This window comes from Lentzea flava (assembly GCF_014648475.1).
GTDB lineage: Bacteria > Actinomycetota > Actinomycetes > Mycobacteriales > Pseudonocardiaceae > Lentzea > Lentzea flava.
Genome location: NZ_BMRE01000004.1, coordinates 1 through 111,644, shown reverse-complemented (window position 1 = coordinate 111,644; position 111,644 = coordinate 1). Strand labels below are relative to the sequence as shown.

Below are 111,644 nucleotides of genomic sequence, written 5' to 3'. Positions count from 1 at the left end.
CCAGGTTCGCCGGGTCCAGCAGGTCGGTCTCGCGGGTTCCTGGCGCGCCACCGCGTCCGTCGACGGCACCGACCGCACCGGAGGGAACCAGCACCACGGTGGTGCCGGTGGCCCAGCCCGGTTCGATCCGGTGGTGGTGGCCGACCAGAACGCCGGGAATCACCGCATCATCGCCTCGACCAGGGTGTCCTGCACCCAGGTCAGCCAGTGGTAGACGCCGAGGTGCGGCGATCTGGGGTCCTCCGGCGGCAGCTCGTCCGGCATGTCCTCGGTGACGTCCAGCGCGGTGCCGAGCGCGAGGCGCACGTCGTTCAGCGACGCGAGCCACGCCTCGGCCTCACCGAGGGAGAGCCGGATCTCGCCGCCGTCGGGCGAGCAGGTCTGCAGCACGATCTCGGCCGCACCTGTCTTGTGGTCCAGAAGCTCCGGCTCGTGCAGCGACCGCAACGCCGCCGCCGAGTTGACCTCGTCCGGGTCCGGCGCGTCGTCGTCCAGCCGGTGGAAGTCGGGCAGCAGCCTGCCCAGGATCGGATCGTCGGGCGCTTCCGACGGACCGGTTCTGATGCCGGTGAGCTCCGCGAGCTCGTCCTGCGGCGCCTCCTCGGCGCGGGCCAGCAGCATGTCCTGGATCTGGCTCACCAGACCGCGCACGACCGCGGCCTCCTGGCGGTCGAGCCTGCCGATCACGACGTCACCGTCGCGGATCCACCGCTTCACGAGGCCCGCTGCATGGTCGCCCAGAGCCCTGCCGCGTGGAGCTTGGCCACGTCGGCCTCCACCTTGTCCTTGGTGCCCGATGTCACGATCGCCTTGCCCTTGTGGTGCACGTCGAGCATCAGCTTGGTCGCCTTGTCCCTGCTGAACCCGAACAGCTTCTGGAAGACGTACGTCACGTACGACATGAGGTTGACCGGGTCGTTCCAGACCACGGTCTGCCAAGGCCGGTCCTCCGCGGCGATCTCCTCGCCGATGGCCTCTGGCTGCGTCCGTTCCTGTTCGACGGGCGTGGTCATACCGCCAATGGTGTCATGTTCGCCGCAGTGACGGAGACCGCGTGCGGGTAAACCACCTGCGACCTTAGGGTTGGCGACCATGAACTCGACGGCGTTGCTGACCGACCACTACGAGCTCACCATGCTCGCGGCCGCGCTGCGTGACGGGACCGGTGACCGTCCGTGCGTGTTCGAGGTCTTCGCCCGCAGGCTCCCGGACGGCCGCCGCTACGGCGTGGTCGCCGGGGTGAACCGTCTGCTGGACGCGATCGAGAACTTCCGCTTCGGTGAGGAGGAGATCGACCAGCTGCGCCGCAACGCCGTGGTCGACGACTCGACGCTGGAATGGCTCGCGAACTACCGGTTCTCCGGTGAGATCGACGGCTATCCCGAGGGCGAGCTGTACTTCCCGGGTTCGCCGGTGCTCACGGTCAGGGCGTCGTTCGCCGAGGGCGTCGTGCTGGAGACGCTCGTGCTCTCGATCCTCAACCACGACAGCGCGATCGCGTCCGCCGCTGCCCGCATGGTCACCGCCGCCAACGGCCGCCGCATGATCGAGATGGGGTCGCGCCGCACGCACGAGGAGGCCGCCGTCGCGTGTGCCCGCGCGTCTTATCTGGCGGGCTTCACCGCGACGTCGAACCTCGAAGCGGGCCGCCGCCACGGCATTCCGACGGCGGGCACGTGCGCGCACGCGTTCACATTGCTGCACGACAGCGAGGAAGAGGCGTTCCGCAGCCAGATCGAGGCACTGGGCGCCGGCACGACGTTGCTGGTCGACACCTACGACATCACCGAGGGCATCAAGACGGCCGTCGCGGTCGCGGGTCCCGACCTCGGCGCGATCCGGATCGACTCTGGCGATCTGGGTGTGCTGGCCAGGCAGGCGCGCGACCAGCTCGACGCGCTCGGCGCGCGCAACACCCGCATCGTCGTCTCCGGCGACCTGGACGAGTACTCGATCGCCGCCCTGCGCGCCGAGCCCGTGGACGCCTACGGCGTGGGCACGTCGGTCGTGACCGGTTCCGGCGCTCCGACCGCGGGCATGGTCTACAAGCTCGTCGAGGTCGACGGCAGGCACGTCGAGAAGCGCAGCACGTCCAAGCAGTCGCGGGGCGGCTGGAAGAAGGCGTTGCGGCGGCACAAGGACACCGGCACCGCGCTGGAGGAGGTCGTGTTCCAGGCCTCGGCGCAACCGGAGCTCGGCCCGTGCGACCGGCTCGTGCAGATCCCGCTGATGCGCGCTGGACAGATCGCGCCCGACGTCCCCACGCTGGAGCAGAGCCGCGAACGTCTGCGCGCGGCACTGGTGAGCGTGCCGTGGGAAGGTCTCAAGCTCTCGCGCGGCGAGCCCGCGATCCCGACGGTCTACCTGGAGGAGTCCCGATGACCAAGGCGCTGATCGTCGTCGACGTGCAGAACGACTTCTGCGAGGGCGGTTCGCTGGCCGTCGCCGGTGGTGCGGCCGTCGCGGCGGCCATCTCGCAGCACATCGCCTCGTCGTCGTACGACCACGTCGTGGCGACGCGCGACTACCACGTCGATCCGGGCACGCACTTCTCCGAGACGCCGGACTTCGTCTCGACGTGGCCCGCGCACTGCGTCGCCGGGACGCCCGGTGCGTCGTTCCACCCCGAGCTCGACGTGTCGGCGGTCGAGCAGGTGTTCTCGAAGGGCCGGTTCGCCGCCGCCTACTCGGGTTTCGAGGCGGAGAACGACCTCGCGGGATGGCTCACGGACAAGGGCGTGACCGAGGTGGACGTCGTCGGCATCGCGACCGACCACTGCGTCCGCGCGACGGCCCTGGACGCCCAGCGCAACGGTTTCCGCACCACGGTGCTCGTCGACCTCACCGCAGCCGTCGCTCCGACGACCCGCGACGCGGCGCTCACCGAACTACGCGCCGCCGGCGTGACCGTGGCCTAACACGATGAACGGCGCATTTGTTCACCTGAGGTGGACAAATGCGCCGTTCATCGAGGTATTACGGCGTTGGCGTGCAGGCCGTGGTGCCGACGGTGATGCTTCCGGTGTGGCCGGACGGCGGCTCGAACGTGATCTTCAGCAGCGTCATGCTGAGGCTGCCGTCGTTCGGCACCGGGAACACCGTGTCGGTGAACTTGGCCTTGGCGAGCACGGCTCCGCCTGCCGACTTGATCTCGTACACGTAGCCGGACGGGATCTGCTGCGGCAGCCCGGTCCAGCCGGACATGCCCTTGAGCTCCCAGCCGGCGGACGTGCCCTCCTGCGTGGCCTCGCAGGTGATCTTCCACTCGCCGATCTTGAGTCGCGGTCCCTTGGCGGCGACGAGCGCGGACAGCTCGAACGCCCTGCCGACGGCGACCGACTTCGTCCTGGTGATGAACTCCTCCTGGTTCACGACCTCGGTCGTGCACGTCGAGGACGTCTCACCGATCTTGAGCCCGCTCCTGCTCACGGCGGGGCTGGATCCGGTGACGGTGCCCGCCTGGTCCGGGTTCACGTCGCACACGGCGAGCGGCTCGACCTTGAACGTCTGGTCCGCCTTGGCGAAGTCGGCGGATCCGGCGGACGCGGTACCGGGCGGGTTGCTCGCGAGCGCGGGGGACGCGGGGGACGCGCTCGCCACGGCCACGGCGATCACGGCTCCTGCGATCAAACTCTTGTGCACTGTTCGCCTTCTCCCCTTGGCTTTGTTCTTCCCGCCCGATGATGGTTGTGTTGTGCGATTCTGAAAGCAGCTCGGCACCCCATGTCACCCGTTCGTGAATTCGCAAGTACACGACTGAGTGATAGGCGAACTGTCAGCAACGAGAATTCACCGCACGCCCACCAACGTGGCGAACGGCTCCCGGCGCGGCAGAGCAGTCGGCAGGCCCGCCAACCTCTCCAGCGCGGCGCACACCCGCACGGCGGCACGCCCGTCGCCGAACGGGTTGCGCCCCAGGGGAAGCCGCAGCCGGGAGCCGAGCACCCATCCCGCTTCGGCGAGGATGCGGGTGGTGTCCGTGCCGACGAGCCAGGCGCACCCGGCGTCGACGGCGAGCATGCGTTCGGTGGTCTCGCGCAGCACCAGCACCGGCACGCCGAACGTGGGCGCTTCCTCCTGGATGCCACCGGAATCGGTCAGCACGAGGGCCGCGCGGCGCAGCACCCGCACCAGGTCCGGGTAGTCCAGCGGGTCGGTGATGACGACGCGCTCGTGGCCGCCCAGCAACGACACGACCTGCTCGCGCACACCGGGGTTCGGGTGCGCGGGGATCAGCACGTGCACGTCGGGGTGACGGTCGGCGATGGAGCGCACGGCGTTCAGCACGCGCATCAGCGGGCGGCCCCACGACTCGCGGCGGTGCACGGTGACGAGCATGAGCCGGCCACCCGTGGCGTCCAGGGTGCGCTCCAGGGCGACGAGATCGGGGCTGGACGCGGGGAGGTCCGCAGCCGCGACGCGCTGCACGGCGTCCACGACGGTGTTGCCGGTGACGACGATGTGGCTGTCCGGCAGGGATTCCGCGTTCAGCGCGTTGGCGGCGTCGTCGGTCGGCGCGAGGTGCAGCGAGGTGATGCGGGAGATCATCTGCCGGTTCCCCTCCTCGGGGAACGGGCCGTAGAGGTCGCCGGTGCGCAGACCGGCTTCGAGGTGCGCGACGGGGATTCCGCGCCAGAAGGAGGCGAGCGCCGCGGCCAGCGTCGTCGTCGTGTCGCCCTGCACGAGCGTGACCGCGGGGTCGCGGTCGGCGAGCACGGCGTCGAACTCGGGTAACAACCGGGAGACCAGCTCGGCCTGGGTTCCGTTGACCCTGGGCACGTCCAGCCGCACGTCGGGCACCAGGTCGAACGCGCTGAGCGCCTGCTCGACCATGCCGGAGTGCTGTCCGCTGTGGACGATCGTGGGACGGAGGCCGGGGTGCCCCCTCAACGCGATCGCGACGGGGGCGATCTTGACCGCTTCTGGCCGCGTTCCCGCCACCAGCAGAACTTCTTTGCTCACCGTAGTCCTCTCTCGGGAGACCGGGTGGTCCGCCTGGGAGCGGGGGCAACCCCAGGCGGACCCTTTCAGCCAGCTCGGTTCGGTCTGGCCTTGACGGGGACCGCACGGCGCTTCTTACGAGTGCTGTGCACGAGGAACGCACCAGCGAGCAAGAGCACGAAACCCGCGACGATCCACCACGTCACGTCCGCGCCGGTGACCGCGAGGGCTCCGACGCCCGTGCCGACACCGATGCCGGTACCGGGGACCTTGTACATCCGCCGCTCCCAGGTCAGGCCGCGTTGAGCGACGCGCGGCGGCGCAGCGCCACGAAGGCGACCGGAGCGGCGGCGACACCGAGCAGGCCGAGGCCGATCCACAGGCCCGCACCCGACGCCATCGGGATGGGCAGGCCGGCGGGGCCGCAGGTGGCGGACGAAATGATCACGTCGCCGGTGCCGATGCTGCCGAGCTTGCCCTGCAGCAGCTTGATGTGGATCGCGTTGACCGTCAGGCTGCCGTCGTCGTTCTTGATCTGCTCGTTGAAGATCACTTCGGCGATCTTGATCCCGGCCAGCTGCACGTCGAGAACCGTGTTCGCTGCGGGGTGGGCGTTGACCTGGCCGAGCTTGCCGAGGTTCACGCCCGCGAGCTTGGACTTGCCGGCCAGACCCTTCTGGGTCGCCTGGCACTCCGCCTCGACCAGCTCGGCGGAGATCTTGCCGGTGACCTTGGCGAGCAGGTCGACCCGGACGTCCGCGGTGCTCGCCCGCGAGTACACGCCACCGGACTTGTCGTCCCGCGACGCGGAGGCGTTGATGACACCGGTCTTCAGGATCCCGGTGAGGTCGACGCCGGCGAACGTGTTCTGCGTCGGCCCGTTCGCGTTGGCGGCGGCGAACGGTTCCGCGTTGACCGCGGGGTTGCCGAGCAGCGTCACGTTGAGCTTCGCACCGTAGGCCGAGGCGTCCCCCGGAGCGGCCGAAGCAGGCGCGGCACCGGCCAAGAGCGCTGCGATCGCAACCACTCCGGCCAGTCCCGTCATTCGGACACGCATGAAACTCCTTCCGTTATTCCTCCGGCCCCAGGGCGCGGTCGAACCAATTTGGTTCACGCTTTCCGGGGGCAATTACCGGCATCGGCTTTCTTTCGAGGGAACTGAGGGTTACTCCCCGTATCGGGCGACACGACCACCCAACTCGCCCAACGAGAGCCACTCATCGTGGATTTTTTGATCAATTTCCGGTTACGGCGTCACCCGATCCGGGGGTGAGGGCTGACGTTGCGTCGACCGATGGAACGTCAGGTAGCCCGTCTGGGCGCTCCCTCAATCGGTGGAAAGGATCCAAGGGTGACGCTTGCCGTGCGCCGCACCGCATTCCCGAGCCGGGTGACGGTGGTCGTCCTGTTCGCCGCTGCCGCGGGACTCGTGTTCGCACACCGCCTGTACCGCACGGCGGAGATCTCGCTGTCCGGCGCGATTCTCAGCGTCATCAGCTCCCACGGCGTGGACGTGGTCCCCGACCGTCAGACCGTCTACTTCGGACTGGGCTCGGACACCCCGCTGGGCCTGCGGATGACGCCGGAGTGCACCTCGGCGTTCCTGGTGCTGCCGCTGATCGTCGTGGGCGCCGTGATGATCGCGCTGCGCCCGCGCATCCAGCACCGCGTGCTGGTCGCGCTGGGTGTCGCCGCGCTGGCGGTCGTCATCGTCAACCAGTTCCGCGTGCTCACCCTGGTGGGCCTGGTGAACTGGCTGGGCGTCGACACCGGCTACCACTGGGGCCACACGCTGCTGGGCTCGATGGTGAGCGTCTTCGGTGGCGCGGCGGCGCTGGTCGCGTTCGTCTGGCTGGCCACCCGCAAGTGAGCCTCGACCTCGTCCTCGGGTTCACGCAGGCGCTCGCTCTGACGATGAGCGTCGCCTTCGTGACGTACGTGTTCGTGATCGTGGTGCCGTACCTGCGGCGCAAACCCGCACCCGTCGGCGTGCCGGAGTCGTTGGAGTGGCACTTCTTCGTGCCGTGCCGCGACGAGGAGGCCGTCATCGGCGACACGATCAGGTATCTGCGGGAGACGTTCCCCATCGCGCACGTGTGGGTCATCGACGACGACTCCGACGACCGCACCGCCGGAGTCGTGCGGACGTTGAAGCGCAACGGCGGCATCCGGGACACACACATCCACCTCGTGCAGCGTCAACGCCCGTATGCCCGCACCGGCAAGGGAAACGCGTTGAACGACGCCTACCGCACGTTGAAGCTCTGGATGGGCCGGCGCGCGGACACCGACCGCGCGATCGTCGTCGTGGTCGACGCGGACGGCCGCCCGGCACCGAACTGCCTGGAGGTCTGTGCGGCACAGCATCTTTTCGGCAATCCGCGGATCGGTGCCGTGCAGGTGGACGTGCGGATGATCAACGCGGGTCAACGGCAGCCGGGCGTGTCGTGGTGGCGCAGGACGTTCGGTGCCGGGCTCGTGCGGATGCAGGACCTGGAGTTCCGCACCGCCATCGCGGCGATCCAGATGTCCCGCGGCGCCACCGGCACGATCTCCATGGGCGGCAACGGCCAGTTCACCCGGCTGTCCGCTTTGGACTCGATCGCCGGGCCGACCGGCAGCCCGTGGCGCGGGTCGTTGCTGGAGGACTTCGAGCTCGGCGTGCACCTGCTGACCGCGGGCTGGCACACCGGGTTCTCCCTGGACACGCACGTGAACCAGGAGGCGCTGTACTCGTTGCGGCGCTTCCTCGCGCAACGCACGCGCTGGGGCCAGGGAACCATGCAGTGCATGCGGTACCTGCGCCGCATCTGGGACTCCGAGCACCTCACGACGCTGGGCGCCGCCGAGATGATGTACTACCTCGCGCAACCGTGGATGCAGTTGCTCGGCACCCTGATCTACCCGATCCCGATGGCCCTCATGGCGTACCGGTTCGTGGTGTCGCCCAGCGAAGTCGTGGCGTGGTTCTTCGACGGCGCGTGGGTCCTCTTCACCGTGTACGGCGCGTTCGGACTGTTGCCGTTCGTCTTGTGGGGACCGGTGTACCGCGCGCGATGCGAGCCCGTGGGCTTCTGGAAGTCCATTGCGTACGGGTTCGGCTACGCGCTGTACATCTACACCTTCTACATCACGTCGTGGCGCGCGCTGATCCGGTTGGTGCGCGGACACAACGGCTGGACCAAGACCCGCCGCAACACCGAGCGAGGTCTCGTCGCGGTTGATGTGTGACCTGTCACTTTGTGGACAGCGGACAAAGACGTTCTCGAGTCGCCCTGGTTAACCTCAGTTCACTCGCCGACACACCAGGGAGGGACCGTGACTCTCGCACTCGCGCCCCGTCGCACCGTGCTCGCCGACTTCGTGCCGGGCGCCCTCGTCCGCGACCTGACCCTGGTGCTGGCCGGCGCCGCGTTCACCGGCCTCGCCGCCCAGGTGGCGCTGCCGATTCCCGGCAGCCCGGTGCCGTTGACCGGCCAGACCTTCGCGGCTCTCCTCGTCGGCGCCGCCCTCGGCTGGCAGCGCGGCGCGACCTCGATGCTCCTCTACCTGATCGCGGGCGTCGCGGGCGTGCCGTGGTTCCAGGGCGGTTCGTCGGGTGCCCCGGTGTCGCTCGGCTACGTCGTGGGCTTCGTGTTCGCGGGCGCTCTCGTCGGCGCGCTGGCCAAGCACGGTGGCGACCGCACGCCGTTGCGCACGGTCGGCACCATGGTGCTGGGCAATCTGGTGATCTACAGCGTCGGCGTGCCGTGGCTGATGGCCGCCACCGGCATGGGCCTCGGCAAGGCGGTCAGCGTGGGTGTGCTGCCGTTCCTGGTCGGGGACGCCGTGAAGATCGCCCTGGCGGCGGGCGTGCTGCCCACCGCCTGGGCTCTCGTCAAGCGCGTCAGGTAGGTCACGGCCCGGTGTACTCGAAGATGTACAGGCCGTAGTCGCGGTCGCTGGCCGCGACGTACTCCTTCCCGTTGTGCGAGAACACCTGGACGCCCCAGAAGTTGTTCCCGCCCTCGTCGATGAAGTGGCCGACCTCGACCAGCTTGTTGTTCTTGATCTTGGTGACCCGGAAACCGCCCGCGTAGTACGAGAAGTACGCGAGGTCGTTGCGCGTCGGTGAGGTCGCGACCTCGTGCACCGACAGGTCGCCGTGCCCGGACGCCATCGCCGGGTCGTGGGCCTCCGGGATCGCGTAGGTGTCGAGCTCGGTCATCTTGCCGCTCTCGTTGCGGAACAGGTGCACGTAGCCCCAGCCGTCGAAGGACGAGCTGAACGTCAGCACGTCACCCGTGGCGCCGACGGTGAGACCGGGGATCAGGCTGCCCTGCAGCGTGTCGCCACCGGCGAGGCACTGGGCCTCGTCGTACTCGCCCTCCTTGTCGAAGAAGCTGAAGCCCGTGCGCCGGTCGACGGAGAACGCGGGCAACGTGCCCTGGAGCGTCATGCCGAACGCGCCGCACTCGCCCTCGCGGTTGACCACGACGGCGGCCTCGTAGCCACCGGCGGCGGCGACGTTGGCGAGCTTCTCGGTGAACGTGCACGAACCGCGCGTGACGATCGCGAGCTGGTTCGTCCCGACCGCGGGCGCGGCCGGAACCGCGGTGTCACCGTTGCAGGCGCGGCCGACGTAGACGGCAGTACCGGACAAGGTCTGGCCGGCGGGCAGCTGGGGCGTGAGGTCACCCTGGTTGGCGGCGAAGCTCGTACCGTCGTCGGTCGAGGCCTGCAGCACGTACGGGCCGAAGTCCTCGTCCGCACCGATGACGTACTTGTTGTCGTTGGTGAACTCGGCCTGGTGGCCGTTGCCCTCGGGAGCGGCGGAGATCCCGGTGGACTCCAGCAGTTCGGGGTCCGGGTTCGTGAAGTCCGTGTCACCGAGGTAGACCGGGCTCACCGGGTTCGTGACGTCGAGCTTGACGTACCCGGCGTCCCAGTAGGACAGCAGCATGACCTGCCTGCCGTTGATCTGCTTCACGATCATGTCGTGGAAGAAGACCTCGGTCAGGTTCGCCGGTACCGACTGCAGGATCTGCGGGAACATCGCGGCCAGGTCGTACTCCGCGATCTTCACCGGCGTGCGCGGGTCGGTGATGTCGAAGATGTCGACGTCCGCGTTCTCCTCGTCGTCCACGAGAACCGCGTACGCCTTGTCACCCGCATCCCAGATGAAGATGCTGTGCACCTCGTGCGCAAGCCCTGCGGCGTTGCGGCTCACGGGGTCGAAGTCGCCGAAACCCTGCGCGAGGTACTTGTGCACCTTGGGGTTCGTGACGTCGACGAGGGTGGCGCCACCGACCGTGCTGGTGTTGATGTGGTCACCGCAGATCTCGTTGTTGAACGCGAGGACGTCGCCGGTGAACTTCGGCGTGTCGATGTGGATGACCTGCGAGCCCTCACCGACGTAGCTGTCCTGGCCGGTGCGGATGAAGTTGATCTGCTTGGGCTGCGTGGGGTCCTTGATGTCGAAGACGTACACGCCGCCCTTCTGGCAGGTGGGGTCGCGGAACGCGGCGAGGTAGGCGTAACCGTTGTGGACGCCGACGTCGGCCACGCGGCCCTCGGTGTCCTGGTTGATCGCGGCCTTGCCGACGACCCTGACGTTCGCGTTGCTCGCGGGCAGGTGCCCGTGTTCACCTCCGTGCTGGTCGTGGCCGTGGGTGGCCTCTGCGTGGTCGATTCCACCGTCGGTGGAGGTGGAGCCGCCGGCCTCGTGGGCCACGGCGGCGGGAGTGATGAGGATCAGCGCGGAGAGCGCTGCGAGGAGTACCGGTCTGCGGCGGGGAGAGGACACAGAATTCCTCCTAATGCGTTGTGAGCGGCGTCACTCTCCGTCGCTCGATGTCCGAAAACAAGCTTTTGCGCAACTGTTTCGGTCCAGTACCCGGTGACGTGCGTACGGACGGGTGACGTAACGACGTGAGGTCCGCAGCCGAGAAATCCGCGTGACACCGCATACCCCGGAAGAGCTGGGCTGCCTCGTGGGCGGTCCCGCCCGTGCCGCCGAGGTCGCACTGGCCAGGCTGCTGCAGGCCGGGCTGGTCCGGATCTCCCGCGAGGGCGTGGTGACCGCCGTCCACCGCAACCCCGGCCGGGTCACGCCCTTGGAGGCGCGGATCCTGAACAGCACGCTGGTGGGCAGGTATCTGCACGACGTCCTGCGGGAGGCCGCGGCGTCGGCCGAGGCCGAGGGTCTGCGGTCCCACCTGGCCGGCCGCGGCCTGCTGCGGCACCGGCGTTCCTACCGGCCCCGGCTGCACCCGTGGCTGATCCTGCTGGGAATCGGTCTGATCCTGGTGGGGCTCGCGGACCTCGTCTTCCCGGAGCTCGTCGAGTTCCTGTCCGAGGCCGTGCCGCGGTACGCCGAGGTGCCGCGCTGGGTCATCTTCACGGCGGGAGCGCTGCTGATCGCTTGGGCCTCGGTGCTGAGTGCGCGGGATCCCGGCAGGTTGCGGACCAGGGACGGCTACCGGCTGGTCAAGCAGGCAGGGCGGCGCGTCTCCCCGCAGGACCCGTTGCGCGCGGTCGCGGTCCTCGGGCTGCGCGGCAAGATCGGCGCGGTCGCGGTCGCCGGGCTGATCGGGCTGACGCCCGCGATGGTGGAGTTGCTGCCCGCGCGTGACACGTCGTCGAGCGGCAGCTGCGGAGGCGGTTGCTCGTCGAGCTCCTGTGGTGGTGGTGACGGCGGAGGCTGCGGCGGCGGGTGTGGTGGCGGCGGCGACTGAAGTCCGCGACGCCTGACGGGGACTGTCGGACCTGCCGGGTACGGTCTGTCTCGTGCCTGAAGTTCCCCCCACCCTGAGCCTGCTGGAAACCGCCGTGAGCGCCGTCGGTGGCGCTGAGCGCCCCGGCCAGGTGGAGATGGCCGAGGCCGTCGACCGCGCGATCCGCACGGGCGAGCACCTCGCGGTGCAGGCGGGCACGGGCACGGGCAAGTCGTTGGCGTACCTGGTGCCGTCGATCAGGCACGCCGTGGCCGAGGAGGAGACGGTGGTGGTCTCCACGGCCACGATCGCCCTGCAGCGGCAGCTGGTCGACCGGGATCTGCCGCGCCTCGCGAAGGCGCTCAAGAAGGATCTCGGCCGCGAGCCCACGTTCGCGATCCTCAAGGGCCGCAGGAACTACCTGTGCATGCACCGCGTGCACAACGGCGCTCCGGACGAGCCGGAGGAGGCCGGGCTGTTCGACCCGTTCGCCGTGTCGCGGCTCGGGCGCGAGGTGAAGCGGCTGCACGAGTGGTCGTCGGACACCGAGACCGGTGATCGCGACGAGCTGGTGCCCGGTGTCAGCGAGCAGGCGTGGCGGCAGGTCAGCGTCACCGCGCGCGAGTGCCTCGGTGTGTCGAAGTGCCCGATCGGCTCCGACTGCTTCGCCGAACGGGCGCGGGCCCAGGCGGGCAAGGCGGACGTGGTGGTCACGAACCACGCGATGCTCGCCATCGACGCGTTGGAGGGCTATCAGGTCCTGCCGGACCACGACGTGGTGGTGATCGACGAGGCGCACGACCTGGTCGACCGCGTCACGTCGGTCGCGACGGAGGAGCTGAGCGGCGCGTCCGTGGCGATGGCCGCGCGCCGGTGCGGCCGGCTGATCGACCAGGACATCGCGGACCGGCTGGCCGAGGCGAGCGACGGGCTGGCGATGATCCTCGAGGACATGCCGTCCGGCCGGCTCGACGCGTTGCCGCGCGCGCTGGCCGGTGCGCTGGCGGCCACGCGCGACGCGGCGCACAACTGCGTGTCGGCGATGGGCCCGGAGCGCAAGGAGGACGTGGAGGGCGCGACGGCGCGCAAGCTCGCGTTGTCGTTGCTCGAAGAGGTGCACGACTGCGCGGTGCGGATCCTCGAGGCGTTCGACGAGGAGCACGACGTCGTGTGGGTGTCGGGCGACTTCAACCAGAAGGCGCCCGTGCTGCGGGTCGCGCCGCTCGGCGTGGGCGGGCTGCTGCGCGAGCGGCTCTTCGCCAAGCGCACCACCGTGTTGACGTCCGCGACGCTCACGCTGGGCGGCGCGTTCGACACGATGGCGCGCCAGTGGGGCCTGCCGCCGTCGGAGCAGGTGCGCAAGATCGAGGGCGCGGCGACGGACAAGGACATCGACGGTCCGAAGTGGACCGGTCTCGACGTGGGCTCGCCGTTCCAGCACTCGTCGAGCGGAATCCTCTACGTGGCAAGGCATCTGCCGCAGCCGGGCCGCGACGGCCTGCCGCCGGAGTACCTCGACGAGATCGAGGGCCTGGTCAACGCGGCGGGCGGCAGGGCGCTCGGCCTGTTCTCGTCGACGCGCGCGGCCAAGGCGGCCACGGACGCGTTGCGCGACAAGCTCGATCACCCGATCCTCTGCCAGGGCGACGACGCGACGGGCCTGCTGGTGAAGAAGTTCGCCGAGGACGAGCGCACGTGCCTGTTCGGCACGCTGTCGCTGTGGCAGGGCGTCGACGTGCCCGGCCCGTCGCTGCAACTCGTGATCATGGACAGGATCCCGTTCCCCCGCCCGGACGACCCGCTGGCCTCCGCCCGTCAGAAAGCCGTCAACTCGCGCGGGGGCAACGGCTTCCTGACGGTCGCGGCGACCCACGCGGCCCTGCTGCTCGCCCAGGGCGCCGGCCGGTTGCTGCGGTCGATGTCGGACAAGGGCGTGGTGGCCATCCTGGACCCGAGACTGGCCACGGCCCGCTACGGCGGCTTCCTGCGCGCCTCACTCCCCCCGTTCTGGACGACCTACGACCCGGAGGTGGTGCGCGCCGCGCTCAAGCGCCTGGACGCGGCCCAGACCCGCTGATCCGCTCCACCAGCTCGTCGCGGAACTGCTGGGCTTCCAGGAACTCCGGCTCGTCGCCGGTCGCCTTTCCCAGCGCCCCTTCCAGGATCTTCAACGCCTGGCGCTCGTCACCGCGCGCGTCAGCCTGGCGGGCGGCGTTCTCCACGGCCTTGGCGAGCTTGGACGTCGCTTCGGGTTCCGGGGCGGCCTTGTTGATCCGGATCCAGTTGCCACCGGGGTCGATGACGCTGAACCCGGTGTACCTGTCGTTGCGCAGCCTCGGCCGGGTCATCCGCGGAATGCCGGAGATGAGCACTTTCCCGTGCCTCTCCCGCATGCCGCTCGCGAAGGCCTCGTACAACGGCCCGGTGTCCTGCACGATGACCAGGCACGTGCCGTACGACTGCTCGGGATCGAAGCCGTCCATCCCGAAGAAGTGCAGCCGAATGTCCTCGCGCTGCAACGCGACGTACGGGTTCGGCTTCGTCTGCCGATAGGTGACCTCGAAGCCGAGCATCTCGTAGAACGACGCGATTTCGTCGATGTCGGGACAGGGCAGGAGCGGAATTGTCAGTTCGTTCGCCACCGCCCGAAGCTAAGCCCGGCCCCGCCGAAACGACACCGAGCAATTTGCTCAAGCGAACAGCATCGCCACTCCGCCGAGCAACAACAACGCCGACACGACGGCGATCGCAAGCACCCGCCCACGCGGCGTCTGCGCGTGCTTCAACGCGATGCCCAACGGCCCGATTCCAGCCACAGCAACCCCTTTCGACGGCATGACAACGACAGCGCGCAACGCCCCGAACGCAACCTTCAACGGCGACATGCCGAGTTCGCGCGCCCCAACAACATCCGCTTCCCAGTGCTCGCGATAACGCTCATCGCCCACCACGGCCGCCGCGAACCGCACGACCCACAGCGCGGCCTTCACTGCGCGGTCCTGGGCACCAACCGGGGCGCAGGAGCGGCCCGCGCGACGACCTTCCGAGCCTCAACGGCGCCGTCGGCCGTGAGCCGGTACATCCGCCGCCGCGGCCCACGCCGTTCCACGTCGTCGTCCCACGACGACGTGACCCAGCCGGCCCGCTCCAGCCTGTCCAGCAACGGGTAGACGCTGCCCGACGGCCGCCCTGTCAGCTTGATGATCTCCAGGCCCCAGCGCGGCTCGTCGGTGCCGAGCAGCACCTGGAGCACGTCGACGGTGGCCTTGCCGATGCGTTGCAGTGGCTCCACACCACAATACTACCTATGTAGATTAAGCGGCGAAACCGGCTCTTCGCAGATGAGGGTGTAGCTGGGGTGGGCGTGCCGGTCCCGGGATGAGGGTCGAGCTCTTCCGAGGATGGGAGCTCTCACACCGCCCACCCGGAAGCCCCTCGCAGCCGCACCGGCGACACCAGCGGTCCGACGCCTCCTCAGGGTCGTCCGGGTCGCGGCTCGCGCACGAGCCGTTCGGCTGGCGGCCCACGGCGCTGCTGGTCACGATCCGCCGCTACCGCTGCGCCGGCTGCGGGCACGTCTGGCGTCAGGACACCTCCCACGCCACGCAGCTTCAAGACCCCGGACCACGGAAGGCGGTCCAGGCCCGTGGTTTCGTGGGGCCGGATCGGTTGTGTTGACGGGAGCGGGTCAGGTCAGTTGACGGAACGTGCCGTGGTGGAGTTCGCCGATCCGGCCGGTGTCGGTTTCGTAGGTCCAGAAGGCGTGGATGATGCCCTCGTTGAAGTTCATCGCGTGCGTGACCGTCATGCCCGAAGCCTCGGTCCAACCCACCAGGTAGACGCCCGGTGCGACCTCGGCAGCCTGGAGCCGGACATCCTCCGCGGCGCCCTTGGTCGGCCCGGCGACGGCCTGGTAGTGCAGGCCTTTGCCGTCGGCGGTGTAGGTGTTGTGGAAGACCACACCGTTGTCGACGGTGAATTCGATGGTCTTGCCCGCGAAAGCGAACTCGCTCATGCCGGCTCCTCAGAAGAGGCCGTTGCCGTGCGGCAGTTCGGCCGGGATCGGGGCCACGACGTCCCAGTGCTCGACGATCTTGCCGCCCGAGACGCGGAACAGGTCCCAGTAGGCGACCGGCTGGCCGAACTCGCCCTCGGACTGGACCAGGGCGTAGTCGCCCTCGGCGATCACCCGGTGGATGGTCTTGTAGACCAGGTTCTTGCCCTGCTCGGCCCAGGTCGCTGCGGCTGCGCCGAAGCCGTCGAGGCCGTCGGCTGCCTCGGGGTTGTGCTGGTCGTACTGCTCGATCGAGATGTAGTCGGTCAGCACCGAGTAGTCGGCGCCCTGGAGCACCTTCTCGGCGAACCGGGTCACCAGCGCGCGGGTCGCCTCGGTCCGGGACGGGTCGCCGATCTCGGTCGGACCGTCGGTCTGGGAGCGGCCTGAGGCGGTGTCCTCGACGACCGGGGTGAGCGCGTCCCAGTGCTCGGCGAGCTTGCCGTTCTCGACGCGGAACAGGTCGAACGCGACCAGCGGGTCGGGGCCGAAGCCGTAGTAGGTGCCGTGGAGTGCGACCAGGTCGCCGTCGGCGATGACTCGCGCGCCCTCGTATCGGAAACCCTCAGGCAGGTTCGCGACCAGGCCGCGCAGGCCCTCGGGTCCGTCGGGCGCGAGCGAGGAGTGCTGCTTGTAGTCCGATGCCACCCAGCGGTCCACCGCAGCCGGGTCCTTGTCGGCGAACAGTTCCTTCGCGGCTGCCAGAACCGTGTCCTTCGCGCTTGTCATGACGTCCTCTCTTGTCGTTACCCGCCACACGTTTGGCGGCGCTGGTGCCCTGACACCTCGAAGCTAGGCCAGGACCTCGTACTTTGCCCGGTACGCTCAGGTCTCGTGATGGTGAAAAACCGACAATCCGCGGCGGCGATCCTGGAGGTCGAGTTCCAGGCTCCCATCGGCTCCCCATCCGGGGTGCAGGTGCTGACCTTGGGCGAGTTGCGGAGCCGGAACCTGGCGATGCTCGCGCGCTTGCAGCGGCTCCACTTCCACCAGCTCATCACTCCCGCGAAGGGACGATTGGGGTTCATGGTCGACTTCGTGGACTACACGGCCGAACCGGGCTCATGGCTGTGGGTCCGTCCCGGGGAGGTCGGGCGCTGGGGTGACCTGACCGACGTCGAAGGATCATTGATCCTCTTCGAGGACGACTTCCTCGACCCCGACACGGCCGAGACCGCCCGTATCAACGAACCGGGAGCCCCGACCCTGTACACGCCGGAGAACGGCGGGGAGTCCCTGAGGATGGCCCGCACCCACCTCGAGCACGAGTTCCGGGCACTGGGCACGCTGCCGTTGCCGGTCCATCTGTCGGCGATGCGGCACCTGCTCGCAGTCCTGGCCATCCGCTTGTCCCACACCGGGACCACCCGGTCACCGGCAGGGGAGGCGAACGAGACGTTCCGGCGGTTCCGGCACGCGGTCGAGCGCGATTTCGCCCGTACCCGCCGCGTCGAGGACTACGCCGCCCAGCTCGGCTACTCCCCGCGCACCCTCGCCAGGGCGGCGTTCGCCGCGACCGGTATGGGGGCCAAGGAGTTCATCGACCGCCGCATCATCCTCGAAGCCAAACGCCTGCTCGCCCACTCCGACCACACCGCCGCGAAGATCGCCAACGACCTCGGCTTCAACGACGCCACCAACTTCTCCAAGTACTTCCACCAGCGGACTCGGCAGACACCGATCGCATTCCGCACCAAAGTTCGACAGCGGTGACCGCGGTCAGGTCCCGGCGATCTGGGTACGGGGCGGCGTCCGGATCTGCGCCGGGCCGCCAGGGCCAAGCTCGGTCGCGCCGAGGCCCTTGAGCCGCCCCACCTCGTCGTGACGACTGCCGTTACCTCGACCCTCATCCCGAGACCGACCTGCCCACCCCGACTACACCCTCGTCTGCGAAGAGCCGCGAAACCCTCTGTTCAGCGCAAGCCGTGCAGGCCGAGCCGTTCCAGCAGTTCGTCGCGGAACTCCAACGCCGACGCCCGCTCCTCCTCCGAAGCGTGCACCTCCCGTGCCAACGCCCCTTCGAGGATCTTCAACGCCTGCCGCTCCGCCCCGTGCGACCCGGCCAGCGTGACCGCGTTCCGCAACGCCCGCGTCAGCCCGTTGCGCGCCGGCTCCCGCTCCCGCACCGCGGGCACGACCCGGATCCAGTTGCCGCCGGGATCGACCACCAGGAAGCCGTCCCGCCGCGGCCGTGTCATCCGCGGGATGCCCGCCACCAGCACCTTCCCGTAGACCGTCCGCATGCCGGACGCGAACACCTCGTACAGCTCACGAGGGTCGTCGACCTGGATCAGGCACGAGCTGTACGAGCGTTCGGGTTCGTAGCCGGGGATGCCGAAGAAGTGGAGGTTGATGTCCTCGCGCCGCACCGACACGTACGCGTTCGGGCGGTACTGCCGGTACGTGACGGTGAACCCGAGCATCACGTAGAACTCGGCGACCTCGTCGATGGAGGCGCACGGCAGCAGGGGATCGTCACCTCGTTGGCCACGTCGCCAAACTAGACCTGGAGATCAGCCGTCGACCAGCAATCCGCGTAACGGTCCTTGCAGCCTTCCCGCCCGCCGCGACACCCCGGGCAGCTCCATCACCCGCGATGGCCCCTTCAGCGCGGGCCGCCAGATCTTGTCCACGACGTCGTCGATCGGACCCGTCACGTCCGCGTCCAGGTGCTCGGCCCACAGCCGCAGGCGGGTCGACCGCGCCACCTCCGGGTCGTCGGTCACGACGTTGACCTCGGTGTCGTTGAACAACGAGTGCTCGTTGAGGTTCGCCGAGCCGACCGAGAGCCATCGGTCGTCCACAATGGACAGCTTGGCGTGGATGTAGACCGGTGCGTCGCCGTGGGCGACCAGGGTCGCGGCGACCAGGCGTCCGCCGGAGTCGGCGTCGATCAACCGGCCGAGCTGCCCGCGCGTGGTGTCGGCGCCGTTGCTGGGTTTCTGCGGCAGCAGCAGCACCATCCGGAACTCACGTGTCGGCGGGTTGCGCAGCTTGTCGATCAGCACCTCGGTGATCTCGGGCGACCACAGGAACTGGTTTTCCAGGTAGATCAGCGACCTGGCCGCCCGCAACGCCCGCAGGTACGAGTCGAGCAGGCTGAAGTCGCCGTGCGGCGCGAAGCCGTAGGTGCGCTCCGGGATCGTCCGCACCAGCTGCACGGACGACGACCCGGCTTCCGGCGGCACCTCGGGCGCGGGCAGGGTCTCCCCCGCGATCTCCAGCCACCGCGCGGCGAAGTGGGCGGCCACCTCGGCCACCGCCGGGCCCTCGATCCGGGCGATGTGGTCGTGCCAGCCGAGGTCGCGCGGCGGGTGCTCCGGCGAGTCGTGGCGGTCGCCCTCGACCGCCGTCATGTCGAGGCCGCCGACGAACGCCACGTCGTCGACGATCACGATCTTCTCGTGGTGGCAGTGCAGGGTTCGTTCGCGGGCGTCGAGCTCGCAGCGGACGGCGCCGCACTCCAGGAACGCCTTCTTGGCCGCCGCTGCCCGTTTGCGTGTCGGCTCGAAGAACGGGATGGGCGGGCCCGCCCAGAGCAGCACGCGCACCGGAACCCGTTCCGCGGCAGCCGAAAGCAGCTCGCGCAGCTGCGGCGCTCCCGGTTCGCGGGTCAGCTGGAAGTCCGGCGAGGCGTGCCAGTTCGCGATGTGGACGTACTTCTGCGCGTTCTCGATCGCCTCTGCCACAACGGGAAACGCCGTGGCGCCGTCGACCAGAACCTCGAACTTGTTGCCGTGCTGCACAGTTCGGCGCGGGGTGAACCACCCCGCGCCGTCACCGTCCAGCACCTCGCCCCAGCCCAGCCGCCGGAGTCTCCTGGCGTGGTGGGAGCACAGCACGTTCTCCAGCCCGTCACCGAGCCGCGCGTCGAGCACGTCGAGTAAGCCCACGAGAGGCGGATTTACCCGATTGGACCGATCTCAAACAGCGAGCACGGTCGTCGTGCCCGGCTCGACCTCCGTGAAGCCCGCGTCCCGCACCGCGACGACATCACCGCTGTGCACCAACGAGTCCCACTCCGCCACGGACGGTGTCCGCACGGCACACCGGTAGTCGAGCGTCGCCCACGCCTTCAGCTCGGCCTCGGACAGCCGCGGCGCCAGCAACATCGACGCGTGCCCCACCTGAGCCGCGAGCTTGCCCGCGGACATCTCGACGCGCGGGTTCACGTACAGCAGCCGCGCACCCTCCGGCACCGGCCCCGGCTCGTCCACGGGCAGGTCGGAGCCGGAGATCTGCAGCTTCGCGACCTCACGCGGCGTCTCGGACACCAGCACGGGCAGCAACGAGCGGACCGAGGCGCCGTCCACGGTGATCGTCACGCCCGGCAGCTCCTGCACGGCGTCCCACTGCGCGCCACGGGCCCGCCGCGACACCTTGCGGATCCGCCCGGCCACCCACGCGCGCACGGCCTCGTGCCACTCGCCGCCGACGTCGGCACGCGGGTCGAGGCACACCGCGACCGCCGACGCGGCCGCGGCTTCGAGCAACGCCGTCCGGGAAGGCGGATCGACCCGTTCGATGCGCAGCACCATCGGCATCGCGCGGACTTCCGACTCCTCGGCGTAGTTCCGGGAGGCGATCAGGTCGAGGATCATCACGGCCGGGTCAGCTCCAGGCCGTCGGCCGCGTCCGCGGCCTCCACCTCGGCCCTCGTCACGCCGAGGATGAACAGCACCGCGTCGAGGAACGGGTGCGACAACGCGGCGTCGGCCACCTCGCGCAACGCCGGCTTGGCGTTGAACGCGATGCCGAGGCCCGCCGCGCTGAGCATGTCGATGTCGTTCGCGCCGTCACCGACCGCCACGCACTGCGCCAGCGACACACCGACCTCGTCGGCGAAGCGGCGCAGTGCCACCGCCTTGCCCGGCCGGTCGACGATCTCGCCGACCACGCGCCCGGTCAGCTTGCCGTCCACGACCTCCAGCGTGTTCGCCGCGCAGAAGTCGAGCTGGAGCTCGTCGGCGAGGCCCGTGATCACCGACGTGAAGCCGCCGGACACGACACCGCAGTAGAAGCCGAGGCGCTTGAGCGTCCGGATCGTCGTGCGGGCGCCCGGCGTGAGCTCCAGCGACGCCGCGACCTCGTCCAGCACCTTCTCGTCCAGGCCCTCCAGCAACGCGACCCGGCGCCGCAGCGACTCGGCGAAGTCGAGCTCGCCGCGCATCGCCGCGTCGGTGATCTCGCGCACCTGCTCCTCGCAACCGACGTGCGCGGCCAGCATCTCGATCACCTCGCCCTGGATGAGCGTGGAGTCGACGTCGAACACGACCAGGCGCTTCGCCCGCCGCGTCAGGCCCGCCCGCTCGACCGCGATGTCCAGGCCGACCCGCACCGACACGTCCGCGAGCGCCGACCGCAGCTCCGCGTCGTTCTCCAGCGTGTCGTCGGCGACGGAAACGCGCAGCTCAAGGCCCGTGACGGGGTAGTCGGCGACGCCGCGGATCGCGTCGATGTTGACGCCGAGCGACGCCAGCCGCCGCGCGACCTCGGTGAACGCCTTCGCGGTCACCGGGCGGCCCAGCACGATCAGCACGTGGGACGACTCCAGGCGCGCGGTGCGCTTCGAGTCGGCGCCGATCTCGATCTCCACGTGCATCGAGACCGTGGCCATTGCCTGCTCGACGGACTCCTGCAGGCCCTCCGGGTCGTGGTCGGTCGAGACCAGGGCGCCGAGCACCAACCGGCCCCTGATGACGACCTGCTCCACGTCGAGCACCTCGACGCCGTGCCTGGTCAGCACGGCGAAGAGCACGGAGGAGACGCCGGGCTTGTCGGGGCCGGTCACGGTGATCAGCACGGGCGTTTTCACGTCGTCGTCTCCTCGTAAGACGCGAAGAGCCCCGACCGCGTGGAAGCAGCCGGGGCTCGTCGTTGAACCTTGAAGTGCAGGTTACTTGTGGTCCGACTCCGACTTCTCGGAGGCCGTACCGGACTGGATCGCGGCTCCCGCCATCTCGGACAGCGCGGGCGGCGCGTCCTTGTGCGCGATCGCCTTGCCGGTGAAGGTCACGTGACCCTCGTTGCGGATGCGCTCGACCATGTGCGGGTAGTGCAGCTCGAACGCCGGGCGCTCCGAACGGATCCGGGGCAGCTCGGTGAAGTTGTGCCGCGGCGGCGGGGACGAGGTGGCCCACTCGAGCGAGTTGCCGTAGCCCCACGGGTCGTCCGCCGTGACGACCTCACCGAAGCGGTAGCTGCGGAAGATGTTCCAGATGAACGGCAGCGTCGACGCGCCCAGGATGTAGGCACCGATCGTCGAGATCATGTTCAGCGTCGTGAAGCCGTCGGACGCGAGGTAGTCGGCGTACCGGCGCGGCATGCCCTCGTTGCCCAGCCAGTGCTGGACGAGGAAGGTCGCGTGGAAGCCGATGAACGTCGTCCAGAAGTGCAGCTTGCCGAGCGGCTCGTCGAGGAACCGGCCGGTGATCTTCGGGAACCAGAAGTAGATGCCGGCGAAGGTCGCGAACACGATCGTGCCGTAGAGCACGTAGTGGAAGTGCGCGACGACGAAGTACGTGTCCGACACGTGGAAGTCGATCGCGGGCGCGGCCAGCAGGATGCCGGAGAGGCCACCGAAGAGGAACGTGACGATGAAGCCGATCGAGAACAGCATCGGCGTCTCGAACGTCAGCTGGCCCTTCCACATCGTGCCGATCCAGTTGAAGAACTTCACACCGGTCGGGACCGCGATGAGGAACGTCATGAAGGCGAAGAACGGCAGCAGCACGGCGCCGGTCGCGTACATGTGGTGCGCCCACACGGCGACGGACAGGGCCGCGATGCCGAGCGTCGCGTAGACCAGGCCGTTGTAGCCGAAGATCGGCTTGCGGCTGAACACCGGGAAGATCTCCGACACGATGCCGAAGAACGGCAGCGCGACGATGTAGACCTCGGGGTGGCCGAAGAACCAGAAGAGGTGCTGCCACAGGATCACACCGCCGTTGGCGGGGTCGAACACGTGGGCACCGAGATGGCGGTCGGCGAGCAGGCCGAGCAGCGCCGCGGTGAGGATCGGGAACGCGAGCAGCACCAGCACCGACGTCACCAGGATGTTCCAGGTGAAGATCGGCATCCGGAACATCGTCATGCCGGGCGCGCGCAGGCAGACCACGGTGGTGATCATGTTCACCGCGCCGAGGATGGTGCCGAGACCACCGACCACCAGGCCGGAGATCCACAGGTCGGCGCCGACACCCGGCGAGTGGATGGCGTTGCTCAGCGGCGTGTAGGCGAACCAGCCGAAGTCGGCCGCACCACCGGGGGTGATGAAGCCCGCCATCACGATCAGGCCGCCGAAGAGGTACAGCCAGTACGAGAACGCGTTGAGCCGCGGGAACGCCACGTCGGGCGAGCCGATCTGCAGCGGGAGCACGAAGTTCGCGAACCCGAAGACGATCGGGGTCGCGTACAGCAGCAGCATCACGGTGCCGTGCATCGTGAACAGCTGGTTGAACTGCTCCTGGCTCAGGAACTGCATGCCGGGACGGGCCAGCTCGGTCCGCATCAGCATGGCCATCGCGCCGCCGACCATGAAGAAGGCGAACGAGGTGACCAGGTACATGATGCCGATTTGCTTGTGGTCCGTGGTGCGGAACATCCGCAGCAGGAAGGACCCCTTGACCGCAGTGCGCGTCGGATAAGGACGCGTTGCGATCGGCTGCGGGGCTACGGCCGTCACGGTGCCTCCAGGCCTTGGTGGGACCAGTCGTTCGGGAAACTCACCGGATATTAGACGGAGCCGATCAGCTCCATTCGGGTGGGCCATGGCCGGTGGCCAGCGGCGTAGCGCAGGTCACACGTATCCTGCCGCCGTGCTCCGAATGCTCGCTGTCGCTTCTGTCCTGTTGCTGTCCGCCTGTGGTTCCCCTGCCACGCACAACTCCGCGGACGTCGCGTTCGCGCAGGGCATGGTCCCGCACCACGAGCAGGCGCTGGAGATGACCGAACTGGTCGCGTCCCGCACCGAGAACGCGCACGTGATCGACCTGGCGGCGCGCATCTCGAAGGCCCAGAAGCCGGAGATCGACCGCATGAACGGCTGGTTGAAGGACTGGGGCGCTCCCGTCAAGGCGGAGAGCCATTCGTCACACGGCCACTCCGACACGCACGGCATGGTCGATCTGGGCAACCTCGCCGAGCTCGACGGCACCGAGTTCGACCGGCAGTGGCTCTCGCTGATGATCCAGCACCACCGCGGTGCCGTGGAGATGGCGCGCAAGCACCTGGCCGCGGGCACCGACCCGGAGACGCGAAAGCTGGCCCAGGACGTGATCACCCTTCAGGAGAAGGAGATCTCGGAAATGGAGTCGCTCCTGCCGCAGGGCTGATGCCAGCCTGGAGCGCATGAGCACCTCAGCAGCTGTGCGGGCCGCCGTGTCGCTGGCGGCCACCCACGGCGTGGTCGCCACCGACCCCGTCGTGCTGAAGGACGGCAGCAACGTCCTCGTGCACCTGCGCCCGGCCCCGGTCGTCGCCCGCATCGCCAAGCGCACGGCCCTTGTCCGCCCGTCGGTGGCCGGCCACCTGGCCCGCGACCTGTCCGTGTCGGCGTTCCTGGCCTCGCGGGGCGTCCCCGTCGTGGCGCCTTCGGCCGAACTGCCGGCGGGCCCTCACGTGCGTGACGGCTTCGTGTTCACGTTCAGCACGTACGTCCCGCACGACCCGAACGTGGAACTGAGCCGCCCGGACGTGCTCAAGCTGCTGCCCGACCTGCACGCAGAACTGCGGCGGTACGAGGGCCCGCTGCCCGAGCGGGGCCCGCTGGACGACGTCGAGAACACCCTCGCGTACCTGGAGGGCCGCGGCTTGCCCGGCCTGGAACCGTTCCGCGAGCGCCACACAGAGCTGCTGACCCGCTGGAACGCGCACTACCGCGACGTCCAGCCGCTGCACGGCGACTCGCACTTCGGCAACGTCCTGATGACCCCGTCCGGCCCGGTGTGGAACGACTTCGAGGACACCTGGCGCGGCCCCGTGGCGTGGGACCTGGCCTGCCTGGCCGGCGCCAAAGGCGCAGAAGCCGCCCAGCGCGCCGTGGAGATCTACGGCGGCGGGGCGGCTCCTGAGGACGTGGAGTTCCACGTCGAAACCCGCGTCAACTTCAGCACGCTCTGGGGCGTGCTGATGGAACGGAGTTAGGCGCGGCGCCTGCGCAGCACCAGCAGCACGGCGGCACCGGCGGCCAGCAGGGCGGCACCGAGACCGACCAGCCAGGCGGACCCGAAACCGGTCGAGGCGAGGTCCTCGCTCACCGCCGCGGCCGCGGCCGTGGTGGTCGTCGTCGCCGCGACCTGCGAGGACGACGTGGTCGTCGTCTCGGCGGCGCTGGTCGTCGTCGTCCCGGCCGTCGTGGTGGTCGTCGTCGTGGTGGTGGTCGTGGTGGTGGTCGTTTCCTTCTTGATGCCGCAGCCGTACCAGTGGCTGATCTTCGGGAGCTGGTCACCACCGTTGAACGGCGAGCGCAGCTCGTTCCACGGCAGGTCGCCGAGGTCCTTGGCGAGGTAGACGTTGAAGTTCGGGCCACCCTTGACGACCACGCCGGTGACCGTCTTGTCGGAGGGCACCCCGGTGATGTTGAGGTACTGCTGATTGTCCCCGCCGGTGTAGGTGAACTCGCTCGGGTGGATCCGCTCCCCGGTCAGTCCGCCGACCTTGCAGGCGTCGGGGTGGTTGTAGTCGATGTTCTTGGTGAACGGAGTCGCACGCTCGTCGTTCGTCGTCGGCTCGTCCTGTGCGGCGGCGGTGCTCACCAGGGCGAGCGACGCGACAGCGGCAACCGCGGCGGAAGCGAGCAGGCCGGCTCTTCTCAGGGGCGTGAGGCGCATCGTGATACTCCGTTGGGGGTTCGGCGGGATGCCGAGATCTAAGACCATCGACGTCCCCCCTAACGGGTGATCCGAGCCCTCCAGGTACGCCCTGTGGCCTAGTTGTTATACGGCTGTGAAGTCGCGTACCCGAACGACCGAACGCCGAAGGGGCCGGCGAACCGGCCCCTTCAGACGACACATGCGAACGCGACTCAGTCGTTCTGCTCGACCTCGGCAGGTCGCAGGAACACGGTGCCACCGTTCGGCATGCGCCGGAACCAGTCGACAGAGGTGACCGGCTGGCCGATCACCGGACCCACACCGGTGGGGAGGTGCGGAACAACAACGCCGGCGTCGAACGGGGACTGCGGCCGGCGAATGGGCTGGTTCGGGGTGGTCATGGTTCCTTCTCGACGTGGGGAGCTCGAGGGAACGCACGGGCGACCGGAGCATTCTCGGTCTCGACTCCCCACAACACGGCGCCGACGACCTGCCATTCCCGGATGCCTGAAGGTGCGTGCTCGAACGATAGTGATCATTAATCGTGGCGCACTGCACCAGTGCATGGCCTGAGTGTGCGTCAAGCGCAAGATATCGAGCCCGACGAACTGCCGTGCAACTGATGAGTCAACACGCATCCCGGCGATCCGGGATGCGGCAGTCTACATCGGACCGCAAGGGGGCTTCACCTGCAGGTATATCGCTCCGTGACCATATGTGGACAGAACGGACCCACCGGTCCGACGACGGCAGGGAAACCGCCCAGGACCAGCACGGATGCGTCGTGCGGCGGACAGGCGTTCCCGTGGCCATCCTATGTGCAGTACGCATGTCCTGGAAATACTCCCGCGTATCGCGCTTATGGATCGGAAATATCGGCTCAAGAGGTGACAAGGGCGAAAACTTCTGCGCAATTTCACGAGTCAGGACCGAGTGGCCCACGACCATCAGTCGAGCCGCCGGTAAGCGGTACCACCGTTCGGCATCCGCCGAAACCACTCCACCGGAACGACCGCCCTACGCCCCTGCCTCCGCACCGGCCCTCCCGCACTCGCGGGAAGAGGCGGCGGCACCGGTAGGAGCCGAGGCTGACGGGCAAGCTGCTCCGGGCTGATCATCAGTCGCCTCTTCGCTGTGTTCCGATGCTCACGGCGTCCACTCGACCAGAGACGCGCGCACGAGCGAGCCGAGCGCGCTCTTCAGCCGACGGGCCACCACCGCGGAATCGGCCTGCCATTCCTCGGTCGCCCTCGCCAGGAGGTCGCGGAACTCCGCTGTCCCGCTCGGCCCGCACTGGGCCATCACCCAGCCCGCGTCCTCGTCGAGCCAGAAGAGCTGGGGCGGCTGGGTCGCCCTGCCCACCACCACACGCCCTGTGTCAGCTCGCTTGTACCGGACGTCCGGCAGCACGTGGAAGTGGCCGTCTTCGCGAACGTCCGCATCCGCCTGGTCCGCTGGAGACGCCGTCTCACCCAGAGGGTCACCCGTGAAGGCGTGCAACAACCACCGGGCGTCGGGCCGCAGCTCGACCTCGTGGGCGATCAGCCAGGCGCCGATCTCGTCGGCCCGTTCCCGCGCCTTGGGCAGCAGGGAGTCGCGGCCGAGATCCTCCTCGCCGCACGACTCGGCGAACTGGGCCAGGCAGCTGTAGGCGTGCCAGGCCGCGAAGGTCTGCTCCAGCGGCCATCGAGCGTGCGACCAGGAGTTCTCGAACTCCTCGACGTCCTCGGCCCGCACGTCGAGGAACTCGCGCGTGATCGCCAGGTCGAAGAACTTCTCGTGGGCGCCTTCATGAACGAGCGCCTCCGCCACCTCGATCGGGGCGGACGGCTCGTCGATCAGCACGATGCCGGGGACGTACCGCGAGGACGCCGACACGACGCCGCCGGACGTCTCCGCCTTGAGCACGGCCAGCATCGAGACGTGGGCCAGCAGGTCGTCGGCCATCGCGGGCGCCAGTCGCCTGAGCAGGCGGACGCCGTCGGCCACGATGGCGAAGGCGGCCTCGAACCGCTCCCCGTCGGCCTCCGTGAGCGGCCGGGGCGCGGCGCCGGGCGGGGCCACGATCCGCAACGGTGCCTCGAGCACCTCGGCGGCGCGTGGATCGGCAGCTACCGCGATGCCGGCGTCGCGCACTCGCAGCGCGGCGACCTCGTGCAACCGGGAGGGATCCAGACCACCGTGTCCTGCCAGCGCCCTGCCGACCTCGTAACGGACGATCGGGTGGTCGGCGAGGTTGTCGGACAACCCGGTGCCGGGGGCGAACAGGTCGACCGCGAGCCGGTAGAGCGTGCGCCGCTCGTCGACCAACGCCTGCGCCGGTGCGAGACGTGCGTGCAAAGCGTGCGTACTTGAAGCCAACATCGAAAGACCCCGTGTTCACGTAACCCGACGCGGTGGAGTCGCGGAACCATAGCGCTCCACGTCACACCGGGCTGAGGGAACACCCCCAGAAAGACCGGTGCCCGGCCTGCGTCGGACGGGACGCGGGCCGGGCACCGGGTTGGTGGGTCTGCTCATCAGCCGAACACGATGCTGGTGACGTTCACGAAGCCGACAACGGCCAGCGCGACGACCGAGACGGCGATCATCGTGAGCACTGTGCGCCAGCCGATCGCGGTGACAGCGACTGCTACGGCGGCGGCGATTCCGAGTGCGCTCCCTGCGGACATCTCGTTCCCTCCCGACTAGGCGAGTACGGGCTCCTGGGTGTGGGCGGTCCCAGGCGTCTCGCCATGAGAAAAGAATCCCGCGTTGTAGGTTGTCTGTCAACGGTCGCCAGGTTGCCAGACAAGTTGCAACTGACCGGCAACACGCCTAAACTGAACCAATGCCCGCCGACGACGCACATCTCGGCGAGAGCTGGTCGCTCTCGCCCGATTCGCGACGCCCACTGCCGGAGCTGATCGAGCAGAAGCTCCGTGAGCAGATCATCGGCGGCACCCTCAAAGCCGGTGATCGCCTCCCCACCGAGCCGGAACTGGCCCGCAAACTGGATGTCGCGAGGTCGTCGTTGCGTACAGCTCTGCAGCGACTGCAGCTGCAGGGCATCGTCGAGGTCCGCCGTGGTCTCGGCTGGTACGTGCGCCGCACCGACCTGGCCGCCGTCGAGGAGCACCTCGAGGGCAGGCTCGCCGCGCGCCAGTTCTCCCAGACCGACCTGCTGGAAGTGCGGATCGCGCTGGAGACCACGGCCGCGAGCCTGGCCGCGGTCCGCGCGGGCGACGGAGAGCTGGACGAACTGGCGAAGCTGAACCGTCGCTACCAGCGCGCGCCGGTCGAGGACACGCAGGAAGTGATCGAGTCGGACGAGGAGTTCCACTCGGCGCTGGTTCGCGCGTCGCACAACGAGCTGCTGGAGAACATGTACCAGGCGCTCGTCCCCGGTCTGCAGGACTGCAAGCGGCACGCGCACCCGTCCCGCGAGGTGCACAACCGTTCCGCGAACGAGCACGAGCAGGTCATCTGGTTCCTGCGCAGGCACGACGAGGTCGGCGCGAAAAGCGCCATGACCACGCATCTTCTGGGTCTGTACAACGACCTCGCCACCGACGAGTCCAAGGAGAGAGCCACCCTCAGCACCTACGTGGGGGTGTCAGACAACCCGATCTGGAACAAGACCCGCTGATACGGCATGCACCGAAAGGGTCTGGCGCTGATCCGACATCACTCCCACCATGTATGGACAGTCGGTGGAGTGAGGGGGCGGCGACCAGGTGGCGGGGGCGCGCAGGCACAAACAGGCGCTGGCCGTCGCGATCGTTCTTCTGGTCGTCGCGGCCGCTGATCTGACCGCAGTGCTGCTGTGGCAACCCACGTCGCGAAGCGTGTTGCACGACGCCCTGGTGGTGCTGTGGCCGTTGCCGGCGTTGGCGGGTTTCCTGCTCGGCGCCTACGAGTTGTTCCTGCACAAGCGCCTCGTCGCGGAGATAGGCCGGATCTCAGGGCCCGGCATCGTCGAACACCTGCTGCCGTCCGAGGTGCTGCGCACTTTCCTGTCGTCGGTCTACGGCCCGAACGCCGCGAACGACGACGTGGTGGCAGGTGTTCTCGGCGGCGACGGCATGCGCCCGCGCGGCGACGACCTGACGATCAGCACCAGCACCACGGTGAAGCTCGAACTGCAGGGCATCGACACGAAGACCTACCACTTCATGACGACGCAGCGGTACCAGTTCCGCAACATCGTCCCCGTCGACCGCTTCGTCATCTTCGCCACCTCGAACGCCCTGCTGCGCGACACCATCCCGGCCGCGTGCCGCTACCCGCTCTTCGAGTCCTACTTCATCCCGGACCCGTCGCTGTTCCTCGACTCGGTCGACGACCTGCGCCACTCCACCCAGATCGCCATCGACTACATCGACCACGAGGGCCAGCGCCGCTCAGCCGAACCGAGCCAGATCCCGCCGGTCGAGGTGCGGTTCGACCAGTGGGCCAACTACCTGACGTTCTTCCGCGAGTCCATGGGCCCCATGCGCAAGCTCAGCCCGCTCGACCACATGAGCGACCTGCGGATCTTCGAGTGCGACCTCAGCGGCATCGCCGACGACCACGTGGTCCGCGCGATCTGCGGCCTCACCGTCTGGTCGCGCACCCTGCAGCGCACCAACGACGGCTTCTGCTACTGGCAGTCGCCCTATCCGTCCTTTGTGGACAAGATCACCTTCGACGCCACCGGGCTGGCGGTCGACCACTCCCCCAGGCACGAGTTCCGGGTCATGCCCTTCACGTTCCGGTCGGCGACGACCTCCGCGCAGTGGCTGGAGGCCGGGGAGCTCGGCGACCTGGACGTGCGGTCGTGGCTGCTGCCGGGGCACGGGGTGGCGTTGCTGTGGCGGGAAGCCCTCGGCTAGCGCTGTGACCGCACACGTTCACCGGGTCGGTGATCCTTGAGGGATCCTCGGCCCCATCGCCGGTTCGAGCAGCGACAACGTCCGCTGCTGCGCATCGAGACCGACGCGGATGCCGACCGGCATCGGCAGATTCGGGCCGGCATGCCCGAACTCGACGTTGCCCAGGACCGGGATGTCACGGTCGCCGAGGACGTCGAGGACCATCTCGGACAGCGTCGGGGAGGCGCCGGGCTCGAGTCCGCTGATCTCGCGCGGAACGCCGACGACCATGCCGGAGATCCGATCGAGGATGCCGCTGTGCCGCATCACCTGCAGATAGCTCCACACGTGCGATGCCAGGCCGCCCATCTCCTCCCAGAACAGCACCGCACCGTCGAAGCACTCGAGCGGCAGCGCGAAACGCGTCGCCTGCGCCAGCACGATCCGATTGATCACCCCGCCGATCAGCCGACCTTCGGCACGACCAGGACGCCAGCACTCCCACGACGGGCTCACCGGCAGCGCACCGATCGCCGCGGTACCGGTCAGCAACCTGGAGTAGAGCTTCTCGAGTTCCGCTCGGCGCGCCGCGGGCGCAGACTGCCAGTGCCCTCCGAAGCCGGGGACCGCCATGTCGGCATGGAACCCGACCAGACCCGCGCGCGCATAGAGCACCAGATGCAGCAGCGAGATGTCGCTGTAGCCCAGGATCGGTTTGGGGTCGGCCCTGATCGCCTCGACGTCGATCAGGTCGAGGTAGCCGAGCGCTGTCTGACCACCGTCACTCGCGATGATCGCGCGCACCTCAGGATCACGCAGAAGACCGTTGAGCTCATTGGCGATCTCCGCCGGCGTGGCCGCGCTCCACCAATGGCGCCGCCCCACTTCGAGCAGCGGAGCCCTGCGCACGCGGAATCCCATCCGCTCGAGCACAACCACCGCCCGCTCGACGTTGGGCTCGCAAGCGGCAGGCAGCGGACCGGACAGCGCTGCGATGACCACGAGATCTCCGGGCCTCAGGGCACGCGGTCGAAGCAGTTGAGGCCGTGCAGCACCGGTCATGGCGTCAGTGTCGCCAGTCGCCTTGGCAGGGTCATTCGATTTTCGCCGACCTGGGTCTTCCTCGCCCAGCAACTGACACCCGCCGAACCGTTCCGGTCAGAGCACCGGCGAACGCTCAGCCGGCGGAACGCGCGTAGACCGTGCCTCCGGTCGGCATGCGCACGAACCAGTCGATCGGCAGAACCGGCTGCGAGGGCTGCAGCGGGACAGGAACGGGTTCGGCGGCCATCATGTCTCCCATCACCTGCGGGGTGACATTGGAGCGTATCCATCGCGCAGTGCGGTGGGCGCCTGCCGAGAGGGTGAGCCTCGGACTGCAAGCGAGCGCAAGAATTTGCGTACACTTGCGCCATGACGCAACGGAGGCTGGCCGAGGTCGCGGCCAAGGTCGGGGTCAGTGAGGCCACCGTCAGCCGGGTGCTGAACGGCAAGCCGGGCGTCTCGGACGCCACGCGCAGTGCCGTGCTCACCGCGCTTGACGTGCTGGGTTACGAAAGGCCGACGCAGCTGCGCGGTGAGCGGGCCAGGCTTGTCGGGCTGGTGTTGCCCGAGCTGCAGAACCCGATCTTCCCCGCGTTCGCGGATGTCGTGGGCAACGCGCTTGCGCAAAGGGGGTTCACGCCCGTCTTGTGCACGCGGACCGCCGGCGGGGTGACCGAGGCCGAGTACCTGGAGCTGCTGCTCGAGCAGCACGTGTCGGGCATCGTGTTCGCGGGTGGGCTGTACGCGCAGAAGGACGCCAGCCACGGGCACTACCAGCAGATGATGGCGCGGAAGCTGCCTGCGGTGCTGGTCAACGCGGCCATCGACGACCTGGCGTTTCCGCGGGTTTCGTGTGACGACGCGGTGGCGGTGGAGCAGGCGTACGGGCACCTCACCTCGTTGGGGCACCGCAGGATCGGGGCAGTGCTCGGGCCGCCGGACCACGTGCCGAGTCACCGGAAGCTGCAGGCCATCGAGAAGTGCGGTGGGGCCGAGGTCGAGCACGCCATGTTCAGCCTTGAAGGCGGGCAGGCGGCGGCCACCAAGCTCGTGCAGCGCGGGGTCACGGCGATCATCTGTGCCAGCGACCCGCTGGCGCTGGGGGCGATCAGGGCCGTCCGGCGCGCGGGACTGGATGTGCCCAAGGACGTGTCGATCGTCGGGTACGACGATTCGGCGTTCATGACCTGCACCGATCCGCCGCTCACGACGGTGCGGCAGCCCATCGAGGCGATGGGGCGGGCGGCGGTGGAGCTGCTGGCCAACCAGATCTCCGGCAACGCGGTGGCGCCGGACGAACTGCTCTTCGAGCCCGAACTGGTGGTGAGGGCCTCCAGCGCGCCAGTCAGGTAGCAGTCGGCTTCTTGCGAGTTTTCGTCTAGATATTGCGTTCAGATGTAACGACGACTTATGGTCGCCGTCACATCGACGCGCTCGCGAGAAGGGCGGCCCCACCATGAAGAAGTCCGCTGCCGTGCTGCTGGGCTGTGTCCTGGTCGCAGGCTGTGGGAGCGGTTCCACGAACGAGGCGGGCGGCAAGGTCGTCGTCAACATCAACGGCCAGCCGCCGCAGACCCAGGCGTTCGACCGCAAGGTCTTCGACGAGGACGTGGCGGAGTTCGAGAAGCAGAACCCGGACATCGACCTCGTGCCGCACGAGGGGTTCATGGACCCGAAGACGTTCTCCGCCAAGCTCGCCGGCGGGCAGCTGGAGGACGTCTTCTACGTCTACTTCACGGATCCGGCGGCGCTCATCGCCAGGAAACAGGCCGCCGATCTCACCGGTTACGTCAAGGACGTGCCGCACTACGGCGACCTCAAGCAGGAGCTCAAGGACGTCTTCACGGCCGACGGCAAGGTCTACGGGCTGCCCACCGCCAACTACACGATGGGCCTGCTCTACAGCCGCACCAACTTCACCAAGGCCGGGCTGAACCCCGACCAGCCGCCGAAGACGTGGGACGAGGTCCGGGCCGCCGCCAAGAAGCTCAAGGACGCGGGCGTCACCGGGTTCGCCGAGTACAGCAAGAGCAACCAGGGCGGCTGGCACTTCACCACGTGGATGAAGTCCGTCGGCGGCGACGTCGCGCGCAAGGACGGCGACACCTACAAGGCCGACTTCAACAACGACAAGGGCAGGGAAGTCCTGCGCCGCCTCAAGGAGATGCGCTGGGACGACGGCTCCATGGGCGAGAAGCAGCTCCTGGAGATCGGCGACGTGCAGAACATGATGGGCGCCGGGCAGCTCGGCATGTACCTCGCCGCGCCCGACAACGTCGCCACGATCGTCAACCAGTTCAAGGGCAGGTACGAGGATTACGGGCTGGCGGCGATTCCCGGGCAGAAGGGCACGTTGCTCGGCGGCGAGGGGTACATGATCAACCCCAAGGCCACGCCCGAGAAGATCAAGGCCGGGCTGAAGTGGATCCAGTGGAAGTACCTGAACCCCGAGCGGTTCGAGGAGAACCTGCAGAAGTACAAGGACCGCGGTCAGCCCGTCGGCCTGCCCATCCCACCGATCGCCGACATCTGGACCGGTGAGCCGCGCAAGAAGCTGGAAGAGCTCAAGGCCAAGTACGCCACCATGCCGGTGCAGAACTTCCAGGCCTATGTGGACGGTTCGGAGCAGACCAAGGGCACGCTCGAACCGCCGCAGGCACAACAGGTCTACGCCATTCTCGACGCCGTCGTGCAGGCGACGCTGACCAACCCCAACGCCGACCACGCGGCACTGCTCAGCGACGCCGAGACCAAGGTCAACGCCGTCCTGGCGCAGGTGAAGTGAGTGCGGCGGCACGTCACCGCGTACGGCTTCCTGAGTGCCGCGCTGGTCGTCTTCGCGGTGTTCTCCTGGTGGCCGATCCTGCGCGGGGTGCTGCTGAGCTTCCAGCAGGTCAACTTCGTCACGAGCCCCGACTGGGTCGGCTGGGAGAACTTCGAGCGGCTCTTCGCGGACCCGTTGTTCGTGGTGGCGTGGCGCAACACGGCGTACTTCACGATCCTCGCACTGGTCATCGGCTTCGGCGTTCCGTTCGTCACCGCCGTGGTGCTCAACGAACTCCGGCACGCCAAGGGCTACTTCCGGCTGCTCGTCTACCTGCCGGTGATGCTGCCGCCGGTCGTGACGGCGTTGCTGTGGAAGTGGTTCTACGACCCGGGCCCCGGCCTGTTCAACTCCGTCCTCAGAGGACTGGGTCTCCCCACGTCCCAGTGGCTCGACTCCAGCAGCACCAGCATGATCAGCCTCGTCCTGGTCATCACGTGGGCGAACATGGGCTCGGCCACGCTGATCTACCTGGCCGCGTTGCAGACGATCCCCGGTGAGCTGTACGAGGCCGCGGACCTCGACGGCGCCGGCATTCTCAAGAAGATCTGGCACGTCACGATCCCGCAGACCAAGTTCGTGATCCTGATGCTGTTGCTGCTGCAGGTCGTCGCGACCATGCAGATCTTCACCGAGCCGTTCGTCATGACCGGCGGCGGACCGGAGGAGTCCACGGTCACCGTGCTGCTCCTGCTCTACCGGTATGCCTTCTACTACAACGACTTCGGCACCGCGAGCGCGATGAGCCTGATCCTCTTCGCGGTGCTGAGCGTCTTCTCCTTCCTCTACCTCAAGATCACCAGGAAGGCCGGCGCATGAGAACGCTGACCAAGGGCACCGGCAAGGCCTACTGGGTCGTCCTCACGCTCACGCTGGTCGTGTTCACGGCCGCGTTCCTGCTGCCGCTGGTCTGGGTGCTGCTCGGCGCGTTCAAACCGCCGGCGGAACTGGCGCAGCAGCCACCGACGATCCTGCCGGAGACGTGGGAACCCGGCGCGTACGTCAACGCCTGGAACTTCATGGACCTCGGCCAGTTCTTCCTCAACACGTTCGTCGTCGCGATCGGCGCGTGGGCCGTGCAGATGGCTGTGATCGTCCCCGCCGCCTATGCGCTGAGCAAGCTGAAGCCGTGGGGTGGCAACGTGATCCTCGGCCTGATGCTCGCCACGCTGATGCTGCCCGCGACGGCGCTGCTGGTCCCCGTCTACCTCACGCTCACCGACCTCGACCTGCTCAACAACCCGGCGGGCATCTGGCTGCCGTTCGCGGCGAACGCGCTGAACGTCTACCTGCTCAAGCGGTTCTTCGACCAGATCCCGGAGGAACTCCTGGAGGCGGCCAGGATCGACGGCGCGAGCACGTGGACGACCCTGGTCAGAGTCGTGCTGCCGATCTCGCGGCCCATCCTCGCCGTCGTCTCGATCTTCGCGGTCGTCGCGGCCTGGAAGGACTTCATCTGGCCGTTGCTCGTGTTCCCCGAACCGGCGAAGCAGACGCTCAGCGTGGCGTTGCAGCGCTTCGCCCCCGACACCCCGATCAACCTCCTGCTCGCGGGCCTCGTGCTCGCGAGCCTGCCGATGGTCGCGCTGTTCCTCGCGTTCCAGCGGCACATCCTCGCGGGGCTCACCGCGGGCGGCGTAAAAGGCTGAAAGGACACCAGATGAGTTGGTGGCGCAACGCATCCATCTACCAGGTCTACCTGCGCAGCTTCGCGGACGGCAACGGCGACGGCATCGGCGACCTGGCCGGCCTGCGCGCCAGGCTTTCCCACATCGCGAACCTCGGCTTCGACGCGATCTGGCTGAACCCGTGGTACCCGAGCCCGCTCGCCGACGGCGGCTACGACGTGGCGGACTACCGCGACATCGAGCCGGTGTTCGGGTCACTCGCCGACGCGGAGAAGCTCATCGCCGACGCGCACGGGCTCGGCCTACGGGTGATCATCGACATCGTCCCCAACCACTGCAGCGACCAGCACCCGTGGTTCAAGGAGGGCCTGTGGGATCGCTTCCACATCCGTGACACCGAGGACCTGCCCAACGACTGGAAGTCGCGCTTCGGCGGCCCGGCGTGGAGCAAGCTGCCGGACGGTCGCTGGTACCTGCACCTCTACGCCGCCGAACAGCCCGACTTCAACTGGGAGAACCCCGCTGTCGAGAAGGAGTTCGAGGACATCCTGCGGTTCTGGCTGGACCGCGGTGTCGACGGATTCCGCATCGACGTCGCCGACGGCCTGGTCAAGGACTTCAGCAGGCCGGACGCCGACCAGCCGTACTCCGACCAGGACGGCGTGCACGAGATCTACCGGAGCTGGCGCAAGATCGTCGACTCCTACGACGGCGACCGCATCCTCGTCGGCGAGATGTGGCTGCCCGACCCCGTCCGGTTCGCCAGGTACCTGCGGCCGGACGAGATGCACAGCGCGTTCAACTTCGACTTCCTCTGCTGCCCCTGGAACGCCCAGGAGCTGCGCAAGGTCGTCGACGACACGCTGGCCGCGCACGAACCCGTCGGCGCACCACCGACCTGGGTCCTGTCCAACCACGACGTCACCAGGCACGTGACCCGCTACGGCCGCGAGAAGACCGGGTTCTCCTTCGCGGACCGGCAGCACGGCGCCCCGACCGACTTCGAGCTCGGCACCCGCAGGGCCCGCGCGGCGATCATGCTCACGGCGGCGCTGCCCGGCGGTGTGTACGTCTACCAGGGCGAGGAGCTGGGCCTCTGGGAGGTCGAGGACCTGCCGGACGAGCTGCGGGAGGACCCGGTGTGGCACCGCTCCGGCTTCACCGACAGGGGCCGCGACGGCTGCCGCGTGCCACTCCCCTGGTCCGCTGAGGACGGTCCGAGCTGGCTCCCCCAACCGGCCAACTGGCAGCAGTTCTCGGTAGCGGCCCAGACCGGCGACCCCGGCTCGATGCTCGAGTTGTACCGCCAGGTGTTCGCGCAACGCCGCGCGATCACCGGCGACCTGGAATGGCTGGACCTGGGCGAGAACGTGCTGGCGTTCCGCCGGGGCGACCACACCTGCGTGGTCAATCTGTCCGGCGCACCGATCGATCTGCCCGGCACGCCAACGTTGTCAAGCATTCCGCTGACCAACGGCCAACTCCCCCACGACGCCGCGGCCTGGCTGAGCTGATCACATGATGAACGGCGCATTCGTCCACCTCACGTGGACAAATGCGCCGTTCATCGACCTCAGCGGGTCGCGTACGGCGAGTCGTCGACCTTGGCGGACTCGGTGGGGAGGTTCTTGACCACGCCGGTGGCAGTGGTGTTCACGGCACCGGTGGCGATGTTCTCGAACATCTCGGTGAACGGGCCGGACGCCTTGGGCATGACGCCCTTCAGCACGTCCTTGACCTTGTCCAGGGTCTTGAAGATCGTGTCGATGACCTTGGACAGGCCGCGGATCGTCTTGATGATCTTGTCGAGCCAGTCCGAGACCTTCTTGGCCCACTTCATGACCAGCCGGATGCCGTCCGCGATGATGCCCGGCGTCGCGAGACCCACCGTCAGCAGAGCCGCGGCTGCCCACCTGATCAACGCCTGCACCAGCTCGGACATCGCCATCGAGATCAGGTCGCGCACGATCGTGCGCACGGTCGCGACGGCCACGCCCGCACCGACGAGAGCGGCACCAACGCCTTCCGCGGCGATACCGGCGGCCTTGACGCCCTGGGCCTCCAGCTTCGCCACCGGCGTGTAGGCCGAGATCGCGGCGCCCTGCCACTGCGCGGTGTCGGCATCGACGATCCTGGCCATCTCCTCTCCGGCCTTCTTCAGGTGGTCGGCGACGTTGCCCCAGGTGGCGGCGTTCTGGTTGATCACGCCGGGGTTGCCCGCGAGCGAGTTGAGCATCGACGTCAGCGGCTCGACGTGCTCGATGAACCACGAGAAGGCCGACGACAGCAGCGTGCCGAACGGGTCGGTGACGAAGCCCAGCGCGTCGATGCCCGCGCCGAGGACGTTGATGCCCGCTTCGGCCCAGTCGCCGCGCTTGACCGCGGAGACCGCGTCCGCGGCGGGTTCGATCAGGTTGACGCCGGCCCACGTACCAGCGGGGTCGGGAGCCTTGGCCACCAACGGGTTCGGTGCGGTCATGAGGTCAGCTCCCCCAGCTTCTCGATGATCTTCTTGAGGTTGCCCTCGATGGCCTTGTCAGCGGCGTCGTAGACGTCGGCCATGCCGTTGACACCGTCCACAGTGGCGTCGACGACGGCGTGCGATGCGCCGATCGCGGTCACACCCGCGGTCTCAACCGTGCCCATGATCGGCTCCAGCAACGGGCTGCAGAGGATGCCGTACGCGTTGGCACCGTTGATCCGCGCCTGCCCGATGGCCTGCTGCGCCGTCTCGATCTGCTTCACGATGCCGTCCAGGCGCTTGGCGTGGTCGCGCATCGCCTGCGTGTGGACGTTGAACCCACCAGCGGTCATCGAGATCACCAGCCCTTGTCGTCACGGGCGAAGTTGTGCCCGCCGAAGTCGTCGTCATCGGAGGGACCGGACGGACGCCGCTCAACCGGCTGCTCGGGCTCCGGCTCGGGGAAGCGCTCCTGGTAGCCGCCCATCAGCGCGTCCATGGTCGCGGAGTCGCCGCCGATGATCGGCGCCATGACCTCCTGCATCCGGGACGCGATCTGCGCCTGAGCGGTGCGCATCGCACCGAGGATGTCCGCTGACAGCTGCGCCGGTTGCTTGCGCAACGCCGCGTCGGTCAGGTCCAGTGCCGAGACGATGCCATTCTGGTCGACTGTCACGGACACCGAGCCGTCAGACGACCGTTGCGTCACCTTGACGGCGTTCGCGACCTGCTTCATCTCGTCGGCCTGCTTGAGCTTGGCCTGGATCTGCTCGTTCCACTGACGCATCATCGCGTCTGGATCAGCTGCTGCCGGATTCATCTACTCCCTCTCCTGTGCCTTCTTCCGACGGGAAGCCACCGTGCCGAGAACCGCCAGCGCCCCGATCGCGCCAATCCCCATTCCCCCGAGCAGCGAGCCGAGGCCGAGCACCACGCTGGGTTCGAAGTCCGCCCGGTACACCGGCGGGTTGCCGGAGCCGTTGCGAACCTTCGACTCACCTCGTTGCACCACGGGCACGTCCGCGCCCTTGTCGTCCGGGGTGAGCTGACCGGCCTCGGCCGTCACCCGCGTCCGCCGCCCGCTCTCCCACTCGACGTCGGCCTGGCAGTTCCACCAGGTGCCGAAGCCGTTGATGCTCACCGGCCCACTGCGCGTGCAGCCGGCCACGCGGGCGACACCCCGGTCCACGACGGGCCTGCTGTTCGTCCCCGCGGTGGGATCGAACTTCGTGAAACCGGTCAACCCCAGCAGGCAGCCGCACGCCAAGATCGCCAGCGCGAACAGACCCGCGACCCACTTCATCCGTCTCGTTCCCCTGTTCGACTTCGTCCCGGCCCGCCCGGTTCCACCGAATTCAGCAGCCCGCTGACGGCCATCCGGGCACACGCGCAGGGCGGTTCGGGCGTGCCCAGTCTGGTCGACCTGCGTGAACGACGCGTCACGCAGGGCGAACCGGGCAAGAATCGGGCAGGATTTCACTCAGTTGTGGTGGCGACCACAGTGTTTCGAGGGTGTTTCATCTAGGCACGGCCCGAACGGGCATCCCGAGAGCCGAATGGGCAGGTGAAATGCGAGCCGAGGAACGCAAGCGGCGCATCCTGGCCAGGGCCCGCGCCGACGGCCGCGTCGACGTGGTGGAGATGGCGCAGGAACTGGGCGTCGCGCCCGAAACGGTCAGGCGCGATCTCCGCGTGCTCGACGAGCACGGCCTGGTGCGCCGCACGCACGGTGGCGGTATTCCGGTCGAGAGCGCCGGGTTCGAGACCGGGCTGCGGTTCCGGGCCGGGTCGCACGTGCCGGAGAAGCGGCGCATCGCGAAGGCCGCCGCCGAACGGCTGGACGACGCCGAGACCGTGTTCATCGACGAGGGCTACACGCCGCAGCTCGTCGCGGAGGCGTTGCCCACCACCAACCCGCTCACGATCATCACCGCGTCGCTGCCGACCGCCGCGGCGATGTCCGAACACCCGTCCTGCACGGTTCTGTTGCTGGGCGGTAGGGTTCGCGGCCACACACTGGCCACAGTGGACCACTGGACGACCAGGATGCTGGGCGAGATGGTGATCGACCTCGCCTACATCGGTGCGAACGGGATCTCCCGCGAGCACGGCCTGACCACGCCCGATCCGGCGGTCGGCGCGGTGAAGGCCAAAGCGCTCAGCTCGGCCCGGCGGAAGATCTTCGTCGGGGTGCACACGAAGTTCGGCGTCTCCAGCTTCCACCGGTTCGCCGAGGTCGCCGACCTCGAAGCGATCGTCACCGACAGCGGCCTCTCCGCCCACGAGGCCCACCGGTACGCCCTGCTCGGGCCCAAAGTGCTCAGAGCCTGAGCACTTTCCAGCCGGCCCCGAAACACCGCCCCCGAAATTTTCCCGGGCCTGTCCTCAGCGTGCCCGGAAACCATCCCCCGGAGGAAAGACGATGTTGTCGATCCGCACACCCCTTCGCACATTCGGGGCCGCCACCGGCCTGGCCAGCGCTGTGCTGCTCCTGGCTTCCGCCTGCGCGGGCGCCGGAGGTGGCGGGGGCGGCGGCTCCGACTCGGTGAACGTGCTGATGGTGAACAACCCGCAGATGCTCGACCTGCAGAAGCTGACCGCGGACAACTTCACCAAGGACACCGGCATCAAGGTCAACTTCACGGTGCTGCCAGAGAACGACGTCCGCGACAAGATCAGCCAGGACTTCTCCAGCCAGGCCGGGCAGTACGACGTGGCGACGATCTCCAACTACGAGACGCCGATGTACGCCAAGAACGGCTGGCTCGCGCCGATGGACGACTTCGTGGCCAAGGACAGCGCGTTCGACCAGGCCGACATCCTCCCGCCGATCAAGCAGTCCCTCACCGCGGCGGACGGCAAGGTGTACGCGCAGCCGTTCTACGGCGAGTCGTCGTTCCTCATGTACCGCAAGGACATCTTCGAGGCCAAGGGCGTCACGCTGCCCGACAGGCCGACCTGGCAGCAGGTCGCCGAGGCCGCCGCGAAGGTCTCCACGCCCGAGGTCCGCGGCATCTGCCTGCGCGGCCAACCCGGCTGGGGTCAGGTAATGGCACCGCTGACGACCGTCGTGAACACGTTCGGCGGCACGTGGTTCACCAAGGACTGGCAGGCGCAGGTCAACGCGCCGGAGTTCAAGGAGGCCACCAAGTTCTACGTCGACCTCGTCCGCAACCACGGTGAGGCGGGCGCTCCGCAGGCCGGGTTCGCCGAGTGCCTGAACAACATGACGCAGGGCAAGGTCGCGATGTGGTACGACGCCACGGTCGCCGCAGGCCTCTTGGAGGCCAACGACTCCCCCGTCAAGGGCAAGCTGGGCTTCACCCAGGCACCGGTCGTGAAGACCGACAGCTCCGGCTGGCTCTACACCTGGGCGTTCGGTATCCAGAAGGCGTCGAAGAAGCAGGACGCGGCCTGGAAGTTCATCTCGTGGGCGTCCGGCAAGGGCTACGAGGAGCTGGTCGGCAAGAACCTCGGCTGGTCGAAGGTCCCGGACGGCAAGCGGTCCTCGACCTACCAGCGCGCCGAGTACAAGCAGTCCTCCGGCACGTTCTCCGCTCAGGCGGAGGCCGCGATCAAGGGTGCGAAGCCGCTCGACCCCGGTGTGCAGCCGCGGCCGGCGCCCGGCATCCAGTTCGTCGGCATCCCCGAGTTCACCGACCTGGGAACGCAGGTGTCGCAGCAGATCAGCTCGGCGATCGCGGGCGCGGTGTCGGTGGACGACGCGCTGAACAACGCCCAGGGGCTCGCCGAGAAGGTCGCCGCCAAGTACAGGGGCCAGTGAGATGGCTGTCCTCGACTCCGTTTCGACGGGTGAGCGGTCGGTCGCCGACCGGCCGCCTCCCGTTCCCCGCAGGAGCTATCCGAAGTGGGCGCGGCGGGCGCCGTTGCTGCCCGCGCTCATCTTCCTGATCGTCGTGACGCAGCTGCCGTTCGTGGCGACGCTGGTCATCTCGTTCATGAAGTGGAACTCGCTGGATCCCACGAACCGCGGGTTCGCCGGGTTCGACAACTACGTCAACGTGTTCACCGACCCAGATCTGCGGTCGTCCGTGGTGAACACGATCGTGCTGACGGCGTCGGTGGTGCTGATCAGCCTCGTCCTCGGGCTCGGGCTGGCGCTGTTGCTGGACAAGAAGTTCAAAGGCCGCGGACTCGTGCGCACCATGCTCATCGCGCCGTTCCTCGTGGTCCCGGTCGCGGCCGCGTTGATCTGGAAGCACGTGCTCTACAACCCGGAGTACGGGTTGTTCAACGGAATCCTGAACTGGCTCGGGTTCGACGCCCAGCCGGACTGGATCAGCTCCATGCCGATGTCCGCCGTCGTGCTGTCGCTGGTGTGGCAGTGGACGCCGTTCATGATGCTGATCCTGCTGGCGGGCCTGCAGTCGAAGCCGGTGGAACCCGTCGAGGCGGCCAGGATCGACGGCGCGTCGCCGTTCCAGATCTTCCGGTACCTCACGTTCCCGCACCTGCGGCAGTACCTGGAGCTCGGCGCGCTGCTCGGCTCGATCTACATCGTGCAGAACTTCGACGCGGTCTTCACGATCACGTCCGGTGGTCTGGGCACGGCGAACCTGCCGTACATGATCTACCAGACCTTCTACCAGGCCCACGAGTACGGCGAGGCGTCCGCGGCCGGCGTGATCGTGGTCGCCGGGTCGATCGTCATCGCGACGTTCGCGCTGCGCGTGGTGTCCTCGCTGTTCAAGGAGGAGGCGCGATGACCAGGATCTTCGGTGTGCTCGCCTGGTTCGCGGGCCTCGTGTTCTTCGCGCCGGTGGCGTGGATGTTCCTGACGTCGCTGCACAGCGAGACGGACGCCGCCACGAACCCGCCGTCGATCGCGGCGCCGCTGACGCTGGACGGCTATGCGGAGTTCTTCAACGGCGGCGCGTGGCCTCCGTTGCTCAACTCGTTCTCCGCCTCGATCGGTTCGACGATCATCGTGCTGCTGCTGGCGATTCCGGCCGCGTACGCGTTGTCGATCAAGCCGGTGGAGAAGTGGACCGACGTCCTGTTCTTCTTCCTGTCCACCAAGATGATGCCGGTCGTCGCGGCGCTGCTGCCGATCTACCTGATCGCGCAATTCGCCGGGATGCTCGACAACATCTCGTTCCTGACGTTGCTGTACTGCTCGATGAACCTGCCGATCGCGGTGTGGCTGATGCGGTCGTTCCTGTCCGAGGTGCCGCGCGAGATCCTCGAGGCGGCGTCGATCGACGGGGCCGGGCTGATCACGATCCTGCGCCGGGTGGTGGCGCCGATCGCGATGCCGGGTATCGCGGCGACGGCGTTGATCTGCTTCATCTTCAGCTGGAACGAGTTGCTGTTCGCGCGGGTGCTGACCGGTGTCGTCGCCGGTACCGCGCCCGTGTACCTGACCGGGTTCGTCACGTCCCAGGGCTTGTTCCTGGCCAAGGTGTGCGCGGCCGCGGTCGTGGTTTCTCTGCCGGTGCTCATTGCCGGGTTCGCCGCCCAGGACAAGCTGGTCCAGGGCCTGTCGTTGGGAGCAGTCAAGTGAAAGCAGCAGTGATCACCGGCGTCGGGTCCGTCGAAGTGACCACTGTGGACGATCCGGTCTGCGGGCCGCGGCAGGTGGTCGTGGACGTGGCGGCCTGCGGGTTGTGCGGGACGGACCTGCACATCCTGCAGGGCGAGTTCGCGCCCACCCTGCCGGTGGTGCCCGGCCACGAGTTCGCCGGCACGATCGTCGAGATCGGCTCCCAGGTGAACGAGCTGAAGGTCGGCGACCGCGTGGCCGTCGACCCGTCGCTCTACTGCCACGAGTGCCGGATGTGCCGGGCGGGCAGGAACAACCTGTGCGAGCGGTGGGCGGCGATCGGTGTCACGACCTCCGGTGGCGCCGCCGAGTTCGCGGTGGCGCCGGTGGCGAACTGCGTGAAGCTGCCCGACCACGTGCGGACCGAGGACGCGGCGTTGATCGAACCGCTGTCGTGCGCGGTGCGCGGGTACGACGTGCTGCGCTCGCAGATGGCGTCCCGCGTGCTGATCTACGGCTCCGGCACGATGGGGCTGATGATGCTGCAGCTCGGGAAGCTGACCGGGGCGTCGTCGATCGAGGTCGTGGACCTGAACGCGGAACGCCTGGAGACGGCGGTCAAGCTCGGCGTGACCGCCGTGGCGGGGTCGGCCGACGAGCTGGACCGGCCGGAGGGCTGGGACGTCGTCATCGACGCGACCGGCAACGAGAAGGCGATCCAGGACGGCCTCGGCCGGGTCGCGAAGGGCGGCACGTTCCTCCAGTTCGGAGTCTCCGACTACGCCGCACGGGTGACCATCGAGCCGTACAAGATCTACAACCAGGAGATCACCATCACCGGCTCGATGGCGGTGCTGCACTCCTTCGAACGGGCGGCGGACCTCTTCGCGACCGGAGTACTGGACCCGGAGATCTTCATCAGTGACCGGGTGCCACTTGACGACTACGCGGGGGCGTTGGACCAGTTCAGGGCCGGTAAGGGACGCAAAATCCAGGTCCTGCCGTGAAGTGAGCGCAAATGTTTGTGAGCACTCGTGTATCCAGCCGAGTGCCCACGACTCCTTCCAGACATGTCGAAGTCCGGGCAGAAAGTAGTACCGCCGTACTTTTCGCACATGTCCGACGAAGAGCTCCTGTCCTGGTACGCGGAGCTTCAGGCGCGGGCGATGAACCCGCAGTCTGGGGACGTCGATTTCGACCACGTCCACAAGGCCGCCAAGCCGATGTCCGTCGAAGAGCTGCGTCACAAGATCATGACCTTCCAGGGCTGGCCTGGTGCCAGTGGTGACGTCAGCACCCTCGACGACGGTTCGCCGTTCCACAACCTGTGGCACTGGCTCAACGACTGACCCGGGCCGAGGTAGTCCTCGCCTGGGTCATTGGCGCGCTGGTGGCCGCGTGTGTGCTCTTCGCCGTCGTGCACACAGCGGTCACCGGCGCGATTTCGCATCCGCGGAACTGGCTGATCGCGATCGCCTTCACCCTGCTCGGGGTGCGGGTGATCGGTCATGTCCGCAAGTCGGCTGTCGGGTGGTTGCTGCTGGTCATGGGCCTGTTCGGCGGCATCGCGATCGCGGTCGCCGGCCAGGCGCCCGACCATCCGGCCCGCTGGGTCGAGGCGTGGGTCTGGTGGCCCACCTACGCGCTGTTGCCCGCCGTCGCGCTGGTCTTCCCGAACGGGAAGCCGTTGAGCAACCGGTGGTGGATCGCCATCGGGGCGTCGCTGCTGAGCGCTGTCCTCGGCACGGCCGGGCTCGCTTGGGGATCGTGGGGTGATCCAACCGGGTTCCACCACGGCGGTGGGCCCGCCGCCGCCAAGACGATCACCGCGATCGCCGTGATCGCGGCCGGGATCGCCGTTGTCGCCGGGGTTGTGTCGCTGGTGCTGAGGTGGCGCAAGGCCGAGGGCGACGAGCGGCGGCTGCTGGTGTGGGCGGTCGCGTTGCTGGCGCTGGCCGTCGCGGCGACCGTGGTGGAGACGACGGACGGGCACGTCGCCTGGATCGTCGGTGTGCTGGCGTTTCCGGCCGCCGCGGTGATCGCGATCGTGCGGTACGGCTTGTACGACATCAGCCTGCTGATCCACCGGTCGGTGCTCTACGGCTCGTTGACCGTGGTGCTGTTGCTGGTCTACATGGGCGTGATGCTCGCGGGCGGGCAGTTGTTCACCGGCGAAGCCGAGGTGATCGGTGTCGTGGCGGCCGGTCTGGTGTTCGCGCCGATCCGGAGCTGGCTGCAGGGCAAGCTCGACCGGTGGCTGTTCGGGGCGCGGACAGATCCCTATGCCGCTTTGTCGACATTGAGCGAGAAGCTGGAACGGTCGCAGGACGTGCTCCCGACCGTGGCCGCCACGGTCGCCGAGTCGTTGAAGCTGCCGTACGTGGCGATCCGCGGTGGGTCGGTGCTGGCCGAGCACGGACGCAGTCGCGGCTGGCCCCAGTTGCGCTTCCCCATGACCTATCGCGGTTCTTCCGTGGGCGACCTGGTCGTCGAACCGCGTGCGCCCGACGAACGGTTGAGCGACCGCGAACTGAGCCTGCTCGTGGACCTCGCCCGGTCCACCGCTCCGGCCGCGCAGTCGATCAAGCTGACCGCCGATCTGCAGCTCGCCCGCGAACGGCTCGTGCGTGCGCGCGAGGAAGAACGGCTGCGGCTCAGGCGCGATCTGCACAACGGCGTCGGGCCGGCGTTGGTCGGGATCCGGTTGCAGCTCAAGGCGTTGCGCCGGTCCGTGGGCGACGTCCTGGACCCGGTGCTCGCCGACGTCGACACGACCGCGGGCGAGGTGCGCAGGCTCGTGGACGGGCTGCGGCCGCCGATCCTCGACCAGGGGCTGGCGCTGGCCGTGCGCGACGAGGCCGCGCGGTTCAACGGCGAGCTGACCGTTCGCGTGGACGCCGAGGAGATCGACGGGCTGTCCGCGGCCGTCGAGGTCGCGGCCTACCGGATCGTGGCGGAGGCGCTGACCAACACCGCGCGCCACTCCGGCGCGTCGACGTGCACCATCACCGTTCGGCAGGACGGCGACCTCGTCGTGGAAATCGTCGACGACGGGCGCGGGGTCGCGGCCGACGCACGGCCGGGAGTCGGGCTCGACTCGATGCGTGAACGCTGCGCGGAGCTGGGTGGATCGTGCACAGTGGGACCCGCGCAACCGCACGGCACTCGGGTGGTGGCCCGGATTCCCCTGGAGGCCCAGTAGATGGACGCCCTGACGCGGGTTGTGATCGCGGACGACCACCCGGTGTTCCGGCGCGGGCTCAAGGCGTTGCTGGACAGTGAGGCCGGGCTCTCCGTGGTCGGTGAGGCCTCGGACGGGCAGGAAGCGGTGAAGGTCGTCCTCGACCTCGAACCGGACGTCGTCGTGATGGACCTGCACATGCCCGTGCTGGGCGGTGTGGAGGCGGCCAAGCAGATCCTGGAGGTGCTGCCGTCGCTGGGCGTCCTCGTGCTGACCATGCACGAGGACGACGAGCTGGTGTTCGCGGCGATGAAGGCCGGGGCGCGGGGCTACCTGGTCAAGACGACCGACGACGACGAGATCGTGCGCGCGGTGCAGGCCATCGGAGCCGGTGAGGCGATCTTCAGCGCCACCATCGCGCAACGGATGATGGGCTACTTCACCGCGATCTCGTCGTCCAAGGCCGTGGTGTTCCCACAGCTCACCGACCGCGAGCGGGACGTTCTGGAGCTGATGGCGTCCGGCCTCGACAACGCCTCGATCGCCCACCGGCTGTCGTTGTCGCAGAAGACCGTGCGCAACCGGGTGTCCGCGATCTTCACCAAGCTGCAGGTCGCTGACCGCGCGCAGGCCATCGTGCGGGCGCGGGAGGCGGGACTCGGAAGTCCCTCCTAGTTCGGGACACCGGTCACCTGACGGCGGGACACCTCCCTCGCTTCGATCGGCGTCATCCGCCGAGCTTCAGGGGGCTTGACCGCATGGACATCACCTGGGACGTCGCCCACGCGCGGCTCAGTCACGAACGAATGCTGCACATCACTCGGGCGCTCGTCTCGATGCGACCGGAGACCGTCACGCTGGGCGGAGGGGAGCCCCTCGGCGTGCCGGGCCTGTTCGAGATCATCGAGATGTTCCGCACCGCCGGAATCGACGTCGTGCTGCGCACTTCCGGCAAGTCGCTGCACCCGTCGATGGTCCGCACGCTGCTCGTCTCGTGCACGCGCATCGAGGTGTGCGCGATGGCGTTCACGCACGCCCTGCACGCGTTGCACCTGCTCGACATCGGCGCCGCCAAGCTGGACCGGCACGCCGTCTTCGGCCTCGACGCCACGGGCATCCGGCGCGGCTTCGACCGCCTGGAGGACTTCTGCGCGACCACTGCGTTCGAGCTGCCGCACCTCGCGTTCATCGCGTTCAGCGACACGATCGGGCCGGACCACGCGCAGTACCTGCAGTCGCTCGCCCCTCAGTCGGTCCGGGTGACCGTGGAGACCGCGAACACCTCGGTCGTCAGAGCCAGTTGATCAGGGCGCGCCACGCGGTCGTGGAGAACGCGAGTACGTCACCGCTCGCGTTCTTCGTGTCCCGCACGAGCGCGTCCTGGGCCAGCGACACCTCCACGCAGCTTTCAGGAGTACCGCCGTTGCTGTAGGTGCTCTTACGCCAGGTCCGTTCCCAGGTCATGACAGTCCTCTCGAAGGCCGCTGACGTACTCCGCCAGCTTGCGCTTCGATTGTTCCGCATCCAGGGCGACGGCATCCAGCCGCTGAAAGAGCCTCCTGGTCCGCGCCACAGCGACGCTGTCCTGCGCGTACACCTGAGCTGTGTCGGTCTCGGTGTAGACGACCGGAGCCGCCTTGCCGAACTCGTACAGCGTGGCTGCGGACCGGAAGGCGCTGACGTGCGCGGGTACGACCCGGACGATGTGGGTGTTGAAGAGAAGTCGCAGGTACTGATCTTCGCGAACCTGCGCATCGCCCAGCTGCATCCGCAAAGCCAGCTCGTGCACGTAGAACGAGCATTCCGGCCGATTGTGCCGCCTCATGATCGTTTGCCGGTCGATGCGCGCCTGGACGAGGGTCTCGATCTCTTCGGGTGCTTCAACGTACGAGTCGACGAACAGTTGCCGCGCATACCCCTCTGTCTGCATGAGGCCGTGGATGGTCAGGATGTCGTAGGACGTGATCTTCGTGGCCTTCGCCTCGGTCATCGCGAGCGTGCGCACGTTGTCCGGCACCTGCGCGAAGTACAGGTCGAAGGCGTTGTGGTAGCGGATGCGGAACTCGTCGATGAAGTCGATGTCCTTGCCGCACGTGGCCAGGTACTGCACGAGGTCGACGGCGCTCGCCCGCACCTTGCCGAGCTCGATGTCGGAGACCTTGCTCGGGTCCCAGCCGAGTTGCACGGCCATCGAGCGGCCGTTGAACTCGGTGCACGACTCCCGCAGGCGGCGCAGCTCGTCACCGAGTTCTCGGCTGTACGGGGTGGAAATGATCGCGGTCATGCCCTTCGAAGCTAGGGCTTGGACCAAATCCACGCCACGCGCTCATTCGGGTGAAAAGGACCTGGCCACACCCCCGCGAGCTGCGACGACGTTCGTGCCCACCGCCGTGAGAGCGACCGCGGCGATCGGGCTCAAGGCCGACAGCAGGACCAGTCCCTGCAGGCCGGTCCCGCCCTCCACGGCGAGGCGGGCGACACCGCTGGCCACCATGATGCTGAGGTTGTAGGCGGCCACGTTGACGCTCGTCGCCAGGGTCGGAGCCAGGTCCGCGGTGCCCACCACGATGCGGGCGTTGAGCGCCGGCACGATCAGGAAGAACGCGGCGCCGAGGACGAACAGCAGGATCGCCGTGAACACCTTGCTGTGCAGCGAAAGACCGAACAGCAGGGTGGTCGCCGCCAGCACGGCCAGCCCGATTCGCAGGCCCCGGTCGAGGTGGTAGTCGGCGAGCCGACCGCCCAGCACGCTGCCCGCCAGGCTGCCGAGGCCGAAGAGCAGCAACAGCAGCCACAGGTGGTCGTGGGCGAAGCCGGTCTCGTCGGTGAGGATCGGCGCGATGAACGTGTAGGTGGCGTAGCCGCCGATGGTCGCGAGGAACGTCGTCGCGATCGCGACGAGCACCCGTGGCCGCAGCAGTGCCCTGATCTCCGCTCGGGCGGTGGTGGCGGGCTCGTCGCGCGGGCAGCGCACGACGTGGGCCACCGCGACACCCGCGGCGAGAGCGAGCAGGACGAAGGCCATCCGCCACGAGGTGAGCGTGTTGATCGCGAGCGCCAACGGCACGCCCACCGCGGTGGCCAGGTTCAGCGCCACCGAGATCCTGGCCATCGCTCTGCCCTGCCGGGTGGCGTCGTCGTGGCGGGATGCGATCACCAGTGCCATCGCGACGATCGGGCAGTGCGTCGCGGCCGCGACGATCCGGCTGACCATCATCTCGGTCATGCCGGTCGACACGGCCGCGAGCAGGTTCGCCGCGCCGAACGCCGCGAGCAGCCCGATCAGCAGCGAGCGGCGTTCGACCCTGCTGACCGCGAGGGTCAGCAGGGGGCCTGCGACGGCGACGACCGCGGCGTAGACCGTGATCAGGCCACTGGCCTGCGCAACGGTGGTGCGCAGGCCGGTGGCGATGCTGGGCGCCAGCCCGGCGATGAGGTACTCCGATGCTCCGACGCAGAAGACCCCGATGGCGGCGCCCGACAACGGTGACCTGGTCACGACGACACCAGTTCGGGGATCCGCGGTGGCAGCGCGGACGACACGGCCGACGGCATCGCGCGCACCGTGAGCACGGTCGCCTCACCCGACAGCACCGCGTCCGTGCGGTCCAGTAGCAGGAGCACCTGACCGGCGCGCAGCGAATGCGTCTCGTCGCCGACCTGTGCCGTCGCGGTGCCGTCCAGGACGATCACCGCTTCCTCGACGGCGTGCGCCGCGCTGACGCGCAGTTCGTCCTTTTCGGACAGTCGCCACCAGTCGACGCTCTCGCACTCGGCGAACAGCATTCCCCTGCGGGCGAGGCAGGTCCAGTCGTCCGCGTTGACGGTCGTGACGATCATGCGTCACCGCCGGGGACGGCGAGGTCCACGGCATAGGCCACGACCGGGGAGGACGCGGTGAGCACGACCGACGAACCGGCGGGCAGCGTCACGCACGTGTTGGCGGACAACGACTCCAGCCCGGTCACCGTGGCCTCGCCCTGCTGCACGAACAACGCTACCTCCGCCGACGGCCGCCCCACCGAGCGGCTCTCGCCCGGTTCGAGCGAGATCCGCTCGACGCGGCGCAACGGTCCGGTGAAGGTGCCGGCCGTCTCGACGACCGGTGTGGTGGTGAGGTCGAAGATCTGCGCGGCTGCCATGGGACGTTCCTTCATCGGTTCGGTGGTGGCGATGGCCTGCTGGGTCGCGGCGGCGAGCGTCTCGATGACCCACCAGTCGAGGTTCGTCGTGCCGGTGTTGAGCAGGCCGTGGGTGTGTCCGACGGGGGTGAGGGCGAGCGTGCCCGGCCGGACGGGGATCTTCTCCCCGTCGAGGATGAACTCGCCCTCCCCGTTGAGGATCAGGTAGATCTCCTCGGTGCGGCTGTGCAGGTGCTCCCCGCTCAGCCCGGACGGCGGGATGCTCGCCCACTCGACGGCCTCGGTCGGTGACGCGAGGTGCTGCCTGCTCGCGAGGCACGTCCAGTACGTCAGGCCGGCGGCGCCGTGCACGCCGTAGACCGACGCCGGGGCGTCCGTGGTGCGGACCAGGGGCAGGTTCATGCGTGCACCGCCGGTGCCTGGGCGAGGGCGACGTCCTCCAGCGCGGCGGCCGCCTGCGCGAGCTCCTCCGGGCGGACGTCGTTGACGAAGCACGCGGAACCGATGCCCACCGGCAGCGGCAGGCGCTGCTGGCCGTCGCGGTGGCGCACGGTGTCGGCGAGCGCCTTCTCCAGCAGCTCGGCCGTGAGCAGCGGGTGCCAGGTCGGCAGCTCCAGCCGGGTCATCAGCTCCAGGATCCGCCTGCGTTCCTCCTCGCTGACGAGGCCGCGCTGCTCGGCGAGGCACGTGGTGAGCGCCATGTCGATGCAGACGGCCTCGCCGTGCAGCAACGCGGGCAGCGCGGCCATCTCCAGCGACGGGCTGAAGGTGTGGCCGTAGTCGACGACCCGCTCCAGCGTCTTCTCCCACAGGTTCGGCTGCAGCTCGGCGAGCATGCCGTGGATCGCGCGCTCGATGATCTCCAGCGCCGGGTCCACCGAGCCGGGGCCCGGCTGCATCTTCGCCTCGAGCACGTGCTCGCCGGTGACCTCCATGAGGTCGAACAGCTCGCGGTCCTTGATCAGCGCGATCTTCAGGATCTCCGCGAGGCCGTTGCTGACGTGCCTGCGCGGCAACGTGGTCAGGAACTTGCGGTCGAGCAGGGTGCGCTCGGCCGCGAAGTAGGTGCCGATGCGGTTCTTGTGCCCGTTGGCGTTCACACCCGTCTTCACGCCGACGCCGGCGTCCACGAGTCCGATCAGCGTGGTGGGCACCCGGACGAACGGTGTGGCCCGCCGGTAGACGCTGCACGCGTACCCGACGATGTCGAGCAGCACGCCGCCACCGATCGCGATGACCGGTTCTCTCCTGCGGTCCACCCCGAACTCGTCCATGGCTGTTGTGACCCGCATGCTGGCCTCGACCGTCTTGTTGGTCTCGCCCGGTTCCAGCACCAGCACGCGGTGCTCGACGTCGTTGCCGTCGAAGTAGGCGCGGATCGCCTGACCGAACAGGGCGTCCACGTTGGCGTCGACGACGACGAGCCTGCGCACACGGCCCTGACCGGGGATCGGGCCGAGGATGCTGGGGTTGGCGGGGTCGAGGACGTTCTCGCAGAGCACCACGTCGTACTCGACGGGCTGAACGTTGCGCACGGTCCAGGACTTGGTGTTGCTGTTGTTGACGTACAGGCCGATCTCAGACATGGCTGGGCTCCGTGATCTTGACAGGAGTGGTGTCGGTGGGCACCGCGGTGGTCCGGTTGCGACGGCTCCACCAGCGGGTGAGCGGACGCTCGACGACGGCGTAGAGCGCCCAGGCGGCGGCACAGCTCGCGATCAGCACACCGATGCCGAGCGCGATTCCGGCACCGGCGGGCAGCGTGCGACCGGCGAGCGCGGTGCCGACTCCGGTCAGGAAGATGTCGTGGACCATGTAGAACGCGAAGGAGATCTCGCCGAGGAAGATCATCCTCGGGTGACCGAGCAGTCCCCGTCCGCCACCACGCGACTCGTGCGCGGCGATCGCCGGGATGAGCAGCGCGATCGGGATGATGAACGCCGCGTTGAGCTGGTACGGCAGCGGCAGCGCGAGGCTCACCGCGTAGGCCACCGCGACCAGGGCGAAGGCGTACGCCGGGTGCAGGCGCGGCCAGCGGCCGTTGCGCACGATCGTCGCCATCAGCATGCCCAGCGCGAAGTCCAGCAGCCTCGTCAGCGGGAACGCGTAGACGAACCACACCTGGGTCATCGAGTGCTGGTACAGCGGCGAGTTCTTGTGGTTGGCGCCGAAGACCTCGCCGGCGGGCAGCAGTGCCGCGATCGTGGGCAGCGCCAGGATCGTCAGCATCACCAGCACCGCCACCGGCCACAGCAGACGGGCCGGAATCCGCCGCACTCCCATCCACAGCAGCGGGAACATCGCGTAGAAGAACAGCTCCGCCGACAGCGACCAGCTCGGGTGGTTGATGCTGAAGAAGCTGGTGTCGCGCGGGATCCAGGCGTGCAGCAGGGTGAGGTTGCCCAGCGCCTCGAACGCGGTCGCGCCGGCGAGCCCGAACAACGCGAACGCGATCGCGAACGTGACGAGGTGGTTGGGGAAGATCTTGACCAGCCGGCGTGCCACGAAGTCCTTCGCGCTGTCGTCCGGGCGCACCGACCAGGTCAGCACGAACCCGCTGAGCACGAAGAAGAACGAGACGCCGAACCAGCCGCCGTTGCGCAGGATCGCGGCGAACGGCGAGGACACGTCCGTGTCGGCGGTGAACAGTCGGTTCAGCGACAGGTGGAACCCGAACACGACGAGCGCGGCGAAGAAGCGCATCCCGGTCAGGCTCGACAGTCGCTGACTGTCGCGTGTGGACGCAACAGCCGTCATTGGCAGACTCCGATCAGGAAAGGGGAATGGACTGCGAATGGCGGAACACGTTCAGCGGATCCCACCGGCGCTTCGTCGCGCGCAGAGCGGGAAACGCGTCCTTGTAGTACAGGCGGCCCCAATGCACGCCTGAGCTGTTCCACGCGGGGTCGGACAGGTCGACGTCCGCGTAGTTGACGAAGCATCCGTCGGTGACCTCGTTGGAGACCGGGACACCGCCGGTGCCTGCGTAGAGGTCGCGGTAGAACTCGCGCACCCACGCCATGTTCGCGGCGTCGTCGGCGGCGTCGTTCCACAGCGACACGACCTGGTGCTTGATGATCGAGTCGCGCTGCTGGGACGCGGTCGCCGTGGACGACACCGCGTTCACCTGGCCGCCGTACGAGGCGATCATCATCAGCGCACCGGCGTTGGCGAAGTCGGTGCGCGTCAGGTGCCGGTGCATCACCTTGATCTGGGCCTCCGGGTAGGAGCGCCGCAGGTAGGTCGACTTGCCCTTGAACCTGGTCGTCGAGTCCGGTCCGGTGAACCCGCCCCAGGTGGTGGCCTGCAGCCACGGCACGGTCCGGTGCTGCATCACCTTGGGCGCGGGCAGCCCGGCTCCGACAGCCCGGATGTACGCGGCCAGCATGCCTTCCGCGTTCGGCTGGCCCGCGTCGACGGACGTGTCGAGCACGATGCTGCCGTTGCTGCGGTGGAACGGCTTGAGCTGGCTGAAGAGGTGGCGCTCCGGCGAGTTCGGCGCGCTGTGGCGCTCGTGCCAGGTGCCGTGGTTGCGCATCAGCGTGGCGAACGCGGCCTCGTCGATCTGCTCCCACGGCCACACGACCTCGCTGATGATCAGCGAGCTGGGCGGGGACGGCAGCGCCTTGGCGGGGTCGCGGCCGTCCGAGCCCGGTGAACGGAACCAGTAGCGCGTGACGACGCCGAAGTTCCCGCCGCCGCCACCGGTGTGCGCGAACCACAGGTCGCGGTTGGGGTCGTTCGCCTCGCGGGTCGCGACCACGACCCGCACCTCGCCGGACGCGGTCACGTGCACGACCTCGACCGCGTACAGGTGGTCGATGCTCAACCCGTTGCGGCGGGACAGGCTTCCGTAGCCACCGCCCGCGAAGTGACCGCCGGCCGCGACGGTCGGGCAGTTGCCCGCGGGCACGACCACGCCCCACCGCCGGAACAGCTGGCGGTAGACGTGCCCGAGCTGCGCGCCGGGTCCGATCGCGAACGCCCCGCGTTGCGCGTCGAACTCGACTTCGTCCATTGAGGACACGTCGATGACCGTGCGCACGGCGGCGTTGGTGACGAAGTCCTCGTAACAGTGGCCGCCACTGCGCACGGCGATCTGCTGGCCGTTGCGCAGCGCGTGGGCGACGGCGGCGACGACCTGCTGGGTCGACGTCGCGATCACCACTCGGTCGGGACTGCCGTTCAGCCGCTGGTTGGTGCCCTTCGCGAGGCTCGCGAACTGCGGGTCGACGGGCGTGACGACGGTGGCCGCGGTGTCCTGCCGGGACACCGGGTCCGCCAGCGCGGTCGCCGCGGGTGTCAGTGCGAGTGCGGGCACAGCCGCCAGCCCCGCACCGAGCACGCTGCGCCGGGACAGCGTTGCAGGGGCGTGCTTGTATGCCATTGTGTGAAAGCTCCCCAGGAACGGGCGCGTTCGAGCGCCATCACAGGAAGTGTGGAAGGAAGAAGTGGTGGCAGTGCTGGGAAAGCTGTCTCAGCTCAGCACGGCTGCCACCGGCGCGCGGACGTTGCGCGCTCGTAGGGCAGGTTGCCGTCGGGCATGCATATCAGCTCCATCTGCATGCCGAACGGACTGGTGAAGTAGACCCAGCGGTCGCCCGCGATGGGCCCCGTGGTCACCGTCTCCGGTGTGCCCATGACGTGCACGCCGTCCTGGTGTGCCAGGAACTCCGCGGCGCGGTCCACATCGGTGACGGCGAACGCGAGGTGGTGCCCACCGACGTCGTGGTTGCCCGGCGGCACTCCCGGCAGCGTCGCCGGAGTCAGCTCGACGAGCGGGCCGTTGCCGAGGCGGTGGACAGTGCCGTGAGCGGCCCCCATGCCGATCACGGACGTCAGAAACCTCTGTGCCGCAGGCAGGTCTGCGACGGTGTACCTCATGCCGACGACGTCGACCGGCAACCGCGGGTCGACCGCGGTGTCCTCGACGACCTCGAACGTCAGCCCGAACTCGGTGCGGCAACGGAGGAGCCGGCGTTCGTCGTCCTCGACGTCCAGCCCGGCCAGGCGCATCCGCGCGGCGAAGACCGGCAGGTTCGCGACGGCGAGCAGCAGGCACGACGCCCCCGGCGCGCCCGGTTGCGGAGCGGTGCGGCTCGCGCCGCGACAGGTGTACTCGAACACCTCGAAGTTGAGGCGTTTCCCCAGACGGATCATGGCGATCCGGGCACTCGCCTCGGCGGGAACGCCGAGCTTGCGAGTCATCCAATCGCCGGTGGCATCGGCGATCGGGCCCTCGCGGTAGCACTCCTGACCGCCCAGCTCGGCGGTCAGGAATGCGACTGCGGCCTCCAGATCGGAAACCGTGCTCGCGAGGTGATCAACGGCGACCGCGCCAGGCAGGGTCGCCTGCGGTAAAGCGCTTTCCGCAGTGTCCATCCCACGCACAGCAATCCCCCCGGATCAGACTCAGGTTGTCACAGCGCGCTGCCGCCGGTGGCGTCGATGACCTGGCCGGTGACCCAGCCGGACGCATCGCTCGCCAGGAAGCCGACCACCTCGGCGACATCCGACGGCTGACCGACCCGGCCCAGCGCGGACAACTCCGCCGCGGACTGCTGCGCGGCGTCGTTGCCCCTCAGCCACGCCGCGTTCAGGTCGGTGTCGATGATACCCGGAGCCACCGCGTTGACGGTGATCTTCCGCGGACCGAGATGCTTCGCCAGCGTCAGCGTGAACGCGTCGATCGCACCCTTGGTCGCGCTGTAGCCGATGATGTCGGTCAGCGCGATGCGCGTGGCACCGGACGAGATGTTGATGATGCGGCCACCGTCGTTCTGCCGCTCCAGCCCCAGCTTGGTGACGAAGAACGGCGAGCGCACGTTGATCACGAGCTGGCGGTCGAACTCGGCCGGGTCGGTCTCCTCGATCACGCCGCGCACGGTGACGCCCGCGTTGTTGACCAGGATGTCGAACTTGCCGTCCATCCCGCGCTCACGGGACTTCTCGTCGAACGCCGCCCACAGCGCCGCCGGCCCTTCGGTGTCGGCCAGGTCGGCCTGGATCGCGAACGCGTTGCCCCCGGCGTGCTCGATCTTCTTGACGATCTCCTCCGCAGCCGCCGCGTCGCGCCCGTAGTGCACGGCGACAGTCGCACCGTCGGCAGCGAGCTTCAGCGCGATCGCCGCGCCGATCCCCCGGCTGCCGCCGGTGACGACAGCGACTTTCCCCTCGGACACCGTGTATCCTCCAATCTGTAGCGATCGCTACAGATAGTCGTGCGAGGTGAGACCCCGTGTCAAGCCGGTCCGGTGAGATCGGGCTCACAAAAGTTGAGGAGGGTTGACTCATGGCCAGGTCTGGCCCGAGGACGTTCGACCGCGACGCGGCACTGGAGGCGGCCACACTCGTCTTCTGGGAGCACGGCTACTCGGGCACGTCGATCTCCCAGCTGACAGCGGCCATGAAGATCAACCCACCGAGCCTGTACGCGGCGTTCGGCGACAAGCGCGCCCTGTTCACCGAGGTGGTCAACCGCTACAACGCGACCTACGGCCGGTTCATGGCGGACGCGTTCGCCGAGGAGACCACCGCGACGGGCCTGGTGCACCGGCTGATCATGGGCGCGGCCGAGCACTACGCCGAGGGCAGTCACCCGCCGGGTTGCCTGGTCATCGCCGCGGCCGCCAACAACTCCCCCGGCAACGCCGAGGTGAGCATCGAGCTCGCCGACCGGCGCAACGCGAACCGCGACCTGCTGCAGTCGCGCATCGCCGACGCGATCCGCTCCGGCGAGCTGCCCGCGGACACCGACGCGCGGGGACTCGCGACCTACGTGGTCGCGGTCATCCAGGGCATGTCGCAGCAGGCGCGGGACGGGGTGAACACCGAGACGCTGATGGCGGTCGGCGAGATGGCACTGCGGACGTGGCCGGTGCAACCCATGTCGGCTGCCGGTCGCCGCGGCTAGAAAACGCTGCCGCGAGCTGCGAAAACGTCCTCGACGGGGTGCGACGCGCCGAGGGCGAGCCGCAGCAGCACACGCGCCTTGCGGGGACACAGCCAGCCCGCCATGACGGCACCGCGCTTGATCAGGTCCGACTCGGACCCGGTGAAGCCGTACGTGGTGCGCAGCGTGGTGCCCGCGCCGGTCCGCGTCGCGACGACGACCGGGAACCGGGCCCGCGAGATCGCCTCGGCCATGCCCTCGGAGACGTGCCCGGCGCCCGTCGCCGCGACGACGACTCCGCCGACGTTGAGCCAGTCGAGGAGCGAGCCGTCGTCGTCCAGTGTCGCCTCGACGAGCTGGACGGCGGGCACGTCCTGCGGGCGCGGCAACGCGGGCAGGCGGTGCGAGGGGTGGAAGTAGTGCGGGTGGCCTTCGACGACGAGGCCGAGCGGGCCGGGGAACGACTCGAACGCGCTCGGCAGGCTGCTGTGCGCCTTGCGGAGCCAGCGGGCGGCGTGGATCTCGTCGTTGATCACCAGCAGGGCGCCGCGGCCGCGCGAGTTGGCGGCGCCCGCCACCACGACGGCCGCGGCCAGGTTCGCCGGGCCGTCGGCGCCGGGCAGGCCGGGGTGTCGCATGGCGCCGGTGACGACGACGGGTTCGTCGTGCGGCCACAGGCAGTCGAAGAAGTACGCGGTCTCTTCGAGGGTGTCGGTGCCCTGGATGATCACGACGCCGCCGGCGCCGCCGGAGACCTGCTTGTCGGCCCAGTCGAACGCTTCCAGCAACGTGGTGAAGGTGAGCGAGGCGCCGGGGATCGTCGCCAGGGTGGCGATCTCGCCCACGTCGAGGCCCTGGACCAGGTCTTTCGCGCCGAGTGTCGGTGACACCGCGCCGGAGCCCGTCATCGTGATCGTGCCGCCGAGCGATGCCACCGCCACCTGTGAGCTCATGAGCCCACTCTAGGGTCACTGGCGCCAGTAGGTGATGTTGCGGAAACGGGCCTCCGCGCGGCCGCTGCCGTGGTGGTAGACGCCGTTCTTGAAGTGGCGGGTGGCCTTGCCGCGGTCGGACACGGTCGCTTTCAGAGCGCCGTTCGCGTAGACCTTGATCTTGCCGGTGCCGCCGGCGACGGCGGAGTGCTCGACGCGGATGCGGATCCAGGTGTTGTAGATGTTCTGAGCGATCACCGTGCTCGTGTAGTACCGGAGCGTGCCGCCGTTGGCGTTGCTGACGTTGAGCATGAAGTCGGTGGCCGGGGTGCCGGGATCGCCGCCGCGCACGCGCAGGATCTGCATGACGGTGGGGCCGTTGACGCCGCTCGGCACGTAGATCTCGCCTTGCCAGGCGTGCTGGCCGCTGGAGTACTCCTGCTCCCACCGCATCTCGGTGCGCGGGTCGGTCTTGCTGCCCTCGCTCATCGGCTCGTCCGTGTCGTACACCCACATCGAGTGGACGCCGCCTTCGTACTTGTAGCGCGCGCTCTGCGGCAGGTTCCACGGCTTCTGGATCTTGTAGGTGAACGGTGTCTCCGTCCACGCCGGTGCCGCCTGCGCGGGCGTCGCGAGCAGGGCGACGGCGGGCAGGGCGAAGAGGGAACGACGGGGCAGGGTCACGGAAGCCTCCGGCCTCGGTTAGTGGTCTGGACCAGGATCTCCACACCGGGGCCGGGCTCCGCAATCACCGAAATTCCGGTCAGCCGAACCGGGCGGCGAAACGCTCGCGCAGATCGGCGTAGTCCCAGGCGGGGAACAGCTCCGGGAAGTGGTCGAGCATCGCACCGAGGAACTCGCCGCCCGGCTCCGGCAGACCGGAGCCGGGCGCGGTCCGCCACAGGCAGGCCAGCTCGGTGATCCGCGGGCTGTTCACGCACAACTCCGCCTGAACGTCTGCCCCAGCTCACCGATCGCGGACCGGTCCACTCCCAGCTGGGACTGGAGCAGCCGTTGCTCGATCGGAGTGGGAGGTCGCACGGGCCGACCACATCCGGGTCACTGGCTCCAGTAGGTGATGTTGCGGAAACGGGCCTCCGCGCGGCCACTGCCGTGGTGGTAGACGCCGTTCTTGAAGTAGCGCGTCGCCGGGCCCTCGTCGGGGTGCGTCAGTTTCAGGGCGCCGTTGTAGTAGGTCTTGACGGTGCCCCGGCCGCCCGCGACCGCGGTGTGCTCGACGCGGATCCTGAACCACTTGTTGTAGATGCCGGTCGCGATGACCTGGTTGCTGTCCTTGCGCAGGGTGCCGCCGTTGATGTTGGCGACGTTGAGCATCACGTCGGTGGCGCGGGTGCCGTCGGGCCTGTTGCCGCGCAGGATCTGCACGACGGTCGGGCCGCTCACGCCGGCCGGGACGTAGATCTCGCCCTCCCAGGCGCGCTGGCCGCTGGAGTACTCCTGGTTGAAGCGCATCTCGGTGCGCGGATCCGTTGGGCTGCCTTGGGTGTGGGGCTGGTCGTAGTCGTAGACCCACATCGTGTGCACGCCGCCTTCGTACTTGTAGCGCGCGCTCAACGGCAAGTTGTACGGCTTCTGCATCGTGTACGTGTACGGCGTCGAAACCCATTGGGCGGACGGCGGCTGAGCAAGAGCCTGACCCGCCGGGGCCACGATCAGGGGTGTGGCGAGGGCGAGGGCGAGCACGGAACGACGTGGGTGGAGAGCAGGGGTTTCCACGGTGAATCCCTCCGACCTTCGATAAGTGGTCTGTACCACTGTGGCGGCACGAAGGCGGAGGGATCAACAGCTGGGCGAAGTTCCGGAACGAGATTCAGATGCCTGAACGGAGCTCGTCGAACGTCGGGAACTTCGTGGCGATGTCGCTGCCGGTGAAGTTGCCGATCCAGCCGTCGTCGTCGTGGAAGAAGCGGATCGACACGTAGTCCGGCGTCGTGCCCATGTCGAACCAGTGCGTCGTGTTCGCCGGGACGCTCAGCAGGTCGCCCGCCTCGCAGAACACCGCGTACACCTTGTCGCCGATGTGCAGGTAGAAAACGCCTGCGCCACGGGCGAAGTAGCGGTCCTCGTCGTCGTCGTGCGTGTGCTCGGCGAGGAACTTGTTGCGGAACTCGACGGCCTTCGCGCGGTACTCGTCGGTGTCGGCCGGCGTCATCTCCATCGCGTCGACGTAGGTGTAGCCCTCCGTCTCGCTGACGCGGGCGATGTCCTTCTCATACACCTGCAAGGCGTTCTCGGCGGTCACACCGTCCACAACGGACCACCGGTGGAAGCGCACGCCGTGCTCCTTGAGCGCGGTGGCGATCTCCTCGGGGTCGGTGGTGCGGACGAGGGTCTCCTCCGGGCCGGAGTCCGGCCACACCGTCAGCAGCGTCATGAGTGCCTCCCCGTAAAGATGTCTCGCGTCTCCACCTTGAAGCGCAGCAACCACTCCAGGCATTCCAGGCGGTGCCGGGCCTGCATCAGGTCGTCACCCCAGACGTACACCCCGTGCCGTGCGACGAGCAACGCCGGAACGCCAGGATCGAAGCCCTTCTCGAACGCGTCGCCGAGCTCGACCATGTCCTGCGAGTTCGGCACGACCGGGATGACGATTTCCTCGTGGGCCTGCCGTCCGAAACCCTTGAGCATTTCGAGGTCTTTGAGCACCACGCCGTCCGGCCAGTGCTCCGCAGCCACGACCGGTGCCAGCGCGTGGACGTGCACGACCGCGCCCGCCCCGGCGACCCTGGCGATCCTGGCGTGCAGACCGGCCTCCGCGGACGGGATCTTGTCGGAGTCGACGGCGAGGCCTTCGGAGTCGATCACCACGCTGTCCTCCGCGGTGATCTCGCCCTTGTCGACGCCGCTGACCGTGACCGCGAGGCGCAGCGGATCCCGTTGCAGCACCACGGAAAGGTTGCCCGAGGTGCCGCGCATCCAGCCCATCCGGGCGTACCGGACGCACTCGCGGGCGAGCTCTGCCGTCACGAGAGTTCCCACACGGTCGGGTGCGGCGTGAAGTCGGCGTTGCCGTACGGCTCACCGGCGCGCGCGACACCGACCGTCTTCCAGCCCGCCTCCTGCGCGGCGTGCAGCTCGGCCGGGACGTCGCTGTAGAACGTGATGTCGTCGCTCTGCAGCACCGCGGCGATCTTGCGGTACGACTCGGCTTCGCGCTTCGGGCCGGCGTTGACCGTGTCGAAGTGGTGCTCCAGCAACGGGGTCAGGTCGCCGTCGGTGGTGTGCTTGAAGAACGCGATCTGGCCCGCGACCGAGCCGGACGAGAAGATCGCGAGCTTCACGCCGTCGTCGTGCCACTTGCGCAGCGCGGGGACGACGTCGGGGAAGAACTCCGCGACGAGGTCGCCCTGCGCGTAGCCCTGCTGCCAGATGAGGCCCTGCAACGTCTTGAGGGGCGTGACCTTCTGGTCGGCGTCCATCCAGTCGTGCAGCGCCTTGACGACGTCGTCGTGGCCGGCGAGTTCCTTGATCTGCTTGACGGCGTCGGCGACCACGGGGTCGTCACCGTGCTCCTCGATCCAGGGCCCGAGCCTCGGCCGGGCGTAGTCGTACAGGACGACCAGCACCTGGTCCGTCGCGCTCAGCGTGCCCTCGATGTCGAGCACGACCCACTTGCTCACCGCTGTTCTCCCTCGTAGTACTTGTCCAGCTCCCCGGCGCCGAACACCCCTCTGTCCGTCACCACGTCCGTGACGAACCGCGGCGGCGTGACGTCGAACGCCGGGTACAGCCCCTTCACCCGCGGCGTGGCACTCGGTCTGCCGAGCACCTGCAGCACCTCCGCGCCGTCGCGGTGTTCGATCGGCACGTCCGCCGCGGTCGGCGCCTGCCGGTCCGGTGCCTGCACCAGGGCGTGAAACGGTACGCCGAACGCGTGGGCGGCCACGGCCAGCCCCAGTGTGCCGACCTTGTTGACGACGTGCCCGTCCATGGTGACCCGATCGGCCGCCGTGACCAATGCGTCGACCTCACCGGATTGCAGCACGGCCGCGCCCATGCCGTCCGTGATGAGCGTCGTGTCCACGCCCATCTCGATCAACGTCTCGGCGGTGAGCCGGGCTCCCTGCAGGTAGGGCCTGGTCTCGGTGCAGAAGAACCGGAGCTTCTTGCCCTGCTGCTGGGCGGCTCTGACCGTTTCGGTCAGGTAGAGATCGGCCCAGCAGTGGGTGAGCACGGTGGCTTCGTCCGGCAGCAGGTTCGCGGTGTGCTCGCCGAGCGCCTGGCTCTTCGCCCGGTACACCGCGTCGCCGTTGTGCGCGCCCTGCAAGGCGCTCCGGACGTCCTGGGCCTCGTCGACGGCGTCGAGGACGATCTTGGTGGCCTTGCGCAGGGCGTTGTTGGTGCGCCGGGTGTTCTCAAGCAGCTGTGCGGTCCTGGCGAGCTCCGCGCGGGCCTGGGCGAAGGGCTTGTCCTCCAGGGTCCTCGCCTTGAGCACCATGCCGTAGAGGACCGCGAAGTACGGGCCGGAGGACTGGGTGACCATGTCCTCGATGGCCCGCGCGACGTCCTCGACGGTCCGGCAGAGCACCCAGGTGCGTTCGAACGGGAACTCGCGGCGGTCGAGGATCAGCACGCCGTCGTCGGTGAGCTTGACCGAGTCGGCGAGCACCGGCTGCATCAGCTGTACCCGGTGTGGGCGGGACGGGCACCGGTGAGGAAGTGCTCGCCGACCTCGCGGGCCTTGTAGACCACCGGGTCGTGCAGCGTGAGCGTGCGGGCGTTGCGCCAGAACCGGTCCACGCCGTACTTCGCGGCCGTTCCACGCGCGCCGACCTGCTCGAAGATCCGGCTGGTGACCTCGTTGACGAGCTTGGTGCTGACGACCTTGGCCGCGGAGATGGTGACGGCGACCTCCGCTCGTTTCGCGGGCGTCAGGTGGCGGCCGAGCTCGGAGGCCTCGTGGAGCTGCCTGGCGGCTTCGTCGGCGAGCAGGCCCGCCGCCCTCGTCTGGGACACCATCTCGCCGTACGCGGCGACGATGTACGGGTCGTCGGTGGCCTGGTCGACCCCGCTGACGAACCACGGGCGGGTCTTCGTGCGGGTGTAGTCGGCGGCCTCGGCCAGCGCGCCCTCGGCGATGGCGACGTAGAGCTGGACGAGGACGAGCTGGAAGCCGATCGCGGCGAGGCTGATCCGCGGGTCCTCGTTCGCCGGCTGCACACCGAGGATCTCGGACACCTCGACGTTCTCGAAGCTCACACCACCGGACGCGGTGAGCCGCTGGCCGATGTTGTCCCAGTCGTCCAGGTAGGTGATTCCTTCCGCCTTGCCGTCGAGCAGGAAGGTGAGCTTCTCGCCGTTGTCCGTGCGGGTGGCGCTGACGACGATCCGGTCGGCCACGGACGCACCGGTGGCGAACGTCTTGCGGCCGTTGAGGAGGAAGCCGGTGCCTTTGGGCGTCAGTTCGAGGGCCGCGTCGAGGGGGTTGCTGACGCCGGCCCAGAACTGGTCCTTGGCCCGGCTGAAGGGGACGTCGAAGAGCCCGCTGCGCCAGATCTGCAGGTAGTGGTACCCGAGGAGGTGCCCGACGTTGGCGTCGGCGGCGCCGATGATCCGGTTGATCTTCTGCTGCTGAGCCCACTCCTCGACGTTCAGCAGCCCGCTCTGCCGGAGCAGCTCGACCTCTTTGGCGGGTGGCTGGTTGGCCCGGTCCCTGTCCGCCGCGTCGGACCTGAGCGTCGCCGCCACGTCGTGCGCGACGTCCAGCCAGTTCGTCATCCCTGCTCCTCTCGGTGACACCCGGTTCAACTTACTTCGTCACACCACCGGGCTAACCACGATGTGAGAGAGACAATCCGCTGGCAGACTGCCCGCGCACCCCGCTGGGCGGGGGACCAACTCTAGGGAGCAATTGGTATGGCGCAGGGCACCGTTAAGTGGTTCAACGGCGAGAAGGGCTTCGGATTCATCGCGCAGGACGGCGGTGGTCCGGACGTCTTCGTGCACTACTCGCAGATCGAGGGCACCGGCTTCAAGTCGCTGGAGGAGAAGCAGCGCGTGGAGTTCGAGATCGGCCAGGGTCAGAAGGGACCACAGGCGCAGGCCGTCCGCGCCATCTGAATCAGCTCTTCCCCGGCCCGCTCGGTGTGCTGCCGGGCGGGCTTTTCTGTGCCCGGACGGATCTGGTGGCGATCGCGGTGATGAGGAGGGTCGCTGTCGGCAGGAGTGCGCCGGCTCCGGCCAGTTCGACGATCCGGTGTCGATCGTGACGACCCGGTGATCTGCAGCAGCCTCTCCCCCTGTTTGGTGGCGGGGTCGACCGTGCTGCGTCGCCGGGCGGCCGCGCCTCCGGGAAACGTGCCCTGAGCTGGGCTTCAGGAATTGTCAGACCTGTCTGTCATCGTGGAGTCACCGAGAGTTCCATTGGAGGCCGATGATGATCCAGGACAAGCAGTCGCTGCGCAGCTCGCTCAACAAGGCGGCCTTCGTGCTCGCCAGGGAGTCCAGCCGCCATCCGGGCTCGGTCAACCGGGAGTTGAACGACCTGATGGGCGTCGACCGCCGCGCCGACGCGTCCACCGACCAGCTGCGCGAGGCCCTGGAGTACGCGGGCGACCGGCTGCGCGCCCTGGCCAGACGTCGCGGCGACCCGCCCCCGACGCGTGCGGACCACGAGGAGGCCGACTTCGCCTCCGGCGGCGATCCGCCCTTCTGACCACCGCTTGCGAGAGCGTGCGCCAACCGGAGGCGGGACGGCTTCAGGTCCCAGCCAGTGGGGGTTCGTGCCCCCGTGCACGAATCCGAACTGCCTCGGCACGAGAAAGGCGTCGCGGCCCGTCGGCCACGACGCCTGTACCTCTCGCCGCGGGTCGACGAGCGAACGGTGGCAACCGAGGGAGTCGAACCCTGCGCGGCTTGTGAAGGCGGCGCTCAGAACCGGCCCTAACCCTTCGGCTGGGCGACGGCTGCCGTGGAGTTGTACTACTGGTGAAGAGGAGCTGACGTTGCGTGGGATACCCACAGTGTTAAACGTCCAAACGCCTGAGGACGTTTCACGTCTCACTCGTGTGGGTGACTCTGGTCACCGTGCGATACCTCCCTGCCGTCGCAGCTCTGCTGCTGCTTCCCCTGGTGCCGACCACCGCGCACGCGGCTCCGTCGGGCACGTACTACATCACCGGTGTCCGGACCGGCCTCAACGTCGCCCAGAGCGGCACCGGACTGGCCCTGCACCGCCCGAAGGGCAACGAGGACCACCAGCAATGGCGACTGAGTGACGGGAGGTTCGAGAACACCGACTCACCGGGTCAGTGCATCACCCGTCAGCTCACCGTGGGTTCGTGTGCACAGGGGGATGCGGTTCACGAGCTGAAGCAGTTCGGTGATCAATGGGAGTTCTTCAGCCTGAACGGCGAGTCGCGCTGGTACCTGACGCCGGTCACCAGCCGGACCGAGCCGATGCCACCAGACCCGCGGCTCGACCAGATGACGTTCCTGACCGCCCACAACGCGTACGCGAACGGGGTGGACGGCGGGTTCGCGCCGCCGTTCGTCAACCTCGCCAAGAACCAGACGCGCGGCATCGTGCAGCAGCTCGACGACGGCGTGCGGGGCTTCATGCTGGACATCCACCAGACGCCCGACGGGGCGATCCTGTGTCACAACAGCTGCACGCTCGTGAGCAGGCCGGTGGCGCTCAACGTCGACCTTCAGCGAATTGTGGATTTTCTCCGGAACAATCGGAGCGAGATCGTCACGGTGTTCCTGGAGGACTACGTGTCGGCCGACGTGCTGCGCGGCGAACTGCGGCGGGTGCAGGGGCTGAACGACGTCCTCTTCCGCGCGGAAGGAGTGCGCGAGAACGGGTGGCCGACGCGCAGCCAGCTGCAGAACGCCAACAAGCGCCTGATCATCTTCACCGACCACGGCAAGGACGGCCGGGAGGACTCGGGCGTGCTGTACCAGAAGGACTGGACGGTCGAGAACTACTGGTCGATGGGGCCGGGCCTGGGCACCTCCGACTGGTCCTGCTACAGCCGATGGGATGAAAAACCGCTCACGGCCACGGGCTCGTTCCAGCCGTTGTTCGTCATGAACCACTTCCGCAACGTTCCGTTCAGCGGCACGGCGACGACGGACAACAGCAAGCTCGCGAACCGGGCCCAGCAGTTCTGCCAGCCCGCGGCCCGCAAGAAGCCGAACTACCTTTCGGTTGACCTTTATCACCTCGGCAACGCGGCCCAGGCGGTGCAGCAGCTCAACGCATACGTATATAGGCCGTAGCCCAAATCGTGGGAGTTGTACGCTCCGCGCATGGCCTCGATTCTGTTCACGCGCGGAGCACCCTCTCTCGACATCATCGACCAGGAGGGCCTGCGCGAAGCAGCGCAGAAAGCCTTCACCGACGACCCTGGCGGCACGTTCGCGTACGGCACGAGCGTCGGTTACGTGCCGCTGCGGCAGTGGCTCGCGGAGCAGCACGGCGTGGAGCCGGAGCAGGTGCTCGTCACCAACGGCTCGATGCAGGCCGACGCGTTCCTCTTCGAGCTGCTCGTGCAGCCGGGCGACGACGTGGTGGTCGAGGCGCCGACCTACGACCGCACGCTGCTGAACCTGCGCCAGCGCGGTGCCAAGATCCACGCCATCGAGCTGGAGACCGACGGCATCAACGTCGACGCGCTGGAGCAGCTGCTGGAGAGCGGTGTGCGGCCGTCGCTCGCGCACATCATCCCGAACTTCCACAACCCGGCCGGCTACACGCTGTCCGAGGCCAAGCGCGCGCGGCTGCTCGACCTCGCGGCCAAGTACGACTTCGTGCTGTTCGAGGACGACCCGTACATCAAGGTCCGGTTCGAGGGCGAGCCCCTGCCGACCATGCTGTCGCAGGACAAGAACGAGAAGGTCGTCTACGCGTCGTCGTTCTCGAAGACCATGGCGCCCGGCATCCGCTGCGGCTACCTGGTCGGCCCGAAGGCCGTCATCAAGAAGATCCAGGACATCGCGACCACCACGTACATCTCGCCGAACATGGTGGCGCAGTCGATCGTGAACTCGTACTGCCGCTCCGGCCGCATCGAGGAGTCGATCGTCAACGTCCGCACCGCACTGCGCGCCCGCCGCGACGCCCTCGTCACGGCCCTGAAGCGCGAGCTGCCGGAGGCGATCTTCACCGCGCCGCAGGGCGGCTACTTCATGTGGGTCGAACTGCCGGGCGTGTCGATCGAGAAGCTCTTCGGAGTTGCCAAGGAGCACGGCGTCGAGTTCGTGAAGGGTTCGGACTTCCTGCTGGAGGGCGGCGACAACGCCATGCGCCTCGCGTTCTCCGGCGTCACGCCGGAGCAGATCGACGAGGGCATCACGCGTCTCGCCGCGGCGGTCCGCTCGCTTTCCTGATCTGCCGCTCCAGGTGCTTCGGCAGCGCGTGTCGCTGCCGGAGCGCCTGGCGCAGCCGGGGCACCGCCGCCTTGAACGCCCGCGGGTCCTTCAACGACGCCGCCACCGCGCGGTGCACCGGCCGCCTCATCCACGAGGCCAGCACGGCGTTGCGCCGCTCGACGAGATCACCGCCGGGCTCCCGGTCCACCGCCGGATGGTGGTGCGCCACCACGTCCTCGACGTAGCAGAGCGCCCACCCCGCCGCCGCGAGGTCCCACGAGAGCAGGGTTTCCTCACCCCGGAAGAACAGCACCGGGCTGAACCCGCCCACCTCCAGGAACGCCTGCCGCCGCACGATCGCCGAGCAGGCCATGAACCCGAGCACCGCCGGCCCCGCGACACCGTCACCCAGCGGGCTGTGGCGCAGCAGCGGCGTGATCGGATCCGGCTTCTCGGCAGGCCCGACGAGGGTGCGTGCGGCGATCACGGCCAGGTCCGGGTGCGCGTCGAAGATCGGCTCGGCTCGTTCGAACGCGTCGGGCGCCCACCACGAGTCGTCGTCCGCGAACGCCACGAACGGTGTCCGCGCCGCCCGCACCCCGAAGTTGCGTCCGACCGCACCGAGGTTCACCGCTGACTCCAGCACCTCGACGTGCGGAAACCGTTGTCGCACCTGGGCGACGCTGTCGTCGGTGGACGCGTTGTCCACGAGTATCACCGGCACCGCGAGCTCGCTGAGGTGCGCGAGCGTGCGCAGGAGGCTGGCGGAGCGGTTCCGCGAGGCGATGACGACGGTCGTGCGAGCCATGCCACTCATCTACCCCGTAGCCCGCCGTCGACACGCCTGCCCGACACGCCCGCGCGTGCGACACGGCGTCATGAGGCTCACACCGATGGTGTGAAGCCGATGAGTTACTGTGTACACAAATGATTAGTACACCAAGTATCCCGGAGAACCCGCTCGAACTCGAGCGGCAGGTCTGCTTCGCCCTCGCCGTGGCGTCCCGCACGGTGATCGCGGTGTACCGCCCGATCCTGGAGCCGCTGAACCTCACCCACCCCCAGTACCTCGTGATGCTGGCCCTCTGGGAGCGGTCGCCGCGCTCGGTGAAGGACCTGAGCAACGTCCTGCAGCTCGACCCCGGCACCCTCAGCCCGCTCCTCAAGCGGCTGGAGTCGATCGGTTACATCGAGCGCCAGAGGGACAAGAACGACGAGCGCGCGCTGGCCCTGACGCTGACCGAGCAGGGCCGCGAACTGCGCAAGGAAGCCCTGAAGATCCCGTTCAAGGTCGTGGAGCAGCTGGACATGACGTTCGAGGAGCTCGCGCAGCTCAACGAGGTGCTGCACAAAGTGATCGCCAAGGCGACGAGGTGAACCCCGCGCTGAAGGTCTGGTACTACGCGGGCGGGCGGGTGCCGCTCAAACACCGCGAGTTCGTCTACAAGGACGTGACCGGTCCGAAGTGGTTGGTGCGCTTCACGATCCGCAGCCTGGTGCAGGTCGCGCCGTTGACGACGGCCATCACGCTGGCGCTGGTGTTCGGGCTCGGATCGCCCTGGCCGCTGGCAATCGCGTGCGGAGCGCTCGGTTTCGTTGTAGGACTGTACTTCGCGTTGTCCTACGCGCCGGAAAGCGTGGATTACCGGCTCACCAAGTACGGGTACCCGCGAGGGTCGGCGACCTCGGGGCGCCGGGAGCGAAACGCCGCGCGGGACCGCGAACGACAAGCACAGTACGACGCGGTCTGGCGGCGATCCGAAGGGTAGGACGGACCATGGCCTTGCTGAGCGACGAACTGCAGTTCACGAGGCCGCAGATCCTCACCCTGTCAGCGGGGTTGCTGCAGCTCGCGTTCGGATGGTTCGACGTGTTCGGCCTGGACCCCGACTACCACGTGATCCAGATCGGGGTCGGCGCGCTCGGCGTCGCGATGGCGTGGCGGCACGACCTCGCGCGCATGTACGGGCTGCTCCTGCTGATCTCGTTCGGAATGCTGGCGTTCTCGCTCGACGACGTGACCACCGAGAGCTTCCTCGAGGTGCGGACCGCGTTGATCGGGCTGGTGATCACGCTGGCCAGGCCGGGGAAGGCCGCTGGGAAGTGACGTCCTCGGCGACCGAGGTGAGCGGCGTCAGCGTCGCGTAGCCGGACGCGAGCAGGGCCGCGTCGGTGCCCGGCACGAGCGATTCCTCGGAGTACACGGTGACGAGCTCGATCTCGTTCTCGTCCACCTCGTCCACGCGACTCTGCACCGAGCCGAACCGCGCCAGCCGCGCCCAGCGGATCCCTTGCACGTCAACGATGTTGGGCACGTTCAACGACAGCACCGTGGCGGCGGGCATGTCCAGCAGCATCGGCAGCACGGCGCGCACGGCCTCGCCTGCCTTGTCCCACAACGGTTCGGGCCCTTCCAATCCCACGTCGAGCGAGACCGCGAGGGACGAGACGTCGTTCAGGTGGCCGGTCAGCGCCGCGCCGACCGTGCCGGAATGCAGGATCGCGCGACCCACGTTGGCGCCGAGGTTCACGCCGGACAGCACCACGTCCGGTTTGCCGCCGAAGCCGCCGCGGCACGCGATCAGCGAGATCAGGGCCGGGTGCGCGGCGACCGCGTAGGCCTCCGCGTCGAGGTCGGGCAGCGTGCGGCGTTCGCTGACCACGCGACCGGTCTCGCTGACCGACGCGACCGACGCACTCGTGCCGCTGGACTGGGTCGCGGGAGCCGCGACGACGACGTCGAGGCCGCACGCGACGGCGGCTTCGGCCAAGGTCACCAGGCCGGGAGAGTCGATTCCGTCGTCGTTGGTGATCAGCGCACGCATCCGCTCATTCCTCGATCGGGTCCAGTTCCACGCGGTCGCTCAGCTCGCGCACCGCTTCTCCCCCGCCGCTGCCGAGGCCGTGCCGGGTCACGTTCACCGCGCCCGCCGCAGCGCCGAGCTTCACCGCGTCCTCCAACGGCATACCCAGCGCGAGCCCCGCCGAAATCCCCGCGGTCATGGAGTCGCCGGCGCCACGGGTGTCCACGGGCTCCAGCCGAGGCATCCGCACCAGGTAGAACTGGTCTTCGAGCAGCGCCAACGCCGGTTCGTCGGAGCGGGACACCACCACGCCGTGCACGCCGGAAGAGGCGATTTTCCGGCACGCCCGCGCCAGTTCGGGCAGCTCCTCCGCGCCCAGCTCCTCGTGGCTCACCTTCACGACGTGCGGACCGCCCCGCACCGCTTCGGCCAGCCGCTCGCCGGCCAGGTCGACGATCACGCGGCAGTCGTTCCTGGTCAGGTCGGAGGTGAGGCGGAAGTACGTCTCGTGGGGCAGCACGCGGTCGTCGGACGGGCCGCTCAGCACGGCCGTACCAGCGCGGATGCCTTCCACCAACATCGACTCGTAGAGGTCGTCCAGCTCATGCCGCGGCAACGGGTCCGGTGGCATCTCGACCATCTCGGATCGGTGGCCGTCGCGGCGATCGTGCACATAGGAGCCGTTGCGGGCGGTGACCTCGTGCCAGCGCAGCTCGACGTTCTCGTCTTCCAGCAACGCGCGCAGCACACGGCCGGTTTCGCCGCCGAAGGCCGCGCACACCACGGCCTCGACGCCCAGCGCGGCGATCATCCTCGACTGCCAGAAGCCCTGGCCACCGGCGTGCAGGTGCACGTCGGGCTCACCGTCGAGGTCCTCGATGGTCACGGTCAGCTGAGGGGACGGAGCAAAAACGGCAACTCGGGCATCCACGACAGCCGGTTACCCGGTGCGGACGAACGGTACTCGCCCGCACCAGGTCACGCGCCGGAACCGCCGGTCGGGTCGTCCCCGTCCTGCGGTGCGGGCGCGCCGCCCGGCCCCATCTTCTCGTCGGCACGCCACTCACCGGGTTCCGTCATGTCGCGGTACTCGTCGACCTCCTGGGGCGTGGGGTCGACGCCGACCTCTTCCGCGAACTCCTCGGCTTCCTCTGGATCCGTCATGTCCGACGGAGTACCCAGAAGAAGTCAGCAGACGCGGCCGTCATGCCGCACGCCCCACTCGCCGGTGGTGTCGGGCTCCTCGCCACCCCCACTCGTCGCCAATGGTCTGAGCCAATGTGCTTTACGGGACGCCCGGCGCAGCGTCCTCAGCAGCACGGGACCGGTGACCACCACGAGCAGCGCGGTGGTGACGGCCCGTCCGAGGTCCCAGCCGAGCGACGTGGCGAGCGTGAAAGCCAGCAGCCGCAGCAGGTTCGTGCCCGCGGACGCGTCCGGGTCGAAGCTCACCGAGGTGCCCTCGCCGACCGCGAACGGCCAGAACGACAGGTTGAGCAGGAACCCGTAGACCAGCGAGCTGACCACTCCGTACAGCGCCAGCAGCGCGATCTCCGCCTTGCCGCGCCACTGCGGGAGAAGACCGGCACCGAGAGCGACCCAGGCCGCGCCGAGCATCTGGTACGGCAGCCACGGCCCGACGCCGCCGGTGAGCAGCGCTGAGGCGAACAACGTCGTGTTGCCCAGCACGAACCCGAAGCCCGGCCCGAACACCCTGCCGCTCAGCACCATCAGGAAGAAGATCGTCTCGACGCCCGCCGTGCCCGCGCCCAACGGGCGGATCGCCGCACCGAGCGCGGACAGCACGCCGAGCATCGCGATCGCCTTGGAGTCCATGCCCTTGTCGCTCAGCTCCGCCAGCACGACGGCGAGCACCAACGGCAGCAACAGCGCGAACGTCCACGGCGCGTCGCCGGCGTGGGCGATGTCGCTGGACGGTGCGACGAACAGCGGCCAGGTGAACGCGGCGAGCCCGATCACCCCGGACACCGCCAGGGCGACCGCTGATCGTTTCCCGATGGCGATCACAGCGCTGCCTCGACGTCCGCGACCGTCAGCCACGGTCCGAGGATCTTGCTGACCTGCGGAGCGAAGACCGGCGACGACGTCACGACCTCGCGGGCAGGACCGTCCGCGACGACCTCTCCCTCGGCCATCACGATCACTCTCGTCGCGTACTCCGCGACGAACTCGACGTCGTGCGTTGCCAGGACGACGGCGCTGTCGAGGCTCTTGAGGAGGCCGGCCAGCTTTTCCTTCGCCGGGTAGTCGAGGCCGCGCGTGGGTTCGTCGAGCAGCAGCACGCCGGGGGCGCCGGTCAGCATCACGGCGAGCACGAGCGCCAGCCGTTGTCCTTCCGACAGATCGCGCGGGTGGGCGTCCTGCGGCACGGAAGCCAGGCCTTCCAGCAACGTCCGGCACGTCCCCGCCGGTTGGCCTGTCTCGGCGTCGGCCTGCGCGCACTCCTCGGCGACCGTCTCCAGGTACAGCAGGTCCGACGGCTGTTGCGGCACCAGGGCCACGGTCCGGCGGCGATCGGCGGGCTTCAGCACCTTGGGGTCGGTGCCGCCGACGGACACCGTGCCGGACGTGCGCTTGCCACTCCCCTGCACCGCCCACAGCAACGACGACTTGCCGGAACCGTTGCGGCCCATCAGCGCGATGCGTTCACCTGCGCCGATGTCGAGCGAAACCCCTTGCACGGCACGGACATCGCCGTACTTCACCTGGATGTCTCGTGCTTCGAGCACCGGCTCGGCTCGGGCAGCTTTTCTGGTCGTGGGTTCGGGCAGCCTCTCGCGCAGGGACGTCGCGTGCCGGCGCGCGTCCCGCACCGACACCGGCACCGGCGACCACCCGGCGACCTGCGCAAGCCGGACCACGGGCGGCGCGACCGGTGCGGCGGCCAGGATCTCGCCGACCTCGCCGATCCTGCCCTCGGGCAGCAGCAGTGCGCGGTCCGCGTACTGAGCGACCCGTTCGAGGCGGTGCTCGGCGATCACCACGGTCATGCCGAGGTCGTGCACGAGCCGTTGCACCGCGGCCAGAACGTCCTCGGCGGCACCCGGATCGAGCGCCGACGTCGGCTCGTCGAGGACCAGGACGCGAGGATGCGCGGTGAGGGCCGCACCGATCGCGACGCGTTGCTGCTGGCCACCGCTCAAAGTCGCAAGTGGACGGTCGCGCACCGGCGCGAGCCCGAGCAGGTCGAGAGTTTCCTCGACGCGCTTGCGCATCACGTCACCCGGCAGGCCCAGCGACTCCATGGAGTACGCGAGCTCGTCCTCGACGTTGTCCGCGACGAACCCCGCCACCGGATCCTGCCCGACGAACCCGACCACGTCCGCGAGCTCGCGCGGCGGGAACTCCGCGGTGTCCCGCCCGTCCACCAGCACCCGCCCGGCCAGCGTGCCGCCGCTGAAGTGCGGGACCAGGCCGTTGATCGCACGCAGGAACGTCGACTTGCCGGAGCCGGTGCGGCCGACGACCAGGCACAGCTCGCCCTCGGAGATCTCCACCGAGATGTTCGCGAGCACGGGCTGCTCGGCGTAGGTGATCGTGACGTCCTCGAACCTGATCATGCTTCCCTCACGATCGCCACCGGCAGCAGAGCCACCAGAACCGCCAGCGCGGGCAGGACCGGCAGTTCCGGTGCCTGCAGGGGAACCGTCGACGGCGACAACGCTGGATCTGTTGAGAACACCAGCACCACAGCGCCCGCGATCCCGCTCAACGCCACCCCGGCGGCCTTCGCGGTCCACCGGTCCGGCCGATACCGCGTGCGCGGCACCCGGCGCGCGCCGACCCGCAGGCCCGCGATCGCCAGCACACCACCGACCGCGAGCAGCGGCCAGCCGGAGAAGGCGTCGGCGAGCAGCCCGTACGTGCCGATGCAGAACCCGAACAGCCCGGCCAGCACGAGCGTCCCGGTGAGCACGCGGTCCTTCTTCGAAATACCTGCCGTGCGGCCGTAGCCGCGGGAGTCCATCGAGGCGGCCAGCACCAGCGACCGTTCCAGGGCGTCTTCCAGGACCGGCACCAGCATCGTGCGGATCGCGCGGGCTCCTCGTGCCGTGTCACCTCTGAGCTGGCGGGCCTTTCTGACCGAGCGCGCGGACGCGACCAGTTGCGGCGCGACGGTCAGCGCCACCACGACCGCCACGCTCACCTCGTACAGCGCGGCGGGAAGCGAGCGGAGGAGGCGCTTCGGGTTCGCGAGGGCGTTGGCCGCGCCGACGCAGCTGAGGATCGTGGCGAGCAGAAGGCCTTGGTACAGCGCGAAAACCAGGCCTTCGGCGGTGACGGGGCCGCCGATGCGGATGCCCTGGGCCCAGTCCGGCAGCGGGACCTGCGGGAGGGTGAAGAGCGTGGTCGGGCCCGCGACGCCGCCGAGGAGGGCGTGCAGGAGCACGCGGAGGGCGATGACGAGCAGGCCGAACTTGAGGAACACGCCGTAGGTTCCGGCCCACGGGGTGTTCGCCCGGCAGGTCGCGACGACCACGCCTGCCACGGCCAGGATCAGGCCCAGCAGCAGCGGGTTGGTGGTGCGGCTGGCGGCGGTGGCCAGGCCAAGGGCCCACAGCCACCACGCACCGGAGTGGAGTCTCACGCTCCGAGCCTCACTCGTGCTCCGCGCCGCGACGACGCCGAGCCACCAACAGCCCGGCCACGACCAACGCCACGATCACCATGGCACCGATGGCCGTCCACACCCACCCGGCACCAGACTTCTCTTGAACCTGCTGCGACTTCTCGTCAACGACGACCGACGAGGTCTGCTCAGCCGACGAAGAGGTCGACGCCGGAGCCGACTCCGAGGACGACGTGGGCGTGGCAGACGACGTCGCTGGCACAGTGATCGTCGTGGTCACCGCAGGCGGTTGCGGAGCCGGCGGCTGACCGACAGGTGGCTTGGGAGCAGGAGGTTGCGGAGCAGGTGGTTGCGGAGCCGGTGGCACCGGAGCTGGAGCAGGCGGCGCGATCCCCGGTTGCTCCCCCGCGCCGAACGCCCAGCCCTCCACGGTTCCGCGAGCGGGAACGTACGTCGCCGCGCCCTGGTTGCTGTAGGACCATGATCCGCCGGAACCGTGCCAGTACGACCAGTACGCCGAAGCAGGCGAGGTGGTGACGCACTTGTCGGTGTCCGCGCCCGGCTTTCCGTTGATGCGGCAGACGAAGCCGGGCTGCCGTGACGCGTAGGTGTAGCCGAACCCGGCCGCTGCCAGCGCCGCCACCCCCGACGCCGGACTGCCGGGTGCGCAGCCCTGCTGCACGCCTCCGCCGAGGCCGCGGAAGTCGACGACGACGGTCACGCCGTCGCAGCCCGCGGCGTGCGCCGGCACCGGGATCGTGCACGCGATCACCAGTGCCAGCGCGAAGAAGAGCCTCGTCACGGGGTGACGCCCGGAGCGGTGCCCGCGCCGAACGACCAGCCCTCGACGGTGCCGGGGGCCGGGTCGTGGCTGCCCGCGCCCGAGGTGCTGTAGGTCCAGGTGCCGCCGGGCGTGGCGTGCCAGTAGGACCAGTAGGCGGTGGTCGTGGGCTTGGTGCACGGGTTCGGCAGCAGCTTGATCTGGCACACCAGGCCCGGCATGCGCGGCACGAACGTGTACGGGAAACCGGCGTCCTTCAGTGCTACCAGGCCGGTGGCCGGATCGCCTGGGGCACAACCGGTTTCGACACCGCCGCCCAGAGCGGTGAAGTCCACGACGACCTTCACGCCCGCGCAGTCGTCGGCGGAGGCCGGTGCCACCACGAACGAGCTCGCGACCAGAGCGAGAACAGCGAGAACGCGGCGCATCACGCACCCACCTTCCGACGACGGGAGACGAAGACCAGCACGGCACCAGCGAGCACCGCGAAGGAACCGAACAGGGTCAGCGGCACGGCCTGGTCGGGACCGGTCGCGGCGAGCGGCGGGTCGGCAGGGGCGGCCGGGGCGGCTGGGGCGGGACCTGCCGGAGCAGGCGCGGAAGAAGACGGTGGAGTGGAGGCGGGTGGAGCGCAGTCGATGGCCGGAACGCCCGCAGTGGAAGAAGAAGCCGACACGTCGGCGAGACCCACGCGGGCCAGGCCGAGCATCGCCTGCGTGGTGGCGCGGATCGCCGGGTACGGCTCGAAACCCTTGCTGTCGTAGGCGATCGCGCCGCGCTGTGCCTCCGGACCGGCACACCCCACTTGCAACGTCCGAAGGTAGGCCACGGCCTTGTCCGCGGCCTCCGCACGCCCACCGGCGACGAGCGCGCCGACGGCAAGCCCGGTGGTGTTGGCGTTCGATCCCGCCGAAGCCGCCGGGAAACCGCCGTCCGGCTGTTGTTGAGCCACGAGCCAGTCGAGAGCCTTGGCGGACACCGTCTTCTCACCTGCCGCCAGCAGCGCCTGCAGCACCATCGCCGTGGCGTCCACATCGGACTGACAGGTCGCCTCGCCGAACACGATCGGGAAGCCCGCGCCCTGGCACTGCGTGGAAGCAGCGAACTTGACCGGTGCGTCCACGGGCTGACCGGCGCGCTTGAGCGTGATGATCGCCAACGACTGGGTGAACGCGTTGGTCATGTCGAACGACGGATCGGTCTTGTCCCGGAAACGGCCGTCCTCGCCCTGCAACGCCGACAACCGTCCGAGCAGGTCGACGCCGCCGAACCTGTGCGGGTCCTGGCCGAGCGTCTGCGCGACGAGCGCGAGCTTCGCAAGGCCGCCGACGTAGGACTCGGCCTCGCCGTCGCCGATGAACGTCTCGAGTTGCGGTGACGCGGCGAGCCACGCCGCCGCCTTCTGCGCGGTCGACTTGCCGACCCCCGCGGCGGCGAGTGCGTACACGCCGTCGGCGGTGAGCCCCTCGTCGACCAGGTCCGGGCCCTTGAGCAGGTGGTCGCCGTTCACGAACTGACCGGCGAGCCACGTCCCCGCGGACGGCGCGGCCTCGACGGCCTGCGCCTGCGGTGCCACCACGAGCGCGGCCGCGACGAACGCGACCAGCGCGGATTTCCCCATCACTGCGCCTCCCTGCCCCGCTGTCCTCGACGGGGTTGCTGGAGCTACCGCGCGCCACGGGTAGTCGGACTTTCACCGTTGCGGGTCAGTGCCGGAGTTGCACCGGCTTCCCCCGCGGCGTGCGGATGCTGTTGTCTCCCCAGGATCGTCCGCGAGGGATCATGTTGAGTCAAATGGCTGTGAGCTGAGCCATTGCCGGGCACAATCGTGCCGTGGGGGAATTCGAGGGACTGATCACCGCTGCCGTGCCGTCGATCGAGGCGCTCATCCCGCCGGATCCGGCCGCGGAACTCGGCAGGTACGAACCACAGCGGTGGAACGGTCGTCACGAGCACGGCACGCCCGCACGACGTGCGCTCGACCGCTTTCCGGAACTGACGGCGGAACGGCTGTTCGGGGCGCTGGAACTGGGGGTGGCCGAGCTGACGCTGACCGCTCCGGCCGACGTCGTGGCAGGGCTGCGGCCGATACCGGCCGGCAGCTCCTTCTCGATCGTGTCGGCCAATGGCCAGAGTGCGCTCAAGAAGCCGGTCGACCTGGTGGCGGCGGTGCATCCCGGTGCGATCGAACTGATCACCGAGCAGGTGCGGTCGACGGCGGCGCTGCTCGACCTCAGCGAGGCAGACGGGGACGAAGCCGCGGTCGCCGCCCGGCACGGCGCGGCACATCTCGCGCTGGCGGTGGCGACGGCGACGGCCGTCCTGCGGGCGATCGGCACGCCCATCGCGACCGACCCAGCCGCGATCGTCGGCATCGCGATCGGGGTGACCGCGCTGCTGCTGCCGGAGATCCCGAAGCCTCCGGCGTACGGCCGGGCGCTGCTGGAAAAACGGCGCGGCGAGTACACGGGCTCGTACTGGTCGGCCAACGCCCCGGTGTTCGACCACGAGTTCCTGTTCGTCGAGGAACCGAGCCACTCCTGGGCGGACTTCGCGGCCACGGGTCTCGTCGCGGCGGTGAACACCGGATTCGCCGTGCGCACCGGGACAGCGGAGGGCACGGTGCCGGTGTCGGTGCGCGTGACGCTCGACGTCCCCGGCGGCCCGGAGATCTCCCACTGGGACGAGGTCGCCGAGGTCAGCTTCACGGCGGAGAAGGGTGACGCGAAACTCGGCCGCGGTGGAATGCCGCCGTGGCCCGGCGAGTTCCGCGTCCGGGCGCATGCGCGCGGACGGGACGGGGACGACGACGAGCGCTACGAGTTGCTGATCTGGCCGGCGCCCCACTCGGAACCGGTGGTGCACCGCAAGACCGACCGCGTCGGCCACCTGCTGCGCGGCGAGCCCGCACCCGAGGTGCGGGTCGCGCCAGAAGCCGGGTTCCGGTGGCTGGCGAAACTGCTCGAGGTGGCGGCGACGATCACGGTCGCCACGGGCCTCGACGTCGACGACGTGGTCGACGAGTTCGAGGAGGACGCCATCGCCGTCGAGATCGACGGCGGGGTCATCGTGATCGAGAACAACAACTACCGCGGCTCCCAGCGGGACGTCCTGGAGCGCTTGTCCCGCAACGGGAAGGCCGCGAGCCACTACTGGAACGTCAATCGGCTCACGCGTCTGTCGTTCGCCCGCGACGGCGAAGTCGTCTCGGCGCAGGAGGTGCTGAACCAGACGGAGTTCGGCGACGACCAGGAGGTCCTCGCGGCGCTGGACGGTCTGGACTTCACCGACTTCCGCCACCTCGACGCCAAGGGGATCACGGCGGTGGTGCGCTTCACCGGTGCCGTGATCCCCGAGGACGACGTTCGCGCCGCGATCGACGAGTTGTTCAGTACGTTGTGAGCTGGAAGCTGTTCACCACGTCGGCGAAGTCCTCCGGCCGATCCCAGCCGCCCTCCCGGTTCTTCAGCGCCATGTCCTGGTTGGCCGTCACGTACGGCCGCAGGATCTCCTCGTAGCGCTGGAAAGCCGTCGCCGGGTTGTCCCGCAGCTCACCGGCGAGCACGTACGCACCCACCAGCGCCATGCTGGTGCCCTGACCGGACATCGGCGAACCGCAGTAGCCGGCGTCGCCGAGCAGCACGACGTTGTCCTTCGACCACGTGTCCATCCGGATCTGGCTCATCGAGTCGAAGTGGAAGTCCGGCGCCTCCCACATGTGCTTGAGCGCCGTCTGCCATTCCCAGCGCGCGTCGGCGAACTTCTCGGCGATCAGCCGCCGCTGCGCCTCGACGTCGCGGTGGTCGAACTCGACCTCACCGTTGAAGCCCATGTAGACACGGCATTCCGCGTTCGCGCGGGCGCTCATGATGCCGCCACCGACGACCTCGCCCTGCTGGAAGATCTGCCAGCGGTCGAGGTTCAGGAAGTTCGGCGCGGTGAAGACCGCGAGGTACATGTCCAGGTGGCTGATGAACTGCTCCTCGGGCCCGAAGACGAGCCGGCGGACGTTCGAGTGCAGGCCGTCCGCACCGACGATGACGTCGAAGTCGCGAGGCGCGGCCTTCTCGAACGTGACGCGGGTGCCGTCGATCGACGTGATGGTGTCGTCGAACAGGTACTCCACGCCCTCGATGGCGTTGAACAGCATGTTCGCGAGGTCGTCGCGCAGCAGTTCGACGTCGGGGCTGGAGAGGTCACCGCCGCTGATGGTGTGCGTGGTGGAGCTGAACAGCTCGTTGCCGTCCGCGTCGAGCATGGTCATGCCGCGCATGTCGGTGCCGGCCGATCGCAACTGGTCGCCGAGCCCCATGAGCTCCATGACCTGCAACGCGGGACCGCGCACGTCGATGGCCTGGCCGCCGGGCCGCAGGCCACGCGCCCGCTCGACGACGGTGACGTCGAAGCCGTACGCGCGCAGCCAGTACGCGAGTGCGGGACCGCCGATGCTGGCGCCGGAGATCAGGACGTTCGTCATGGTGTTTCCCCCTGTGGGTCGGTGTTGCCCACAAGGTGCCGACCCGCGCTGACCGTCGGCTGACCACGAGCTGTCAGCGGCCGTCAGGCTTTGACAGCCACCCCCGCGAACGGCACTTCGTTGATCTCCTCGTTCGCCGCGAAGTCGCCCTCGCCGTCCGGCCGCCACGACGGGCAGCCGACGAGACCGGGCTCCACCAGGTCGAACCCGTCGAAGAACGCGAGCACCTGCTCGTGCGTGCGCGGGAACGCCTGATTCTGGGAGCTCTTGACGTTGTAGGTCTGGACCGCCTCGTCCATCCCCGCTGGCTTCGCCTCCGCCGACGCGTGCGACAAGGCGAGGTAGCTGCCGGGAGCCAGCCGGTCGCGGTACCGGCCGACGATCGCCGCCGGATCCCACTCGTCCGGCACGAAGTGCAGCACCAGCAACATGAACAGGCCGACCGGCTGACCGGGGTCGATGAGCTTCTGGACCGGGTCGGAGGCGAAGATCTCGTCGATGTCGCGCAGATCCGCCTGCACCACGGCGGTGTTGGCGTTGCCCGCCAGCATCAGCTCGCTGTGCGCGACCGCGACCGGATCCCTGTCCACGTAGACGACGCGGGCGTCCGGTGCCTCCGCCTGCACGATCTCGTGGAGATTGCCGACGGTCGGGATGCCGGAGCCGATGTCGAGGAACTGCCGGACGCCCCGCTCGACCATGTGCAGCGCGGCCCTGCGCAGGAACGACCTGTTCAGCCTGGCCGCGTCCCGGACGCCCGGCATGATCTGCAGGATCTTCTCGGCCAGCGCCCGGTCCGAGGCGAAGTTGTGGCCACCGCCGAGCCAGTAGTCGTACACCCGAGCCGGTGACGGAATCGTCGTGTCGACACCTGGTGGAACCCAACCGAGGTCGCTGCTCACAGGGTGAGCGTACTGGTGTGCGCCAGATCGGCTGAACGGATGAGCATCCGATCGTGTGTATCTGCTCGCCTGCACTGGCGCGGCGGTTCTAGGTTGTTCGGGGTCGCGCGAGAGGGTGGTGTGATGCCGAGCGTCACGACGGTGCCGGGCCGATGGCCCCTCATCGGGCACACCGTCACCCTGCTCAGGTCGCCGGTCGAGTTCCTGTCCTCGTTATCCGCCAAGGGTGACGTGGTCAGGGTTTTCCTCGGTCCCCTGCCGGTGCACCTGGTCACGACGCCCGAGCTCGCGATGCAGCTGCTCACGTCGGACAAGTTCGACAAGGGCATCGTGTTCGACAAGATGCGCCCGCTGTTCGGCAACGGGCTCGCCACCTCGAACGGCGCGTTCAACCAGCGGCAGCGCCGGATGATGCTGCCGGCGTTCACCCGCAACCGGGTCGCGACCTACGCGGAAACCGTGATCACCACGCTGGCGACCGAACTGCGCGACTCGTGGCGCGACGGTCAGCGGCTCGAGTTCGACCTGGTCATGCAGGACTTCGTGCTCACCGTCGCAGGCCGCACGCTGTTCTCCGCGGAGCTCGGCGAGGACGTGCTGGCCGAGATCAAGCGCTCCATCCCGATCATGCTCAGGCACGTGCTGGTGCGCGCGTTCTCGCCCGGCTTCGTGGAAAAGCTGCCCATCAGGGCGAACCGCGAGTTCGACGAGGCGGCCGCGAGGCTGCGCAGGATCATCCCCGAGGTCGTCGTCGGCGCTCGGCGAGAAGGCGTCGACCACGGCGACCTGCTCTCGGCGCTGCTCGCCGCTCGTGACGCGGACACCGGCGAGGCGATGACCGACGAGCAGATCCACGACGAGGTCGTCACGATCCTCACCACCGGCGCGGAGACGACGGCCGTGGCGCTGGCGTGGTTCTTCCACGAGGTCGGCACCCGGCCGGACGTGCGCGAGCGCTTCCACGCCGAGGTCGACGCCGTGCTCGGCGGCCGGCCCGCGACGTTCTCCGACGTCGCGAAGCTCGAGTACACCGGCCGGATCATCAACGAGGTGCTGCGGCGCACCCCGCCGATCATCCTGATGCGCCGGGCCCGCGAGGACGTCGAGATCGGCGGCGTGCTCGTGAAGAAGGGCGCGGAGATCGCTGTCTCCCAGCACACCCTGCACCGCGACCCGCGGTGGTTCCCCGACCCCGACGGCTTCGACCCCGATCGGTGGGAGCCCTCCAGAGCCGCCGCGGTGCCGAAGGGCGCGTTCATCCCGTTCGGCGCCGGTTCCCGGTTCTGCCCAGGCCATTTCCTCGCCCACACGGAGATCGCGATCGCCGCCGCGACGATCGCCACCCGGTGGGACCTCGTCCCCGTTGCGGGACAACGCGTCTACGCCCAGGTGAAGGCGACCATGCAGCCGAACCAGTTGCCGATGGTCGCCACGACGAGAAAGCGACCAGAGTGAAACTGCTCCCCGTTCTCGCCGCGGTGCTGGCGATGACGTCGCTGACGCCTGCCGCCTCCGCGACCGGTGTGTCCTGTTCGATCACCACGCTCCCGGTGACCGGCCCGTCCGGCACCGCCACGATGTCCGGCCAGCTCTGCGAACCGTCGGGCGGGCCCCGGGACTCGATCCAGCTGCTGGTGCACGGCGGCACGTACAACCGCGCGTACTGGGACCTGCCCGGTGTGCCGGAGTCCTATTCGTACCAACGGGACATGGCCCGCCACGGCCGCGCGACGTTCGCGGTGGACCGGCTCGGCACGGGCGCGTCGACGCATCCGCCGAGCCTGCCGCTGCTGATCTCCCTCGAAGCGTTTAACCTGCACGAGGTCGTGCAGCACCTGCGCGCGGGCCACGTCGGCGGCACCGCCTACCGCAAGGTCGTGATCGTCGGACACTCCGTCGGCTCCGGCATCGTGGCGATGGAAGCCGCTACCTACAAGGACGTCGACGGCGTGGTCCTGTCCGGCATGACGCACATGCCGAACGTTCTCGCGCTCACGCTGGGCGCGGCACTGGGGCTGCAGCCGGTGTTCCTCGACAACGTCCTCGCCACGCTCGGCAGCGACCCGCTGTACTTCACCACGAAGCCGGGCGCGCGATCGGGGTTGTTCTACGACATGGACGACGCCGAGCAGCTCGTCGTGGACGCCGACGAGGCGACCAAGGACCAGATCTCCGTGCCGGGCATGGGAACCGTGGCCGTGTTCGGCATCGTGCTGCCCACGACGTCCGGCATCGAGGTGCCGGTGTTCAACGCCGTCGGCTCCCACGACGTCCTGTTCTGCGGCGCGCTGGCGTTGCGCGACTGCTCGAACGCCGACGCGTTGCGTGCCCAGGAAGCGTTGTACTACCGGCCGCAGGCGCAGCTGCAGACCTACGTGCTGCCCGGTGCAGGGCATTCCCTTGCCCTGCACCGGAACGCGGGCGACTACCGCGACGCGACCCGCGCGTGGCTCAGCGCGAGGTTCGGGATGTGAGGCGGGCGGCCGCCGTGCCGATGCCCGACGGACCCCGGTGGAACACACCCGCGTTCACCGGGGTCCGGATCTCCTCTTCGTGGTAGCGCGAGGTTTCCACGTGCCAGTGGGTGACGCCGACGATCCAGTCCTTGAGTTCGTCGGCGTACCGGGTGAGTGCCGCCCGCGTCGCGGAGTCCAGTGACAGGTCGTCGAAGAGCTTCGGCATGTCCACGTCGACGGCCTTGACGAACTGCCCGAGCCGGGCGTCCATGAGCTTGAACGTGATCTCGAAGGCACGGGACTGCGACACCCCGAGGAAGTTCTCGATCACCCGCACCATGTTGTGCACTTCGCCCTCGTACTGGATTTCCTTGAGGTACGAGATGGTGTCGTTGACCATGAACGTGTAGTCCATCGCCGACCGTTCCATCGTCTGGACGACCCGCGTTCGCCAGATCTCCGGCGGAACCGTCGTCGAATGCGAAAAACGCGACAGCGAGGTCGTCAGCTCGGAACCGAACGTGGACCGCCGCATCTCCAGGTAGTCGACGGGGTCCGGAATGCGGTTCTGCTGGATGTTGATCACTTCCCACGCCCAGGCGTCCAGCATCGCGTCGACGGCTTCGCGGAACGTGGACCGGAACTGCGGCGACATCGGCGCGGCGGTTTTGCGCCACAGGTCGGCGAGAGACCGTTCGAGGGCGTTGACCGGCACGACCGTCAGCACCAGGTCCAGCGGCATGCACAGCTTCAGGCGCGCGGTCTGGTGCTTGAGCCCGGCGAGGTCCTTCAGCCGCCCGAACACCCACGGGTAGTAGTCGTCGCCGTAGGTGCCCCAGGTCAGCCAGGCGGCCGAGAGGAACAGCTCGGACGGCGTGCCGTCGGGGTCCATGCACACCGATGCCAGCGCGAGGTCGAAGCGCCGGTTCTTGGCCTCGTCCCAGATCCCCTCGCTGTGGATGCCGACCTCCTCGCTCCACGCGATGACCTCCTCCCGGCACTGGTCCAGGTGTGGCGCCATGCCGAGCGGGAACGGGACGTCGTAGGTCGGCCGCGGGTAGGGCTCGACGATCTTCGGCGCGGCCGAGAACTGCCTGAGCCGCTGCGGCATCGTCTTCGCGTACGAGCCGAGGACGCCCAGCTGAGACCGTGATCCCTGGTTCATGTACCGGGACGACCGCAGGTGCCACTCGTGGCCGCCCGTCTGCCAGTCCTGCAGGCCCTTCACGTAGCCCAGGACGGCCGCGCGCCCGATGGGGTCGATGGCGTGCTCGTCGAGCAGCATCGGGACCTCCGTGAGGGCCGTGTGCTCGAACTGGTGCAGGCGGGACGTGAGGAGGTCGTTGACGGCCTCCGCGGCGTCCTGGGTGGGCAGGTCGAGGAACTTCTCGAACACCAGCACGCTGTTGGACAGCTCGCCTTCGTCGAGCACCTCGCGTTCGTAGGAGAACAGGTCGTTGCGGAGGTGGACGGCGTCGCTGAACGTGTCGCGCAGAACCCCGATCGGGCGGCTCGGAGCGATCCTGGCCGGCACTTCGAGGCCGACCGCGTGCTCGACCAGGTTGGCGCTCCACGGCGCGCCACCGACCTTGCGGCGCATCTCGATGTACTCGATCGGGTTGGCGAGCCTGCCCGTGCTGATGTTGTGCAGCTCCCACATCGACTCGTCGAGCAGGTGCTTGGTGTTGGCCGCGAACCGCTCGCGCCAGTCGAGGGAGTGCGACGGCACGGTCCGGCGCCACAGGTCCGCGAGGCCTTTCTCGACCGGGTTCGCCGGCTTCTCGGTGATCACGCCGTTGACGGGCATGAACAGCGGCAGCCGGTCGAGGTGGGCCTGGGCGCCCCTGATGTCCGGGTTGCGCTTGTAGAGCTCGACGAAGTGGTCGTCGAAGTAGAAGACCCACACGTACCAGTCGGTGACGAGGTCGAGCGTCTCACCGTCGCAGTCGGGGTGGGTGTACGCGCAGAGCAGCGCGTAGTCGTGCGACTCGAGGTCGTCGCCGGTCCAGACGACCGTCCCGTGCTGCGGCACGTCGATCATGTCCATCTCGCGTGCCCAGGCCCGCGTGTGGACGCGGGCGCGTTCGAGGTTCGGGTTCAGCCGAGCCGGGTGGGGCGTGTAGAACTCCGGCAGCTGGAACGGCTGCATGTGCGTTGGACCTCCGCGCGGTGGACGTGTCGCGATGCACGCAACCAGCCCGGCGCACGGGCACGCCAGATGGTGAAACCTTGATCCACACGTTCGTTGGGCGGTGTCGCCCGTTCAGCCCAGCCCGTCTTGATCGGCAGCCACTCAGCGCACCAGTGACTGGGCGCTCAGCTTCACCGCGAACGGGAATTGCAGTTCGATGATTTCCTCGCCGTCCGACCGCGCCTGTTCCACGTACACCCCGTTTTCGAGGTGCAGGCACCGCAGCCACGGCGAGTCGTAGTCGATCATCCAGTAGTTCTCGCAGCCGACTTCCTGGAACTTCGCCCGCTTGAGTTCCAGGTCCACGTGTCGCGTCCGGGGCGAAAGGACCTCGACCGCCAGCACGGGCGGCCCCATGAGCGCCTGCTTGGTGAACTGTTCGCGACGTCCCACGACCAGGTCCGGGATGAAGACCGTGTCGTCGGCGAGCACCACGTCGACCGGAGCCGGGAGGACTTCCAGCTCCGGTGGGCAGACAGCCGTCAGCGCCACCAGCAGGCGGGCGACGACCCGCTGGTGCACTGGACGGGGTGAGGGGCTCATCACCAACACCCCGTCGACGAGTTCGAAACGGTGCCCGTCATCAGGCATCGCCTCCAGGTCCGCCCACGTCAGCGGCCTGCCGTGGGGAAACGTCGGTACACCACCCATGGTGCGTTCCACCCCCTGGTCGAGGCCACTGTCCGCCGGACGGATCCCGGCGATGCCATTAGACAAGACTGGTCCGATTCTCACGACTCGCAAGCCCCTTTTGGCCGACCTCGCACCACTGCACGCACACGTCTCCGTGACCGCCGCCCCGGAGGGTGAAGACCTGCTGCTCCGGAAGTGGAAGGCGACACCCCGGTGGAGCAGCGTTTTGGTTGCAATCGAACAAGTGGCTAATTTTTGATCAATTTTCGGGCGATTTTCGGTAACGCCACCACCCGTGCCAATTGCTCGCGAATGCGACCCTAACGGAATCTTACGAGCCCGCCAAGCACTCTGTTGGAGCAATACCTCACATCAGCCTCACACCTGGAAGATCAAATCGCCCGGTGAGGTCTTCAACCCGAATTCCGAGCAAACCGCGCGGGCGGCCGCTTCCATCTCGGTGGCGAGTTCGGTTTCACCACATGCGCGATGGACGCGGGACAGTTCCAGACGGGCCCGTGCGGCACCCACGACGTCGAAGGACGCGTCGCAGATGGCCGCCGAGCCGTGCAGGTACGTCCGTGCGGCGTCGAGCCGGCCACGTACGAACTCGTTGCGCCCCAACGCATACAGCGCGATGCTCTCACCACGGCGATCCCTCGCCGTCCGCGCCTGGTCCGCGGCGACGGTCAGCACGTCGAACGCGTCGTCGTGCCGTCCCTCTGCCACCAGCAGCTTTCCCCGCCGGTAGTTGATCTGCGCGAGAATCCGCACCGGCCCCGCCTCGCACACGTCCAGGGCCGCGTTCAGCCGTGCCAGGGCCGAGACGGGGTCGGAGTCGCAGAGGTCGATCTGGGCCAGGTTCTGCAACACCGACGCCTGCCCGACAGGATCGGCGAGCCGCTCGTACACGGCCAGCGCGCGCTCGTACCACCGCCGTGCCGCCACGAGGTCACTCGACGGCCGCGAGACGATGCCGAGGTTGCGGTAGGCCAGTCCGAGCCCCGCGAGATCACCGAGCTCCTCGAAGGCGTCCTTGGCGAGCAACGTCATCTCGCGCGCGAGGTCGTAGCGGCTCTGGCTGATGTGCAGCGACGCGAGCGAGCACCGCAGCACGGCCGCACCGCGCACGTTGCCCGCCGCCTCGCACGCCGCCAGCGCCACGTCGTGCGTGTGCTGCCAGCCGTCGTGGTCGGAGCGGGTCTCGAACAGCACCACCAGCCGGTGCGCGAGCTCCCAGCTCAGCTCGTCGAGCCCCGCCTCGGCGGCGAGTTCCACCGCCTCGCACAGATCGGCACGGCAGGACTCCAGCCACGCCAGCGGATCGGACCGCAGCACCGGGTCGAGCCGCACCACCTCGCGCACCGACGATCCGCGCACGACCGAGAAGTCGCCGCCGTACAACGCGGACCGCGCGTGGTCCAGCAGGTGGAGCCATCCGCCGAGCACCCGCCGCACCGCTTCCGCCCCGTCCGCCTGTCCCGTCGCGAACTCGCGGACCAGCGGCGGCACGACATAACCGGAACCGACGGCCGACACGAGATGCGCCGACACCAGTTCGTCCACAGCGGACTGTCCGCGGGCGTCACCGAACGCCACCACCGGTGCCCACGACGGCAATCGCCGGGATCCCGCGGCGGCGAGCAGCCCCAGCAGCCGTCGTGCGGGCGAGCTGAGGTCGCCGGCCGTCTCCTCCAGCCGCTCGCGGACCGACAGACCGCCGTGCGACAGGGCGTTCAGGCCTTCCCGCGAGAGCTGGTCGGCCAGCAGCGAGATCCGCCAGTGCGGACGGGCCGCGAGCCGGGCACCGGCGATCCGCAGCGTCAGCGGCGAACCGTCCGAAAAGGTCACGAGAACGCCGGCCGACAACGCCTCCGCCGCCACTCGTTCGGAGCCGATCTGCTTGCCCAGCAACGCCAACGCCTCCGCGTGCTGCAGTGGACCGACGTCGACGGCGTTCGGCAGCCGCAGCCTGTGCCGCGACGTGACCAGGACGACGCAGCCAGGCGAGTGCGGCAGCAGCGGCGTCACCTGCTCGACGCTCGTCGCGTCGTCCAGGACCAGCAGAAGTGACTGCCGCGCAACAGCGTCTCGGTAGGAGCTCAGCCGGGCGCTGAAATCTCCGGGAACGGACCGGCCGAGCGACGCGAGGAACCGGCCGAGCACCTCGTGCGGTGTCGTCCCGCGCAGCCGGACGAACAGCTGACCGTCGGGGAAGTGGCCGTTCGCGACACGGTGGGCGGCGTGCACGGCGAGCGTCGTCTTGCCCGCTCCCACCGGCCCCGTCAGCAGCACCACCTGCGGAGACGAGGTGATCAGGTCCACAACGGACCGGAGGAGCTCCTCCCGTCCGACGAAGTCCGCGACGGCCGCCGGCAGCTGGTGCGGGCGCGGGAACAGATCGATCTGCACACCGCCTCCTCCAGCCGGAAACCGTCAGCCGAAGTCAGTTTCACACAGAACGCCGGCGGGATCACCGCCCCGGGGTCCCGTCATCCGTGCGACGATCGCTCGCATTTCCCGCAGGTAGGCCGGATCGCGCTCGGCCCGTGCCAGCACGAGCAAGGCCTCCGCCTCGCCCAGCGCGAACCCGGTCTCCCGCTGCACCTCGACCGCCTCCCGAGCACACCCGCTCGCTCGTTCCTCGTCGCCCGCCTCGACGAGGGACAACCACGCCAGCGTCGCCAGCGCTCGTCCACGCTGCCTGCGGAAGCCGAACGCGGTGGCCTGATCGAGGGCCCGTTCCGCGAGCTCGGCCGACCGCAGCACGCGGGCCAGTTCGATCTGGCACTCGGTCTCGTTCTCCACGCGCCCCAGCGAACCCGCCAGCCGCAACCCGCGCCGCAACGCCTCGATCGCCTCCTGCGGCCGCCCCAGCCGGTGGTGGGCGCTGCCCGCGATCACCAGGCCGTGCAGGACGTACAGCTCGGCCATGTCTTCCTCGGCCTCATCGATCAGAGCGAGCGCACGGGCCAGTGCCCGCTGAGTGCGTCCGGTGTCGCGATCGACCTTCGCCGCGACCGTCTGCGACACGTATCGCCACGCCTGCGAGCCGGACTCCTCGGCCAGCCGGGCGCCGCGCTCGACGTGCTCGCGCGCCCGCTCCGGATCCCCGAGCAACGCGTGCAACTCCCCCAGCGCGAGCTCCACCAACGCGTCCGAACCGCCGCTCCGCGGCCGTTCGTGGTGCTCCACAGCCTCGCTCAGCCGGCCGCTCTGCGCGCTCGCCACGCCGAGGTTGTGGTGCACCGCGGCGGAGAGACAAGGGTTGTCGTCGGCCAGCGGCAACGCCTCGCGCAACAGCTCGACCGCTTCCTGCGTGCGGCCGACCGCGAGGTGGAGCACCGCGAGGTTGTTGAGGCAGTGGAACTTCCCGTCCCTGTCGCCCAGCTCCCCGTAGAACGCAAGTGCCGTCTCCAGGTGCCCGATCCCCTGCCTGCCGTCCAGCTCGCAGTGCACCGTGCCGAGCGACAGGTGCATCGCCGCCCGGCCCCGCAGGTCGTCGCACCGCTCGGCGGCGGCGAGTCCGGCGGACGACGTCTCGTGCCAGACGTCGAACCGCTGGCGCAGGTACCACAGGCGGCGCGACGAGTCGGCGAGCTGCCAGCGGTAGCGCACCGGCTCGGCCCGCAGGGCACAGGCAGCCACCGACTCCCACTCACCGTCCAACCAGGACAGTGCGGCTTCCCTGCTGTCGAACGCGAACCCCGGCGAGCCGTCGCGGCCGAGCCGGTACATGTGCGGCGCCAGCACGTCCAGCGCCGCGTCCGTCGTGTGCAGGTAGTGGTCGAGCAACCGCAGACCGGTCTTCCCGGCGTCCTCGTCGGAGGCGGCCAGTTCCCGCGCGTACAGGTGCAGCAGGTCGTGCACCCTGAACCGGCCGCGCGTGTGCGGCTCGATCAGGCTCGCGCTCTCCAGCGCCGCCACCAGCGGACGCACGTCGTCCCCGCCCATCAGCACGGACGCGGTGTGTGCCGTGAAGTCGTTGCGGGGCAGCAACCCCAGCCGCCGGAACAACAGCGCGGCCTCGGCCGGCAACGACTTCAGCGACAGCTCGAACGCCCCCGTCACCGCAGCCCGCCGGTCCCCGCTGATCGCGAGCTGCGCGAGCCGGTCGCCCCGCGCGAGATCCGCGACGGCGTCGGCGATCTTGTCGTGCGGCCGGCACGCGAGGTTCGCCGCGGCGATGCGGATCGCCAGCGGCAGGTGTCCGCACAGGGCCGCGAGATCCGCGACGGCCTCCGGCTCGGCACCACCGCGGGCGGCCCCCAGCACGCGGTGGATCAGCGTCTGCGCCTCGTCCGGTGTCAGCAGGTCCAGCTCGACCCGGCGGGCGTCGTCCAGCGCGGTCAGCCCGCGCAGGTCGTTGCGGCTGGTGATGATCACCGCGCAGCCGGGCGCGCCGGGCAGCAGCGGCCGCACCTGGTCCTCGTTCGCCGCGTTGTCCAGCAGGATCAGCACCCGGCGGTTCGCGAGAACCGAGCGGAGCACGCTCGCCTGCTCGTCGGCCTCGCCAGGGATCCGGTCCGGCTCCACGCCGAGCCCGCGCAGCAGCTGCGTCAGCGCCTCGGCCGGTGTCGTGGCGGGCGCGTCGTCGAAGCCGCGCAGGTTCAGGTACAGCTGGCCGTCAGGGAACCTGTCCCGCACGCGGTGCGCCCAGTGCACGGCCAGGGCGGTCTTGCCGACACCGGCGGTGCCCGAGATCACCGTGATCATGACGGTGGACTGCGCGAGCCCGGCGTCGAGTTCGTCCAAAGAGGACTTGCGACCGGTGAACCGCGCGAGGTCGGCCGGTAGTTGCGCAGGCGCCTTCTGCGTCACGTGCACCGTCTCGCTGTCCTGGTTCAGGATCGCCTGGTGCGCGGCGCGCAGGCTGCGGCCGGGGTCGACGCCCAGCTCGTCGGCCAGCAACCGGCGCGTCCTGTCGTACAGCTCCAGCGCGTCCGCCTGCCGGTTCGACCGGTACAGCGCGATCATCAGCTGCTCGACCAGCTGCTCGCGGAACGGGTTCGCGGCCACCAGCGCCGACAGCTCGGTGATCACCTGCTCGTGCTGGCCCAGCTCCAGCTGCAACGCGAAGCACTGCTGCGCCACGGCGATCCGGCGCTCGTCGAGCCGCTCGGCCTCCACCCGCAGCACCTGACCGTTCAGGCCGGCCAGCGCCGGACCACGCCACAACGCGAGAGCCGTGCGCAACAACCGCACCGCCTCAGCGGGTTCCACGGTCTGCGCGGTCGCCACGTGCCGTTCGAAGGTGATCACGTCGAGCGTCGCCGAACCGAGCACGATCCGGTAGCCGGGACCGTCCGTGACGATCATGCCCGGCACCCCGAGCGCGGCCCTCAGGTCGCCGACCGACTTCTGGATCTGGTGCTTGCCGGTCGAGGGCGGTTCACCGTCCCACACCACGTCGACCAGATGCGTCAGCGGTACCACCCGGTTCGGCGCGAGCAGCAGCGCGGCGAGCACCTTCTGACCGCGCACACCGCCGAGCTCGAGCCGCACACCGGAGTCACGAGCCTGGATCGGCCCCAGAATCCCGAAGTCCACGGCGTCACCGTAGGGCCAAGTTCGCCTCGTGACGCAAAGGGAATGAGACGGTGGTGAGACGGGAACCGGTACACGTCAAGCCATCCGTCCCAACGCTTCCGCACCTGCTTGATCACGCAGTCCCACGCACGAGTAAACGATTCCAAGGCGGTGTTCCGCCGCTTCCGGCACACCGGCGACGCTGGTCCGTTCGGAGCAGTCCCGGCGTCGAGCGACTTCGCGCGGCCAGGCCGATCTCCGGAATTTCGGCGGTGTGATCGCGGTGGGATCGATGTGTGGACGCGCTCCAAGACCCTCGGTGGCATCACCACCGAGGGGAGCAAGGGGATGCGCAGGACCAGAGACAGAGTCGCCCAGATCGCGGCCTTCGCACTCGTGGCGGGCGTTGCTACGACGCTGGTGCTGCTGGCGCTGTGGCTGTAGCGAGGAACCGCTCGGCCACCGCCCGCGCTCTCGGCTGACGCAGGCGCTCGGCGGCCGCGACCGCCTCCTCGGCGTAGCGGACGGCGGCCTCCCGGTTGCCGAGCGCCAGGTGCAGAGTGGAGAGCTGGCCGAGCACCTTGTACTCGCTCCACCAGCGGCTCGTCGACCTGATGGCGACCAGGCACCGCTGCGTGTGACCGAGCGCCTCCACCAGCCGCCCGTCCACCTCGGCGGTGAGCGACAGAGCCACGAGCAACGCCACCTGACCGACGTGGTCGCGAATCTCCTCCATCGCCGCCAGCACCGCGTCGTCGTCCGGCAGGTTCATGTACGCGCGGCACAGCCGAGGCACCTCGCGCGCCATCTCCCGGACTGCCGGGAAATCGCCCATCTGGTAGCGCCAGTAGGCGAACTCGGCCCTGGCGATCGACTCCGCACGCCGGTCACCCGACTCGCGGTAGGCCGCCAGCGACCGCTCCGCCCAGGACACGCACTCTTCGTCGTTGAACAAGCCGAAGTGCACGTAGGCGATGTCGTGCATGACTCCCGCGTAGGACCGCACGTCACCGTGGTCTTTCAACAGCGTGAGGGATCGCTCCAGGTGCGCCAGCGCCTCGTCGGCCTGCCCGCGCTCGGCGTGGACGATGCCTATGTGCTGCAACGCGTTCGCCTCCCCCGTGGGAGCTCCCGCCTGCCGCATCAGCACAAGGCCTCGTTGGAAGTGCTCCATCGCCTTGTCGAACTCCTGGCGTTCCCTGGCGATCATGCCGAGCAGCCCCAGCGTCGACGCCTCGCCGCGCAGGTTGCCGGTCTGCCGCATCAGGCCGAGCGCCTCCTGCAGGTGCTTCTCCGCCTCCGCGTGGTTCTCCTGCCCGAGGTACGCCGAACCCAAGCCGCGCAACGCTTCCGCGCGTGCCTCGAGATCACCGAGGTGACGTGCGGCCGCGAGCGCGACGCTCTGCACCTCGATCCGTTCCCTGCCCAAGCCGCGCAACAAGAGAAAATGCGCGAAGTGGTGCGGCAGCTGCCACGCGTACCGGTAGTGCCCCTCGTAGGCGGCCAGGTAGACGGCGGCCTTGAGGTTGCGCCGTTCCGCCTCCTGCCACGCCAGCGCCTCGACCGGCGTGGCGAACACCGGTGGGTCGACGGGTTCGTACGTGACGTCCTCGTGGATCTGCGGGCGTCCGGGAGCGATCCGCAGAGCGGAGGCGGCCGCGCCGTGCAGGTAGTGGTCGAGGATGCGGACGATCGTCTCGTCCTTCTCCTCCGGCTCCACACTGGCCTTGGCGTGGTCGGCCAGCAGGTCGTGGAACCGGTAGCGGCCGTTCTCCTGCTGCTGCACCAGATGCACGTCGAGCAGCTCGTCCAGCAACCGTTCGGCCTCCGCCCGCGTCGAGCCGATCACCGCCGCGGCCAGGTGGGCGTCCCAGTCGTCGCCCGTGTGCAGCCCCAGGCGCCGGAACAGGCGTTGCTGCTCGGGCGTGAGTTGCTGGTAGGACAACGCGAACGCGCCCGCGACGCTGCGTTCGCCCGCGGCCAGCTCGGTCAGCCGGTGCTCGGCGAGGCGGCGCGTCACGTCCTGCGCGCTCCACGCGGGCCTGGTGCGCCAGCGGGCACCGACGATCCGCACCGCGAGCGGCAGGTAGCCGCAGAGCCGGACGATCTCCCGGGATGCTGCGGAATCGGCCTTCTTGCCTGCGATGCTCACCAGCAGCTTCAGCGAGTCCTCTTCGGACAGGACGTCGAGCGAGATCGTGTGCGCCGCGTCCAGATCGACGAGCCGGCGCCTGCTGGTCACCAGCACCAGGCCGCTGCCGGGCAGCAGCGGGCGGACCTGGGCGGCGCTGCCCGCGTTGTCGAGCACCACGAGTGCCTTGCGGTGGGCCATTTCCGCGCGCCACCGGGCGGCACGGGCGTCCAGGCCGTCCGGGATGTCCTGCGCGGGCACGCCGAGCGCGGTCAGCAACGCGAGCAGCGCGTCCGACGGGGTGCGCGGTTCGACGCCCTCGGTGTAGGAGTGCAGGTCCACGAACAGTTGCGCGTCGGGAAACCTCGGAGCCAGCCGGTGCGCCGCGCGGACCGCGAGCGTGGTCTTGCCAATGCCCGCCATGCCGTCGATCGCGGTGATCGCGACGCAGCCGGACGGGACGGCGGCGAGGATCGCGTCGAGGTCGCCGGCGCGGCCCGCGAAGTCCGGGATGTCGCCGGGCAGGTCGTTGCGGGCCCTGGGCCGGTTGTCGGCCGTGAGCACCTGCTGGTGGGCCTTCTGCAGGTCCCTGCCGGGGTCGAGGCCGAGTTCCTCGGCGAGCCTGGTGCGGATGTCGTCGTAGGCCTGCAGGGCCTCGGTCTGCCGGTCGCAGCGGTGCAGCGCGACGATCAGCTGGGCCCACATCCGTTCCCTGGTCGGGTTCCGCCGGGTGAGCGAGCGCAGTTCGGGCACGAGCTGCTCGTGCAGGCCGCCGCGCAGATCCTGCTCGATCCGGGCTTCGAGCGTGGCGAGGTACTTCTCGGTCAACGCGGGCACGTGGTCGCGTTCCAGAGCATCGCTGCCGATGTCCGCGAACGGGCGGCCGCGCCAGAGCTGCAGCGCTTCCCGCGGTTCCAGCTGCCCGAACCGGTGGACGTCGACCTCGTCGGGCCGCACGTCCAGCAGATACCCACCGGGCCGGGTCAGCACCAGCTCCGGTACGCCCAGGTCCTCGCGCAACCGGCCGACCGTGGTCTGCAGGGCGCCCCGCGACCCGCCGACCAGCTCGATCAGCTCGTCGACGCCGACCACCTGGCCGGGACGCAACAACAACGCGGCCAGGACGACGCGACGCTTGCCGGGCGGGACGTGGACGTGGCGCCCGTCGAGCACCACGTCCAACGATCCCAGCAGGCCGAACGACCTCACTACCACTGATCCCAGTGCACGACCTCTTCGGCCGGGAGCCGCTTGCGCGTCCGCGGTGACGCCCCTTCCGAGATGCCCTCCTCGGCCGGGTGCCCGATCGCGATCAGGCCGATCGGCACGTGCGTCTCCGGGATGCCGAACTCCGCCCGCAGCTGCGGCCAGTCGTCCTCGGCCATCCCGAAGAGCACCGCCCCGAGGCCCTCGTCGACGGCCGTCTGCAGGATCAGCAGCGCGGCCATGCCCGTGTCGATGTACCAGTACGGCACCGGCCAGTTGGCCTCGCTGCGGTCGGTCCACCCCTTGTCCGGCTGCGCGTACCGGTCGAGGTACACGTCCTTGACCGAGAACGGGATCACGACGACCTGTGCGGTCTTCGCGTCCTCCCCGGCCCAGAACTGGAAGTTCTTCTTGAGCCGCTCGAGCGACTCGCCCCTCAGCACGAGGAACGCCTGCCCCTGCGAGAACCCGGCCGACGGACCGCGCACGGCGTTGCGCATGATCCGCTGGATGCTCTCCTCGCTGACGGGCTGGTCGCTGAACTTGCGAACCATGCGCCGTCGCCTGACCACTTCCTGGAACTCCACGTCCACCTCCCCAGATGCGATCTCGACGGTAGCAGCAGCGTCCGGATCCCCCGCGATTCCACGGCCGAGTCGAATTTTTCCTTTCGTGCGACAAATCGGTCCGCCGGGTCGTTGGAGGGGGCACCTGACAGGTCGGCGGCGAAGATCCTTCCTGGGAGGACGGGATCGTCATGAGCGGTCGCAGCACTGAGCCGGAAACCCCGAAGAAGCGCGTCGACTCGACGATCGGCACGGCACTGCTGATCGTCGCCTTCATCAACGGTGGCCTGAACGCCGCGATTTCCAAAGCGGTGTCGCAGCGCGGCGTGTCCAATCCCGGCGTGCAGGGGCGGCTCGAGTTCGCCGGGCTGTTCGCCAGCACCTTCGCGTTGTCGGTCACCATGACGCTGGCCGTCGTGGTGCTCATCGTGCCCAAGGTCTACGGCCGGGAATGGCCGTGGCAACTGCCGATCCTCGTCATCGGGCTCGGCGCGCCACTCGCGGGCCTACCGGTGACCCACCCGAACGGTGCCGGCGCCCTGAACCACACGATTGACTCGCTGCGCGCTTTCATGCTCCATTACGGGGATTCTTTCTACAGCGGCGTGGTCGTCGGGGTCGCCTCCGGTGTCATCATCGCCGTCGTCGCACGACACGAACGCCGAGCCGCGGCACTCGCACAGGCGGATCAGAAAGAGCTGGAACGGACCAGAAAAGCGGCGCGCAAACAGTCGGACGACCCGAGCGCGGTCGCACAGATGGAGCAGTTCACGCTGTTCCGCGGCCGGCCGCCGAAGCCGTGGGGCTTCGACCTCGTCGTTCTGGTCGTAGTGATCCTGGCCCTCACCATCGCGGCGGAACGCGGCCTGGCGACGTCGGCCTCACCGGGCCCTTCGACCACGGCACCGCAGCCCACCCGCGACTACGCCGCCGAGGCCAGAGCGGCCTACCTGCGCGACGCCGAGGCGGCCTGCGGGCGGTGGGTGGCGCAGGCACCGCGCGGACCGTCGCCGAACGAGGCGAGGGCCTGGATGCAGTGGGCGGGGAACGAGATCCAGCTGCGCAAGGGAATGCACGCCGACTGGCAGCAGGTCCCTGCGCCGGAGGCGATCCGCCACGAGGTGCACTCGATCATGACCGACCTCGTCGGCGCACACAACGAGTTCATCGCCGCGGTCAACGACTTCGGCGCTCGGCGCGATCACTGGCCGGCCGTCGAACGGTACAAGCGCGCCAACACCGCGGCGGTGGCGCGGGCGCGCCAGTTCGGGTTCACCGCCGGCGGTTGTGGCTACGAGTGGGTGGTGTACTGACGAGCCACCGGTGCTAGAGACGACGAAGCCCGGCCAGCACGCGTTCCAGCAGCGCTCCGTCCGGACGGTCGCCGCCGTACGACGACGCGGTGCGGTGCACGTCGATCAGACCGTGCGAGGCCATGTCGCCGAGCAGCACCTTGGTGACGCCCAGCGGCAGCCCGCGCAACGCGGCGATCTCCGCCACCGACCGCGGCGAGTGGCACAACGCCAGCACGTCCTGGTGCTCCGGGCGGATCGCCGTCGCGGAGAACTCGTTCACCGAGACCAGGGTCTCGATCTCGAGGTGCACGTCGGACGTGGTGCGGCCGCCGGTCCAGGCGTAGGCGCGCACGATCGACGCCGACGACTCGATGGACGGCAGCGGCGGCACGTCGAACGGCATCGTCGCGTACGGGTCCGGTTCCGGCATGGGCTCCGCGCGCGTGGCCTTCTTCTTGCCGCGCTTGCGGATCCTCGCGCTGTCGAAGCTGAAACCGCTGACCAGGTCGCCGAAGCTGACCTGCTCCTCCGACTCTCTGCTCATGCCAGCTCGGCCCGCAGTTCCGGCGTGAGCAGCTGACCAACCTGCCGCACGACCACGGTCATCTCGTAGGCGACCTGCGCGACGTCGGACGAGGACGACGCCAGGACCGCGAGGACGGAGCCGTCGCTGATCGACGACAGCAGCATCACGCCCCTGTCCATCTGCACCACCGTGCGCACGACCGCTTCACCGGCGAAGCACTGGGACGCCGACTCCGCGAGCGACACCACGCCGGCGACGATCGCCGCGAACTGGGGCGCCACCTGGGGAGGCAACTTCGACGACGAGACCAACACCAGTCCGTCGGCCGAGATCACCACGGCGTGCTCGATGCCGGGGGTGCGCTCGGCGAAGTTGGTGACCAGCCATCCGAACTGGTCCACCTGCGTGCTCATCGACTCTCCTGCCGGTCGGGAAGGCCTCGCTGCACACCGCGCTGGAAGGCGTCGAGGAAGCCCCGTGCCGACTCAGGCGACTGGCGTGCTGGTGCGGGGGGAGGCGGCGCGGCGGCGACCGGTGACTCGAACCACGACGCCGAACCCGACGCCGGATTCGGCGTCTGGCCGGGCATCGCCGGTCGAACCGGCAGCTGCTCGATCGCTTCCCCCCGGAAAGACTCCCAGGACTCCTCCCGTCGTGGGGCCAGTTCTGCCGGAACCAACACGATCGCGCGAGTCCCCTTGCCCTGTTGGGCATCGAGACGTACCACGATCTGGTGGCGTGCGGCCAGCCTGCCCACGACGAAAAGTCCCATTTCGCGGAACACCTGGACGTCCGCGCCCTCGCCGGCGGCCTCGAGGCGGTGGTTCACGACCGCCAGCGCCTCCTGGTCGATGCCGATGCCGTGGTCGACCACGTCGATCTGCACGATGTCACCGGCCTCGATCGACGCGCTGATCGAGACCTGGGTGTGCGGCGGCGAGAAAGCCGTCGCGTTGTCAAGAAGTTCGGCCAGCAGGCGGACGAGGTCGCTCGCCACGTACCCGACCACTTCGGCGTTCGGCGCCGTGTGCACCATCACCCGCTGGTACTGCTCGATCTCCGCGGCCGCCGCGCGCAGCACGTCGGTCAGCGGGATCGGCCGGGTGTACCGCCGTGCCACGTCGCCGCCGGAGAGCACCATCAGGTTCTCGTTGTTGCGGCGCATGCGGGTGGCGAGGTGGTCGAGCTTGAAGAGGTTCGCGAGCTGGTCCGGGTCCTCCTCGTACTTCTCCAGCTCCTCCATGAGCCTGAGCTGGCGTTCGACGAGGCTCTGACTGCGCCGCGAGAGGTTCACGAAGATGTTGCGCATGTTCGCGCGCATGGCGGCCTGTTCGATGACCGACTTCACGGCCTGCTGGTGCACCGCGTCGAACGCGCGCGCCACCTGGCCGAACTCCTCGGTCGTGTCCACCGGCACCGGCTCGATCTCGGTGCTGCCGCGTCCGGTCGCCACCATCTCGGGAAGCTTGTGCCACGCCACTTCGAGCGCGGAGCGGCGCAACGCGTTGAGCGAACGCAGCAGGTAACGGCCGACGACGAACCCGATGGTGCCGGCCAGGATGAGGCTGGCGAACAGGACTGCGGACGCGGTGCCCGCCGCGTCGCTGGTCTCGTCGCGCAGGCGGTTCGCGGTGTCGCGCAGGTCGTTCTGCAGGCCCGTGACCACGCCGTCCAGCGACGTCGAGACCGCGCCGGAGGCCTTGCGCCAGTCCGAGGCGGCGATCGGCAACGGCTTGGGCTTGCTGCTGGTGCCGTTGCCGGTGGCCGGCGCGTCCGAGGTCGGGTGCAGCACCGCGGTGGCCAGCATCTTGCGGTGCGCCTCGATGTCCGGACCGTTGAACTTGGTGGTCCAGTACGTGTTCAGCTGCTCCGGCGTCGCGAGCGCGGCGAACTGGCCTGCGATGTAGCCCAGCTTGACGTTCGACTCGACCAGCGTGCGCACCTCGGCGGTGGTGAGCTGGCCGCGGGTGAGCCCGGACAGCACGACCGCCTGCTGGTACAGGACCTCCTCCTGCACGTGCAGCGCGTGGTGCAGCCCCATCGCCGTGCGGGAGAGCGCGGCGTCGCCGAACTCGCCGGCGATCACCTCGTCCATGTCGAGCATCGACTCGGCGAGGGCGGTGTACTCCTTGATCACGCCCGGCACGTCGGTGGTCCGCTCGCGCAACGCGGGCAGACCACCGATCTTGGCGTGGACGTCGTCCATGCGCGCCGTCACGACCTCGCTCAGCGAGGTCTTGCCGATCTGGCCGCGCAACGCGGTGCGTGCCTCGTCGGTGCGCTTCACCTGCTCGGAGAGCACCTGCGGGCCGGAACCCTCCGCGATGATCCGCCGTTCCGCCTGCACACCCTCGATCACGGGGATCAGCGCGGCGCGGACCTTCACCAGCCGCTGGAGCGCCGCGTACGTCTCGGCGCGCTGCATGTGGGAGTGGATCTGCAGCACGCCGGCGCCCACCGCGATGAAGACCGGAACGATCAACACCGCGGCGAGCTTCACCGGCAGGCGCCAGTTGCGCCAGTTGACGAGCGCGTTGAACATCAGACGAAGAGCTTGGCCGCGTTCAGGAAGAGCCGGTACAGGCCGTAGGCGAGCGGGATGCCCACCCACAACCACGCACCGATCAGCAACAAGCGCTGCGAGTTCACTTCTGCACCACGCCTTCCGCCTCGTCGGCGTTCTCGTCGGCCGTCTCTGCGACGTCGGCCGCCTCGGCCTCGTTCCACTTCGCGACCGTGGCTTCGGCGGTGTTCTCCTCCGCGGCCGCGATCTCGGCGGCCTCGGCGGCGGCCTCGGACTCGGCAGCCTCGGCGGCGATCTCCTCGGCGACCTCGACCTCGGCGACCACCGCGGTGACCTTCTCCGCGTTGTCGTCCTCGGCCTTGTCCGCGACCTTCTCCGTGACCGTCTCCTCGGCCTCGGCCTCGGGCTCGGCGACCACGACGGCCTCGTCCGCGACCTTCGGTTCGTGGAACTTCGGGTTGACCGGGCGGACCAACTCGTTCGCGACGAAACCGACGACCAGCAGCGAGATCATGATGTAGAACGACGTCGCGTACAAGTCAGGACCGACATGTCCGGCCTTCTTGCCGGCGTCCGCGATGGCGTTGACGATCAGCGGCCCGAGCACGCCCGCCACCGACCACGCGGTCAGCAGGCGACCGTGGATCGCGCCGACCTGGTAGGTGCCGAACAGGTCGCGCAGGTAGGCCGGGATCGTGGCGAAACCGCCGCCGTAGAACGACAGGATCACCATCGCCGCGACCACGAACAGCGGGGTGCTGGTCGGGCCGAGCGTCAGCAGCACCAGGTAGAGCAGCGCGCCGACGCCGAGGTAGAGGCGGTAGATGTTCTTGCGTCCCACGATGTCCGAAGTGGACGACCAGACGAACCGGCCTGCCATGTTCGCGGCGCTGAGCAGTGCGACGAAACCGGTGGCTGCGGTCGCGGCGACCGGCGTCGAGGACTCCTTGAAGAAGTCGACCAGCATCGGCGCGGCCTTCTCCAGGATGCCGATGCCCGCGGTGACGTTGAAGCACAGCACGACCCAGAGCAGCCAGAACTGCGGCGTCTTGATCGCGTTGTTCGCGGAGACGTTGAAGGCGACGGAAGCCTTGGGCCTGTCCTTGAGGAGCTCCGCCTTCTCCTTGGTGAACTCCTCGGAGGGCAGGCGGACCAGCAGCACTCCGACGCTCATGAAGATCGCGTAGACGATGCCGTGGATGAGGAACGCCTTGCCGATGCCCGATGTCGAGGTGTTCCCGAACGCCGTGAGCATCGAGGTCGACCACGGTGACGCGATCAACGCTCCGCCGCCGAAGCCCATGATCGCGATACCGGTCGCCATGCCGGGCCGGTCGGGGAACCACTTGATGAGCGTCGAGACCGGCGAGATGTAGCCGATACCGAGGCCGATGCCGCCGACCAGGCCGTAGCCGAGCACGACGACCCAGTACATGCCGGCCCACACGCCGACCGCCGAGATCAGCAGACCGGAGCAGAAGCAGACCAGCGAGGTGAACATCGCCCACCTCGGCCCCTTGCGCTCCACGGTCGTGCCGAGCACCGCGGCCGAGAGCCCGAGCATCACGATGCCGAGCTGGAAGGGCAGAGCCGACTGCGTTCCCGTGATGCCCAGAGATTTCTCCAGAGGCGTCTTGAAGACGCTCCAGGCGTAGGCCTGACCAATGGAGAGATGAATCGCCAGTGCTGCGGGCGGAACGAGCCAGCGGTTCCATCCGGGAGGCGCGACTGTGCGTTCGCGCGCTAAGAACCCCACTTTATCCCCAACCGTCACCAAAAACGCGGACCGGATGATCCTAGGCCAGGCGTACACGTGCGACAACGGTCTGGACCCGTCAACCGGTGTTGCATCCGACGCAACTTCGGCGCAACACAACCGAGCTACCCTCGGGTCCGACCATTTGAGACGAATGCAGTGTCCGGTTTTGCCCGTTTCCCGGTACGGGACCACGTTGACTGCACACGTGAGAGCGCTACAGTGTGGCGCGCACGCAGAGGGGCGGGAGTACATGACCAAGGCGATGTGGTCGCCTGGAGAAACGCAGCACGAGCACCAGGAATTGCGGGGCTTCGCATCGTTCGAGGACCCCGCTGCTTTGTCGTACGTCGATTCGAACGGCAAACCGAACTTCGTGCTGATTCAGCAGACCGACGAATTCCGCACCCTCCGCCGGCGGCTCACGACGTTCATCTTCCCGATGACCGTGTTGTTCCTCTCGTCCTACTTGACCTTCGTGCTGCTGTCCGCGTATGCGAAAGACTTGGTCAGCACCAAGGTGATCGGTGTCATCAACCTCGGGATCCTGTTGGGTCTCGGGCAGTTCGTCGTGTCGATCCTGATCACGCTCGGCTACTCCCGTTACGCGAAGCGACGGCTGGACCCGCAGCGCCAATTGCTCGCCGAGAAGACAGGCGTCGAGGAGTAAGGCATGCCCACCACCGGCAACCCGGTGCTGAACCTCAGCGTCTTCGCCGTCTTCGTCCTGATCACCCTCTACATCGTCTACCGCGCCAGCAGCCGCAACGTCACGGCGTCGGACTACTACGCCGCGGGCAGCTCGTTCACCGGCGCCCAGAACGGCGTGGCGCTCTCGGGCGACTTCCTGTCCGCCGCGTCGTTCCTCGGCATCTCCGGCGGCATCGCGGCGCACGGCTACGACGGCTTCCTCTACTCCGTCGGCTGGGTCGTCGCGTGGCTCGTCGGCCTGCTGCTGATCGCGGAGGGCCTGCGCAACACCGGCCGCTTCACCGTCGGCGACGTGCTGGCGTTCCGGATGAGGCAGCGCCCGGTCCGCGCGGCCGCGGCGAACGCGACCCTGGTGATCTCGTTCTTCTACATGATCGCCCAGATGGCCGGCGCCGGCGGCCTGATCGCGTTGCTGCTCAACGTGTCCTCGAAGTGGGGCCAGGCGCTGCTGATCGCGGTCGTCGGCATGGTCATGGTGCTCTACGTGCTCGTCGGCGGCATGAAGGGCACCACGTGGGTGCAGATCATCAAGGCCGTCCTGCTGCTGCTCTGCGTGACGCTGATGAGCGTCTTCCTGCTCGGCAAGTTCGGCTTCAGCCTGTCGGCGATCATGCAGCAGGCCACCGAGAACAACAAGCTCGGTGAGGCCGTCCTCGACCCCGGGGCGAAGTACGGGTTCAGCGCGATGTCCAAACTGGACTTCGTCTCGCTGGCGCTGTCGCTGGTGCTGGGCATCGCGTCGCTGCCGCACGTGCTGATGCGCTTCTACACCGTGCCGAACGCGTCCGAGGCCCGTCGTTCGGTCGTGTGGGCGACGTGGACGATGGTCATCTTCTACCTGTGCACGCTGGTGATCGGCTTCGGCGCGATGGCGCTGGTGGGCACGGAGACGATCGCCGCCGCACCGGGTGGCGAGAACTCGGCCGCGCCGCTGCTGGCGTTCCGCATCGGTGGCGCGGTGCTGCTCGGTGTCGTGTCCGCGGTCGCGTTCGCCACGATCCTCGCGGTCGTCGCGGGTCTGACCCTGGCGGCGTCGGCCTCGTTCGCGCACGACGTGTACGCGAACGTGATCAAGCGCGGAAACGCCGAGCCCCGCAAGGAGATCCGCGTCGCCCGCCTGACCGCCGTGGTCGTCGGCATCCTGTCGATCATCGGCGGTATCGCGGCGAACGGCCAGAACGTGGCGTTCCTCGTGTCGCTCGCCCTCGCGCTGGCCGCGTCCGCGAACCTGTCGACGATCCTCTACACGATCTTCTGGCGGCGCTTCAACACGACCGGCACGCTGTGGAGCATCTACGGCGGCCTCGGGTCGTGCCTGACGCTGATCATCTTCTCGCCGGTGATGTCCGGCGCGAAGACGTCGATCTTCCCGGACATCGACTTCGCGTGGTTCCCGCTGGGCAACCCCGGCCTCGTGTCGATCCCGTTCTCGTTCCTGTGCGGGTTCCTCGGGACCGTCTTCTCGAAGCAGGAGCCGGAGAACGCGGCCAAGGCGGCGGAGATGGAAGTGCGGGCGATCGCCGGGCTCGGCACGAAGTCCTGATCCGCGGGCCTGATCCGCGGGGCCTGATCAGCCGGGGATGATCCCCGACTCGTGCGCGATGATCGCGGCCTGCACGCGGTTTCTGACGCCGAGCTGCCGGAGGATGGTGCTCACGTACACCTTCACGGTGCCCTCGACGACGTGGATCCGGCCGGCGATCTCGGCGTTGGACAGGCCGGCGCCGACCAGGCCGAGCACCTCGCGTTCCCGCGCCGTGAGCACCTTGATCCGTTCCGTCGCGCTCGGAAGCGGCCGGGCTTTCGCGAGCTGGTCGACGACCCGCTTCGCCACCAGGGGAGACAGGTAGGCGGCGCCGGTCGCGACGGCGCGGACGCCGGAGATGATCTCCTGCGGGTCGCCGGTCTTGAGCACGAACCCGGCAGCGCCCTCCCCCAGCGCCCTGCTGATGTAGGTGTCGTCCGCGAACGTGGTCAGCACCAGCGTCCGCGTGTCCGGGTGCCGCTCGCGGATCAGCGCGGCCGCGTCCAGCCCGTCGACGCCGGGCATGCGGATGTCGAGCACGGCGACGTCGGGCCGGTGCCGCGCGACCAGGTCGAGCGCCTCGCTCCCGTTCTCGGCCTCGGCGACGACCTCGATGTCCCCACCGGTCGCGAGCACCGCCTTCACGCCGAACCTGACCACCGGCTCGTCGTCCGCGAGCACCACCCTGATCAACCGCTTCTCCTGACGAGCCACTCCTTGGACACGAGCCGATCATCCCGGAAGCACAGCTGGTGCAGATCGTGCCGGTGGCTGTCGAACGGGTTGGCGTGCGTGCTGTAGTAGCGGCACTCGGTGCCGGGCGGCGCGGTGACCCCGAGCGGGTTGTCGACGCGGGTGCGCAGCGGAAGGTCCAGATCGTCGTCGTCGGCCCCGAGCTTCGCCTGCGCGAACTGCTGCGGTGTGAGCACCGACGTCACCGCGTCGAACACCATGTAGCCCGGCACGCCGATCGCGATCACCGCGCACACCACGGACGTGATCAGCACCGTGTTCCTGGCGCTGCGGCGGATCTCCTCCTCGGTGCTCTGCCGGCGCACGTGTGTGGGTGTGGTCCTCGGGAGTGGCCTTTCCGGCAGCTTTGCCCTCACCTCGAATCCGCCGTCGTCGGTCGGCCCGGCTTCGAACCAGCCGCCGACGAGCGCGACGCGTTCGGCCAGACCGACCAGGCCCTTGCCGCTTCCCACCGCGGTGGTCTTCGGCGCAGGCCCGTTGGTGATCCGCAGTTCGAGGTTCGCGGTGAGGGTGACGGTGACCTTCGCGCCGGGAGCGTGCTTGATCACGTTGGTCAGCGCCTCGGCGGCCACCCGGTGCACGGTCCGCGCGATGATCCCGTCGATCGCCGTCCTGCGCCCGTTGGTGAGCTCGGCGTCGAGTCCGCTCCTGGCAACGACTTCCTCGATCGTCGCCACCGGTTCGTCCGTGTCGGCCCTGAGCACCTGCATGACGTCGGCGAGCCGTTCCGCCGCCGCGGTGACGCTGGCACGGGCGGTCTTGGCCGCCTCGCGCTGTTGCGCGGTGAGGGCCGGCTCCAGTTCCAGCGCGCCCACGAGCAGCGCGGCCCTGGCGAGCTCGTGGCCCACGAGGTCGTGCATCTCACCGGCGAGCCTGGCCCGTTCGGAGTTGCGGGCGTTGTCGGCGTCCCGCTCCAGCAGCGCCGCGTGCTCCCAGCCGACCTCCTGCAGTTCCGCGTACCGGCGCCGGAACCGCCCGAAGGCCCACGGCACGACGCCGAGCACACCGACGCCGGACGTGACGGCGAGCGCCGTGTCCGACCGCCCCGCTCGGTCAGCGCGGCCACGACACCGGCGAGCTCCGCCACGGCGAGCGCGATCGCCGTGGCCCTCGGGTCCTTCGCGTGCCGTCCGGAGAGGAAGCTCACCAGCGCCAGGGCGGGTGCGAGCGCGACCACCCGCGCGTCGAACTCGACGGTGACGAGGTAGCAGACGAGCCACGCGCCCAACGCGATTCCGAGAGCGACCGCGGGACGCTTGCGGACGAGGGCGAACGCCACGACGAACAGGGCGAGGTAGAACACGGCCTCCCACACGGAGTCCATCATCCCAGCCGTTGCAGGACCACCGTCGGCGCGTCGTCACGACTTGCCCGCTTCTTCTTCAGCAGCACCGCGATGCCCCAGGACACCAGCGCGCCCAGCAACAATCCGGCCAGCACGTCGTGTACATAGTGGACACCGACGATCACCCGTGACGACGCCGCCGCGACCGCGCAGATCGCGGCGACCCAGCCGAGCGTCCTGTGCATCGCCCAGATCGCCATCGCGGACGCCCCGGCGATCACCGAGTGGTTGCTGGGGAACGACCAGTCCCCGTGCGGCGGGCACTCGGCGAGCGAAGGCGTTGTGCGGCAGGGCCTTTCTTCCTGCACCACGAGCTTGATCACCTCGCTCACCGCGTACGCCACCACCACTCCGGCGCCTGCGAGGAATGCACGCAGCCGGAGCTTCAGCGCCAGCCACGCGAACATCAGCACGAACACACCCAGCACCGCGTCGGTGCCGATCACCAGCCAAGTCACCCAGTCGAAGCTACGAAGAACGCGGCTCGCGCACCTCTGCCGATCGGAACCGAGCAACCCTTACTTTCGACAAGGTATGTCGCTGCGACAATGCACAGAACAATGCGGTGACCGACGTATTCAAGTGGTGTCCCATTCTTTGGCGACGAATTGACACATCCGCCACGAATGGAGATCCTTCGCGGTATGCGCAACGGTGTCGTCCTCGTCGGACGCCTGCACGTTGACCTGCGCCAGCAGGCCAGCGCACTCTGTCGCTCCCTCTGAGCACCATTCCCTTTTGAACTGTCCCGGCCGGTTGCCGCGCGCACCCGATCGGGTGAATTCGACGTGCCCGAAAAAGGAGAGAACTGCAATGCGATGGCGAAAAACTCTGGCCGGAGCCGCGGTGGCGGTGCTCGCGGCCGGCGTGGTGACGGCGAGCGGGGACAACTCCCCCGCCTATGCCGACGTGCAGACGATCGTCGACAGCAAAACGGCCTCGGACGGAAAGCAGTACTGGGTGAAGAACCACCTCACCCGGGAAGCGCAAACGCTGAGCGCCGGCCGCAAGAAGTGGCTTCTCGTCTGGGCTGGAGACGAGAACATCGCGGACACGCTCGTCAAGGACCTGAAGAACCTGCCGGGCTCGCTGACCGGCGGGCTCGGGAAGGTCACCAACGCGTTGCCGGGGCCCGACTTCCTGGCGGTGATCGACGCGACCGAGGGCTCGCCCAGCTACGGCAAGGTCGTGAACACCGCGACCGTGGGCCCGCTGGTCGAGAACGAGCCGCACCACATGCAGTACGTGTGGCACAAGGGAGACACGGTCTACGCGGGCGCGCTGTTCGCGGCGGCCACCTACGCGTTCGACGTGAGCGCGCTGCCCTCGTTGAAGCTCAAGGGAATCAGCCTGCCGACGAACACGCTCGGCGGCTCGGTGCCGGACGCCTACTGGACGTTGAAGGACGGCACGGCCTACGGCACCTACATGGGCGGCCCCGTGGTGCCCGGCCCGTACACCTACGCCAACGGGCAAACCGTGGTGGGCAACGGTTTCGCGGGCTCGCCCGGCGCGTTGCTGCGGTTCGACCGCGACGGCAGGGTGCTGTCGCAGACGTCCGCGGCGACACCGCAGGGTGACGACGAGAAGCTGTGCCTGAACCTGCCGCGGCTGGGCGCGCCGTCGTGCGCGAACCCGCACGGCATCCAGGCCCGCGAGGACCTGAACATCCTGGTGACCTCGGACTACGCCGAGCCGCGCAACATCATCCTCGACCCGGTCAAGGCGCCCTCGCCCTACCTGCGCCGCCCGACGGTCCGCACGTGGGACATCTCCGACCGGAACAACCCCCGCCTGAAGGCCGTGAGCTACCTGCAGAACGGTCCACGGTCCGATCCCGCCGACCCGCTGCACCAGGAGAGCCGCGCGGTCATGGAGACGACCGTGACGAACCTGCCCGGTCACAAGGGCGCGTTCGCCCAGACCATGCAGGGCGGTGCGGTGCACTACACGCCGGACATCACCGCCGCGGAACCGCACTGGTACGAGGTGTTCGACGACGGCGCGGCCGGCAAGGCGATCTTCGCGGGCAACGATTCGAACGGTGGCGGTTCGAATGGTGGCTGGATCCAGACGTCGCCGGACGACAAGTACCTCTACCGCGCGATCTCCGGACGGGGCAAGGGCGCGCTCGGCCCCAACGACCCCGGCACCACCGGTGGCGTGTACGTGCTGAACATCGAGAAGCTGCTCGCGGCGGGCACGTCGTTCCAGTGCCGCATCGACACCCTGGCCGAGGCGCAGAACGGCGGCGCCGAGTCCGACTGCCCGACGCTCGCGGGTGCCGTGCCGATCAACCCCGGCACGCCCGCCGCGGGTCCGCACTGGGGCGCGTACGACAACTTCTCGCTGGGCGATGACGGCTTCTACCACGAGGTATCGTCGCCTCGCCGGCTCGCCGTGTCGAACTACTTCGTCGCGCGCACCGGTCTCGACGGCGACCACAAGGTCAACATCGTGAACGTCGGTCCTGACGGCCGGCTGAGCGTGGACACGTCGTTCAAGGACGAGTTCTCCGGTCAGGTGGGCATCAACTTCAACCGCAAGGACTGGCCGCACGGCCCGTTCGGCAACGCGAAGCCGCACTCGGAGCTGTTCGTGATCTCGGACGCGGACGTGAAGTGATGGAGCACCCCCACGGAGGTTTCGACGCCGGCGGCGACGTCTCGATCTGGGTCGTCGTGGTGCGGCTGGCACTGCTGCTCGTCTCGGCCCTGGTCGCGGGCTCCGGCCTCGTGGTCGTGGTGCCGCACCGGGTGAGGGCCGCGAACTTCGCACTCGCGGCGCTCGCCGTCGGGCTCGTATCCGTGTCGGTGCTGGTCTTCGACGCGCACGTGCTGGGCGGTCTGGCACACGGAGTGCTCGTCGTCCTCGTGCCGGTGCTGCTGGGCAGGCCCGTGGTGCGGTGGGTGGCGGCGGCGTTGACGTTGCTGCTGGTGATCGAGACCTCCGTGGGGGACTCCGGACTGCTGCTGGTGGCCAACACCGTCTACGTCGCCGGTGCGGTCGCGTGGGTGGCGTTGTCGTCGAGCGAACGCTTCCGGCAGCACGCGCTGTCGTTGGGCGTGGTGCTGGCGCTGGCAGGGCTCGTGCGGCTGGTGTCGTCCGGCATCGCGTTCGACCGCAGGGTGTTCACGACGCTGCTCGGTGCCGGGCTCGTGGTCGTGGTGCTGCTTCCGTTGGCAGCGCTGGGGATTCGCCGGGCCGGAACTCTCGCGGTCGCGGCCGGGCTGCTCGCCTGGAGCGGGCTGGCCGCGCTTCCCCCGCCGCAGGAGCTGCCCGTTCCCGGCGTTCCCGTGCTCGCCTCCGCCGGGAAGGTGCCGGTGCTGATCAGTCCTCACCGGCCGGGGCGCAACCTCGTGCACTTCCCCGCCTCGGCAGGGGCGTTGACGGTCGGAGTCGGCTCGTCCGAGGTGCCGGCGGTGCCCGTCGCGGGTGCGGACGGCACGTGGGCCGAGGTCGACCTCCCCGCCGGACGTGGTTCGCTCACCGTCCGGTCGGGTTCGGGCAGCTCGACGGTGCGGTTCGACACCGGCACCGCGCCCGGCCCGGCACCGGACGTCGAATGCGCTTCGGCAGCGCTCGGCGGGTTGCTGGGCGGGAAGCGGGAGGCGCTCACGTCGTGCCCGGCGGATGCGCTGTCCACTGAGGACGCCGATTCGCTGGCGAAACTGGTGGCGTTCCTGAAGAACAAGGGCGTCGCGAGCGTCCGGCTGGTGTCCGACTCCTCGCCTCGCGGTGTCCAGGCGGCCGCTCTGGTGCGTTCGGGCCTGCCGGTCTCGGACTCCGGTGACGCGCTGGTCGTGCTTTCCGGCTGGTCCAGCGCTTTCAGCGCGTTGTCCAGGGCGGGCGCCGAACAGGCCGAACGCCCGGTCTACCCGCACGGGCTGTACGTGGCGCCGTGGCTGCTGACGACCCCGATCGCGACGTCGGTGACCACTTTGGCCGTGCCGCTGCGGTTCGACCCGCGCGAGCAACTGCCGATCGGGTACGCCGTCGAGGTCGGCAACCGGTTCGGCGGCGCCAACCCGACGCCCGCCGGCTTCCGGTCGTGGCTCGGCGATCGGCCCGCGGGTTCGCAGGTCCAGATCTACGCGGTCGCGCAGGTGACCGCGATGCCGATGGGGCCCGGCGAGGCGCACGGCCCCGGCATGCCCATGCAGGAAGAGCTTGCGGGGCAATGGGTCCCGAAAGCCACCGTCGTACCGGTCAGCCCGGTGCTGTCGTGAAGGAGAGACATGGTCACCCAGTTCCTCACCGAGAACACCCCGATCTGGGTCCTGCCCGGCGTCGATCTCGGCCCGATCCTCGACCCGACCGTCGGCGTGCCCGCCGCACTGGCGCCGATCTTCGAACTGCTCAAGTTCGTCGGCGGCTGATTTCTGTTGCAACGAAAGGAAGTTCGCATGAAAAAGATCATCGCAGCGGCCCTGCTGAGCGGCGCCGTGCTGGCCGGTGCCGCCTCGCCCGCACTCGCCGACCCTGCCGTGGTGGACAAGCCGGACACCGGCGACCTCACCGACAAGTGGACGACCGCACCGCTCGGCATCCCGGTCTTCGGCTTGATCGAGTCGGTCGTCAAGGCCCCGAACTACATCATCCCCAACTAGACGAGTAAGTCCTAGCTGATCAGTGGTCGTAGGCGATCAGTGATCGAGTGATGGG

Annotated in this window: 118 protein-coding genes and 1 riboswitch (1 of these 119 running past the window's edge); of the genes, 45 read left to right on the top strand and 73 right to left on the bottom strand. The window is 68.8% G+C overall.

Going from position 1 to position 111,644, the window contains the following annotated elements:
• The 3 genes in view from IEZ09_RS08735 to clpS are tightly spaced (each overlapping or abutting the next) and all read right to left on the bottom strand, a layout consistent with a single transcriptional unit that may run on beyond the window.
• A protein-coding gene (locus IEZ09_RS08735; RefSeq protein WP_189253096.1) for a P1 family peptidase crosses the window boundary here: on the bottom strand, window positions 1-163 show its 5' end (the start). It extends 749 nt beyond the left edge of the window; 163 of the gene's 912 nt are visible here — the first part of the coding sequence; the start codon lies at window positions 161-163; its stop codon lies beyond the left edge, outside the window.
• A complete protein-coding gene (locus IEZ09_RS08730; RefSeq protein ID WP_189253095.1) occupies window positions 160-717 on the bottom strand; it encodes a DUF2017 domain-containing protein in 558 nt (185 codons plus the stop codon). Before IEZ09_RS08730 ends, IEZ09_RS08735 begins: the two co-directional genes overlap by 4 nt.
• Window positions 714-1,013, bottom strand: a complete 300-nt coding sequence (gene clpS / locus IEZ09_RS08725; protein WP_109640034.1) for an ATP-dependent Clp protease adapter ClpS — start codon at window positions 1,011-1,013, stop codon at window positions 714-716. The genes IEZ09_RS08730 and clpS overlap by 4 nt, the downstream gene beginning before the upstream one ends.
• A 79-nt stretch (window positions 1,014-1,092) precedes the next feature.
• On the opposite strand from clpS, the gene IEZ09_RS08720 reads away from it, so the two are divergent.
• Window positions 1,093-2,382: a nicotinate phosphoribosyltransferase gene (locus IEZ09_RS08720; RefSeq protein ID WP_189253094.1), complete on the top strand. Its 1,290-nt coding sequence runs from the start codon at window positions 1,093-1,095 to the stop codon at window positions 2,380-2,382.
• Complete coding sequence (locus IEZ09_RS08715) at window positions 2,379-2,918, top strand: isochorismatase family protein (protein ID WP_189253093.1); 540 nt, start codon at window positions 2,379-2,381, stop codon at window positions 2,916-2,918. The genes IEZ09_RS08720 and IEZ09_RS08715 overlap by 4 nt, the downstream gene beginning before the upstream one ends.
• Window positions 2,919-2,976: 58 nt before the next feature.
• Here IEZ09_RS08715 and IEZ09_RS08710 read toward each other — a convergent pair whose 3' ends face one another.
• The 4 genes from IEZ09_RS08710 to IEZ09_RS08695 form a co-directional block, all read right to left on the bottom strand.
• Complete coding sequence (locus IEZ09_RS08710) at window positions 2,977-3,642, bottom strand: hypothetical protein (protein WP_189253092.1); 666 nt, start codon at window positions 3,640-3,642, stop codon at window positions 2,977-2,979.
• Between the two features lie 147 nt (window positions 3,643-3,789).
• Window positions 3,790-4,962 carry a non-hydrolyzing UDP-N-acetylglucosamine 2-epimerase gene (gene wecB / locus IEZ09_RS08705; protein ID WP_189253091.1) on the bottom strand — a complete coding sequence of 391 codons (1,173 nt, stop codon included), beginning with the start codon at window positions 4,960-4,962 and terminating at the stop codon, window positions 3,790-3,792.
• 65 nt (window positions 4,963-5,027) lie between these two features.
• A complete protein-coding gene (locus tag IEZ09_RS08700) occupies window positions 5,028-5,219 on the bottom strand; it encodes an LAXTG motif-containing small protein (RefSeq protein WP_189253090.1) in 192 nt (63 codons plus the stop codon).
• A 14-nt stretch (window positions 5,220-5,233) separates the two neighbouring features.
• A complete protein-coding gene (locus IEZ09_RS08695; RefSeq protein WP_189253089.1) occupies window positions 5,234-5,998 on the bottom strand; it encodes a choice-of-anchor protein CoaP in 765 nt (254 codons plus the stop codon).
• A gap of 294 nt (window positions 5,999-6,292) precedes the next feature.
• Between IEZ09_RS08695 and xrtP the strand changes: the two genes are divergently transcribed.
• From xrtP to IEZ09_RS08680, 3 genes are all read left to right on the top strand, one after another.
• Window positions 6,293-6,811, top strand: coding sequence for an exosortase P (gene xrtP / locus IEZ09_RS08690; protein WP_370467665.1), 519 nt, complete (start codon window positions 6,293-6,295; stop codon window positions 6,809-6,811).
• The gene (locus IEZ09_RS08685; RefSeq protein WP_502255031.1) at window positions 6,808-8,172 is read left to right on the top strand and encodes an XrtP-associated glycosyltransferase; all 1,365 of its coding nucleotides are present in this window, start codon (window positions 6,808-6,810) and stop codon (window positions 8,170-8,172) included. Before xrtP ends, IEZ09_RS08685 begins: the two co-directional genes overlap by 4 nt.
• A gap of 87 nt (window positions 8,173-8,259) precedes the next feature.
• Entirely contained in the window at window positions 8,260-8,835 is a 576-nt protein-coding gene (locus IEZ09_RS08680; protein WP_229812359.1) for a biotin transporter BioY, read from the top strand.
• Between the two features lies 1 nt (window position 8,836).
• Here IEZ09_RS08680 and IEZ09_RS08675 read toward each other — a convergent pair whose 3' ends face one another.
• Window positions 8,837-10,726 carry a PA domain-containing protein gene (locus IEZ09_RS08675; protein ID WP_189253087.1) on the bottom strand — a complete coding sequence of 630 codons (1,890 nt, stop codon included), beginning with the start codon at window positions 10,724-10,726 and terminating at the stop codon, window positions 8,837-8,839.
• Window positions 10,727-10,877: 151 nt separating this feature from the next.
• Between IEZ09_RS08675 and IEZ09_RS08670 the strand changes: the two genes are divergently transcribed.
• Together IEZ09_RS08670 and IEZ09_RS08665 are read left to right on the top strand one after the other, a co-directional pair.
• On the top strand, window positions 10,878-11,657 hold the full coding sequence (locus IEZ09_RS08670; protein ID WP_189253086.1) for a TIGR04222 domain-containing membrane protein: 780 nt from the start codon (window positions 10,878-10,880) through the stop codon (window positions 11,655-11,657).
• A gap of 52 nt (window positions 11,658-11,709) precedes the next feature.
• Window positions 11,710-13,713 (top strand): ATP-dependent DNA helicase, encoded by a 2,004-nt coding sequence (locus IEZ09_RS08665; protein ID WP_502255030.1) that lies wholly within the window; start codon window positions 11,710-11,712, stop codon window positions 13,711-13,713.
• Here the strand turns inward: IEZ09_RS08665 and IEZ09_RS08660 are convergent.
• The 5 genes from IEZ09_RS08660 to IEZ09_RS08635 all read right to left on the bottom strand — a co-directional run bounded on the left by IEZ09_RS08660 (window position 13,682) and on the right by IEZ09_RS08635 (window position 16,419).
• On the bottom strand, window positions 13,682-14,278 hold the full coding sequence (locus IEZ09_RS08660; RefSeq protein ID WP_189253085.1) for a DUF8817 family protein: 597 nt from the start codon (window positions 14,276-14,278) through the stop codon (window positions 13,682-13,684). The genes IEZ09_RS08665 and IEZ09_RS08660 overlap by 32 nt on opposite strands.
• 48 nt (window positions 14,279-14,326) lie before the next feature.
• On the bottom strand, window positions 14,327-14,626 hold the full coding sequence (locus tag IEZ09_RS08655; protein ID WP_189253084.1) for a hypothetical protein: 300 nt from the start codon (window positions 14,624-14,626) through the stop codon (window positions 14,327-14,329).
• Window positions 14,623-14,928, bottom strand: coding sequence for a PadR family transcriptional regulator (locus IEZ09_RS08650; RefSeq protein WP_189253083.1), 306 nt, complete (start codon window positions 14,926-14,928; stop codon window positions 14,623-14,625). The genes IEZ09_RS08655 and IEZ09_RS08650 overlap by 4 nt, the downstream gene beginning before the upstream one ends.
• 396 nt (window positions 14,929-15,324) lie before the next feature.
• On the bottom strand, window positions 15,325-15,651 hold the full coding sequence (locus IEZ09_RS08640) for a phenolic acid decarboxylase (RefSeq protein ID WP_189253082.1): 327 nt from the start codon (window positions 15,649-15,651) through the stop codon (window positions 15,325-15,327).
• Window positions 15,652-15,660: 9 nt separating this feature from the next.
• Window positions 15,661-16,419, bottom strand: a complete 759-nt coding sequence (locus IEZ09_RS08635; RefSeq protein WP_189253081.1) for a nuclear transport factor 2 family protein — start codon at window positions 16,417-16,419, stop codon at window positions 15,661-15,663.
• Between the two features lie 108 nt (window positions 16,420-16,527).
• Here IEZ09_RS08635 and IEZ09_RS08630 point away from each other — a divergent pair, with 108 nt between their 5' ends.
• On the top strand, window positions 16,528-17,403 hold the full coding sequence (locus IEZ09_RS08630; RefSeq protein ID WP_189253237.1) for a helix-turn-helix domain-containing protein: 876 nt from the start codon (window positions 16,528-16,530) through the stop codon (window positions 17,401-17,403).
• A 200-nt stretch (window positions 17,404-17,603) separates the two neighbouring features.
• Here IEZ09_RS08630 and IEZ09_RS08625 read toward each other — a convergent pair whose 3' ends face one another.
• The 5 genes from IEZ09_RS08625 to ctaD form a co-directional block, all read right to left on the bottom strand.
• The gene (locus tag IEZ09_RS08625) at window positions 17,604-18,113 is read right to left on the bottom strand and encodes a DUF8817 family protein (protein WP_229812358.1); all 510 of its coding nucleotides are present in this window, start codon (window positions 18,111-18,113) and stop codon (window positions 17,604-17,606) included.
• 90 nt (window positions 18,114-18,203) lie between these two features.
• Window positions 18,204-19,583 (bottom strand): phospholipase D-like domain-containing protein, encoded by a 1,380-nt coding sequence (locus IEZ09_RS08620; protein ID WP_189253080.1) that lies wholly within the window; start codon window positions 19,581-19,583, stop codon window positions 18,204-18,206.
• A 30-nt stretch (window positions 19,584-19,613) separates the two neighbouring features.
• Window positions 19,614-20,291, bottom strand: a complete 678-nt coding sequence (locus IEZ09_RS08615) for a peptidyl-tRNA hydrolase (RefSeq protein WP_189253236.1) — start codon at window positions 20,289-20,291, stop codon at window positions 19,614-19,616.
• Window positions 20,291-21,505 (bottom strand): phosphoserine phosphatase SerB, encoded by a 1,215-nt coding sequence (serB, locus tag IEZ09_RS08610; RefSeq protein ID WP_189253079.1) that lies wholly within the window; start codon window positions 21,503-21,505, stop codon window positions 20,291-20,293. The genes IEZ09_RS08615 and serB overlap by 1 nt, the downstream gene beginning before the upstream one ends.
• 81 nt (window positions 21,506-21,586) lie before the next feature.
• Window positions 21,587-23,374 carry an aa3-type cytochrome oxidase subunit I gene (ctaD, locus tag IEZ09_RS08605; protein WP_189253078.1) on the bottom strand — a complete coding sequence of 596 codons (1,788 nt, stop codon included), beginning with the start codon at window positions 23,372-23,374 and terminating at the stop codon, window positions 21,587-21,589.
• Window positions 23,375-23,516: 142 nt separating this feature from the next.
• On the opposite strand from ctaD, the gene IEZ09_RS08600 reads away from it, so the two are divergent.
• Both IEZ09_RS08600 and IEZ09_RS08595 read left to right on the top strand, forming a co-directional pair.
• The gene (locus IEZ09_RS08600) at window positions 23,517-24,023 is read left to right on the top strand and encodes a DUF305 domain-containing protein (protein WP_229812392.1); all 507 of its coding nucleotides are present in this window, start codon (window positions 23,517-23,519) and stop codon (window positions 24,021-24,023) included.
• Between the two features lie 16 nt (window positions 24,024-24,039).
• The gene (locus IEZ09_RS08595) at window positions 24,040-24,834 is read left to right on the top strand and encodes an aminoglycoside phosphotransferase family protein (RefSeq protein WP_189253076.1); all 795 of its coding nucleotides are present in this window, start codon (window positions 24,040-24,042) and stop codon (window positions 24,832-24,834) included.
• Here IEZ09_RS08595 and IEZ09_RS08590 read toward each other — a convergent pair.
• The 4 genes from IEZ09_RS08590 to IEZ09_RS08575 form a co-directional block, all read right to left on the bottom strand.
• Window positions 24,831-25,520, bottom strand: a complete 690-nt coding sequence (locus tag IEZ09_RS08590; RefSeq protein WP_189253075.1) for an LPXTG cell wall anchor domain-containing protein — start codon at window positions 25,518-25,520, stop codon at window positions 24,831-24,833. The two genes, IEZ09_RS08595 and IEZ09_RS08590, sit on opposite strands and share 4 nt — an antisense overlap.
• Before the next feature lie 194 nt (window positions 25,521-25,714).
• Window positions 25,715-25,903 carry a hypothetical protein gene (locus tag IEZ09_RS08585; RefSeq protein WP_189253074.1) on the bottom strand — a complete coding sequence of 63 codons (189 nt, stop codon included), beginning with the start codon at window positions 25,901-25,903 and terminating at the stop codon, window positions 25,715-25,717.
• Between the two features lie 745 nt (window positions 25,904-26,648).
• Window positions 26,649-27,866 (bottom strand): aKG-HExxH-type peptide beta-hydroxylase, encoded by a 1,218-nt coding sequence (locus IEZ09_RS08580; protein ID WP_189253073.1) that lies wholly within the window; start codon window positions 27,864-27,866, stop codon window positions 26,649-26,651.
• Window positions 27,867-28,021: 155 nt separating this feature from the next.
• Window positions 28,022-28,174: a hypothetical protein gene (locus IEZ09_RS08575; RefSeq protein WP_189253072.1), complete on the bottom strand. Its 153-nt coding sequence runs from the start codon at window positions 28,172-28,174 to the stop codon at window positions 28,022-28,024.
• A 158-nt stretch (window positions 28,175-28,332) separates the two neighbouring features.
• Here IEZ09_RS08575 and IEZ09_RS08570 point away from each other — a divergent pair, with 158 nt between their 5' ends.
• On the top strand, window positions 28,333-29,130 hold the full coding sequence (locus tag IEZ09_RS08570; RefSeq protein WP_189253071.1) for a FadR/GntR family transcriptional regulator: 798 nt from the start codon (window positions 28,333-28,335) through the stop codon (window positions 29,128-29,130).
• A gap of 88 nt (window positions 29,131-29,218) precedes the next feature.
• Complete coding sequence (locus IEZ09_RS08565) at window positions 29,219-30,355, top strand: hypothetical protein (protein WP_229812357.1); 1,137 nt, start codon at window positions 29,219-29,221, stop codon at window positions 30,353-30,355.
• 18 nt (window positions 30,356-30,373) lie between these two features.
• Here the strand turns inward: IEZ09_RS08565 and IEZ09_RS08560 are convergent, their stop codons facing one another.
• On the bottom strand, window positions 30,374-31,468 hold the full coding sequence (locus IEZ09_RS08560; protein WP_229812356.1) for a S66 peptidase family protein: 1,095 nt from the start codon (window positions 31,466-31,468) through the stop codon (window positions 30,374-30,376).
• A gap of 43 nt (window positions 31,469-31,511) precedes the next feature.
• Window positions 31,512-31,637, bottom strand: a complete 126-nt coding sequence (locus IEZ09_RS47415) for a hypothetical protein (RefSeq protein ID WP_268247611.1) — start codon at window positions 31,635-31,637, stop codon at window positions 31,512-31,514.
• Between the two features lie 110 nt (window positions 31,638-31,747).
• Between IEZ09_RS47415 and IEZ09_RS08555 the strand changes: the two genes are divergently transcribed.
• From IEZ09_RS08555 to IEZ09_RS08535, 5 genes are all read left to right on the top strand, one after another.
• On the top strand, window positions 31,748-32,731 hold the full coding sequence (locus IEZ09_RS08555; RefSeq protein WP_189253070.1) for a LacI family DNA-binding transcriptional regulator: 984 nt from the start codon (window positions 31,748-31,750) through the stop codon (window positions 32,729-32,731).
• 103 nt (window positions 32,732-32,834) lie between these two features.
• Window positions 32,835-34,163, top strand: a complete 1,329-nt coding sequence (locus IEZ09_RS08550; RefSeq protein WP_189253069.1) for an ABC transporter substrate-binding protein — start codon at window positions 32,835-32,837, stop codon at window positions 34,161-34,163.
• Entirely contained in the window at window positions 34,164-35,021 is an 858-nt protein-coding gene (locus IEZ09_RS08545; protein WP_189253068.1) for a carbohydrate ABC transporter permease, read from the top strand.
• Window positions 35,018-35,851 (top strand): carbohydrate ABC transporter permease, encoded by an 834-nt coding sequence (locus tag IEZ09_RS08540; protein ID WP_189253067.1) that lies wholly within the window; start codon window positions 35,018-35,020, stop codon window positions 35,849-35,851. Before IEZ09_RS08545 ends, IEZ09_RS08540 begins: the two co-directional genes overlap by 4 nt.
• Before the next feature lie 11 nt (window positions 35,852-35,862).
• The gene (locus IEZ09_RS08535; RefSeq protein ID WP_189253066.1) at window positions 35,863-37,344 is read left to right on the top strand and encodes a glycoside hydrolase family 13 protein; all 1,482 of its coding nucleotides are present in this window, start codon (window positions 35,863-35,865) and stop codon (window positions 37,342-37,344) included.
• Between the two features lie 59 nt (window positions 37,345-37,403).
• Here IEZ09_RS08535 and IEZ09_RS08530 read toward each other — a convergent pair whose 3' ends face one another.
• The 4 genes from IEZ09_RS08530 to IEZ09_RS08515 are packed head-to-tail and all read right to left on the bottom strand — an operon-like array spanning window position 37,404 to window position 39,594.
• The gene (locus tag IEZ09_RS08530) at window positions 37,404-38,309 is read right to left on the bottom strand and encodes a WXG100 family type VII secretion target (RefSeq protein WP_189253065.1); all 906 of its coding nucleotides are present in this window, start codon (window positions 38,307-38,309) and stop codon (window positions 37,404-37,406) included.
• Window positions 38,306-38,644: a type VII secretion target gene (locus IEZ09_RS08525; protein WP_189253064.1), complete on the bottom strand. Its 339-nt coding sequence runs from the start codon at window positions 38,642-38,644 to the stop codon at window positions 38,306-38,308. Before IEZ09_RS08525 ends, IEZ09_RS08530 begins: the two co-directional genes overlap by 4 nt.
• A 5-nt stretch (window positions 38,645-38,649) precedes the next feature.
• The gene (locus tag IEZ09_RS08520) at window positions 38,650-39,111 is read right to left on the bottom strand and encodes a YbaB/EbfC family nucleoid-associated protein (protein WP_189253063.1); all 462 of its coding nucleotides are present in this window, start codon (window positions 39,109-39,111) and stop codon (window positions 38,650-38,652) included.
• Complete coding sequence (locus tag IEZ09_RS08515; protein WP_189253062.1) at window positions 39,112-39,594, bottom strand: DUF6346 domain-containing protein; 483 nt, start codon at window positions 39,592-39,594, stop codon at window positions 39,112-39,114. It lies immediately after the preceding gene.
• 266 nt (window positions 39,595-39,860) lie between these two features.
• Between IEZ09_RS08515 and IEZ09_RS08510 the strand changes: the two genes are divergently transcribed.
• The 9 genes from IEZ09_RS08510 (at window position 39,861) to IEZ09_RS08470 (ending at window position 48,279) form a co-directional block, all read left to right on the top strand.
• Window positions 39,861-40,622 carry a DeoR/GlpR family DNA-binding transcription regulator gene (locus IEZ09_RS08510; RefSeq protein ID WP_189253061.1) on the top strand — a complete coding sequence of 254 codons (762 nt, stop codon included), beginning with the start codon at window positions 39,861-39,863 and terminating at the stop codon, window positions 40,620-40,622.
• A gap of 91 nt (window positions 40,623-40,713) precedes the next feature.
• On the top strand, window positions 40,714-42,075 hold the full coding sequence (locus tag IEZ09_RS08505; RefSeq protein WP_189253060.1) for an ABC transporter substrate-binding protein: 1,362 nt from the start codon (window positions 40,714-40,716) through the stop codon (window positions 42,073-42,075).
• Between the two features lies 1 nt (window position 42,076).
• Window positions 42,077-43,018: a carbohydrate ABC transporter permease gene (locus IEZ09_RS08500; RefSeq protein WP_189253059.1), complete on the top strand. Its 942-nt coding sequence runs from the start codon at window positions 42,077-42,079 to the stop codon at window positions 43,016-43,018.
• Complete coding sequence (locus IEZ09_RS08495) at window positions 43,015-43,815, top strand: carbohydrate ABC transporter permease (protein WP_189253058.1); 801 nt, start codon at window positions 43,015-43,017, stop codon at window positions 43,813-43,815. Before IEZ09_RS08500 ends, IEZ09_RS08495 begins: the two co-directional genes overlap by 4 nt.
• Window positions 43,812-44,801, top strand: a complete 990-nt coding sequence (locus IEZ09_RS08490) for a zinc-dependent alcohol dehydrogenase family protein (protein ID WP_189253057.1) — start codon at window positions 43,812-43,814, stop codon at window positions 44,799-44,801. The genes IEZ09_RS08495 and IEZ09_RS08490 overlap by 4 nt, the downstream gene beginning before the upstream one ends.
• 108 nt (window positions 44,802-44,909) lie before the next feature.
• On the top strand, window positions 44,910-45,143 hold the full coding sequence (locus IEZ09_RS08485) for a hypothetical protein (protein ID WP_189253056.1): 234 nt from the start codon (window positions 44,910-44,912) through the stop codon (window positions 45,141-45,143).
• Between the two features lie 53 nt (window positions 45,144-45,196).
• Window positions 45,197-46,996, top strand: coding sequence for a sensor histidine kinase (locus tag IEZ09_RS08480; RefSeq protein ID WP_229812355.1), 1,800 nt, complete (start codon window positions 45,197-45,199; stop codon window positions 46,994-46,996).
• Complete coding sequence (locus tag IEZ09_RS08475; RefSeq protein WP_189253054.1) at window positions 46,997-47,650, top strand: response regulator transcription factor; 654 nt, start codon at window positions 46,997-46,999, stop codon at window positions 47,648-47,650. It begins immediately after the preceding gene.
• A gap of 83 nt (window positions 47,651-47,733) precedes the next feature.
• Window positions 47,734-48,279 (top strand): hypothetical protein, encoded by a 546-nt coding sequence (locus IEZ09_RS08470; RefSeq protein WP_189253053.1) that lies wholly within the window; start codon window positions 47,734-47,736, stop codon window positions 48,277-48,279.
• Here the strand turns inward: IEZ09_RS08470 and IEZ09_RS08465 are convergent.
• The 10 genes from IEZ09_RS08465 to IEZ09_RS08420 all read right to left on the bottom strand — a co-directional run bounded on the left by IEZ09_RS08465 (window position 48,266) and on the right by IEZ09_RS08420 (window position 57,299).
• Complete coding sequence (locus tag IEZ09_RS08465) at window positions 48,266-48,439, bottom strand: DUF397 domain-containing protein (RefSeq protein WP_189253052.1); 174 nt, start codon at window positions 48,437-48,439, stop codon at window positions 48,266-48,268. The two genes, IEZ09_RS08470 and IEZ09_RS08465, sit on opposite strands and share 14 nt — an antisense overlap.
• On the bottom strand, window positions 48,414-49,259 hold the full coding sequence (locus IEZ09_RS08460; RefSeq protein ID WP_189253051.1) for a helix-turn-helix domain-containing protein: 846 nt from the start codon (window positions 49,257-49,259) through the stop codon (window positions 48,414-48,416). The genes IEZ09_RS08465 and IEZ09_RS08460 overlap by 26 nt, the downstream gene beginning before the upstream one ends.
• Before the next feature lie 42 nt (window positions 49,260-49,301).
• Complete coding sequence (locus IEZ09_RS08455) at window positions 49,302-50,474, bottom strand: MFS transporter (RefSeq protein WP_189253050.1); 1,173 nt, start codon at window positions 50,472-50,474, stop codon at window positions 49,302-49,304.
• Window positions 50,471-50,815: a cupin domain-containing protein gene (locus IEZ09_RS08450; RefSeq protein ID WP_189253049.1), complete on the bottom strand. Its 345-nt coding sequence runs from the start codon at window positions 50,813-50,815 to the stop codon at window positions 50,471-50,473. The genes IEZ09_RS08455 and IEZ09_RS08450 overlap by 4 nt, the downstream gene beginning before the upstream one ends.
• Window positions 50,812-51,519, bottom strand: a complete 708-nt coding sequence (locus IEZ09_RS08445; RefSeq protein WP_189253048.1) for a cupin domain-containing protein — start codon at window positions 51,517-51,519, stop codon at window positions 50,812-50,814. Before IEZ09_RS08445 ends, IEZ09_RS08450 begins: the two co-directional genes overlap by 4 nt.
• The gene (locus tag IEZ09_RS08440) at window positions 51,516-52,703 is read right to left on the bottom strand and encodes a sedoheptulose 7-phosphate cyclase (RefSeq protein WP_189253047.1); all 1,188 of its coding nucleotides are present in this window, start codon (window positions 52,701-52,703) and stop codon (window positions 51,516-51,518) included. The genes IEZ09_RS08445 and IEZ09_RS08440 overlap by 4 nt, the downstream gene beginning before the upstream one ends.
• Entirely contained in the window at window positions 52,696-53,820 is a 1,125-nt protein-coding gene (locus tag IEZ09_RS08435; RefSeq protein WP_189253046.1) for an acyltransferase family protein, read from the bottom strand. Before IEZ09_RS08435 ends, IEZ09_RS08440 begins: the two co-directional genes overlap by 8 nt.
• Before the next feature lie 67 nt (window positions 53,821-53,887).
• Window positions 53,888-55,504, bottom strand: coding sequence for an FAD-binding oxidoreductase (locus IEZ09_RS08430; RefSeq protein WP_189253045.1), 1,617 nt, complete (start codon window positions 55,502-55,504; stop codon window positions 53,888-53,890).
• A 95-nt stretch (window positions 55,505-55,599) separates the two neighbouring features.
• On the bottom strand, window positions 55,600-56,499 hold the full coding sequence (locus IEZ09_RS46280) for a VOC family protein (protein ID WP_229812354.1): 900 nt from the start codon (window positions 56,497-56,499) through the stop codon (window positions 55,600-55,602).
• Window positions 56,500-56,537: 38 nt separating this feature from the next.
• Window positions 56,538-57,299: an SDR family oxidoreductase gene (locus tag IEZ09_RS08420; RefSeq protein WP_229812353.1), complete on the bottom strand. Its 762-nt coding sequence runs from the start codon at window positions 57,297-57,299 to the stop codon at window positions 56,538-56,540.
• Between the two features lie 110 nt (window positions 57,300-57,409).
• Between IEZ09_RS08420 and IEZ09_RS08415 the strand changes: the two genes are divergently transcribed.
• Window positions 57,410-58,030, top strand: a complete 621-nt coding sequence (locus IEZ09_RS08415; RefSeq protein WP_189253044.1) for a TetR/AcrR family transcriptional regulator — start codon at window positions 57,410-57,412, stop codon at window positions 58,028-58,030.
• Here IEZ09_RS08415 and IEZ09_RS08410 read toward each other — a convergent pair.
• The 9 genes from IEZ09_RS08410 to IEZ09_RS08370 all read right to left on the bottom strand — a co-directional run bounded on the left by IEZ09_RS08410 (window position 58,027) and on the right by IEZ09_RS08370 (window position 64,680).
• Window positions 58,027-58,962 (bottom strand): asparaginase, encoded by a 936-nt coding sequence (locus IEZ09_RS08410; RefSeq protein ID WP_189253043.1) that lies wholly within the window; start codon window positions 58,960-58,962, stop codon window positions 58,027-58,029. The genes IEZ09_RS08415 and IEZ09_RS08410 overlap by 4 nt on opposite strands.
• Window positions 58,963-58,977: 15 nt before the next feature.
• The gene (locus tag IEZ09_RS08405) at window positions 58,978-59,625 is read right to left on the bottom strand and encodes a heparin lyase I family protein (RefSeq protein ID WP_189253042.1); all 648 of its coding nucleotides are present in this window, start codon (window positions 59,623-59,625) and stop codon (window positions 58,978-58,980) included.
• 79 nt (window positions 59,626-59,704) lie between these two features.
• Entirely contained in the window at window positions 59,705-59,878 is a 174-nt protein-coding gene (locus tag IEZ09_RS08400; protein ID WP_189253041.1) for a hypothetical protein, read from the bottom strand.
• Window positions 59,879-60,000: 122 nt separating this feature from the next.
• A complete protein-coding gene (locus IEZ09_RS08395) occupies window positions 60,001-60,678 on the bottom strand; it encodes a polysaccharide lyase family 7 protein (protein ID WP_189253040.1) in 678 nt (225 codons plus the stop codon).
• A 94-nt stretch (window positions 60,679-60,772) separates the two neighbouring features.
• Complete coding sequence (locus IEZ09_RS08390) at window positions 60,773-61,336, bottom strand: 1,2-dihydroxy-3-keto-5-methylthiopentene dioxygenase (protein WP_189253039.1); 564 nt, start codon at window positions 61,334-61,336, stop codon at window positions 60,773-60,775.
• On the bottom strand, window positions 61,333-61,929 hold the full coding sequence (gene mtnB / locus IEZ09_RS08385) for a methylthioribulose 1-phosphate dehydratase (RefSeq protein ID WP_268247610.1): 597 nt from the start codon (window positions 61,927-61,929) through the stop codon (window positions 61,333-61,335). The genes IEZ09_RS08390 and mtnB overlap by 4 nt, the downstream gene beginning before the upstream one ends.
• Complete coding sequence (gene mtnC / locus IEZ09_RS08380) at window positions 61,926-62,582, bottom strand: acireductone synthase (protein ID WP_189253037.1); 657 nt, start codon at window positions 62,580-62,582, stop codon at window positions 61,926-61,928. The genes mtnB and mtnC overlap by 4 nt, the downstream gene beginning before the upstream one ends.
• Complete coding sequence (locus tag IEZ09_RS08375) at window positions 62,579-63,580, bottom strand: s-methyl-5-thioribose-1-phosphate isomerase (protein WP_189253036.1); 1,002 nt, start codon at window positions 63,578-63,580, stop codon at window positions 62,579-62,581. The genes mtnC and IEZ09_RS08375 overlap by 4 nt, the downstream gene beginning before the upstream one ends.
• Window positions 63,580-64,680, bottom strand: coding sequence for an acyl-CoA dehydrogenase family protein (locus IEZ09_RS08370; protein ID WP_189253035.1), 1,101 nt, complete (start codon window positions 64,678-64,680; stop codon window positions 63,580-63,582). The genes IEZ09_RS08375 and IEZ09_RS08370 overlap by 1 nt, the downstream gene beginning before the upstream one ends.
• Window positions 64,681-64,818: 138 nt before the next feature.
• Here IEZ09_RS08370 and IEZ09_RS08365 point away from each other — a divergent pair, with 138 nt between their 5' ends.
• From IEZ09_RS08365 to IEZ09_RS08350, 4 genes are all read left to right on the top strand, one after another.
• The gene (locus tag IEZ09_RS08365; protein ID WP_189253034.1) at window positions 64,819-65,022 is read left to right on the top strand and encodes a cold-shock protein; all 204 of its coding nucleotides are present in this window, start codon (window positions 64,819-64,821) and stop codon (window positions 65,020-65,022) included.
• A 313-nt stretch (window positions 65,023-65,335) separates the two neighbouring features.
• On the top strand, window positions 65,336-65,617 hold the full coding sequence (locus IEZ09_RS08360) for a hypothetical protein (RefSeq protein ID WP_189253033.1): 282 nt from the start codon (window positions 65,336-65,338) through the stop codon (window positions 65,615-65,617).
• Window positions 65,618-65,988: 371 nt separating this feature from the next.
• A complete protein-coding gene (locus IEZ09_RS08355; protein ID WP_229812352.1) occupies window positions 65,989-67,185 on the top strand; it encodes a PI-PLC domain-containing protein in 1,197 nt (398 codons plus the stop codon).
• A gap of 30 nt (window positions 67,186-67,215) precedes the next feature.
• Entirely contained in the window at window positions 67,216-68,295 is a 1,080-nt protein-coding gene (locus IEZ09_RS08350) for an aminotransferase-like domain-containing protein (protein WP_229812351.1), read from the top strand.
• On the opposite strand, the gene IEZ09_RS08345 is transcribed toward IEZ09_RS08350, so the two are convergent.
• On the bottom strand, window positions 68,258-69,085 hold the full coding sequence (locus tag IEZ09_RS08345) for a glycosyltransferase family 2 protein (RefSeq protein WP_189253030.1): 828 nt from the start codon (window positions 69,083-69,085) through the stop codon (window positions 68,258-68,260). The genes IEZ09_RS08350 and IEZ09_RS08345 overlap by 38 nt on opposite strands.
• A gap of 119 nt (window positions 69,086-69,204) precedes the next feature.
• On the opposite strand from IEZ09_RS08345, the gene IEZ09_RS08340 reads away from it, so the two are divergent.
• The 3 genes from IEZ09_RS08340 to IEZ09_RS08330 are packed head-to-tail and all read left to right on the top strand — an operon-like array spanning window position 69,205 to window position 70,384.
• Window positions 69,205-69,654, top strand: coding sequence for a MarR family winged helix-turn-helix transcriptional regulator (locus IEZ09_RS08340; protein WP_189253029.1), 450 nt, complete (start codon window positions 69,205-69,207; stop codon window positions 69,652-69,654).
• A complete protein-coding gene (locus IEZ09_RS08335; RefSeq protein ID WP_189253028.1) occupies window positions 69,651-70,046 on the top strand; it encodes a DUF5313 family protein in 396 nt (131 codons plus the stop codon). Before IEZ09_RS08340 ends, IEZ09_RS08335 begins: the two co-directional genes overlap by 4 nt.
• An 8-nt stretch (window positions 70,047-70,054) precedes the next feature.
• Window positions 70,055-70,384, top strand: a complete 330-nt coding sequence (locus tag IEZ09_RS08330) for a hypothetical protein (RefSeq protein WP_189253027.1) — start codon at window positions 70,055-70,057, stop codon at window positions 70,382-70,384.
• On the opposite strand, the gene surE is transcribed toward IEZ09_RS08330, so the two are convergent.
• The 9 genes from surE to IEZ09_RS08285 all read right to left on the bottom strand — a co-directional run bounded on the left by surE (window position 70,347) and on the right by IEZ09_RS08285 (window position 78,074).
• Entirely contained in the window at window positions 70,347-71,102 is a 756-nt protein-coding gene (gene surE, locus IEZ09_RS08325; protein WP_189253026.1) for a 5'/3'-nucleotidase SurE, read from the bottom strand. The two genes, IEZ09_RS08330 and surE, sit on opposite strands and share 38 nt — an antisense overlap.
• 4 nt (window positions 71,103-71,106) lie before the next feature.
• Window positions 71,107-71,967 (bottom strand): 1-phosphofructokinase family hexose kinase, encoded by an 861-nt coding sequence (locus IEZ09_RS08320; protein ID WP_229812349.1) that lies wholly within the window; start codon window positions 71,965-71,967, stop codon window positions 71,107-71,109.
• 92 nt (window positions 71,968-72,059) lie between these two features.
• On the bottom strand, window positions 72,060-72,245 hold the full coding sequence (locus IEZ09_RS08315) for a hypothetical protein (protein WP_065914194.1): 186 nt from the start codon (window positions 72,243-72,245) through the stop codon (window positions 72,060-72,062).
• A 24-nt stretch (window positions 72,246-72,269) separates the two neighbouring features.
• The gene (locus tag IEZ09_RS08310; RefSeq protein ID WP_229812348.1) at window positions 72,270-73,109 is read right to left on the bottom strand and encodes an ECF transporter S component; all 840 of its coding nucleotides are present in this window, start codon (window positions 73,107-73,109) and stop codon (window positions 72,270-72,272) included.
• A complete protein-coding gene (locus IEZ09_RS08305; protein ID WP_189253024.1) occupies window positions 73,106-74,662 on the bottom strand; it encodes an ABC transporter ATP-binding protein in 1,557 nt (518 codons plus the stop codon). Before IEZ09_RS08305 ends, IEZ09_RS08310 begins: the two co-directional genes overlap by 4 nt.
• Window positions 74,659-75,690, bottom strand: coding sequence for a CbiQ family ECF transporter T component (locus IEZ09_RS08300; RefSeq protein ID WP_189253023.1), 1,032 nt, complete (start codon window positions 75,688-75,690; stop codon window positions 74,659-74,661). The genes IEZ09_RS08305 and IEZ09_RS08300 overlap by 4 nt, the downstream gene beginning before the upstream one ends.
• Before the next feature lie 10 nt (window positions 75,691-75,700).
• The gene (locus IEZ09_RS08295) at window positions 75,701-76,474 is read right to left on the bottom strand and encodes an SCO2322-related protein (RefSeq protein ID WP_189253022.1); all 774 of its coding nucleotides are present in this window, start codon (window positions 76,472-76,474) and stop codon (window positions 75,701-75,703) included.
• On the bottom strand, window positions 76,471-76,881 hold the full coding sequence (locus IEZ09_RS08290; protein ID WP_189253021.1) for an SCO2322-related protein: 411 nt from the start codon (window positions 76,879-76,881) through the stop codon (window positions 76,471-76,473). Before IEZ09_RS08290 ends, IEZ09_RS08295 begins: the two co-directional genes overlap by 4 nt.
• Window positions 76,881-78,074 (bottom strand): LPXTG cell wall anchor domain-containing protein, encoded by a 1,194-nt coding sequence (locus IEZ09_RS08285; protein WP_189253020.1) that lies wholly within the window; start codon window positions 78,072-78,074, stop codon window positions 76,881-76,883. The genes IEZ09_RS08290 and IEZ09_RS08285 overlap by 1 nt, the downstream gene beginning before the upstream one ends.
• Window positions 78,075-78,124: 50 nt before the next feature.
• Window positions 78,125-78,196, bottom strand: a riboswitch (adenosylcobalamin-variant (AdoCbl-variant) riboswitch).
• Window positions 78,197-78,286: 90 nt separating this feature from the next.
• Here IEZ09_RS08285 and IEZ09_RS08280 point away from each other — a divergent pair.
• Window positions 78,287-79,855 (top strand): DUF6461 domain-containing protein, encoded by a 1,569-nt coding sequence (locus IEZ09_RS08280; protein WP_189253019.1) that lies wholly within the window; start codon window positions 78,287-78,289, stop codon window positions 79,853-79,855.
• Here IEZ09_RS08280 and IEZ09_RS08275 read toward each other — a convergent pair.
• Entirely contained in the window at window positions 79,842-80,930 is a 1,089-nt protein-coding gene (locus IEZ09_RS08275) for an FAD-dependent monooxygenase (RefSeq protein ID WP_189253018.1), read from the bottom strand. The genes IEZ09_RS08280 and IEZ09_RS08275 overlap by 14 nt on opposite strands.
• An 83-nt stretch (window positions 80,931-81,013) precedes the next feature.
• Entirely contained in the window at window positions 81,014-81,832 is an 819-nt protein-coding gene (locus IEZ09_RS08270; protein ID WP_189253017.1) for an SAM-dependent methyltransferase, read from the bottom strand.
• A 123-nt stretch (window positions 81,833-81,955) separates the two neighbouring features.
• Between IEZ09_RS08270 and IEZ09_RS08265 the strand changes: the two genes are divergently transcribed.
• Both IEZ09_RS08265 and IEZ09_RS08260 read left to right on the top strand, forming a co-directional pair.
• Window positions 81,956-83,287: a cytochrome P450 gene (locus IEZ09_RS08265; RefSeq protein ID WP_189253016.1), complete on the top strand. Its 1,332-nt coding sequence runs from the start codon at window positions 81,956-81,958 to the stop codon at window positions 83,285-83,287.
• 32 nt (window positions 83,288-83,319) lie between these two features.
• A complete protein-coding gene (locus IEZ09_RS08260; RefSeq protein ID WP_189253230.1) occupies window positions 83,320-84,306 on the top strand; it encodes an alpha/beta hydrolase in 987 nt (328 codons plus the stop codon).
• Here IEZ09_RS08260 and IEZ09_RS08255 read toward each other — a convergent pair.
• From IEZ09_RS08255 to IEZ09_RS08240, 4 genes are all read right to left on the bottom strand, one after another.
• Window positions 84,284-86,437: a terpene synthase family protein gene (locus IEZ09_RS08255; protein WP_189253015.1), complete on the bottom strand. Its 2,154-nt coding sequence runs from the start codon at window positions 86,435-86,437 to the stop codon at window positions 84,284-84,286. The two genes, IEZ09_RS08260 and IEZ09_RS08255, sit on opposite strands and share 23 nt — an antisense overlap.
• 144 nt (window positions 86,438-86,581) lie before the next feature.
• Entirely contained in the window at window positions 86,582-87,130 is a 549-nt protein-coding gene (locus IEZ09_RS08250; protein ID WP_045310305.1) for a Uma2 family endonuclease, read from the bottom strand.
• Between the two features lie 360 nt (window positions 87,131-87,490).
• Window positions 87,491-89,524 (bottom strand): tetratricopeptide repeat protein, encoded by a 2,034-nt coding sequence (locus IEZ09_RS08245; RefSeq protein WP_189253014.1) that lies wholly within the window; start codon window positions 89,522-89,524, stop codon window positions 87,491-87,493.
• A gap of 24 nt (window positions 89,525-89,548) precedes the next feature.
• Entirely contained in the window at window positions 89,549-92,662 is a 3,114-nt protein-coding gene (locus tag IEZ09_RS08240; protein WP_189253013.1) for an AfsR/SARP family transcriptional regulator, read from the bottom strand.
• Window positions 92,663-92,935: 273 nt separating this feature from the next.
• Between IEZ09_RS08240 and IEZ09_RS08235 the strand changes: the two genes are divergently transcribed.
• Window positions 92,936-93,085, top strand: coding sequence for a hypothetical protein (locus IEZ09_RS08235; RefSeq protein WP_189253012.1), 150 nt, complete (start codon window positions 92,936-92,938; stop codon window positions 93,083-93,085).
• Here IEZ09_RS08235 and IEZ09_RS08230 read toward each other — a convergent pair.
• Window positions 93,051-95,981: an AfsR/SARP family transcriptional regulator gene (locus IEZ09_RS08230; RefSeq protein ID WP_189253011.1), complete on the bottom strand. Its 2,931-nt coding sequence runs from the start codon at window positions 95,979-95,981 to the stop codon at window positions 93,051-93,053. The two genes, IEZ09_RS08235 and IEZ09_RS08230, sit on opposite strands and share 35 nt — an antisense overlap.
• Window positions 95,981-96,565: a nitroreductase family protein gene (locus IEZ09_RS08225; protein WP_189253010.1), complete on the bottom strand. Its 585-nt coding sequence runs from the start codon at window positions 96,563-96,565 to the stop codon at window positions 95,981-95,983. The genes IEZ09_RS08230 and IEZ09_RS08225 overlap by 1 nt, the downstream gene beginning before the upstream one ends.
• A gap of 170 nt (window positions 96,566-96,735) precedes the next feature.
• Here IEZ09_RS08225 and IEZ09_RS08220 point away from each other — a divergent pair, with 170 nt between their 5' ends.
• Complete coding sequence (locus IEZ09_RS08220) at window positions 96,736-97,857, top strand: hypothetical protein (protein WP_189253009.1); 1,122 nt, start codon at window positions 96,736-96,738, stop codon at window positions 97,855-97,857.
• A gap of 13 nt (window positions 97,858-97,870) precedes the next feature.
• Here the strand turns inward: IEZ09_RS08220 and IEZ09_RS08215 are convergent, their stop codons facing one another.
• Genes IEZ09_RS08215 through IEZ09_RS08200 form a run of 5 tightly spaced genes read right to left on the bottom strand, consistent with a single transcriptional unit; the run spans window position 97,871 to window position 102,645 of the window.
• The gene (locus tag IEZ09_RS08215) at window positions 97,871-98,383 is read right to left on the bottom strand and encodes a DUF742 domain-containing protein (protein WP_189253008.1); all 513 of its coding nucleotides are present in this window, start codon (window positions 98,381-98,383) and stop codon (window positions 97,871-97,873) included.
• Window positions 98,380-98,778, bottom strand: a complete 399-nt coding sequence (locus tag IEZ09_RS08210; RefSeq protein WP_189253007.1) for a roadblock/LC7 domain-containing protein — start codon at window positions 98,776-98,778, stop codon at window positions 98,380-98,382. Before IEZ09_RS08210 ends, IEZ09_RS08215 begins: the two co-directional genes overlap by 4 nt.
• Window positions 98,775-100,907 carry a sensor histidine kinase gene (locus IEZ09_RS08205; protein WP_189253006.1) on the bottom strand — a complete coding sequence of 711 codons (2,133 nt, stop codon included), beginning with the start codon at window positions 100,905-100,907 and terminating at the stop codon, window positions 98,775-98,777. Before IEZ09_RS08205 ends, IEZ09_RS08210 begins: the two co-directional genes overlap by 4 nt.
• A complete protein-coding gene (locus IEZ09_RS48225) occupies window positions 100,907-101,014 on the bottom strand; it encodes an MFS transporter small subunit (protein ID WP_419503918.1) in 108 nt (35 codons plus the stop codon). Before IEZ09_RS48225 ends, IEZ09_RS08205 begins: the two co-directional genes overlap by 1 nt.
• Window positions 101,011-102,645, bottom strand: a complete 1,635-nt coding sequence (locus tag IEZ09_RS08200) for an OFA family MFS transporter (RefSeq protein WP_370467661.1) — start codon at window positions 102,643-102,645, stop codon at window positions 101,011-101,013. The genes IEZ09_RS48225 and IEZ09_RS08200 overlap by 4 nt, the downstream gene beginning before the upstream one ends.
• Before the next feature lie 253 nt (window positions 102,646-102,898).
• Between IEZ09_RS08200 and IEZ09_RS08195 the strand changes: the two genes are divergently transcribed.
• Both IEZ09_RS08195 and IEZ09_RS08190 read left to right on the top strand, forming a co-directional pair.
• Window positions 102,899-103,315 (top strand): DUF485 domain-containing protein, encoded by a 417-nt coding sequence (locus IEZ09_RS08195; protein ID WP_189253005.1) that lies wholly within the window; start codon window positions 102,899-102,901, stop codon window positions 103,313-103,315.
• A 3-nt stretch (window positions 103,316-103,318) separates the two neighbouring features.
• Window positions 103,319-104,899: a monocarboxylic acid transporter gene (locus tag IEZ09_RS08190; protein ID WP_189253004.1), complete on the top strand. Its 1,581-nt coding sequence runs from the start codon at window positions 103,319-103,321 to the stop codon at window positions 104,897-104,899.
• 27 nt (window positions 104,900-104,926) lie between these two features.
• On the opposite strand, the gene IEZ09_RS08185 is transcribed toward IEZ09_RS08190, so the two are convergent.
• The 3 genes from IEZ09_RS08185 to IEZ09_RS08175 all read right to left on the bottom strand — a co-directional run bounded on the left by IEZ09_RS08185 (window position 104,927) and on the right by IEZ09_RS08175 (window position 107,437).
• On the bottom strand, window positions 104,927-105,574 hold the full coding sequence (locus IEZ09_RS08185) for a response regulator (RefSeq protein ID WP_189253003.1): 648 nt from the start codon (window positions 105,572-105,574) through the stop codon (window positions 104,927-104,929).
• Window positions 105,571-106,626: a sensor histidine kinase gene (locus IEZ09_RS08180; RefSeq protein ID WP_189253002.1), complete on the bottom strand. Its 1,056-nt coding sequence runs from the start codon at window positions 106,624-106,626 to the stop codon at window positions 105,571-105,573. Before IEZ09_RS08180 ends, IEZ09_RS08185 begins: the two co-directional genes overlap by 4 nt.
• A gap of 331 nt (window positions 106,627-106,957) precedes the next feature.
• Window positions 106,958-107,437 carry a phosphatase PAP2 family protein gene (locus IEZ09_RS08175; protein WP_229812347.1) on the bottom strand — a complete coding sequence of 160 codons (480 nt, stop codon included), beginning with the start codon at window positions 107,435-107,437 and terminating at the stop codon, window positions 106,958-106,960.
• Window positions 107,438-107,792: 355 nt separating this feature from the next.
• Between IEZ09_RS08175 and IEZ09_RS08170 the strand changes: the two genes are divergently transcribed.
• Genes IEZ09_RS08170 through IEZ09_RS08155 form a run of 4 tightly spaced genes read left to right on the top strand, consistent with a single transcriptional unit; the run spans window position 107,793 to window position 111,589 of the window.
• Window positions 107,793-109,604, top strand: a complete 1,812-nt coding sequence (locus IEZ09_RS08170; protein WP_189253001.1) for a hypothetical protein — start codon at window positions 107,793-107,795, stop codon at window positions 109,602-109,604.
• Window positions 109,604-111,208, top strand: coding sequence for a hypothetical protein (locus IEZ09_RS08165; protein WP_189253000.1), 1,605 nt, complete (start codon window positions 109,604-109,606; stop codon window positions 111,206-111,208). The genes IEZ09_RS08170 and IEZ09_RS08165 overlap by 1 nt, the downstream gene beginning before the upstream one ends.
• Before the next feature lie 9 nt (window positions 111,209-111,217).
• A complete protein-coding gene (locus tag IEZ09_RS08160; protein WP_189252999.1) occupies window positions 111,218-111,358 on the top strand; it encodes a hypothetical protein in 141 nt (46 codons plus the stop codon).
• 27 nt (window positions 111,359-111,385) lie between these two features.
• Window positions 111,386-111,589, top strand: coding sequence for a hypothetical protein (locus IEZ09_RS08155; RefSeq protein ID WP_189252998.1), 204 nt, complete (start codon window positions 111,386-111,388; stop codon window positions 111,587-111,589).
• Window positions 111,590-111,644 lie beyond the last annotated feature (55 nt).

Bases quoted from the DNA above. Each gene is read 5' to 3' on its own strand.
- clpS (WP_109640034.1), bottom strand. From the start codon at position 1,013: ATGACCACGCCCGTCGAACAGGAACGGACGCAGCCAGAGGCCATCGGC.
- IEZ09_RS08720 (WP_189253094.1), top strand. From the start codon at position 1,093: ATGAACTCGACGGCGTTGCTGACCGACCACTACGAGCTCACCATGCTC.
- IEZ09_RS08715 (WP_189253093.1), top strand. From the start codon at position 2,379: ATGACCAAGGCGCTGATCGTCGTCGACGTGCAGAACGACTTCTGCGAG.
- IEZ09_RS08700 (WP_189253090.1), bottom strand. From the start codon at position 5,219: ATGTACAAGGTCCCCGGTACCGGCATCGGTGTCGGCACGGGCGTCGGA.
- IEZ09_RS08695 (WP_189253089.1), bottom strand. From the start codon at position 5,998: ATGCGTGTCCGAATGACGGGACTGGCCGGAGTGGTTGCGATCGCAGCG.
- IEZ09_RS08640 (WP_189253082.1), bottom strand. From the start codon at position 15,651: ATGAGCGAGTTCGCTTTCGCGGGCAAGACCATCGAATTCACCGTCGAC.
- IEZ09_RS08635 (WP_189253081.1), bottom strand. From the start codon at position 16,419: ATGACAAGCGCGAAGGACACGGTTCTGGCAGCCGCGAAGGAACTGTTC.
- IEZ09_RS08630 (WP_189253237.1), top strand. From the start codon at position 16,528: ATGGTGAAAAACCGACAATCCGCGGCGGCGATCCTGGAGGTCGAGTTC.
- IEZ09_RS08625 (WP_229812358.1), bottom strand. From the start codon at position 18,113: ATGCTCGGGTTCACCGTCACGTACCGGCAGTACCGCCCGAACGCGTAC.
- IEZ09_RS08615 (WP_189253236.1), bottom strand. From the start codon at position 20,291: ATGATCCTCGACCTGATCGCCTCCCGGAACTACGCCGAGGAGTCGGAA.
- IEZ09_RS08600 (WP_229812392.1), top strand. From the start codon at position 23,517: ATGCTCGCTGTCGCTTCTGTCCTGTTGCTGTCCGCCTGTGGTTCCCCT.
- IEZ09_RS08595 (WP_189253076.1), top strand. From the start codon at position 24,040: ATGAGCACCTCAGCAGCTGTGCGGGCCGCCGTGTCGCTGGCGGCCACC.
- IEZ09_RS08590 (WP_189253075.1), bottom strand. From the start codon at position 25,520: ATGCGCCTCACGCCCCTGAGAAGAGCCGGCCTGCTCGCTTCCGCCGCG.
- IEZ09_RS08585 (WP_189253074.1), bottom strand. From the start codon at position 25,903: ATGACCACCCCGAACCAGCCCATTCGCCGGCCGCAGTCCCCGTTCGAC.
- IEZ09_RS08580 (WP_189253073.1), bottom strand. From the start codon at position 27,866: ATGTTGGCTTCAAGTACGCACGCTTTGCACGCACGTCTCGCACCGGCG.
- IEZ09_RS08575 (WP_189253072.1), bottom strand. From the start codon at position 28,174: ATGTCCGCAGGGAGCGCACTCGGAATCGCCGCCGCCGTAGCAGTCGCT.
- IEZ09_RS08570 (WP_189253071.1), top strand. From the start codon at position 28,333: ATGCCCGCCGACGACGCACATCTCGGCGAGAGCTGGTCGCTCTCGCCC.
- IEZ09_RS47415 (WP_268247611.1), bottom strand. From the start codon at position 31,637: ATGGGAGACATGATGGCCGCCGAACCCGTTCCTGTCCCGCTGCAGCCC.
- IEZ09_RS08555 (WP_189253070.1), top strand. From the start codon at position 31,748: ATGACGCAACGGAGGCTGGCCGAGGTCGCGGCCAAGGTCGGGGTCAGT.
- IEZ09_RS08550 (WP_189253069.1), top strand. From the start codon at position 32,835: ATGAAGAAGTCCGCTGCCGTGCTGCTGGGCTGTGTCCTGGTCGCAGGC.
- IEZ09_RS08540 (WP_189253067.1), top strand. From the start codon at position 35,018: ATGAGAACGCTGACCAAGGGCACCGGCAAGGCCTACTGGGTCGTCCTC.
- IEZ09_RS08535 (WP_189253066.1), top strand. From the start codon at position 35,863: ATGAGTTGGTGGCGCAACGCATCCATCTACCAGGTCTACCTGCGCAGC.
- IEZ09_RS08530 (WP_189253065.1), bottom strand. From the start codon at position 38,309: ATGACCGCACCGAACCCGTTGGTGGCCAAGGCTCCCGACCCCGCTGGT.
- IEZ09_RS08525 (WP_189253064.1), bottom strand. From the start codon at position 38,644: ATGACCGCTGGTGGGTTCAACGTCCACACGCAGGCGATGCGCGACCAC.
- IEZ09_RS08520 (WP_189253063.1), bottom strand. From the start codon at position 39,111: ATGAATCCGGCAGCAGCTGATCCAGACGCGATGATGCGTCAGTGGAAC.
- IEZ09_RS08515 (WP_189253062.1), bottom strand. From the start codon at position 39,594: ATGAAGTGGGTCGCGGGTCTGTTCGCGCTGGCGATCTTGGCGTGCGGC.
- IEZ09_RS08510 (WP_189253061.1), top strand. From the start codon at position 39,861: ATGCGAGCCGAGGAACGCAAGCGGCGCATCCTGGCCAGGGCCCGCGCC.
- IEZ09_RS08505 (WP_189253060.1), top strand. From the start codon at position 40,714: ATGTTGTCGATCCGCACACCCCTTCGCACATTCGGGGCCGCCACCGGC.
- IEZ09_RS08500 (WP_189253059.1), top strand. From the start codon at position 42,077: ATGGCTGTCCTCGACTCCGTTTCGACGGGTGAGCGGTCGGTCGCCGAC.
- IEZ09_RS08495 (WP_189253058.1), top strand. From the start codon at position 43,015: ATGACCAGGATCTTCGGTGTGCTCGCCTGGTTCGCGGGCCTCGTGTTC.
- IEZ09_RS08485 (WP_189253056.1), top strand. From the start codon at position 44,910: ATGTCCGACGAAGAGCTCCTGTCCTGGTACGCGGAGCTTCAGGCGCGG.
- IEZ09_RS08475 (WP_189253054.1), top strand. From the start codon at position 46,997: ATGGACGCCCTGACGCGGGTTGTGATCGCGGACGACCACCCGGTGTTC.
- IEZ09_RS08470 (WP_189253053.1), top strand. From the start codon at position 47,734: ATGGACATCACCTGGGACGTCGCCCACGCGCGGCTCAGTCACGAACGA.
- IEZ09_RS08465 (WP_189253052.1), bottom strand. From the start codon at position 48,439: ATGACCTGGGAACGGACCTGGCGTAAGAGCACCTACAGCAACGGCGGT.
- IEZ09_RS08460 (WP_189253051.1), bottom strand. From the start codon at position 49,259: ATGACCGCGATCATTTCCACCCCGTACAGCCGAGAACTCGGTGACGAG.
- IEZ09_RS08450 (WP_189253049.1), bottom strand. From the start codon at position 50,815: ATGATCGTCACGACCGTCAACGCGGACGACTGGACCTGCCTCGCCCGC.
- IEZ09_RS08445 (WP_189253048.1), bottom strand. From the start codon at position 51,519: ATGAACCTGCCCCTGGTCCGCACCACGGACGCCCCGGCGTCGGTCTAC.
- IEZ09_RS08440 (WP_189253047.1), bottom strand. From the start codon at position 52,703: ATGTCTGAGATCGGCCTGTACGTCAACAACAGCAACACCAAGTCCTGG.
- IEZ09_RS08435 (WP_189253046.1), bottom strand. From the start codon at position 53,820: ATGCGCTTCTTCGCCGCGCTCGTCGTGTTCGGGTTCCACCTGTCGCTG.
- IEZ09_RS08430 (WP_189253045.1), bottom strand. From the start codon at position 55,504: ATGGCATACAAGCACGCCCCTGCAACGCTGTCCCGGCGCAGCGTGCTC.
- IEZ09_RS46280 (WP_229812354.1), bottom strand. From the start codon at position 56,499: ATGGACACTGCGGAAAGCGCTTTACCGCAGGCGACCCTGCCTGGCGCG.
- IEZ09_RS08415 (WP_189253044.1), top strand. From the start codon at position 57,410: ATGGCCAGGTCTGGCCCGAGGACGTTCGACCGCGACGCGGCACTGGAG.
- IEZ09_RS08410 (WP_189253043.1), bottom strand. From the start codon at position 58,962: ATGAGCTCACAGGTGGCGGTGGCATCGCTCGGCGGCACGATCACGATG.
- IEZ09_RS08390 (WP_189253039.1), bottom strand. From the start codon at position 61,336: ATGACGCTGCTGACGGTGTGGCCGGACTCCGGCCCGGAGGAGACCCTC.
- IEZ09_RS08375 (WP_189253036.1), bottom strand. From the start codon at position 63,580: ATGCAGCCGGTGCTCGCCGACTCGGTCAAGCTCACCGACGACGGCGTG.
- IEZ09_RS08370 (WP_189253035.1), bottom strand. From the start codon at position 64,680: ATGACGAACTGGCTGGACGTCGCGCACGACGTGGCGGCGACGCTCAGG.
- IEZ09_RS08365 (WP_189253034.1), top strand. From the start codon at position 64,819: ATGGCGCAGGGCACCGTTAAGTGGTTCAACGGCGAGAAGGGCTTCGGA.
- IEZ09_RS08360 (WP_189253033.1), top strand. From the start codon at position 65,336: ATGATGATCCAGGACAAGCAGTCGCTGCGCAGCTCGCTCAACAAGGCG.
- IEZ09_RS08350 (WP_229812351.1), top strand. From the start codon at position 67,216: ATGGCCTCGATTCTGTTCACGCGCGGAGCACCCTCTCTCGACATCATC.
- IEZ09_RS08345 (WP_189253030.1), bottom strand. From the start codon at position 69,085: ATGGCTCGCACGACCGTCGTCATCGCCTCGCGGAACCGCTCCGCCAGC.
- IEZ09_RS08340 (WP_189253029.1), top strand. From the start codon at position 69,205: ATGATTAGTACACCAAGTATCCCGGAGAACCCGCTCGAACTCGAGCGG.
- IEZ09_RS08330 (WP_189253027.1), top strand. From the start codon at position 70,055: ATGGCCTTGCTGAGCGACGAACTGCAGTTCACGAGGCCGCAGATCCTC.
- surE (WP_189253026.1), bottom strand. From the start codon at position 71,102: ATGCGTGCGCTGATCACCAACGACGACGGAATCGACTCTCCCGGCCTG.
- IEZ09_RS08315 (WP_065914194.1), bottom strand. From the start codon at position 72,245: ATGACGGATCCAGAGGAAGCCGAGGAGTTCGCGGAAGAGGTCGGCGTC.
- IEZ09_RS08305 (WP_189253024.1), bottom strand. From the start codon at position 74,662: ATGATCAGGTTCGAGGACGTCACGATCACCTACGCCGAGCAGCCCGTG.
- IEZ09_RS08290 (WP_189253021.1), bottom strand. From the start codon at position 76,881: ATGCGCCGCGTTCTCGCTGTTCTCGCTCTGGTCGCGAGCTCGTTCGTG.
- IEZ09_RS08285 (WP_189253020.1), bottom strand. From the start codon at position 78,074: ATGGGGAAATCCGCGCTGGTCGCGTTCGTCGCGGCCGCGCTCGTGGTG.
- IEZ09_RS08275 (WP_189253018.1), bottom strand. From the start codon at position 80,930: ATGACGAACGTCCTGATCTCCGGCGCCAGCATCGGCGGTCCCGCACTC.
- IEZ09_RS08265 (WP_189253016.1), top strand. From the start codon at position 81,956: ATGCCGAGCGTCACGACGGTGCCGGGCCGATGGCCCCTCATCGGGCAC.
- IEZ09_RS08260 (WP_189253230.1), top strand. From the start codon at position 83,320: ATGACGTCGCTGACGCCTGCCGCCTCCGCGACCGGTGTGTCCTGTTCG.
- IEZ09_RS08255 (WP_189253015.1), bottom strand. From the start codon at position 86,437: ATGCAGCCGTTCCAGCTGCCGGAGTTCTACACGCCCCACCCGGCTCGG.
- IEZ09_RS08250 (WP_045310305.1), bottom strand. From the start codon at position 87,130: ATGGGTGGTGTACCGACGTTTCCCCACGGCAGGCCGCTGACGTGGGCG.
- IEZ09_RS08220 (WP_189253009.1), top strand. From the start codon at position 96,736: ATGAGCGGTCGCAGCACTGAGCCGGAAACCCCGAAGAAGCGCGTCGAC.
- IEZ09_RS08215 (WP_189253008.1), bottom strand. From the start codon at position 98,383: ATGAGCAGAGAGTCGGAGGAGCAGGTCAGCTTCGGCGACCTGGTCAGC.
- IEZ09_RS08210 (WP_189253007.1), bottom strand. From the start codon at position 98,778: ATGAGCACGCAGGTGGACCAGTTCGGATGGCTGGTCACCAACTTCGCC.
- IEZ09_RS08205 (WP_189253006.1), bottom strand. From the start codon at position 100,907: ATGTTCAACGCGCTCGTCAACTGGCGCAACTGGCGCCTGCCGGTGAAG.
- IEZ09_RS08195 (WP_189253005.1), top strand. From the start codon at position 102,899: ATGACCAAGGCGATGTGGTCGCCTGGAGAAACGCAGCACGAGCACCAG.
- IEZ09_RS08190 (WP_189253004.1), top strand. From the start codon at position 103,319: ATGCCCACCACCGGCAACCCGGTGCTGAACCTCAGCGTCTTCGCCGTC.
- IEZ09_RS08170 (WP_189253001.1), top strand. From the start codon at position 107,793: ATGCGATGGCGAAAAACTCTGGCCGGAGCCGCGGTGGCGGTGCTCGCG.
- IEZ09_RS08165 (WP_189253000.1), top strand. From the start codon at position 109,604: ATGGAGCACCCCCACGGAGGTTTCGACGCCGGCGGCGACGTCTCGATC.
- IEZ09_RS08160 (WP_189252999.1), top strand. From the start codon at position 111,218: ATGGTCACCCAGTTCCTCACCGAGAACACCCCGATCTGGGTCCTGCCC.
- IEZ09_RS08155 (WP_189252998.1), top strand. From the start codon at position 111,386: ATGAAAAAGATCATCGCAGCGGCCCTGCTGAGCGGCGCCGTGCTGGCC.